This is a genomic window from Actinoplanes sp. NPDC023801 (assembly GCF_040639655.1).
Classification (GTDB): Bacteria; Actinomycetota; Actinomycetes; order Mycobacteriales; family Micromonosporaceae; genus Actinoplanes.
Genome location: NZ_JBFAAI010000017.1, coordinates 1 through 111,748 on the forward strand (window position 1 = coordinate 1; position 111,748 = coordinate 111,748).

Below are 111,748 nucleotides of genomic sequence, written 5' to 3' on the forward strand. Positions count from 1 at the left end.
GGGCTCGAAGCACCAAGCGGAGACGACGTGAGCGGGTGACCACCCCCGATTTTCACGCACGGCACGGGCGTCAGAAAGACACGGATGGCTGTCTCGGCTGCGCTGAGACAGCAGCACCGCACAGCCCCGGAAGAACAGCGAGCGGGCCGCCCCTGTCCGGGGCGGCCCGCTCGTTGGTTCGCACAGGTGGATCAGGTGCCGGGGCGACGCCCGATGACCTTCACCGTCATGCCGATCTTGCCGATGCTCCAGTACTTCTTGGCGTCCGACTCGAGGAGGTTCACGCAGCCGTGCGACCCGCGCCACTTGTCGTGGATGTAGGTCGTGGTCTGGTGGAAGCCCCGCCCGCCGATGAAGCGCTGCCAGTAGGGCAGCCACACCTCGTACGGGTCGGACCACTCCTTCTTCGTCCGCTTGTTGATCTTGAAGGTGCCCGCCGGGGTCCGGTAACCCTTGTACCCGGTACGGGTGATCGTCGGAGTGACGAACACCTTGCCGTTCTTCATCACCCACGTCGTCTGGTTGGTCAGGTCGACGCAGAAGGTGATGCCCGTCTTCTTGGCCTTGCAGGCCCCCGTCTTCGTCGCCGCCAGTCGCTTGGCGACGTCGAAGGTCGTGGGACCGGCCAGGCCCTTGGCCGGCTGGATCCCGAAGCGCTTCTGGAACTTGACGATCGCGGCACAGTCGGCAGGCGACTGCTTGCCGTCGACCGTCACCGTGCCGTAGCCGCCCAGCCGCTTCAGGTAGCCCTCGACCTGCTTCTGGTACTTGCCGGTCGCACACGACGCGGCAGCTGCCTTGGTGACCACCGTGGTGCTCACTGCCGCGGCCACCGGCGCGGACGCACCGGCGCTCGCCGGCGTCAGCGCGACAGCGCCGAGACCGCCACCCACCAGCGCCGCCATCGTGGCGCCGGCGAGGCGAGCGGAAACCCGTCCCCTTGCCAAAGTTCCTCCCCAGGACTGATTGGTCCGCACATCGAAGCACAGCCGTCCCACCTGTGGAGGCCCGGGCGGACCGGTGACACGAAACCGGTATGCCATCGGCACCCGGGTGCACCGGCTTGAGGTGATTCAGCTACGGGGAGTCGCGAAGTCCTGCACCCAGTAGGGCGTCCGGTCGGCGGCCAGCGCCAGTCCGACGCCCATCTGGTCGAGCCGGCAGTCCACGATGTTCTCCCGGTGGCCGGGGCTGTTCATCCAATCGGTCATCACCTCGTACGGGCTCTCCTGGCCCTTGGCGATGTTCTCGCCGTAACGCCGCCACACGTAGCCGGCATCGGTCACCCGCTCACCGGCCCGGGCGCCGCCCGGCGACTCGTGGTCGAAGTAGTCGCGCCGGGCCATGTCGGCGGCGTGCCGGTTGGCCGCCTCGACCAGCCGCCGGTCCAGGCTGATCGGGTCGCAGCCGGCCTCCCGCCGGTTCCGGTTCACCAGCGCGAGCACCTGCTGCTGCACCGGCGCCTGCACGCCGGGCGACACCGAGGCTGCGGTGATCGCGGTACGCGACGCGGCGATCGGGTCACCGTCGTTCCCGGCCTCGGCGGCGCGGCGCGCGGGCTGCCGCATGTCGGGCTCCTCGGTGGACGACGACGGTGCGGCGGCGGTACGGGCGGGCGCCTGCGCCACCGGCCGGACGGATACGCCGCCCCACCCCGCGGCCGGGTCGTCCGGAGGGCTGAGCAGCCCCGGGTCCCCGTACAGCCGCCGGTGATCCGCCGTTGCCGTGAGGTCCGGTGTGTCCGGTGGCTCGTGCGCCAGAGCACGAGCGGTGCAACCACCCGCCACCAGCGTCACGGCAGCCAGGCCGAGCACTACCAGAGGTTTCCGCATGTCGCCGTCGATCTCCTTGTTCGCACCGCGCCCCGGCCGTTCCGGGGCGCTCACCGGTAGACCAACGGGACGGCCAGCGGAAACGCAACGCGGACCGGATCACGGACATCGCACAAGCGCACCGGATTCCGGCGTTCTTCCGCCTATCGGGGTAATCCACACAGGCGTATTCGCCGCCCGGCCGGAGGTCCCGGACGAGGACGGGCCGTCGCTACGGTTTCGCGGTGCGCAACCGATACCTGGACACACTTCGTGCCGCCGCGATCGTCCGGGTCGTCGTGTACCACCACTTCGGCTGGGCCTGGCTGGCCGTGGTGTTCCCCGCGACGGGGGTGATGTTCGCGGTCGCCGGTTCGCTGACCGCCGCCTCGCTGGAGCGCCGCCCGGCCGGCCGGGTCGTCACCTCGCGCCTGCGCCGGCTACTCCCCCCGGTGTGGCTGTTCGGCCTGGTGGCGGTTCCGGCGATGCTGTGGTCCGGGTGGTCCGGCGAGCCCGGCGGGCAGCACCCGTTCCGGCCGGCCGACTTCGGTTTCTGGCTGCTGCCGCTGGGCGACCCACCGGCCGGCGAAAAGGCCGCCTTCGCCGGGGAGGTGCTCCGGTACGTCCGCACGTATCTGTGGTTCGTCCTGCTGTCCCCGCTGCTGTACCCGCTGTTCCGACGAGTCGGGTGGCCGCTGCTGGCGGTGCCACTTGTCGGCATGGCACTTCTGGAAAGCGGCGATTCCGGCATGCCGGCCGCTATCGAGTCGGCGTGCCGGGACCTGACCACCTTCGGGGCGTGCTGGCTGGCCGGCTTCGCGCACCGGGACGGGCGGCTGCGCCGGCTGCACCCGGCTCTGACCGTCCTCGCGGCTCTGGCACTCGGCGGCCTCGGCCTGTACTGGCTCGCCCGGGGGCCCGCCGGGACCGGCTGGGATCTCGGCGAGGCGCCCGGGGCGCAGGCCGTCTACTCGCTCGGCGCGGTGCTGCTCCTGCTGCGCTGGGAGCCCGCACCCGGTCCGCCGGTGCTGCCCCCGGTGGCGAAACTGGTGTCCGGGCTCAACTCCCGGGCCGTGACGATCTGTCTGTGGCACGGGGCGGCGATCGCCGCTGCCCGGCCGGTCATGGAGCGGACCGGCCTGGACGGCCTCGGCCGGTTCGAGGAGCCGGCGGCCCTGGTGGTGGCCGTCGCACTGACCGCGGTGCCGGTGGCACTGTTCGGATGGGCCGAGGACCTGGCGGCCCGGCGGCGGCCGCGACTGTGGCCGGTCGTGGACGATGCCGCGACCGGGCTCGCCCCGCCCGATCCGCGGCCGGCGGCGGCCGGCGGGGCGGAGCTTCCGCGGCCCGGGATCACACCGGCACCGGCACCGCGGGCGGGTGACCGGCTCCCGGCGGGCTGGCCCGAGATTCCACGGCCCGCGATGCCCGGCCGTGAGGTGGCCACCCAGCGCATCACGTCGCACCGGCTCGCCGGGGACATGCCGGTGGCGGGCCGCCGGCCGGCGGCCGGGCCCGGTGTGCCGCGGCCGGGGCGGCACGGTGCTCCCTGGGCCGGCTTCGCGCCGCCCGCGCAGCCGGACGCCCACCCGCTGCCGCTGCGCTTCACCGGGCCGGACGAAACACCTTGAACAGGCCTGGCCGCCGGGCCGGCGTACCGCGGTATGCCGTGAATGCCTGAAAGCGAGCGAAGCTCGCAAAACGGTGGTTAGCCTGAGGCAGTGGGGGGGCAGCAGGGCGGTGCACTGGCTCCGGCGCTGGACGTCGGAGTCGCCGCGCTGGTCTTCCGCGCCGGTCCGTTCTACTGCGCTCTGCCACTCAGCGAGGTCATCGAGACCATGCGCCCGCTGGCGACCCGGCCGCTCGCCGGCACCCCACCGTACGTCCGCGGCCTGACCATCCTGCGCGGCGCCCCGGCCCCGGTGATCGACATGACGCGCCTGCTGACCGGTGTCGAGGCGGCCGTCGACCGGTACGTCGCGGTCCGTGCCGGACGCGGGCCGGTCGTCTGCGCCACCGGTCCGGTGCTCGGCGTACGGCTGGTGCACGTGCAACCGCCGGAGGGCCCGGCCGCGCTGCTGGCCGGCGTCTCCGGGGCGCTGATCGCCGCCGTCGGGACGGTCGGCACCGAACCACTGCTGCTCCTGCACGGCATCGCCGCGGTACCGGACGAGGTGTGGGAGGCAGCCGGTGCGGCACCCCCGGAGGCCCCGTCATGATCAGCGCGGCGTCCCTGACCCGGTTCCGGGAGCTCCTGCAGAGCCGGCTCGGCTGGACGTTCGCCGACCACGACCTCGGGCAGACCGCCGACGTGCTGGCCGCCCGGGCCAAGGCGCACGGCCTCGGCCACCGGGAGTACCTGGACCGGCTGGCCGGCCGCCGGTGGACCGCCGAGACCGCCGAACTGGCGCGGGCGCTGAGCATCACCGAGACGTACTTCTTCCGGCACTCCGACCAGTTCCGGGTGCTGAGCGACCGGGTACTGCCGGAACTCGTCGAGGCACGGGCCGGGCAGCGGGTCCTGCGGCTGTTCTCGGTCGGCTGCTCGTCCGGCGAGGAGGCGTACTCGCTGGCCATCGCGGCGATCCGGGCCCGCCCCGGCCCGGACTGGATCGTGTCGGTGACCGGTGTCGACGCCAACCGCGACATGCTGCGCCGGGCCCGTGCCGCCGAGTACTCGCCATGGTCGCTGCGGGAGACCTCCGAGGACGTGATCCGGCGCTGGTTCGAGCGCACCGCCGACGGTTTCCGGGTGGCCGGCGAGATCCTGCCGGTGGTCCGGTTCGTCGAGCACAACGTCGCCACCGACGACCCGCAGCTGTGGCATCCGGCCCGCTACGACGTCATCTTCTGCCGCAACCTGCTGATGTACCTGACCGAGGAGGTGCGGGCCGACCTGATCCGGCGGATGACCCGCGCCCTCACCGACGGCGGGTTCCTCTTCCTCGGGCACACCGACTCGCTGGGCAGCCGGCCGGACGGCCTCGAGGTGTGTCACGCCGACGGGACCGTCTACTACCGGCGGCGGACCCAGCCCCCGCCGCCCGGGCCCGCTCCGTCACCACGGCGGACCGTGCCGGCCCCGGTCATCGCCACCACGCCCCGGCCGCCGGCCGGGACCGACTCCCTGCAGCGGGCGCTCGGGCTGATGAGCGAGGACCGGTTCGCCGAGGCCCTGATCGCGATCGGCACCCACGACTCGCTGCCCCGCGGGGTACTGCTGGCCCAAGTGGGACGGGTCGACGAGGCCCGCGACACCGCACACCGGCTGCTGCACGCCGGTGGGCCGCAGGCCGACGCGCACCATCTGCTCGGGGTCTGCCACGAGCTGGACTGCGCCGAACAGGCCGTCGGGCAGTACCGGCTGGCCGCCTATCTGGACCCCCGCTTCGCGATGCCGCGGCTGCGGATGGGACTGCTGGCCCGGCGGCGCGGCGACGACCGGGGGGCGGCCCAGCATCTCGCGGCCGCGCTGGAACTGCTGCCCGGTGAGAACGACGACCGGATCGTGCTGTTCGGCGGCGGGTTCGGGAGGCTCGCGCTGACCATGCTGTGCCGTACCGAGCTGGACGCCTGCGGGGCCCGTCGGTGAGCCGGCTGAGCGTGGCCGACCGGGTGGCCCGGCTCCGCGAAGACTTCGACCGGTCCTTCGCCGAACCCGCCCGCGTCCTCGACGGCGAGACCGTGCAGCTGCTCGCGGTGCGGGCCGGCGATCGGCCGTACGCCATCCGCCTGGACCAGTCCTCCGGTGTGCACCCGGACCGGCCGGTGACCGCGCTGCCCACCTCGGTCCGGGCGCTGCTCGGCGTGGCCGGGTTCGCCGGCACCGTGGTCCCCGTCTACGACCTGGCCGGCCTGCTGGCCCACCCGGTCCCGCAACGGCCGCGATGGCTGCTGCTCACCGCCGGTGAACCGCCGCTGGCGCTCGCCTTCCACGAACTGGACCGGCACCTGCGGGTTCCGGTCGCCGACGTGATCGGCGGCTCGGCCGACGTCGAACGGCAGGGTTGCCTGCGCGGGATGGTCCGGCTGCCGGACGGCGACCGGCCGATCGTGGACGTACCGGCCACCCGCGCGCTCGTTCATCAGCTGGCCGGACACCGGCCCGTTCCCGAGGAGACCCGATGAAGGCCGGACGCACCTACGGCGGGAAGCTGGCGATCGGTGTCGCCATCACCGTCCTGTTCACCCTGCTGACCATCGTCACTTCGGTCGCCGGGCTGGCCGTCGTGGTCACCGCCAAGGACGCGGCCATCACGTCGGCGACCGACGACCTGGCCGGCGCCGAGAAGTTGAGCCGGATCATGGAGATGCGGATCGCCGACTACCGGGCCTACCTGCTGGACGGTGCGGCCGAGAACGCCCGCCTGACCGACGAGCACCACCAGGCGTTCAACCGCATGCTCGAGGAGCTGCGCCGGGGCATCGACGACCCCAATTCCAAGGAGATGCTGGAGGACATCGCCGGCCTGAACGAGAAGCACGCCGCGGCCAGCGCGGCGATGATGGCCGAACGCGCCCGCAACGACGACATCCCCGCCATCACCCGGATGAACGACGTGCAGGTGGTGCCGATTCGCCGCCAGTTGCAGCAGGGGCTGGCGGATCTGATCGTACGGGTCCGCGACGACGTCACCGCCGCCCGGCAGGAGTCCTCGACGCGGGGCAAGCAGGCGATCGGACTGGTCATCGGCCTGGGTGTGCTCACCACGCTGAGCGCGCTCGTGGTGGCCTGGCGGCTGAGCCGTGACCTCAAGCGCGAGGTGGGCGCCGCCGTCGGGCACATCCAGAGCTCGTCGGCGCAGCTGGAGGCGGCCGCCGCCCAGCAGGTCAACGGTGGCCGCGACCAGGCCAGCGCGATGAGCGAGATCACCACGACGATCAGCGAGCTGCTGATCACCTCCCGGCAGATCGCCGAGACCGCTCAGCGGGTGTCGAAGGTGGCCGAGGACACCGAGGCTGCCGCCCGCACCGGGGACGCCACCATCGACCAGACCCGCAACTCGATCACCACGATCCGTTCCCAGGTAGACCAGATCGTCCAGCACATGCTCGCGCTCGGCGAGAAGTCGCAGCAGATCGGACAGGTGGTGGATCTGGTGTCGGAACTGGCCGAACAGACCAACATCCTGGCCATCAACGCCACCATCGAGGCCAGCGGCGCCGGTGAGTGGGGCCGGCGGTTCGCGGTGGTGGCCGAGGAGATCCGCAAACTCGCCGACCGCACTGCCGCGTCGGCCAAGGAGATACGGACGCTGATCGAGGATGTCCGGGGCGCGGTCAACACCACGGTGATGGCCACCGAGATCGGCGCCAAGGCGGTCGACGCCGGAGCCCGGCAGTTCGACGACGCCACCAACTCGTTCCGGGCGATCGTCCAGCTGGTCGCCACCACCAACGACGCGACCCGGGAGATCGAGCTCTCCACCAAGCAGCAGACCACCGCGGTCGAACAGGTCAACGTGGCCGCCTCGGACACCGCCCGGGTGTCCCGGGAGACCGAGGCGAGCGCGGTGCAGACCAAACAGACCGCCGCCCACCTCTCGGCACTCTCCAGTGACCTGCTGGAGATGGTCGGCACCGGGCGTCACTGATGGCCGAGGGCCGGGATCCGCTGCGCTACTTCCGGATCGAGGCACGCGAACTCATCGACCAGATCACTGCCGGGGTGCTCGACCTCGACCAGCAGGCCGGGCCCGAGCCGGTGGCCCGGCTGCTGCGGTTCGCGCACACGCTCAAGGGCGCGGCCCGGGTGGTCCGGCAGAAGGACATCGCCGACCGGGCGCACGCGTTCGAGGAGATCCTGGTCCCGCACCGGACCGACGAGGGGTCGCTGGCCGCCGGCGAGATGCGGGAGCTGCTGCGCCTCAACGACGAGATCGCGGCGTACGTCTCCGCGCTCGAGAAGCCCCCGGAACCGCAGCGGACGCCGGCGAGTCCACCGGAGCGGGCAGCCGACCGCGAACCGGAGCAGGCCGAGGCCGCCACCCACCGGTCGTCCACTCAGGACCTCGACGAACTGCTGGACGCCATCGGTGAGGCCAACGCCCGGATGGCACCGTTGCGCACCGGCGCCACCACCGTGGACAGGCTGCACCGATCCGCCACGACCCTCGCCGACCAGCTGCGGCTGTCCCCGACCGGCGACACGGCGGCGGCCCGGGCCGCGGCGGAACGGCTCGCCGGGGAGCTCGGGTCGGCGGGCCGGCGGTTCACCGATGCGGTCGACCAGCTCGAACGCGAGCTCGACGACGTCCGGGCCAAAGCGGAAGGGCTGCGGCTGGTGCCGGCCGGCACGGTGTTCACCGTGCTGCGCCGGGCGGTCCGGGACGCCGCCGACGGCGAGGGCAAGCGGGTCCGGTTCGTCGCCCGCGGCACGGCGATCCGGATGGGCGCGCACCTGCTCGGGCCGGTCAGTGGCGCTTTCCTGCACGTGGTGCGCAACGCGGTGGTGCACGGCATCGAGCCGGAGGACGTCCGGCTGGCGGCCGGCAAACCGGCTGAGGGCACGGTCACTCTCGAGGTGGAGCGGCGCGGCCGGTTCGCGGTGTTCCGGTGTTCCGACGACGGGCGCGGCTTCGACCTGGAGGCGCTGCGCAGTACCGCGGAGGCACGCGGTCTGCTGCCCGGCGGCGGACGGCCACCGGACGCCGACGAGCTGCTGCAACTCGTGCTCAAGGGCGGGATCAGCACCTCGCCGTCGGTGACCGAGGTGTCCGGGCGGGGCATCGGCATGGACGCCGTCCGCGAGGTCGCCGCCCAGTTGCACGGTGAGGTCGTGGTCCGCACCGTGCCCCGTCAGGGCGCCACGGTGGAGTTGATCATCCCGCTGGCGCTGCTGGCGATGACCGGGCTGATCGTCGAGGCCGGTGGCACGGTGGCGACCCTGCCCCTGGACGCGGTCCGGGCCTGCGTGCGGCTCAGCGCCGAGGAGGCCGCGACCGCCGCCTCGAGCGGCCGGCTGGTCCACGAGGACACTGCCGCCCCGTTCCTGCCGCTCGCCGAGGCCCTCTACACCGGTTCCACCGTGCCGGACTCCCCCGGGATCGGTGCCGCCGTGGTGATCGCCGGCGACAAGGGTGTCTACGCGATCGGCGTGGACCGGCTGGCCGGCACGTCGGCGCTGGTGGCCCGGCCGCTGCCGGAGCTGGCCCCGGCCACGCCGGTGATCGGCAGCGTCGCGGTGGACGCGGACGGCAACCCCCGGCTGGTGCTCGATCCGCTGGGACTGGCCGACGAGGTGCTGCGCAGCCACCTCGGCGGCGCCCGGCCGTCCGCCGCGCCCGTGGCCGAGCCGCTGCCGATCCTCGTCATCGACGACTCGCTGACCACCCGGATGCTGGAACGCAGCATCCTCGAGTCGGCCGGGTACGAGGTGGACCTGGCCGCGTCCGCCGAGGAGGGTCTGGAGAAGGCCGCGGCCCGCGCGTACGGCCTGTTCCTCACCGACATCGACATGCCCGGCATCGACGGGTTCACCTTCGTCGAGCGGACCCGCGCCGACCCGGAACTGGCCGGCGTACCGGCGATCCTGGTCAGCTCCCGGTCCAGTGCCGCCGACCGGGACCGCGGGCGGGCGGCCGGGGCCAGCGCCTACGTCGTCAAGGGCGAGTTCGACCAGGAACAGCTGCTGGGGCACATCAGGCGGCTGGTGGTGCGGTCATGACGAGGGTCCTGATCGTCGAGGACTCCGCGACCATGCGCCACCACCTGCGGGAGGCGATCACCGCGGATCCGCAGCTCGAGATCGTCGGCGAGGCCGTCGACGGGGAACGTGCCGTGCTGCTGGCCGGGCGCCTCCGCCCCGACGTGATCACGATGGACATGATGCTGCCGGGGATCAGCGGGCTGGCCGCGACCGAACAGATCATGGCGGAGCATCCGACCCCGATCCTGGTGGTGTCGTCGGCCGACCGGGAGGAGCTGTTCAGCACGTACAACGCCCTGGCCGCGGGTGCGGTGGACGTGATGGAGAAGCCACGCGGTGACGACTCGGACGCCGACTGGGCTGTGCGGCTGCGTACCTCGGTGCGGATGGTCGCCCGGATCCGGGTGATCACGCATCCCCGGGCCCGGCTGGACCGCCGGGTCACCGCTGCCCCGCCGGCGCCGGTACACGTACCGCTGCCGGCGACCGGGCGGCTGAACGTCGTCACGGTCGGAGCCTCCACCGGCGGACCGGCCGCCCTCACCGAATTGCTGCGCGGCCTGCCGCCCAGTTTTCCGGCCCCGGTGCTGGCGGTGCAGCACATCGCGGCAAGCGAACAGTTCGCGGTCGCGTTCTCCGACTGGCTGGCCGGGCAGACCGGCCGCGACGTCCGCTACGCCGTCGACGGCGCCCCGGTCGCGCGCGGCGCCGGGCGGGTCGTGCTGGCACCGCCCGACCGGCATCTGTTCGTCCGCGACGGCCTGCTCCGGCTCAGTGCCGGACCGCCCCGGCACTCCTGCCGGCCGTCGGTGGACGTGCTGTTCGAATCGGTGGCCGAGGAGTTCGGGCCGAACGCGGCGGGCTGCCTGCTCACCGGGATGGGCCGCGACGGCGCGGCCGGGCTGCTGCAGATGCGCAGCCGCGGCGCGATCACGTTCGCCCAGGACGAGGGCAGCTGCACCGTCTACGGCATGCCGCGGGAGGCGGCGCTGCTCGGTGCGGCCATGCACGTGCTGCCGCCCGGCCGGATGGCCTCCCATCTGGCCGAACTGCACTCCGCGGCGGTACGCCGATGACGCCGACCGTGCTGATCGTGGACGACAGCCTGACCGTGCGGATGGACCTGCACGAGGCGTTCTCCGACGACGGGTTCGCCACCATCCTGTGTGCCACCGGGGCCGAGGCGCGGACCGCGTTCAGCGAGGCGACGTTCGACGCCGCGGTGCTGGACGTGCTGCTGCCCGACGCCGACGGCCTGGAACTGCTCACCGAGCTGCGGCAGAACCCCACGCGCGGCGGCGTGGTGACGATGCTGCTGTCCAGCGAGAGCGAGATCACCGACCGGCTGGCCGGGTTGCGTATCGGCGCCGACGAGTACGTGGGTAAACCCTACGACGCCGGATACGTGGTGGCGCGTACCCGGCAGCTGCTCGGTGAGTCCCCGGACCGGTCCGCGGACCGCACCACGATCCTGGTGATCGACGACAGCATGACCTTCCGGGAGCAGCTGCGCGACCTGCTGGAACCCGAGGGTTACGCGGTGCTGACCGCCCCCGGCGGCGAGGAGGGCCTGCGGATGGCCGCCGACCGCCGGCCGAACGCGGTGATCGTCGACGGGGTGATGCCGGGCATCGACGGCGCCACCGTGATCCGCCGGATCCGCCTGGACCCGGCCCTGCGCGACACCCCCTGCCTGCTGATGACCGCGGCCGACGACTACGCGACCGAGATGCAGATGCTCGACGCCGGCGCCGACGCGTTCGTACGCAAGCACCAGGACCTGGCGGTGGTGCTGGCGAAACTGGCCGCGGTGCTGCGGCAGAGCGCCGAGCAGCTGCCGATCGAGGCGCTCGGCGGGCCGCACGGGCCGGGCAAGGTGCTGATGGTCAGCTCCGACCGGCATCGGATGGACCACTGGGCCGACGCGCTGCGCACCGACGGTTACGACGTGGTGCAGGCCTCCGGCATCGACGACACCCTCGACCTGCTCGCCGCGCAGCCGGTCGACTGCATCGTGATCAGCATCGACGACGACCTCGATCGGGCCCGTGAGGACTGCCGGCGGCTGCGTGAGGTGCCGCTGGTCGGGGATCTGCCGGTGGTGATGACCGGCGCCGAGGAACTGATGCTCGACTGCCTGGCGGCCGGCGCCGACGACTACGTGCGCGACACCGACGTGCCGGAAGGGCTGCGGGTGCACGTACGCGCCCAGATCCGCCGCAAGCAGTCGCACGACGACGCCCGGCGGATCCGTGAGGAGCTGATGCGCCGGGAACTGGACGCGGCCGAGGAACGGGCCGCCCGGCAGCTGGCCGAGACGCGGGCCGCGCTGGTCGAGGAGCTGGAATGGCGCAACCGGGAGCTGGAGGCGTTCTCCGGTTCGGTCTCCCACGACCTGCGCGGACCGCTGCAGGTGATCAGCAGCTTCGCCGAACACATGCTGGAGGAGGACGAGGAGCCGCTCGGCGAGAAGACCCGCCACCGTCTCACCCGGGTGCACGCGGCGGCGATGCGGATGGCCGACCTGATCGAGTCGCTGCTGATCCTGGCCCACGCGAGCCGCGGCGAGCTGCGGCGCGACCGGTTCGACATGACGGCGACGGCCCGCCAGGTGATCGGCGACGTCGCGGCCCGCGACCTGGAACGGGAGGTCACCTTCGCGGTACGGGAGGAGATGACCGCCGACGCCGACGAGGGCCTGGTCCGGGTGATCCTGGAGAACCTGATCAACAATGCGGTGAAGTTCAGCCACAAGGTCGCCGACCCGGTCGTCGAGGTGGGCGCCGAGGGTGACCGCTTCTACGTGCGCGACAACGGTGCCGGCTTCCCGCCCGACCAGGCCGACCAGCTGTTCCGGCCGTTCGCCCGGCTGCATGACGCCCGCGACTTCCCGGGCACCGGCATCGGGCTGACGACGGTGCACCGGGCGGTGGAACGGCACGGCGGCGAGATCTGGGCGGAGAGCGAGGAGGGCCGGGGCGCGACGTTCTGGTTCACGCTGCCACCGGCCGCCGGCTTCACCGGCCCGGATCGGCGCGGAGGTCCACGCCGGTCCGGGTGACGGGTCACCGGATGTAGGCGAGCCCGTCGGAGACCACGGTCGGGCGCCCGGAAGTGCCGGCCACCACGACCACGACGGTGTGCTTCTTGACCGACGTGGCCGACACCCACAGCGCCTGGCGGTACTTCGTGGCCCCGGACCGGGTGTCGATCGTGGCGACCTTCCGGCCGTCGAGGTAGACGTACGCCTTGCCGGTCTTCGTCCCCCGCGAGAAGAGCAGCGCCGCCGACCGGCCGGTGAACGTGTAGGTGAGCTTCGCGTTCTTCCTCGTCGACGCGAGGGCCTTCCCGCCGAGGTACGACTTGCCCGCCCGGGAGCTCCAGGTGCCGCTCTTCCTGGCGGAGGTCTCGGCGGACAGCACCACGGTGCGGGACATCGAGGCGGCCCGGGTGTTGCCGGCCATGTCCCGCGCGGTGACGGTCCAGGTGGCGGCGCCGGGCTTGACCGTGGTGTTCCAGCTGCCGACCGGCCCGAGGTTCGCGGCCCGGGGGCGGCTCACCGCGTACCCGGCGAGTTTGAGGTTGTCGGTGCCGGTGAAGCCCAGCCGGACCGGTACCGCCGTGGTGCTGTAGGTGCCGGTGGTCAGGTCGAGGGGCAGCACGCCGCGGTACGCCGGCGCGGTGATGTCGCCGTGGACGGTCACGCCGACCCGTGCGGTGGTGCCGGCAGTGTGCACGGCCAGGACGGTGACGGTGTGCGCCCCGGCCGGAATGTTCACCTTCGCGCCGGTCGCGGTGCCGGGCAGGGTGCTCACCACCTTGCCGTCGAGGTGGATCTCGAACCGGTCGATGTCGGTCGCGGTGTTGGCAACCGCCCAGGTGAGCCAGGCGGCGTTCTTCACGTAGTAGGCACCGCCGGAGTAACCGCCGCCCGCGACCTTGGTGAGCGTCATCCCGGTGACCATCTGCTGCGACCTGGCGCGGATGGCGGGGAGACGGGCGTCGAGTTTGGCGCCGGGGCACACCGTCGCGTCGGCCTCGCGGTGCCCGGCCAGGCGCGGCACCGTGATCTTCGCGCCCTTGGGCAGCTTGTCGTTGGCCACACCGGCCGCGAACGTCGCCCGGCCGGCCGGGTTGAAGCCGTACTTGCCCAGGCGCGCGGCACCGACCTGGGCGAGGATCGTCTCGATCGCCGCGTTGGACGGCTCGGTCTCGAAGTTGCCGATGACCGCGATCGCGGCGTAGCCGGTGTTGAAGCCGACCGTGGCGGCGGGGACGATGGCGTTCTCCACGCCGCCCCGGCGTCCCTCGAAGAGCCGCCCGCACTTGTCGACCATGTAGTTGTAGCCCAGGTCGGCCAGGCCCTTCACCTTGACGTCGTTGCTCTGGATGCTGCGCACGATCGCCGCCGACTCGGAGCACTCGTAGTCGTTGGTGGTGCCGGTGTGGTGCACCCAGACGGCGTTGACCACCTTGGCGTCGGTGACGCTGCCGACGATGGTCTCGTCGGCGCTCCACGCCTTGCGGGTGAAGTAGCCCGGGAACTGCGCCTTCACCGGCACCGTCGAGGTCGGTTCCGGGACCGGCCCGGTGGACGTGGCCTGTGCGGTCGCCACCGGCTGGATCACCGAGTCGGCGCCGGCGGCCGGGTCCTCCGCAACCGGGGCGGGGGTCTCCTCGGTGACCGTGGGCTCGGCGACCGGCTCCTCGGTGACGTCCTCGACCGGACCGTCGCCCTCGATCGGTTCCCCGCCCTCGGGCGCCGCGGTCGCCGGTTCCGGTGACGGCGAGGCCGAGGGCCCGGTCGAGGCGCTGGGTGAGGGCTCTCCGGCACCGCGGCCGCCGGTCTTCTCCGTGCCCGGATCGATCAGGTCGAGCCGCAGGCCGGCCGGAAGGCCGTTCTGCTTCCCGGCGATCCGGACGGCCACCCCGTCGGAGGGGCCGGCCCAGAGCGGTTCGGTGGCGCCCCGCCGGCCGGACCGGGACGCCTCGGCGCCGTCCGGGCCGGTGTCCGATTTTTCCAGCTCCTGCCAGCCGGTCCATGTGCCGGAGGCCACGCTGCGGGTACGCACCTCGATGGTGCCGTCCGGTTCCGCGGCCGGGTCCGACCAGCTGATGCCGAGCAGGCTGAACCGTTTGGTGGCCCGCTGCGCGATCTCCGTCCGGCCACCGGTGGCGGTCAGGTCGAGGCTGGTCAGCTCGGTCCGGATCCGCGGCGGCTCGGGGCTGGAGTCCGGCGGCAGCTCGGTGGGCGTGACCACGGGTGCGGCCTCCGCCGGTGTGGTTCCGGACGGCCAGGTCAGGACGGCCACGCCGCCCCCCGCCGCGAGCACGGCGACCGCCGTGCCGATACCGATCGCCAGCTTGCGCTGCATCCCCGTGTCCCCCGCGGTGATCGACAGTCTTGAGGACGCGACCTTACCGGACGGTCACCGCCCGTGTTGGCCCTGACTGGCGCGGAGGGCGGCCACGGCCGGTTCCGGGATCTCCGGAACCGGCCGGGCGGCTCTCAGTCGGTGCCGAGCGCCGTCACGGGGCTCACCCGGGCCGCTTTGCGGGCCGGCATCACGCCGGCCAGCGCGGTCAGGGCCACGAGGAGGACGAAGACCGCCACCAGTTGCCACACCGGCAGGGTGAGCGGCGCGTTCAGGCCGATCGCGGAGACGGCGAGCCAGGCGTACGGAACACCCAGCGCGACCCCGAGCACGGCGCCGATCAGGCCGTACAGGGCGGACTCGGTGGTGAGCATCCCGCGCAGGCCGCCCCGCGACATCCCGACCGCGCGCAGCAGACCGGACTCCCGGGCCCGTTCGACGACCGACAGTGCCGTGGTCGCGCCCACCCCGACGATCGCGATCAGCACCGTCAGGCTGATCAGCGCCAGGGCGATCGTCATCAGCACCGCGAGCGCGCTGTCGACCTGGTCACGCTGGTCGGCGAGGACCTCGACGCGCACGTCCGAACCGGCGCCGGTCACACCTTGCAGTGCCCGCAGCGCGCTGGTGCGGCCGTCCTCCCCGGCGGTGGCGGCATCGGCGAGGACACCGGTCGGTGCGACGGGCGCGCCCAGGGCCGTCAGGTCGGCCGGATCGAGCAGGATCTCGGTGCGCAGCGGAGTGGAACCGCCGAGGACCGCGGCGATCGTCACCCGTACCTGCTTGCCCTTGGCCGAGACGGTGACCTGGTCGCCGGTGCGCAGTTCCAGGTACCCGGCGGCGACCGCCCGCCCGGGGGCGAGCCCGGCCACCGACCCGGATCTGACGTCCAGCTCAGAGAGCCGCGGCAGCGCCGCCGTCGAGAGGTCGGTGGCCGTGCCGCCCTCCATGTCGCCGACCTTGACCTCGGGAACCCGCCGGTAGGCGACGACCCGGGTCACCTCGGGACTGCGCGCGGCCCTGTCGGCGAGACCGGCCGGCAGCGCGCTGCCCGGTGCGCCCTCCACCTGGAAGTCTGCCGGCGCCGACGCCACCGCCTCCCGGTTGGCCAGCACCCGGATCGAGTCACCGCCGACCAGCACCCCGGTGATCAGGGTGACGCCCAGCGCGACCACCACCGACACGGCCGCGGCGCGCCGGGTGCTGCCGCCGACCCCGCCGACGGCGAGCCGGCCGACCGGGCCGAGCATCCGCAACGGGCGGCCGGCTATCGCGAGGATCGGCCGGACCAGTACCGGGCCGAGCGCGATCAGCGCGATGAAGGCGAGAAAGCCGGAGCCGACCACGCTCAGCATCATCGTCTCGGCCGGATAGTCCTGCTCGTCCGGTGCGGGCAGGTTCCGCCAAACCAGGCCGGCCATTCCCGCGGCGGCCACGGCGAAAAGCAGGCCGACGACCGCCCGGAACCACCCGATGCCCTGCTTGGCGCCGGAGGTGGCGGCCGACCGCAGCGCCTCCAGGGGCGCGACCCGGGCCGCGGAGAACGCCGGCGCCAGAACGGCCAGGACAGTGATCACGACGGCCAGCAGCACGGTTCCGGCCGCTTCGATCAGTGGGAGGCCGGGGCCGGACAGCTCCAGGCCGAACAGCGACACAGCCGGCGGAAGCGGGTGACCGAGGGCCAGCGCGCCGAGCACCCCGGTGGTCCCGGCGAGCAGGCCGGTGAGTGCCCCCTCGGCGGCGAGTGCCCGGGCCAGCGCGCCCCGGCCGGCGCCGACCGCGCGGAGCAGGGCGAGCTGCCGCATCCGCTGGGCGAAGACGATCCGGAAGGTGGAGGCGGCGATCAGCCCGGCCGCGGCCACGGCGACCGCCACGAACACGCGCACCACGATGAAGAGCTGCTCGACCTCGGCGGCGGCCGCACGCGCCTCCTCGTGCCGGGCCTCGGAGCCGGTGACGAACTCGGCCGGGCTCTCACCGGCCACCAGCGGCGCGATGCCGTCCCGTACAGCGCGGGCGTCGGCGCCGGGGTCGAGCCGGACCTCGAGCCGGTCGATGAACGCGTGGCCGGTCGCCGCGTCCAGGGTGTCGAGCGAGCCGTACGCCAGGAAGCCGACGTCGTCGCGGGGCTGCACCACGCCGACCACGGTGAGGGTGCCCGGCTTGCCGCCCTCGGGTTTCACCGGAATCGTCGAGCCGACCGGCAGGTCCATCCGCTCCACGGTCCGGGGCGTGACCGCCACCTCGCCGGTCGCCGCCGGGAAGCGCCCCTCGGTGACCTTGACGGTGCTCAGCGGCCCGCTGCCCGGGTCGGTGGCGATGACCAGGTAGCCGGCGCCGAGCGGGATGCCGTTCTCAGCGCGGGCCACCGTCTCGGCGACTCCGGGCAGTCTCCCGATCGCGGTGAGGTCCCCCGTGGTGACCTCACCGCCCCGTACCACCAGGTCGGTGGCCTCCGGGGTGCCGCTGAGCCCGTTGAGCACGCTGCGTTCGGTGATCTGCTGGGCCAGCACGGTCGCGTAGACCACGAACGAGGCGACGAGCACCGCGAGACCGGTGAGCAGCATCCGGGCCGGCCGCTTGCCGGCGCCGGCGAGCTGAGTGCGCAGGATCGTGTTCATCGACCGGCCGCCAGGTTCTGCAGTGCGTCGGTGACCGAGGCGATGTCCGGGTCGTGGACCTCACCGGCGAGACGGCCGTCGGCGAGCATGACGACCCGGTCGGCGTACGCGGCGGCCCCCGGGTCGTGGGTGACCATGACGATGGTCTGTCCCAGGTTCCGGGCCGAGTCGCGGAGCAGTCCGAGCACCTCGGCGCCGGACCTCGAGTCGAGGTTGCCGGTCGGCTCGTCGGCGAAGACCACCTCGGGCCGGGAGACCAGGGCACGGGCCAGCGCGATCCGCTGCTGCTGGCCGCCGGAGAGCTCGGCCGGCAGGTGGCCGAGCCGGCCGGACAGGCCCAGCGTGGTGATCAGCCGGTCCTGGAACTCGGGCTCGGGTTTGCGGCCGGCCAGGTCGAGCGGCAGCGTGATGTTGGCGGCCGCGGTGAGCTGCGGCAGCAGGTTGAAGGACTGGAACACGAAACCGATCCGCTCGCGGCGGGCCTTGGTGAGTACCCGGTCCGGCTGGGTGCTGAGGTCGGTGCCGCCGAGCAGCACCTGACCGGAGGTGGCGGTGTCGAGTCCGGCGAGGCAGTGCATGAGCGTGGACTTGCCGGAGCCGGAGGGGCCCATGATGGCGGTGAACCGGCCGCGTTCGAAGCCCACGGTGACGCCGTCGAGCGCCCGGACCGCGGTGTCGCCGGCGCCGTACACCTTCACCAGGCCGACCGCCGCGACGGCCGCCTGGCTCTCGCGCCCGGTGACGGGTGAGGACTGCCTCTGCATGAATGCTCCCAGTTGGCTGTGAATCGGACCCGTCGGATACTGGTCGATCTACGCAACCGGGCGCATCGGCCCGCTGTCGGGGATGCGGGTCTAACTTTCGGCCGATGGAGGGGGACTCCGGCGCGCCTACGCTGGGTGACGATGATGAACCTCGCCCTGCTCCGCCTGGGCCAGCTCGCCGCTTTCTTCGCGCTGGCCTTCCTCGGCATCCTCGATGTTCAGGGCGGCCTGGCCTCGGATTCGGTGGAGATCGCGCTGTGGCGGGTGGCCTCGGCGGTCGCCGCGGCCGCGGTCTGGCTTCCGGCGCACCGGCAGGACTCGGTGTTCCTGCCGCGGGCCGGGATCGTGCTCGGCGTGCACTCGCTGTTGCTGACCGCGGTCCTGTTCGTGGGTACGCCGGCGCAGTCGCTGTGGGGGCTGGCCGAGTCGGCGGCGCTGCTCGGGGTGCTGATGGTGGTGTCCCGACGGGGCCAGGCGGCATGGGCGGTCCCGGCGGTGGCGGTGCTGCTGACGGCGGTGGCCGCGGCCCCGCTGCGGACCGGCCTGCCGGGCGCCCAGGGGGTGGTGTTCGGGCTGATCCAGGCCCTGGCCGGGGCGGCCGCCATCGGTGTCGGCGTCTACCTGCGGACGCTGGAGGGCAACCGGCAGCGGGCGGTCGACGCGGTCCGGGCCGAGCAGCGCGCCGAGTTCGCCCGCGATCTGCACGACTTCATCGCCCACCACGTGACCGGCATCGTGGTGCAGGCACAGGGTGCCCGCTTCATCGCCGAGCAGGACCCGAAACGGGTGCTGCTCGCGCTGGAGCAGATCGAGCGGGCCGGCGCCGAGACGATGGCGTCGATGCGGCGGATGGTCGGCGTGCTGCGTGACCCGGAGTCGCGGCCGGACGCGCCGCTCGCCCCGGTCGCCGGGGTGTCCGACCTGGAGACGCTGATCGGGCAGTTCACCGCCGCCGGTGGACCGCCGGCCGGACTGTACGCGGACGGGGACGTGACGGCGCTGCCGGTGGAGGTGTCGACGTCGGCCTACCGGGTGGTGATGGAGGCTCTCACGAACATCCGGCAGCATGCTCCGGAGGCGTCGTCGGTGGAGGTCCGGCTCGCCCGTACGCCCGCGCATCTGATGGTCCGGGTGACCAACGACGGACCCGCCACCCGTACGCCTGCCGTCCCGCACCGACCGGGGTACGGTCTCGTCGGCCTCGCCGAACGGGTCCGCGCCGTGGGCGGGCGGATCACCGCCGGGCCGGGCATCGCCGGCGGATGGGTGGTCGACGCCGTGTTACCGCTGGAGTGGAGCGAGTCTTGATAAGGGTTCTCATCGCCGACGACCAGGCCATGGTCCGCACCGGGTTCGGGATGATCATCGGGGCGCAGCCGGACATGGAGGTCGTCGGTGAGGCCGCCGACGGGGTGGAGGCGGTCGCCGAGGCGCGCCGGCTCAAGCCGGACGTGGCGCTGATGGACATCCGGATGCCGCGGATGGACGGGCTGCAGGCGTTGCGGCTGCTGGCCGGCCCGGAGGTGCCCGACCCGGTCAAGGTGGTCGTGGTGACCACGTTCGACCTGGACGAGTACGTGCACGAGGCCCTGCTGGGCGGCGCGGCCGGTTTCCTGCTCAAGGACTCCGGGCCGGCGCTGCTGGTGGAGGCGGTCCGGGCGGCCGCCTCCGGGGATGCGCTGATCAGCCCGTCGATCACGGTGCGGCTGCTGCAGCACCTGTCGGCGCCGGCGCCCGCGGGCGGTGACGGCGGACTGTCCCCCCGTGAGCTCGAGGTGGTCCGGCTGACCGCCCGCGGTCAGACCAACGCCGAGATCGCCGGCGAGTTGTTCATCTCGGTCGGCACCGTGAAGACTCATCTCGGCAGCATCCACGCCAAGCTCGGGACCCGGAACCGGGTCGAGATCGCCGCGTGGGCCTGGGAGCGGCGCCTGGTCAGCTGATCAGCGGCTGCGCAGCTGCCCCTTGGTGAGCAGTGCGGCGACCGGCGGCTCGGCCGGTTCGGCGGGCCGGAAGAGGTTGCGGGCTGCCTGCCTGGCCGGGCCGAGCCGGTGCCGGGCGATCAGCCGGGCGCCCGAGCGCATCCGGGTGCTGCGCGGCACGGGCACCGACGGCTCGTAGCCGAACAGGGCGAGCCGGTCGCCGAACGTCTCCTCGCACCGGCGCAGTTCCTCCTCGCTGAGCCGGGTGCGCCAGCTCTGGATCCGCTCGGTGGTGGGCGCCTTGTGGGTCAGCGTGTGCCACGTCTTGTACTCCGGCACGGCGACCGAGGCCAGCTTGTTCGGCGTACTCATGGCCGGGTCGTAGTCCTCCTCGAGGAACTCGCACATCCGGCGCAGACCGGGTTCCGGGTCGGCGACCAGGTCCTCGTAGCGCACCTGGAAGTAGACGTCCCTCGGGTAGCGGCGCGCGGCCAGCAGCGACGCGTCGGCCGACTTGGTCCAGTAGTCGATGAGCGTGTCGAACTCGGACGGTTTCCACGGCGTCTCCTTGAGCGACGCCACGCAGTCCCGCCCGTCCCGCATGATGTTGATGATCTGCGCGTCCGGGAACAGCCGCAGAATGGTCGGCAGGTGCCGCAGGTAGAGGGGTCGTTTGTCGCCCCAGCGCGGTTTGCCGAACCGTTGCGAATACATCCGGAAGACGATCCCGAAGGCGGAGCCGATGGTCGGCGGACCGGCCACGACGGCCTCCACCGTCTGTTCGCTGCCCAGGCCCAGGTCCTCGAACTGGGCGCTCTCCACGATGAACCGGCCGAGCTCGCGACGGCGGTCCGGGTCGGTCAGGTCGCCGAACTCGGCGCGCTTCTGGTAGGCCGCGAGGAGGAACCGGGTCTCCGGCGGTAGCGCGATCCGGGGGTGCGCGTGCAGCATGAGCTGGAGCATCGTCGTACCGGACCGGGGACAGCCGACGACGAAGATCGGACGGTCAGAGGACATGCCGACCACCGTAGAAGCACCCCGGGGGGTTTGTCGTCCCCAGCGCTGTCATGTCGCTCCTTTCCAGGTCTTCCCTACGATCTTGAAGACTCCGCAAAGATTTCGCAAAAACTCTGTGCATCCAAGAGGTGCCAGCTGTTCACTCGCTGTGAGTTGACTGGGACTTTTTCTGAATGGGTCATGAAGGTTCCCGTACCGTTATACAAAGGACCTGGTCAGAGCCGATCAAATCGGGAGGCCGGTCCCCCATGCGGACCGGCCTCCCCGTTTTTCGGTCAGCTCACCGCGCGAGCTCCAGGACCTTTTCCTCGGTACGCCGTACGACCGGCCGGGTGGCGAACCAGCAACCGGCGACCACCAGCGCGAAACCGGCAAGCGTGCCCCGCCCGATCGGCTCGTGCAGCAGCGCCACTCCGAGCAGTACGGCGACGACCGGGTTGACATAGGTGATCAGTCCGGCCCGGTTCGACCCGGCCAGCGCGATCAACTTGTAGAAAGCAAGCAGCGCGATCGCCGTGCAGAACACCCCGAGGACCGCCAGCGCGCCCCACGAGTCCGCGCCCACCGGCTCGGCCGGGAGGTGGAACAGGGCGACCGGCAGCAGCACCAGCGTGGTGATCACCGTGGTCCCGACGGTCAGCGAGTCCGGCGGCAGGTCGGCGGCGTGCCGCTGCACGATCATCGTGGCGACCGCGTAACTGATCGCGGCGAGCAGCACCATGGCGGCTCCCAGCAGGCCCCACCGGTCACCGGACAGGTCCACCCCGACCAGCACCACCACCCCGGCGAACCCGATGAACAGACCGGTCAGCCGTACCGGGGTGATCGGCTCGGTGCGCGACAGCAGCAGCGCGATGACGACCGGCTCGATCGCGATCAGGATGCCGGTCAGTGACGAGGTGATGTGCTGCTCGCCGTAGGTGATCAGCAGGAACGGTCCGACGATGTGCACGGCGGAGAGCAGCGCGACCACACGCATCCGCCCGCGCAGCGCCCCGAGAGTGCCGCGCATCAGGGCGAACGGGAGCAGCACGACGGCCGCGACGGCGGTGCGGCCGGCCACCACGAGCACCGGCGACAGGTCCTCGATGGCGATCTTGATGAGGAAGTACGGGATGCCCCAGAGGAACGAGCAGAGCACGAACAGAAGCCAAGCCAGACGATTCACCGCTACAGCCTGAGCCCGTACGGTAGTAAGCGGAAGTGGCCACCTACTGATGCCGTGTTAAGGGAAACTGATGATCGACCCGCGTCGCCTGCAGGTACTCATCGAGGTCGCCCGCCAGGGCAGCCTCAACCGCGCGGCCGCCGAACTGCGGCTCACCCCGTCGGCGGTCTCCCAGCAGATCAGCGCCCTGGAACGAGCCGTCGGCACCCCCGTCGTGCGGCGCAGCACCCGCGGCGTGGAACTCACCGAGGCCGGCCGGGTCCTCACCGAGGCGGCCACCGCCATCGCCGCCGAACTGCTCAGCGCCGAGCGTGAGATCGCCCGCCTGTCCACCCGCACCGAGCGGCTCACCGTGGCCACCTTCACCAGCGGCGGGCAGCGCATCCTGCCGCACGCGCTCACCCGGTTCACCGCCCAGCGGCCCGGCGTCGAACTCACCGTCATCGAGAGCGAACCCGAGGCCAGCCTGCCGCTGGTCCGGTCCGGGGCCGCCGACCTGGCACTGGTCTACCACTACGACGGCGTGCCGGCGATCCCGCCCGGCGTGGAGTGGACGCCACTGCTCGACGACCCGATGTGGATCGTGCTGCCGGCCGGGCACCGCTACGCCGGGCGCACCGCGCTGGCCCTCACCGAACTGTCCGGCGAACGCTGGGTGCAGGGCTGCCTGTCGGTGGCCGAGATGATCGAGCACTACGCGGCGCTCGCCGGGTTCGACGTCGTCACCGCCTGCCGGGGCACCGATTACCAGTTCGCGCAGTCGCTGGTCCGGGCCGGCATCGGCATCTCGATGATCCCCGAGGTGGCGCTCACCGCCGACACCTCCGGGCTCACCGCCGCCCGGCTCCTCCCGCCCGGTCCGTGCCGTTACGTGGGCGCCGCCATCGCGCGGCGGCGGCGCACCGATCCGCTGGTCGCCGACCTGCTCACCATGCTGCGCGAGACCGTGCAGGCGCTGCCCGCGACGCCGCTGACTACAGGGTGATCCAGTACCGCTTGAGAGTGCCCAGCCCGGTGACGCGGACGTCCTCCAGGACACCGCCGTGGCGCTCGATGATGCGGGCCGAGGCCGTGTTCGTCACGTTGCAGGTCACCAGCACCCGGTCCAGGCCGCGTTCGCGGGCCTCGGGCAGGATGGCGCCGAGCGCCCAGGAGGCCAGTCCCCGGCGGCGCGCCGACGGCCGCACGCCGTAACCGATGTGACCACCCGCCTCCAGCAGGAAGTCGTTCAGCTCGTGACGCAGAGCGATCGCGCCGAGGTACTGGTCGCCCTCCACGATCCAGCGGAACGAGCACGGCACCCAGCCGTCCGGCGGCTCGAGCTCGGCCGCGTTCAGCCCCGCGACCCACGCCCCGAACCCCTCGGGTGAATCGACCTCGTCACCCTCACGCAGGCCGGCGCCGTCCTGGTGGACGTCCCGGCCCCACTCGTCACGCGACTCGATCCAGGAGGCGTGCAGGCGGGCGGTCGGTGCGATCAACTCTGGCATGCGCCGACCGTACCCACCCGGTCCAGCCGTTTTTCATCCGGCCGCCAGCGCGAGCAGGCGCTGGATCTGGCTCTGCCGCGCCTCGGTCATGCGTTCGGCCAGATCGACGGCTTGCGGGTACGAGCCACCGGCCGTCTCCATCCGGATGGTCTCCATCGCGTTGTGCAGATTGCCGAGCAGCAGCGCCACCGCGGCCCGGTCGAACTCGGCACCCCGGAACGCGCTCAGCCCGGTGAAGTCCTCCTCGCGCAGCGAGTGCAGGTCGCCGTGCCCGGCGTGCAGCCCGGCCGACGGGTCCGCCTCCAGCGGCCGTTTCCACTGCTCCAGCCAGCCGCGCATGGAATCCCGCTCGGTACGCCACTGGCCGCGCAGTTCGGTGGCGACCGCCTTGATCTCCGGGTTGGACGCCCGGCTCTCGGCCATCTCGGCCACCCGGTCGCCCTCGATGATCTGCGCCAGACCCATCTGCAGGAACATGACGTCGGTGTCGTTGAAGGCCGCGGCCCGCGATGCGGGCTCCGGCGAACCGCCGCACGCGGTGAGCACGCACAGCAGCAGCAGGGAGAGGGCGGCCCGGAAGGCCGGACCGCCCGATCCTGCTAGACGGCGGCCCACAGCGCCGCGGTGTACGGGGGTTCCCAGCCGGCCAGCGCGGTGTGCGCCTGCCGGCACTGGTAGGAGGCTCCGTTGTAGGTCACCCGGTCCCCCGCCTTGTACGCCTTACCGGCCGCCCACGTGGTCGAACCCGGGTTGGTCGGTGCCGGGGTGGTCGGCGTCGGGGTCGGCGTGGTCGGTGCCGGGGTGGTCGGCGTCGGGCTCGGGGTGGTGGGGGTGGGCGTCGGGTTGGTGGCCCCGCCGAAGTTCAGGTCCACGCACGAGTAGAACGCGTTGACCGTGTCGGTGATGTTCCACCGCGCCAGCACGGTCTGCCGGCCGGTGTAGCCGGCGAAGTTGACGGTGTGCTGCTTGGTGGCCCCCGGCTGGGCACCGTTGTCGTTGAAGGACGCCACCAGCCTGTTGCCGATGAAGTATTCCCACGTCGCGGTCCGGTGCCGGGCGGTGATCACCCAGTTGAAGGTGACACTGGACCCGACGTTCGCGGCGGGCCAGTTCTTGGAGTTGTCGTTGAGGACGGTGAACCGGCTGCCGCCGCCGTTGCACTGCGTCGAACCCTTCGGGGTCTCGACACTCTGCGGCTCGTAGACGATGTCACCGCAGCCGGCGACCGCGCCGCTGGCACAGTTGGCCTGGCGGCTGGGCGGGGACGAGATGTAACCGTGCGCGGACGCCGGGGAAGCGGCCACGAGGAGGGAACCGCCGACCGCTGCGACGGTGAGCGCGGGAAGGGTGAACCTGCGTCGCATGCATTGCTCCTTGCAGAGGGGGCTGCGTGTTCATCAACGTAAATTAAAGAGTCCTAACAGTAAAGACTGTTAAGGAATCTTTAGGGTCGTCGCGACGGGGTCGGCGAGCCGCATCGGCGATTTGTCGTACCCCCGTGGAATGCTGCGCGGGTGCGGGTCGAATTCGAGAGTGAGCTGTGGATCTGGGACGCCCGGCGCGACGAGAGCTGGACGTTCGTCAGCTTGCCGACCGACGCCTCGGAGGAGATTCGTCATCGGGCCGGCGGGTTGCGGCGCGGCTTCGGATCGCTGCGGGTCCGGGTCACCGTCGGCGGGACGGTCTGGACCACGTCGATCTTCCCGGACAGCGGCCGCAACGCCTATGTGCTGCCGATCAAGCGGGCGGTCCGCACCTCCGAGTCGCTGTCCGCCGGCGATGTCACCGTTGTCGCCGTCGAACTGCTGGACATCTGACCCCTGACTACCCAGCTGTCACACCGCCGCCTCAAGGCCCCCGAGACAGCGGTTCCGCACAGCTGTGAGGACCTGGCTGTCAGGGGACCAGGTGCAGCACGACCGGGCAGATCGACGACTTCTCCACCGCCCGGACCAGGCTGACCGATCATCCGGCCGGCGGCGGACCCGAGTTGTTCTGCCAGGAGCTTCGGGGGTTCCGTGTGGGGTAATGGTTCGTCATGCGGCCTGATCTACCCGAGGTACGAGCCAGCGCAGTCGCCCTGGTGGCGGTTCTGCTGCTGATCCCGTTCGCCATGCTGGCGGCGCTGATGGCCGGTGGCTGGCAGCCGTTGCACGAACTCGACCGGGACGTGACGGACACCCTGCACGACGTCGCGCAGGCCAGCCCATTCCTGACCACCGTGATGAGCTGGCTGACGAACATCTTCCACCCGAACGTGTTCCGGGTCGCCGCTCTCGTCCTGGTGATCTGGCTGGTCCGGCGCCGGGCCCGGCGGACGGCGGCGTGGGTGGCGGTGACGATGATCGCCGGCGGCCTGCTCGGCGGCCTGCTGAAACTGCTTTTCGAACGGGCCCGTCCGGAGCTGCCCGACCCGGTGTCCCATGCCATCGGTTACGCGTTCCCGTCGGGGCACGCCCTCAACAGCGTCCTGGGTGTGGCCGTGCTCGTGGTGGTGTTCCCGCGGCTGCGGTGGCTGTGGATCATCCCGCCGGTCACCGCGCTGACCCGGGTCGTCCTCGGCGTGCACTGGACCAGTGACGTACTCGCCGGCCTGCTGCTGGGCGCCGCCGTCCCGGTGATCACGCTTGCGGTTTTCCGGCGGTTCGCCGTCCGGGCCTCCGATCGGGTGCCGGACGGCGAACCGGCCCGTCAGCGGTAACGCGGCAGCGGGCGTCGATCAGATCACCCCAGCCGAGGTCGCCGGCGACGATGAACAGGATGTTCGGACGCTTCGAGCTGGTTCCCCACGGATCCGGCCGCCGCTTCCGTGCCGGCTTATCTGTCTGGAGGGACAGATACGCCCAGGTCAGGGACATTTCCGCATTGCCCGGCCCGGCTCCCGGAATCCAGCCTGGAATCCGCCGGCCGCCGAGGGAGTGGCCGGGAAGGAGGAAGCGGATGCGCATCACAGGCCTTTCGAAGCGAGCGATGGCGGTGCTCCTGGCGGGACTGATCGGCGCGACGGCGGTGGCGTCACCGGCTCTCGCCGTCGCACCGAGGTACCAGCCCTACGGGGCGGGCAGCATTCTGGAGCTCTGGAACGACGCGGGATCCATCCGGGTCGGCCGGATCACGGTCACCGCGCACCCCAGCGCCGGCTGGAACGTCGCGGTCTGCGACTACCACTCGGACGGCTACGTGGTGACCGGCCGGTTCGACGCGGGTGCCAGTGGCGTGGTCGCCGTCTCGAGCCCGAACGTCAACGACTGCACCAGCCGGCACTTCTCGACGATCAACAAGTACCGGCTGGCGTGGAACACCTACGCCACGGGCTGGTATCTGCCCTGATGACCGCACCGGCCCGGGGCACTCAGCCCCGGGCCGGCCCGGTCAGGAAGTCGAGCAGGATGCGCCGGCTGGTCTGGGCCGCGACGCTGCCGTAGGCGTCGTCGAAGGCGTGGACACCGAAGGCCAGCGTCTCGACCCGGACCTCGGCCCCGCTGCGGGTCAGCGCAGCCCCGAACTCCTTGACCGTCGGCACGGCGACACTGCGGTCCCGGTCACCGACGAGCAGCAGCGTCGGCATGAGGCCCGGTGTGAGGTGCGCGCTCGGCGACACCTCCCGGTAGCGGTCCGGGAACTGGGCGGGCGTACCGCCGGTGAACCAGGTAGCCGCCTCACGGCTGCCGTCCACGTCGAGGTTCCACATCTGCTCGACGTCGAACCCGGCGTAGAAGCCGATCACCGAGGCGGGCGGAACCGGAGTGGGACCGCAGGGCGACGTGATGGTGCGGTCGTGCAGACGGTACGCCGCGCCCAGGGCGAGGACACCGCCCGCGGACATGCCGCCGAGCGAGATCCGGCCCGCGTCGACGTGGTGCCGGACCGCGTTCGCGTGCACCCAGCCGAGCGTGCACACCAGGTCCTGCGGCGCCTTGTCCCAGGTCGGCGTGGTGGCGGTGGCCAGCCGGTAGTCGACGGCGTAGGCGGCCACGCCGTGGTCGGCGAGCCAGCGTGCCGTACCGCGAAGGTCGCTCTTGTCGAAGGTCCGGAAGCCGCCCGCGTGAGCGAGCACGACGGCGGGTGCGGCAGTACCCGGCCCCGCCGCCGGCAGGTAGGCGTCGACGGTGAGCGGCTGCCCGCCGGGACTGGCGTAGACCGCCGACTCGTCGGGGACGGCACCGGGATAGCCGAGCTCGGTGAAGATCTCGCCCACGGAGACGTCGGCGCCGGCGCGGACCGCATCACGGATCTGGAGACCGGCGATGACCAGCGTGGCCGCGGCGCTGACCGCCGTGACCACGGTGAGCACCCGGCCCCACCGGACCAGGCCGGCCCGCCAGGCGATCAGCCCGAGGACCGTACCGGTGAGGGCGATGAGAACGATGTGGAACGGCCACTGCCCGGCCAGGACCGGACCGGCCACCCCGGCCTTGGGGATCCCCGGGAACCACGCGCCGAGGACGACGGCCGCGGCCAGGAAGGCGAACAGGGAGCCGGCGACGGCGGCCAGCGCCCCCGCCGTGAGCCGTACCACCCTGCGGATGTCGATGTTCATGAACCCGACGCTATGGGCGGGACCCACCCGCGGGCGTCACGCCGTGGAGCCAGATTCCGGCGTACCTCTCAGGTACTACAGGTCGATGCGGCCGGGCGTGACGATCCCCGTCTCATAGGCGAAGACGGCCGCCTGCGTACGGTCGCGAAGCTGAAGTTTGGCCAGGATGCGGCCCACGTGGGTCTTGACGGTCTGCTCGGCCAGCACCAGCTCGGCGGCGATCTCGGCGTTCGACAGGCCCCGCGCGACCATGGCCAGCACCTCGTTCTCCCGTTCGGTGAGCCGCTCGGCGCGGACCGTGGCGGGCGGGCGCCGGGGTCCGCCCAGGCGCGCGAACTCGGCGATCAGGCGCCGCGTCACGACCGGTGACAGAATCGCGTCGCCGGCGTGCGCGACCCGGATCGCCTCGGCCAGCTGCACCCCGGAGGCGTCCTTGAGCAGGAACCCGCTGGCTCCGGCACGCAGCGCCTCGTAGACGTACTCGTCCAGGTCGAACGTGGTCAGTACCAGCACCCGGCAGTCGAGGGCGGGGTCGGCGGTGATCCGGCGGGTGGCCTCGATCCCGTTGAGACGCGGCATCCGGATGTCCATCACGACCACGTCGGGACGCAGTCCGGCGGCCCGTGCCACCGCCTCCAGCCCGTCGGCGGCGGTGCCGGCCACCTCGATGCCGGGCTGCGCGCCCAGCAGGATCGAGAACGCCTCGCGGACCATGGCCTGGTCGTCGGCGATCAGCACACGGATCGTCATCGCGGGTCCTCCCCGACCGGCAGCAGGGCGGACACCTCGTAGCCGCCGTCCGGTGTGGGCCCGGCCGCCAGGTCACCGCCGAGCATCGCGACCCGCTCGCGCATCCCGAGCAGGCCGTGCCCGGAACGCCCGCGTTCCCCGGCGGGGCGGGACGCGGGCCCGTTGACGACGCGTACGCGCAGCCCGGCATCCGAATGGGCGATGTCGACGGTCGCCCGGGAGCCCGGAGCATGGCGCAGCGTGTTGCTCAGCGCCTCCTGCACGATCCGGAACGCCGACAGCTCCACGCTCGGCGGCAACCTCCGGCGGACCCCACCGACGGTCGCGGTCACGTCCAGCCCGGCCTCGCGAACCTGCACGAGTACGTCGTCGAGCTGGTCCAGACCCGGCTGCGGGCCGTCCGGGGCGGGGCCGCCCTCACGCAGCACGCCGAGCACCTGCCGCAGCTCCTTGAGCGCCTCCAGAGCCCCGGCCCGGATGCCGGCGAAAGCGGCGACCAGTTCCTCCGGCGGCTCGGCGACCCGGTGCGGTGCCGCGTCGGCCTGGATCGCGACCAGCGACATGTGGTGGGCGACGACGTCGTGCAGCTCCCGCGCGATCCGGGCCCGCTCCTCCAGCAGCACGCGCTGCGACCGTTCACGCGCCAGACGTTCCCGGGTCCGCCGGTGACTCCATCGGGCGCCGCCGGCAACCGCGGCCAGCCCGAAGATCACGATCGCGAACGCGACGATCTGCCATGACCCGGCGCGTCCACCGGCCACTCCCAGCCCCGCCACCGCGACGACACTGATCCCCACGGCCACCATCGCGACTCCGGGCGGGTTGCGCAGGGCCACGAGCAACAGCACCCCCGCGTGTACGACCGGAGCCCACAACTGATTGGCCGGGCTAGGCGGGTGAACCACCGGGATGGCGACGAGCAGGGCCAGGGACAGCCACCACGCCGGCACCGGCCGGCGCAACGCCACCACGAGTGTGACCGCGTGCACGGCGGCCAGCATGGTGGCCGGCCCGTCCGCTCCGGTCAGACCGAGCACAGTGGCACCGGCCACGACGGCCACATGTGGCAGCCACCCGATCCCCCGGACCCCGGCCATCGGAGGCAACGGCTGGGCTTCGGCCGTCAGCACCCCACGAACGTGATCGATCCACCCCACCGCCCCATCCTGACAGCCCCGGCCCCGCCGGCCGTACCCACACCTGCCGTCCGCCCCGAAGGGCGCTTCAGCGACGGCTCGCGTGGCGCGTCCCCCACCGGCGGGCCGATGCCTTGGCGCGGTGCGAGCATGAGCGCATGACGAAGCTGACTGGACCGGAGATCACCGAGCGGATGCCGCGCGGCTGGGTCTATCTGCGCAACGCGCTGCGGACCCGGCTGCGGACCGGGGACTTCGCGACCGGCCTGGCGCTGGTGAACGCGATCGGCACGGCGGCCGAGGCGGCTGATCACCATCCCGACCTGGATCTGCGGTACACGTATGTCGACGTGCGGCTGAGCAGCCACGACGTGGGCGCGGTGACCGGGCGGGACCTGCGGCTGGCGGCGACGATCAGTGAGCTCGCTGATGCAGCCGGTGTCGCGGCGGACGCGAACGGGCTGGTGATCCTGGAGCTGGCGCTGGACAGTCCGCGGGTCCCGGAGCAGCTGGACTTCTGGGAGGCGGTGCTGGGCTGTCCGCGCGACGCCGAGGGTGATCTGCGGGACCCGTACGGCAAGGTGCCGTTGATCTGGTTCCAGCGGTCCGGGGATGAGGAACCGCGCCAGCGGTGGCACCCCGATCTGTGGGTGGACCCGTCCGAGGTGCAACCGCGTATCGATCGGGCGCTGGCGGCCGGCGGCACGCTGGTCAGTGACGCGGATGCACCGAGTTTCTGGGTGCTGGCCGACCCGGAGGGCAACAAGTTCTGCCTGTGCACCTGGCAGAACAGGAAATGATGAACGTGCGAACGGGGCGGCGTGGACCGAGACCACGCCGCCCCGCCCTCAACCGATCAGGCCGCGACAGGAGCCTGAGCGGTCGCCGGAGCCGCCATCCCACCGGCCAGGTGCCGTAGGTAGGCCGGCAGGGTGAGGAACTCCGGGCAGGTCCGCTCGGAGAGCAGGACCGTCAGCAGAGTCCGCGCCTGGCCGAAACAACGGGCCGCTTCCTCGTCCAGGGCGCCGGTCTCGCTGAGGACATCGAGCTCCTCGCGGAGCATCCGGGTGACCAGGCCCGCCGTGACCGGCACGCCGTAGTCGGTGGGGGTGCCCGAGGAGATCCACTGCCAGAGCTGGGCCCGGCAGATCTCGGCGGTCGCCGCGTCCTCCATCAGGCCGCCGAGTGCCACCGCGCCCCGGCCGCCCAGCCACGCGGCGATGTAGCGCAGCGCCACGCTGACGTTGGTACGCAACGCGACCTCGCTGACGGTGACCGAGGTGGACTTGATGTCGAGCAGATCGGCCGCGGTGACCCGCACGTCGTCGCGCTTGCGCACGATCTGGTGCGGTTCGTCGCCGAGCCACTGGTCGAACACCTCGCGGCAGGTCTCGACGAGGCCCGGGTGCGCGACCCAGGAGCCGTCGAAGCCGTCGCCGACCTCGCGCCGCTTGTCCTGGCGGACCTGGTTGAGGGCCCGCTTCGCGGCGACCGGATCACGGCTGGGCACCACCGCGGCCATCCCGCCGATCGCGTGGGCACCGCGCTTGTGGCAGGTCTTGACCAGCAGTTCGGTGTACGCCCGCATGAACGGCGCGGTCATGGTGACCTGCGAGCGCTCGGGCAGGACCACGTCCGGACGGTTCTTGATCATGCTGAACAGGTAGTCCCAGCGGCCCGCGTTCAGGCCGGCCGAGTGTTCGCGCAGCTCGTACAGGATCTCTTCCATCTCGAACGCCGCGTTGATCGTCTCGATCAGGACGGTGGCCCGGATCGTGCCGCGCGGGATGCCGAGGTATTCCTGGGCGAAGACGAAGACGTCGTTCCAGAGGCGGGCCTCCAGATGCGACTCCAGCTTCGGCAGGTAGAAGAACGGCCCGCTGCCCCGGTCGATCTGCCGCTGTCCGCAGTGGAACAGGTAGAGACCGAAGTCGAACAGCGACGCGGAGACGGCCCGGCCGCCGATCCGCAGGTGGCATTCCGGCAGGTGCCAGCCACGCGGCCGGACCATGATCGTCGGCATCTGCGCGCCGATCTCGTAGCGCTTGCCGTCCGGCGCGGTGAAGTCGAGCGTGCCGTCCAGCGCGTCGCGCAGGTTGAGCTGGCCGAGGATCACGTTGTCCCAGGTGGGCGACGTCGCGTCCTCGAAGTCGGCCATCCAGACCTTGGCGCCCGAGTTGAGGGCGTTGATGGTCATCTTGCGTTCCGGCGGGCCGGTGATCTCGACGCGCCGGTCGGTGAGATCTGGCGCGGCCGGGGCGACCTGCCACGACAGGTCGTCCCGGACGTGCTGGGTGGAGGCCAGGAAGTCCAGGTCGGTGGTGCGGGTGGCCCGGCGGCGCCGGCGGCGCTCGAGCAGCTGCACCCGGCGGGCACCGAACTCGCGGTCAAGGGCCACGATGAACTCGACGGCCTCAGCGGTCAGGATCTCGGAGTAGCGGCCTGCGGTCGTACCGGTGATGGTGATCTCTTCGGCGCCCATGTCTGGTCTTCCTTCCTCTTCTTACTGAACCGGGCCTAGAACTGCTCGGCCTCGGTGGAGCCGGACAGGGCGGTGGTGCTGCTGTCGGGGTTGAGCGCGGTGGAGACGGCGTCGAAGTAGCCGGTGCCGACCTCGGCCTGGTGCTTGGTGGCGGTGTAGCCGTCGGCCTCGGCGGCGAACTCCGCCTCCTGCAGCTTCACGTAGGCGCTCATGCCGGTCTGGGCGTAGCCGCGGGCCAGCTCGAACATCGAGTGGTTGAGCGCGTGGAAGCCGGCCAGGGTGACGAACTGGAACTTGTAGCCCATCGCGCCGAGTTCCTTCTGGAAGCGCGCGATCGTGTCGTCGTCCAGGTTCTTCTTCCAGTTGAACGACGGCGAGCAGTTGTACGACAGCAGCTTGCCGGGGTGCTTGGCGTGTACGGCCTCGGCGAACTTGCGGGCGAAGTCGAGGTCGGGCTTGCCGGTCTCGACCCACAGCATGTCGGCGTAGTCGGCGTAGGCGACACCGCGGGCGATCGCCGCGTCGTCGCCGGGGGTGACCCGGAAGAAGCCCTCGGAGGTGCGCTCGCCGGTGACGAACGGCTGGTCACGCGGGTCGACGTCGGTGGTCAGCAGGTCCGCGGCGAGCGCGTCGGTGCGGGCGATCACCAGGGTCGGCACGCCGGCCACGTCGGCCGCGAGGCGGGCCGCGTTCAGGGTGCGGATGTGCTGCTGGGTCGGGATGAGCACCTTGCCGCCCAGGTGGCCGCACTTCTTCTCGCTGGCGAGCTGGTCCTCCCAGTGCACACCCGCGGCACCGGCCGCGATCATGCCCTTCATCAGCTCGAACGCGTTGAGCGGGCCACCGAAACCGGCCTCCGCGTCGGCGACGATCGGGGCGAACCAGTCGCGCTCGTAGCGTCCGGCGGCGGTGTCGATCTGGTCGGCGCGCAGCAGCGCGTTGTTGATCCGGCGGACCACCGCGGGGACCGAGTTCGCCGGGTAGAGCGACTGGTCGGGGTAGGTGTGGCCGGAGAGGTTCGCGTCGGCGGCGACCTGCCAGCCGGACAGGTAGATCGCCTTGAGGCCGGCGCGCACCATCTGGGTCGCCTGGCCACCGGTCAGCGAACCGAGGGCGTTGATGTAGTCCTCGGTGTGCAGCAGGTCCCACAGCTTCGCGGCACCGCGCTCGGCCAGCGTGTGCCGCTCCTGCAGGGTGCCCCGCAGCCGCACGACGTCCTGCGCGGTGTAGTCGCGCTTGACTCCGGCCCAGCGGGGGTTACTGGCCCACTCCCGGGTGAGGTCCTCAGCGGTACCGCCCCGGTTCTCGGTCGACTCAGTCATCAGAGAAATCCCTTTCCTGCCCTGTCGCGTTCTTCCTCGTGGAAGAACTTCACTCTCATGGATCGCACCAGCCCCTCTGAAGGCCCTTGGCTGTGAAAGAAGTGAAGAAATTCTGTTAACGTGAAACCCGTGACCGCTTCACCTTCCTCCGAGACCTCCGTCGATCTGGTGACCCTCGGACAGCGCCTCCGGCACCTGCGCCGCACGCGTGGCCTGACCCTCGACCAGCTCAGCGACGCGGTCGGCCGGGCGCCGTCACAGCTGTCGCTCATCGAGAACGGCAAACGTGAGCCCAAACTGTCGGTGCTCCAGTCGATCGCCGGCGCGCTGGGCGTACCGATGCAGGATCTTCTCCGTCCGGAAGCGCCGAGCCGTCGCGCCGGTCTCGAGATCGAACTGGCGCACTTCCAGCAGAACCCCGCCTACCAGGCGCTCGGCCTGCCAGTGGTGAAGGCGGGGCGGCGTCTGCCGGCCGACGCCCTGGAATCGCTGATCGGCATGCACCGCGAGCTGAACCGGGTGCTCACCGAGCAGACCGCCACCCCGGAGGTGGCGCGGCGCGCCAACGCGCAGCTGCGCGCCGACATGCGCCGGCGGAACAACTACTTCGCCGAGATCGAACAGGCGGCGGCCGAGGTCCTTCAGTCGGTACGGCACACGACCGGCCCGCTGTCCCAGCGCGGCATCCTCGACATCGCCGCCCAGATCGGGTTCAGCCTGCACTACGTCAACGACCTGCCGAGCTCCACCCGATCGGTCACCGACCTGAAGAACCGCAGAATTTATCTCCCACAGGTGGCCAGCGGTAAGGGCCACGACCCGCGGGCCGTCGTGCTGCAGACCCTCGGGCACTTCGTCCTCGGGCACAACGACCCGGCCGACTACGGTGACTTCCTGCGCCAGCGGGTCGAGGTCAACTACTTCGCCGCGGCGCTGCTCATGCCGGAGCGATTCGCCGTCGACTTCCTGGCCGAGGCGAAGGCCGACCGGGCGCTGGCGATCGACGACTTCCGGGACGCGTTCGGGGTCTCCTACGAGACGGCGGCGCACCGGTTCACCAACCTGGCCACCCATCACTTCGGCATCCCGGTGCACTTCGCCCGGGTGCACGAGAGCGGCATCGTCTACAAGGCTTACGAGAACGACAACGTCCGCTTCCCGTCCGACGTGACCGGCGCGATCGAGGGACAGCCGGTGTGCCGCAAGTGGGCGTCGCGGACGGTGTTCGAGGCCGAGGACCCGTACTCGTCGTTCTACCAGTTCACCGATACGACGGCCGGCACGTACTGGTGCACCGTGCACGTGGAGGCGACCAGTTCGGGGCTGTTCTCGGTCACCGTCGGCACGCCGTACGAGCACGCCCGCTGGTTCCGCGGCGGCGACGTGTCCGGGCGTACCGTCTCGCACTGTCCCGACCCGGACTGCTGCCGCCGGCCACCGGCCCAGCTGATCGACCGGTGGGCCGGCAACGCCTGGCCCAGCGCCCGCGTGCACTCACACCTGCTGGCCGCCCTGCCGCCGGGCACCTTCCCGGGCGTCGACAACCGCGACGTGTACGACTTCCTGGAGCGCCGATCCTGAAAGTTCTCCTACCGCACGTCGACCGTCATGCCGGCACCGCGGCCACGGCCTCGATCTCGATCAGCAGGCCGGGTAGGAAGAGGCCGGCCACCTGGACCAGCGAACTGGCCGGGGGACGCGCCACGTCGACGAACTCGTCGCGGATCCGCCGGATCGTCGGCAACTGGTCGACGCCGGTCACGAAGTAGGTCAGTTTCACCACGTCACCCCAGCCGGCACCGGCAGACGCCAGCACCGCACCCAGGTTGCGGAACACCAGCCGTGTCTGTTCCTCCCACCCGTCGGGGATCCCGCCGTCGGCGTCGATCGCCACCTGGCCGGCCGTGTGGACGATCCGGCTGCCCGGCGCGACGACGACGGCGTGGCTGTAACCGTTCACTGAGGGCGCGGCGGGAAACTCGAGGCTCGGCATCCGTCCAGCCTAGACGGACGGACCGCCTCGGAGATTGCGGACGGCGGCCACCAGTTCGTCCTGGGTGATGGGGCCGGCCGAGTCGCCGCGGGCCTCCTGCATCGCCTTGGCGAGCTGGACCCGGCGCAGCACCTCCTTGATGTCCGCACCGGTCATGCCGGTGCTCGCGACCCCCAGGGCGGCCAGGTCGAGGTCGTCGGCGAACATCCGGAAACCGGGGTTCTCGTGGGCGTTAATCAGCGCACGGATCATCTTGCGGAAGATCTCGGCCCGTGCGTTCTCGTCCGGCTTAGGGACGCTGATCTTCACGTCGAAGCGTCCGGAACGGATCAGGGACTCGTCGACCCGGTTCGGGAAGTTCGTGGTGGCCACCACGATGACGTTCGGGTTCTCCTCGATCAGGTCGTTCATTTCCTGCTTGAAGATGCCGGCGACGGCGTTGAGGGCCTGGCTCGCCGCGTCGCCGCCCACCCCGGCGTAGCTGACGATCGAGTCGAACTCGTCGAACAGGATCAGCGTCGGCCGCCGGTATCCGCGTGCCTCCCGGAAGATCCGTTTGATGTTGCGTTCCGAGCCGCCGAGCCACTTGTCGAGGATCTCCGGGGTGCGGATCTCCCGGAAGTCGGCGCCGATCTCGTTCGCCAGGGCGCGGGACAGCATGGTCTTGCCGGTGCCGGGCGGTCCGTACATCAGCAGGCCCTGGGGGCGACGGGCTCCCCACCGTGCCATCGCCTCGGGATGCCGGAAGGAGACGGCTATCTGGCGCAGCTCGCCGACCACCTCGGCGAGGCCGCCGACCATGTCGAGGGTGACCGATGACGTGGTCGCCGGATTCCGCGGCAGGTTCTCCCGGCTGATCACGTAGCGGCGGCCGTCGAGCGATCCGGTGCCCGCGAGCTCGAGGACGGCCTGCAGGGTCAGGGTGACGAACGCGCGCAGGTGGGCGACGCCGACATCGTCGCGCGGCACTCGCGACTCCAGCTCGGCGACAGTGCCACCGTCACGGTAGGTCACGGTCGCCTCGATTCCGGCGGCGGCGTCGGCGAGAAGTTCCGGTTCGCGTTCCACCGGCTTCTCCAGACCCAATTTGCGGTACGCCGCGGCGGCGGCCGTACCGACGCCGTCGACGATCCGGGTCACCACCTGGTCCCCGGCGGCGATCCGGCGGGCCAGCAGCAGGCCGAGCGGGTCGCGGCCGAGCACCAGCTCCCGCATCCGCTGCTCGGTGGCCTCGGTCGGGGCGAGCAGGACTATCCGGGCGGTGAAGACGTGCTCGGGCCCGCCGGTGCCGTCGACGGTCAGGTCGACCCGCTGCACCGGTTCCGGCCAGTCGGCCCGCCGCAGCAGATCGACCCGGTTGACCCGGGCGGCGGCGAGCAGGGTTGCGGCGTCGACCAGGTCGACGGTCGCGCCCGCATGCTCGAAGGTCTCGGTGTGCGGCCGGGCAAAACTCGCGTCGGTCATGACTTTTCCCTCCGCGGTGTGGATTCCCCCAGCGTGACACGGATACGCACGACCGGCCGGTTTGATCGGTCCGGGGCCGGGCATCCCGGAGCCATGAGTGACTTCATGGACAAGGCCAAGAACTTCGCCGACCAGCATGACGAGCAGGTCGATCAGGGCCTGGAGAAGGCCGGCGACCAGATCGACGAGCGCACCGGCAACAAGTACTCCGGACAGATCGACCGGGGTGTGGACGAGGCGCAGAAGCGGACCGGGGAAGGCGACACCGTTCCGCGTTGAGAATTCAGGCGCCCGGGGTAAGAGCCGTGGCATGGCACTGCCGATCGAGGACTACGCGATCATCGCGGACACCCAGACGTGCGCGCTCGTCGGGCGCAACGGTTCGATCGACTGGCTGTGTGTGCCACGGTTCGACTCCGCCGCGATCCTGGCCGCCCTGCTCGGTCACGACGAGAACGGGCACTGGAGGATCGCTCCGGCCGGGGAGTACACGGTGCGCCGCCGGTACCGGCACGAGACGATGGTCCTGGAGACCGAGTTCGAGACGGCGGGCGGGGTGGTCCGGCTCATCGATTTCATGCCGCCAAGGTCCGGGCCCCCGGCCGTGGTGCGGATCGTCGAGGGCGTCCGCGGGCAGGTCGACCTGGAGACGGTGCTGCGGCTGCGGTTCGACTACGGCAAGGTGGTGCCCTGGGTCTACCGGGAGCACGACTCGCTGGTCGCGGTCGCCGGGCCGGACGCGGTGTGGCTGCGCACCCCCGTCGCCCTGCACGGCGAGAACCTGGCCACCCGCGGAACCTTCACCGTGCAGTCCGGCGACCGGGTGCCGTTCATGCTCACCTGGCAGCCCTCGCACCTGCCGGAACCGGAGGCGATCGACCCGGTGCACCAGCTGGGTGTCACCGAGGGTTACTGGCGTGGCTGGGTGTCGGCGTGCACGTACGAGGGCGAGTGGCGCGATGCCGTGGTCCGCTCGCTGCTCACGCTGAAGGCGCTGACGTACGCGCCGACCGGTGGGATCGTCGCGGCGGCGACCACCAGCCTGCCGGAGAAACTCGGCGGGGTACGCAACTGGGACTACCGGTTCTGCTGGCTGCGCGACGCCACGATCACCCTGCAGTCCCTGCTGTTCTCCGGTTTCCAGAGCGAGGCCATCGCGTGGCGCAAGTGGCTGCTGCGGGCCATCGCCGGTGATCCGGCCGAGCTGCAGATCATGTACGGGGTGGCCGGCGAGCGGCGCCTCGACGAGTACCAGGCCACCTGGCTGACCGGCTACGACGGCAATCCGGTGCGGATCGGCAACGCCGCGGCCGACCAGTTCCAGCTGGACGTCTACGGCGAGGTGATGGACGCGCTGCACCAGGGCCGGCGGGCCGGTCTGAAGGCCGACGACCCGGCGTGGGGCCTGCAGGTGCAGCTGATGGAGTTCGTCGAGGAACACTGGCGCGACCCGGACGAGGGTATCTGGGAGGTACGCGGCGGTCCGCGCCAGTTCACCCACTCGAAGCTGATGGCCTGGGTGGCGGCCGACCGGGCCGTCAAGGCGATCGACGAGTTCGGCCTGCCGGGCCCCCGCGAGCGATGGGAACGGCTGCGCGCGGAGATCCGCGAGGACATCCTGACCAAGGGGTACGACCCGGAGCGGCGTACGTTCACACAGTTCTACGGATCGTCCGAACTGGACGCGGCACTGCTCATGGTGCCGCTCGTCGGATTCCTGCCGGCCGACGACGAGCGGGTGCGCGGCACGGTCGCCGCGATCGAGGAGCATCTGCTGGTGGACGGCTTCGTGCAGCGTTACACGCAGCGCCACGACGTCGACGTGGACGGCCTGCCGCCGGGTGAGGGCGCGTTCCTGGCGTGCACGTTCTGGCTGGCCGGCAACTACGCGCTGATGGGCCGCCAGGAGGAGGCACGGGAGACGTTCGCCCGGCTGCTGGCGCTGCGCAACGACGTCGGGCTGTTGTCGGAGGAGTACGACACGGAGACGGGCCGGCTGGTCGGGAACTTCCCGCAGGCATTCAGCCACGTGCCGCTGATCGACACGGCGCGGACCCTGACGAGCTGCCTCGCGCCGACCGAGGCCCGGGCCCGCGAAGGCCTGCGCTGAGAAAATCGGCTGCCCCGGGCCGGGCCGCCTTGCCAGTATCTCCATCGTGGATCAGAGACTCGAGGAGATCGTCAGCTTCTACACCGGATACGACGAGGCGGGCCGCCTCGATCGGCGCGGCGCGTTCCGGCTGGAGCGAATCCGCACGATGGAGCTGCTGGAGCAGTTCCTGCCACCGGCTCCCGCCTCGATCCTGGACGTGGGCGGCGGTCCCGGCGCCTACGCCCGCCCGCTGCTCGGCGCCGGCTACCGGGTGCGGCTCGTCGACCTGGTGCCCGCACACGTCGAGCAGGCCAGATCCGGGCAGCCGCCGATCGACGCGGTCGTCGGCGACGCCCGCGAACTGCCCGAGCCGGACGCCGCCCACGACGCGACGCTGCTGCTCGGACCGCTCTACCACCTGCAGGACCGCGACGACCGGGTGCGGGCTCTGCGTGAGGCGGTCCGGGTGACCCGTCCGGGCGGGGTGGTGGTGGCCGCGGCGATCTCCCGTTTCGCCGGGCCGATCGACTTCGCCGTCACGGGACGGCTCACCCCGGCGATCGTCGAGGAGTCGCGGCAGATCCTGGCCGACGGCATCAACCATCCGGGACTCGGGTTCACCCACGCGTACTTCCACCGGGTGGCGGACCTGATCACCGAGCTCCGCGAGGCCGGGCTCACCGGAATCGTGGTGCACGGCGTAGAGGGCCCGGCCTGGGGAGCCGCCGACGCCACCGCCGGCACCCCCGCCGAGCAGAGTGTCTTCGACGGCGCGCTGCAGCTGGCCCGGATCTGCGGCACCGAGCCGGAGATCGTGGCCGCCAGCGCACATCTGCTGGCGATCGGTGTACGCCAGACGTCCGGACGATGACTTCGCGCCGACCGGGTGGCAACATGTCGGCATGCTGGTCGTGTTCGCACACAGCACCACCGGGTCGACCGTGGCGACGCTCCACCGGTCCGACGGGGTGACCCTGCAGCTGCCCGGCTACGACCGGAGATATCGGGTGCCCCACGATCTGGCACACTTCGCCACCGAACGCACCTTCGAGATGCCGGGCGGCGTGTTCGGCTCGATCGCGGCCGGTGCGGTCTTCTCCAACATGCGGGTAGTGAACGGGAAGCCCCGGCACGACGCGGCCGCCCGCAGCAAGCGTGTCCTGGACGCCAACAAGCACAACCTCAGCCTGGCCGAAGTACTCGCGGGCATGGTCCACCACGCGGTCGAGACGGGCATCCCCGAGCAGGCGCCGGCGTTGGCCCGCAAGGCGTGGGACGCCCGCGGGACCGGCGATCCACCATGGACGGACGACCAGGTTGCCGAGGCCGTCCGGATGCTGACCGAGCTTGCCACCGACTTCGAGGCGCAGGGCCAGGTCCGCGCGATCTGGCCCGATCACCTCATCGCGGCCGCTCCCCCGGCTCGCGGTATCCGGCGCGGTCGCCGGGGCCGAACCTGAAAACCTTCCTGCGGTACGGCTACGCGGCACCCGGTCGTGCCATCCTCGCGACGATCAGCGGTGGCCGGGCCCCCAACGCCACTCCCGGGCTGAGGCGGCCCAAGACGCCCGGCGGCCGGACCCTCCAGCGCCACTCCCGGGTTGAGGCGACCCAAGACGCCCGCTGGCCGGTGCCCCCAGCGCCACTCCCGGCGGCCAAGACGCCCCCACCCCGCGGAACGCACCACGCTCAGGAGGCGTTGCGGGCGGCCCGGCGGCGGCGCGTACGGCGCAGCAACTGAATCACCTCGAAGAGCCCGGCGACCAGGACCAGCCCGCCGACCACCCGCAGCCACAGCGGGCGATCCGGACTGAGACAGGCCATCAAGCCGCCGAGAATCATGAGGGACGGCCACCAACGGTCACCGTCGTCGTCCTCCGATTCGGCTTGGCGGAACGGATCGCGGCCGATGGCATCACGGGCCGCGTCCCGCAGCCGGATCCTGCTGAACTCGCCCTCCCGGGCCGCATCGACGGTGGCGTCGAGGACGGGCCGTAGCCGGTCGAGTTCGGCCTGAGTGAGCACTCCCTGCAACGGTCGCGGCGCCGCCTCGATGACGACCAGAACCGCACGCCCCATCGGAGCCGAACGCCACCCGATCCCCGCAGTCATCACCCTCCGCCCGCCAACCCGGCCCGCGACGGTACCGCACCGGAGCAGCTGGCTCGTGCCGCTGTCTCAGGCGCGCTGAGACAGCGCCACAAGCCAGCTGACTGGAACCGGCTGCGCGGTGGCGCTGTCTCGGGCTTGTGCCGGCGGATACGGACCATGTCGATCAATCGGGTACGCCGTCGAAGCGGCCCGGCTTTCTGCGAGGATGCCGGAGTGACTTCCGCATCCCGGTACCTGAGCGAGCACATCGACCTTCCGGCCGACCGCGTGTACGAGTTCGCGGCCGATCCGGCGAACCTGCCGCAGTGGGCGTCCGGCCTGGCCACCACGGTCACGAGGGAGGGCGACCGCTGGCTGATCGGCGATGACGGCGCTGAGCTGATCTTCACGCCGCGTAACGACCACGGCGTCCTCGACCACTGGGTCCGGCCGCCCGGTGCGGACGAGGTCTACGCGCCGATGCGGGTCATCCCGGCCGGCAAGGACAGCTCGGAGATCATGTTCACGCTGCTCCGCCTACCGGGCACGACCGACGAGGAGTTCGACCGGGACGCCGGCCTGGTTCAGGCGGATCTGAGCCGGCTCAAGGAGGTCGTGGAGCGCGCCGCTTAGACGTCGATCAGCAGTTCGACGGTGACCGGGTCGCCGGCGTCCAGCGACTCGGTCCGGCGGATCGCGGCGCGGATCGGGACGAGGTAGCCGCCGTCCTTGGGGAACAGCGACGTGGTCCATTCCGAGCCGCCGAGGCGGACCGTCACCGGTATCATTCCCCAGCCGTAGCTGACCAGCGACGACGCGTCGGCGAGGGCCTGGCATCCGTCTTCGGGCACCGGGACGAAGTGGTGCGGGGCGGGACCCCGCCAGTAGATGATCTCGCCGTCGAACGTCAGTCGCATCGTCACTCCGCGCGCTTCCCCCGTACCGTCAAGGACACCGCACCGAGCAGGGCCTGGAGGCCCGGCACGGCCAGTACCACCGCGAGCGTCGGCCCTTCCGGGTTTTGCCCAGGTGCAGCATCATCATGATCGCGCTCAGCGCGAGCAGAGTCACCCACGCCGCGCGGTCACCGGGCCGGCGCGAGGTGCACGGCGATCTCGCGGCAAACCGGGCGGGGAGGACACGCGTCACCGGAGCCTGGGGCGGGGCCTGCGAGGTCGCGCACAGCGAGACACCCGGGGGTCGGCAACCCGTCCGCCATCCGGGCCGCAACCTGAGAATGGGACGGCACTCGGGCTGATGCCGGAGCGAAAGACGTAACAGTCGTTCAACGACTGCTTTCGATCATTAACGCGGCGTGGAAAAGTGCAGGGAAACGCCAGGCGACGACGGAAGGGCCGAATTCGCCCCGCGGTCGGATGCTGTATGCCTGCCCTCCACCCGGCACTTCCATGATCCACCAGCGCGCATCGGGTCGCCGGTGCCGCAGAAGGAGGAACACAGTGCGCACCCTTGCCCGCTCAGCGGCCGCCACCCTGACGGCCGCCGCGATAGTCGCTTTCGGCGGTGCCTGCTCGCCGCCGGAGAAGGAGTCGGAGGCCGCCACGAGCGGCGCCGCCACCGCCACCAGCGCCGCCGACCTCGGCGGCCTGGACGCCCTGATCGCCGAGGCCAAGAAGGAGGGCGCGCTCAACGTCATCGCGCTGCCGCCGGACTGGGCCAACTACGGCGAGATCATCAAGGCCTTCGGCGACAAGTACGGCATCAAGGTCAACTCTGCTCAGCCGGACGGGTCCAGCCAGGACGAGATCAACGCGGCCACCCAGCTCAAGGGTCAGGACACCGCTCCGGACGTGTTCGACCTGGGCGTCTCGGTGGCGACCGCGAACACCGCGATGTTCGCCCCGTACAAGGTGGAGAAGTTCGCCGAGATCCCGGACACCCTGAAGGACGCCAACGGTACGTGGGTCAACGACTACGGCGGCTACATGTCGATCGGCTACGACAGCGCCAAGGTTCCCGCCCCGGCCGCTGTCGCCGACCTGCTGAAGCCGGAGTACAAGGGCAAGGTGGCGCTCAACGGCGACCCGACGCAGGCCGGTGCCGCGTTCGGTGGCGTGCAGATGGCGTCGCTCGCCAACGGCGGCACCGTCGAGGACATCACGAAGGGCGTCGAGTTCTTCGGCAACCTGAAGAAGGCCGGCAACTTCCTGCCTGTCGACCCGACGCCGGCGACCATCGAGTCCGGCCAGACCCCGGTCGTCTTCGACTGGGACTACCTGAACGCCGCCCAGTCGAAGAAGCTGCCCACCTGGAAGGTGTTCGTGCCGTCGGGGGCCGTGCTCGGCTCGTACTACGTGCAGGCCGTCAACAAGGATGCTCCGCATCCGGCCGCGGCCCGGCTGTGGCAGGAGTTCCTCTACTCCGACGAGGGCCAGAACCTGTGGCTCAAGGGCGGCGCCCGCCCGGTCCGCGCCGACGCCATGCAGAAGGCCGGCACCATCGACGCGACCGCGTTCGCCGCACTGCCCAAGGTGGACGGCACCCCGGTGATCCCGACCGAGGCGCAGAGCACCAAGGCCAAGGAGTACCTGACCGCGAACTGGGCCAAGGCCATTGGCTGAGGTCGGCGCGGACGCTCCGCAGCGCGTGGCCCGGCGGCCACGCCTGCGGGGCGCCGCCCTGCTCGGTACTGTGCCGTTCTTCGCCTATGTGACGATCTTCCTGGTCATCCCGACGCTGACCGTGGTTATCGGCGCGTTCACCGGCGACGGCGGCCGCGGTTTCACCCTCGCCAACGTGAGCGCCCTGGGTGACGAGTACATCGTGGCGGCGTTCGGCCGCAGCATCACCCTGTCGGCGTCGAGTGCGATCATCGGCGCGGTGCTCGGTGCTCTGCTGGCGTACGCGCTGGTCACCGGAAAGCCCGACGGTCTGCTGCGCCGGATGGTCACGGCGGCGGCCGGGGTGCTCGCGCAGTTCGGCGGCGTCACGCTGGCGTTCGCCTTCCTGGCGACCATCGGCCTGTCCGGATTCCTCACCGTCTGGCTTCAGGAGAACGGGCTTGATCCGTACGCGAACGGGGTCTGGCTCTTCGAACTTCCGGGTTTGACCCTCGTCTACACCTACTTCCAGATCCCGCTCATGGTGATCGTCTTCCTGCCCGCGCTGGATGGCATCCGGCCGCAGTGGCGCGAGGCGCACGTCAGCCTGGGCGGCAACACCTGGCAGTACTGGACGCGGGTGGCCGGGCCGCTGCTCGCGCCGGCGTTCCTCGGTTCGACGCTGCTGCTTTTCGCCAACGCCTTCTCCGCGTACGCCACCGCGGCGGCTCTGGTCAGTCAGGGCAGCCCGATCGTCCCGCTGCAGATCCGCGGCGCGCTGACCAGTGAGGTGGTGCTCGGCCAGGCCAACCTGGGCAAGGCCATGGCGCTGGGCATGGTCGTCGTGGTGGCCGTGGTGATGACCCTCTACTCCCTGCTGCAGAAGAGGACCGCCAAGTGGCTAGGGTGATCTTCAGGTGGACCGTCCTGACGGTGATGGGCGTGTTCTTCCTGCTGCCGCTGGTCGCCATGGTGGAGTTCAGCACCCGGGACCCGCGGACCTGGCCGCTGCTGGTGGACTGGCCCCGGCTCAGTGCCGAGTACCCGGCTCTGGCCGAGGGCATCCTCGCCTCGCTGGCGCAGGCCGCGCTCACGTCGGTGCTGATGCTGGTGCTGCTGGTGCCGACCGCTGTCTGGGTACGCCTGCGGCTGCCGGGACTGCGCCGGCTGGTGGAGTTCCTCTGCCTGCTGCCGCTGACCATCCCGGCGATCGTGCTCGTCGTCGGCCTGGCCCCCGTCTACGCCTGGGTCAACTACCTGATCGGCGGCTCGTCGCTGACGCTGGTGTTCGCCTACACGATCCTGGTGCTGCCGTACGCGTACCGGGCGATCGACACCGGTCTGTCCGCGATCGACGTGAAGACGCTGGCCGAGGCGGCCCGTAGTCTCGGCGCCGGCTGGACGACGGTGATCTGGCGGGTGGTGCTGCCGAACATCCGCTCGGCGGTGCTGTCGGCCGCTTTCCTGACCGTGGCCCTGGTGCTCGGCGAGTTCACCATCGCGTCGCTGCTTCACCGCACCAACCTGCAGGTCGCCATCGAGTATCTGGGCAAGAGCAGCGCGACCGTGTCGGTGGCGGTGTCGCTGGCGGCGCTGCTGCTGGCGTTCGTCCTGCTGCTCGTGCTGTCCCTGGCGGGCTCTTCGAAGAAGGGGAAGACCTCATGACCGGCGTCGCCGTTCACCTCGACGGGCTGCGCCGCACGTTCGGCGCTGTGCAGGCCCTCGACGACCTGGACCTGTCGATCGAGCCGGGCGAGCTGGTCGCGCTGCTCGGGCCGTCCGGCTGCGGCAAGACCACCGCCCTGCGGATCCTCGCCGGCCTGGAGGAGGTGACCGCCGGCCGGGTCCTGGTCGGGGGCAAGGACGTCACGCGGCTGCCGGCCAACAAGCGCGGCATGGGCATGGTGTTCCAGGCGTACAGCCTGTTCCCGCACCTCAGCGCGTTGCAGAACGTCGAGTTCGGACTGCGGCTGCGTAGCCTCAGGCAAACGTCGGCGAAGGCTCGGGAGATGCTCGCGCTCGTCGGCCTGGAGAACGAGGCAACCCGGTATCCGCATCAGCTCTCCGGCGGCCAGCAGCAGCGGGTCGCCCTGGCCCGGGCGCTGGCCATCGAGCCGCAGGTGCTGCTGCTGGACGAACCGCTGTCAGCGCTCGACGCCAAGGTACGGGTGCAGCTGCGCGACGAGATCCGCCGCATCCAGACCGAGGTCGGCACGACCACCCTGTTCGTCACCCACGATCAGGAGGAGGCGCTGGCGATCGCCGACCGGGTCGGTGTGATGCGCGCCGGACGGCTGGAGCAGCTGGCCACGCCGTCGGAGGTGTACCTGCGGCCGGCAACCGCGTTCGTGGCCGACTTCGTGGGGCTGAGCAACCGGCTGCCGGGGACCGTCACCGGCGGCACCGTCGAGGTCCTCGGGCACCGGTTGCCGCTTGTCACGCCGCACACCGGCGGAGCGGTGACCGCGCTGATCCGGCCCGAGGCGATCGAGGCGGTCCCCGACCCGGACTCCGCGGCACGGGTTCTGACCAGCAGCTTTCTCGGGTCACTGAGCCGGGTCACGGTAGCCGTCGACGACCATCTGGTGGTGGCGCAGGTGCCGAGCGGGCGCTTGCCGGAACTGGCGCCCGGCACGCCGGTGCGGATCACGATTCAGCCGGTGGCCGTCGCCCTGGAATAGACGACGCTTATCACAGGGGTTACAGTCGGAGACCCTGGGAGCGCTCCCAGCGCGGGTTCCCCCACTGCCGTTCTCCGCGGCGACCCGCGACCATCCCCCGAGGTGATGATTCGTGAAACGCCGAACCGCAACCATCCTAGCCACGGTGTTCGCCGTGGCCGCGGCCTCCACCGCCGCCTTCTTCGCGCTCCCGGCGAGCGCGGAGACGGCGGCGTTCACCGTCCAGAGCACCTGGAACAACGGCTACCAGGGCCAGGTGACCGTCAACAACAACACGTCGTCGCAGATCAACACGTGGAAGGTCGAGCTGACCTTCCCGGCCGGCACGAGCGTGACCCAGTCCTGGAACACCACGCAGGCCGTCAGCGGCAGCACCTACACGTTCACGCCGGTGGGCTGGAACGCCACCATCGCGCCGGGCGCGTCGACCAGCTTCGGGTTCATCGCCAGCGGCACCGGCCGCCCGACGAGCTGTCTGGTCAACGGCCAGGCCTGCACCGGCACGACAACGCCCGGATCGCCGTCGCCTTCGGTAGTGTCGCCGTCGCCTTCGGTCTCCGTGTCGCCGTCCACCAGCACCCCGCCGGTCAACGGCACTCCGGTGCAGGTCAACGGGCAGCTCCGGGTCTGCGGCACCAAGCTGTGCAACGAGCGCGGCCAGGTGGTCCAGCTCAAGGGCATGAGCACGCACGGCATCCAGTGGTTCCCGAACTGCTACACCGACTCCTCGCTCGACGTGCTCGCCAAGGAGTGGAACGCCGACCTGTTCCGGATCGCGATGTACGTACAGGAGCAGGGTTACGAGACCGACCCGGCCGGTTTCACCAGCCGCGTCAACAACCTCGTCGAGGAAGCGACCGAGCGCGGCATGTACGCGATGATCGACTTCCACATCCTCACCCCTGGTGACCCGGCGTTCAACCTGGAGCGCGCGAAGACCTTCTTCGCCCAGGTCTCGGCCCGGCACGCGGCCAAGAAGAACGTGATCTACGAGATCGCCAACGAGCCGAACGGTGTCAGCTGGGCGCAGATCAAGAACTACGCCGAGCAGGTCATCCCGGTGATCCGGGCGAACGACCCGGACGCGGTCATCATCATCGGCAGCCGCGGCTGGTCGTCACTGGGCGTTTCGGAGGGCGGCAACTCCTCGGAGATCGTCGCCAACCCGGTCAACGCCTCGAACATCATGTACGCGTTCCACTACTACGCGGCCTCCCACAAGGACAACTACCGCGCCGAGGTGGAGCGCGCGGCGGCCTCGCTGCCGCTGTTCGTGACCGAGTTCGGCACGGTGACCTACACCGGTGGCGGCGCGGTCGACACGGCCAGCAGCAACGCCTGGTTCGATCTGCTGGACCGGTTGAAGATCGGTTACGCCAACTGGACGTACTCCGACGCCAACGAGGGCAGCGCGGCGCTCAAGCCGGGCACCTGCAGCGCCGGCAGCTTCGCCGGCACCGGCTCGCTGACCGAGTCCGGGGCGCTTCTGCGCAACCGCATCCGCGCCTGACCCACCGACTCCGCCGGGCCCGCCTCCCTTCCACCGGGCGGGCCCGGCGGTCTTTATTACAGGTACCACTTATATAAGTCGCATCTGATAAGGTCACTGCCGTGCATGCGTTCGATGTGCTCGGCGATCCGGTTCGCCGCCGGATCCTCGAGCTGCTCGCCGAGGGCGAGCTGACCTCCGGTGCCGTCACCGCCGTCATCCGGGCGGAGTTCGGCATCACCCAGCCGGCCGTGTCCCAGCACCTCAAAGTGCTGCGCGACAACGGCTTCGCCACCGTGCGCCCGGCGGGCGCGCGCCGTCTCTACGCGGTCGACCACACCGCGCTGCGGCAGGTGGACGAGTGGCTGGCCCCGTTCCGGAGGTTCTGGACGCCGCACCTGTCCGCGATGGCCACCGAGGTGGCCCGTGGCAAACGCCTGCGGCGCCTGGCCGAAGGCATGGGACCCACCGATGCGAGGAGTAGCAGATGATCGACGTCAAAGAGCACATCAACGAGGTACAGCGCAGCGTCGGCACCCGCGTGCTGGAGGCCGGTGAGGCCCGGGTGATGACGATCAGCAGGGTCTACGACACCGACCAGGAAGACCTGTGGGACGTGGTCACCAACCCGGAGCGGATCCCCCGCTGGTTCCTGCCCGTCTCCGGTGAACTGCGGGAGGGCGGGAAGTACCAGTTCGAGGGCAACGCCGGCGGCACCATCACCGAGTGCGAGCGGCCGCGCCGCGTGGCCGCCACCTGGGAGTTCAACGGCGGGATCAGCTGGGTCGAGGTGCGCTTCTCGCCCGAGGGCGACGGGGCCCGGTTCGAGCTCGAGCACGTGGCCCTGGTCGACGAGGAACACTGGGAGCAGTACGGCCCCGGTGCGGTCGGCCTCGGCTGGGAGGGCGCTCTGTGGGGCCTGGCCAACCACCTGGCGACCCCGGATGCCCCGCTCACCCCCGAGGCGGCGATGGAGTGGGCGATGTCCGAGGAGGGCAAAACGTTCATGCGGCTCAGCTCGGACGCCTGGATCGAGGCCGACATCGCCTCCGGCACCGACCCGGAGCGCGCCCGGCGGCAGGGGGACAACACCCTCAAGGCGTACCTGGGCGAATAGGGTGTCCGGGTGACCGGTACGGAGCTGCTTCAGTACTGTCTCGCCAAGCCCGGAGCCTGGCAGGACGAACCGTGGGAGGGTGACGTCGTCGCCAAGGTGGGTCCCAAGATCTTCGCCTTCCTGGGCCGCGGCGACACCGTCGGCGTCAAATGCGGCAAGGGCCGCGACCCGGCCGACGAGTGGCTCACCAGGTATCCGTCCGATGCCACGGCCAGCGCGTACATCGGCCGGCACGGCTGGAACACGCTACGACTCGGCGGCGCCATCCCGGACGACGAGATCTACGAGGCGGTCGACGCGTCCTACGAGGCGGTCGTCACATCGCTGCCCAAGAAGGACCGGCCCGCTTGACCTGAAGCGGGCTTGAGATCGGACGCTTGCGACATGGACGCCAACGCCTACCTCGACCGGATCGGAGCACCGCGCACCGGGCCCGCGAACGCGGCCCGGCTGCGCGAACTCCACCACGCGCACCTGACCACGGTTCCCTTCGAGAACCTCGACATCCACCTCGGCAACCGCGTCTCACTCACCGCGGAAGATCTTTTCGACAAGATCGTACGCCGGGCGCGCGGCGGCTTCTGCTACGAACTCAACGGCCTGTTCGCACTGCTGCTGGAGGAACTCGGCTGGACCGTCACCCGGCTCGCGGCCCGGGTCCACGGCGGCGAACACCTCGGCCCACCCTACGACCACCTGGTCCTGCTCGTCACCGGCTCCGACGGCACCGGGCCGTGGCTGGCCGACGTCGGCTTCGGCGACCACGCCGTGCACCCGCTCGACTTCACCTCCCGGGCCGTACAGGACGATCCGGCCGGCCGTTTCCAGTTGGTGGACACGCCCGAGGGTGACGTCGACGTACTGCGCGACGGCAAGCCGCAGTACCGCCTCGAGACCCGAGCGCGCGACCTCGACGACTTCACGGCCACCTGCTGGTACCAGCAGACCAATCCCCGGTCGCACTTCACCCGCAAGACCGTCTGCACGATCCTGACCGGTGCCGGCCGGGTCACGGTCAGCGACCGCACCCTGATCGTCACCGCCGGCGGCGGCCGCACCGAGACGACGCTCGACACCGACGAGGAACTGTTCGCTGCCTACCGCGACCACTTCGGTGTCCAGCTCCTGCCCGGCACAACCTTCCAAACCCCCTGACCCACCCCGTCGCATCTCGCTGGAAACAGCGTCCCCGCACAGCCACGAAAACCCAGCTGCCCACGGTCCCGCACAGCCACCAAACCCGGACGATCGGACGGGCGCGGGAGGCGGGGCTGGGCGGCGTGCCACGGCCCCACCTCCGGCGTACGGCGTCAGGCGAGCTTCTTGGACTTCTTGATCGCCGCGGTCAGCGCCTCGAGCAGCGGGGCGGAACCGGCCCAGGAGTAGATCGGCACGGCCTGCCACGGGAAGACCTGGTTGGCCTTGACGGCGGGCAGCGCGCTCCAGCCCGGCTTGGATACCAGGTCCTTGGGCTGCAGGGCGGTCGGACGCGAGTCGAGGAAGATGAGGTCGGCCTTGTACTTGTCGGCGTTCTCCCAGCTGAGGGACTCGAAGTAGTCCGTCGGCTTGATCTCGGGCATGATCAGGTCGACGCCGAGCTCCTTGAAGAACATGAGGTCGGAGCTGACCGCCGCGCTCGACACGTAGAAGACGTCGGCGGCACCGGAACCGGCGAGCACCTTGAGACCGCCGCTGGCCTTGGCGGCGGCCGACAGGTCGGCGGCGGCCTTCTCGAAGCGGGCCTTGGCCTCGGTGACCTTCGAGGCGCCGAGGTCGGCACCGAGCGACTTGGCCAGCTCCGCGTAGCGCTCGATCGGCTTGGTCAGCGGCACCCGGCCCGTGCTGACGGTGGCGACCTGCGCGAGCTTGAGGATCTGGTCCTTGCTCTCGTCCGGGACGTACCAGAGGGCGCCCGGGTCGAACTGGTGGGTGACCAGGAGCTCCGGCTGGAGGGCGGCGTACTTCTCGACGGAGAACTCGCCCCACTTGTTGCCGATGATCTGGACCTTGTTGATGTCCAGCGCGCCGGCCTCGGGCTCGGCGGTGCCGTCGGCCTTCTTGGTCTCACCGAAGACACCGACGATCGAGTCCTGCAGGCCGAGGTCGACCAGGGCGGCCGCGGCGCCGACGTGGGCGACGATCTTCTTCGGCGTGGTCGGGGCGGTCAGCGCCTTGGGCTGGTCGTCGGTGAACGACCAGGGGCCGGCGGCCGCGTTGGAGGCGGCCGGCGACGACCCGGTCTCGTCCTTGCCACCACCACAGGCGGCGAGCAGCGCGCCGGCGCCGACTGCGCCACCCGCGGCCAGCAGGCCACGACGGGACAAAGAAAGCTGCGAGTACTTCATCATCAAGTCTTTCTGGGGTATGACCGGCCCTTCGACCGCGTGCGATGGTTAGGCTAACCTAACGAACCGAACGCGCGTCAACAGGATCTGGACCACCCCGGACGGGAGACCGACACTGTCCACCTACGACACCCCCCTCGACCAGGGGGTACGCACCAGCGCGCCGCCCCGGGCGGTACGGCGTACGTCCGTACGCCTCGTCGGCCTGGTCCTGGCCCTTCTGGCGCTGGCCGCGGTGGCCGTGCTGAGCGTCGGTCTCGGTGCCCGGTTCCTCTCCCCCGGCGAGGTCTGGGCCGGCCTGTGGGACCCGTCGGCCCCGTCCTACCGCATCGTCCACGAGATGCGGCTGCCGCGGACCCTGCTCGGCCTGATGGTCGGGATGGCGCTCGGCCTGGCCGGCGCGATCATGCAGGCGCTGACCCGCAACCCGCTCGCCGACCCGGGCCTGCTCGGCATCAACGCCGGCGCCTCGGCGGCGGTGGCCACCGCGTCGGTCTTCTTCGGCGTCGGGACCTTCTTCGGGTACGTGTGGTTCGCGCTCGCCGGTGCGGCGGTCGTCACGGCCCTGGTGTACGCGGTCGGTGGCGGGCGCTCGGCGACGCCGGCCCGGCTGGCGCTGGCCGGGGCCGCGCTCAACGCCATGCTGCTCTCCTATGTGTCCGCCGCGCTGCTGGCCGACACCCAGGCCATCGAGAAGATGAAGTTCTGGACCGCCGGATCGCTGGCGAGCGCCGACTTCGCCACCGTCAAACGGCTGCTGCCGTTCTTCGCGGCCGGCCTGGCGATCGGCCTGTTGGTGGCCCGGCCGCTGAACGCGCTGTCGCTCGGTGACGACGCGGCCCGTGCCCTGGGCGCCCGGCCCACGGTGATCCGCGTCGCGGTGATCGCGGCGGTCACCCTGCTCTGTGGCAGCGCGACCGCGGCATGCGGCCCGATCGTCTTCATCGGCCTGCTCATCCCGCACATGGTCCGGCCGTTCACCGGACCGGATCTGCGCTGGCTGCTCCCCTACACGGCGATCCTGGCGCCGGTGCTGCTGCTCGGCGCGGACGTTCTCGGCCGCATCCTCGGCAGCCCCGGCGAACTGCAGGTCGGCACGGTCACCGCGGTCCTCGGTGGTCCCCTGTTCCTCTACCTCGTGCGAGCCGCCAAATGACCGCCCTTGCGGAGAAGCGCACCGCCGGTACGAAACGCACCGTCGGCCGGAGGACGGGCATCCGGCCGCGGGCCGTCGCCGTCGGGCTGATCGCGGTCCTCGGCACGTTCGTCGTGAGCGTGTTCAGTCTCGGCACCGGCGATTTCGCGATCGCCCCGGCCGACGTGATGACGGCGCTGTTCGGTGACGGCAACCCGGCCCACGAGTTCATCATCGAGGAACTGCGGCTGCCCCGCCTGGTCACCGCACTGGCGGTCGGCGCCGCCCTCGCGGCCGGCGGTGCGGTCTTCCAGTCACTGGTCCGCAACCCGCTGGGCAGCCCCGACATGCTCGGCGTCAGCAACGGCGCGAGCACCGCGGCACTGGCCGTGATCATTCTCGGCGGTACCAGCACCCAGCTGTCGATCGCCGCGGTCGCCGGCGGCCTGACCGCGACGCTGCTGATCCAGCTGATCGCCGGGCGGGCCCTGCACGGGTTCCGCTTCATCCTGGTCGGCATCGGCATGGCCGCGATCCTCACCGGCATCAGCAGCTACCTGCTGACCCGCGGCGTCCAGATGGAGAACGCCCGGGCCCTGCTCTGGCTCACCGGCAGCCTCGACGGGCGTGACTGGGAGCAGGCACGGCCGATGCTCCTGGTGCTTGCCGTCGTGCTGCCGTTCCTGCTGCTGGCCTGCGGCCCGGGGCTGCGGATGCTGGAGATGGGCGACGACTCGGCGTCCGCGCTGGGTGTCCCGGTGCCACTGCTGCGCAACGGAGCGCTGCTGGCCGCCGCACTGCTCGTCTCGTTTGCGGCGGCAAGTGCCGGGCCGGTCAACTTCGTCGCGTTGATCGCCCCGCACCTGGCCAAGCGCCTCACCCGGGCACCGGGCCCGAACCTGCTGCCGTCGATCGCCGTCGGCGCGCTGCTGCTGACCGGCGCTGACTTCGCCGCCCAGCACCTGTTGGAGGACCGCGCTCTGCCGGTCGGTGTGGTCACCGGCCTGGTCGGTGGCGGCTACCTGATCTGGCTGCTCACCACCGAACGCCGGGCCGGCCGGATATGACGCACACAGCAACGGGAGAAGAGATGACCGGTCACACGCCCCGGCTCAGCGGGAGCGCGATGACGCTCGCGTACGACAAGCGGGTCGTCGCCGAGGACCTGAGCGTCGAGATCCCGGACGGCTCGTTCACGGTGATCATCGGCCCGAACGCGTGCGGCAAGTCGACCCTGCTCCGAGCACTGTCCCGGCTGCTCAAACCGTCCGCCGGCACGGTGCTGCTGGACGGCAGGGACGTGCACTCGCAGCCGACCCGCACGGTCGCCCGGACACTCGGGCTGCTGCCCCAGTCGTCGACCGCGCCGGACGGCATCACCGTCGCCGAGCTGGTCTCCCGTGGCCGGTACCCGCACCAGAGCGTCCTGCGCCGCTGGTCGGCCGAGGACGAACGGGTCGTCAACGAGTCGATGGACGCGACCGGGGTGGCCGACCTGGCCGACCGGCACGTCGACGAACTCTCCGGCGGACAGCGGCAGCGGGTGTGGCTGGCCATGGCGCTGGCCCAGCAGACGCCGCTGCTGCTGCTCGACGAACCGACCACCTATCTGGACATCGCGCACCAGATCGAGGTGCTCGACCTCTGCGCCGAACTGCACGAGCGCCAGGGCCGGACCCTGGTGGCGGTGCTGCACGACCTCAACCACGCGGCCCGGTACGCCACCCACCTGATCGCCATGCGGTCGGGCCGGGTCGCCCGCTCGGGACGGCCCGGCGACGTCCTCACCGCCGAACTCGTCGAAGAGGTGTTCGGGCTGCCGTGCCGGGTGATCGACGACCCGGAGACCGGCACCCCGCTGGTCGTCCCGGCGGCCCGGCGGCGTAACCGGGCCGAGCCGGTGCCGTCCGCCGCCCGGACGGCCGGCTGACCGGAACGGCCTACTCGAAGACCTTCCCCACCACGTGCTCGGCGATCGCCAGTGAGGACGTGGCCGCGGGTGAGGGCGCGTTGCGTACGGCCGTGACCGGGCCCAGCCGGTGGATCCGGAAGTCGTCGACGAGGCTGCCGTCCCGGTCGAGTGCCTGGGCGCGCACGCCGGCACCGGCCGGGTACACGTCGGCGGCGCCGATCTCCGGGACGTACCGCATCGCCTCGGCCATGTAGCGGCTCTTCGACAGCGAGCCGCGGACCTCCTTGACACCGGTCCGCCAGTGCCGGCGGGCCATGTGCCAGGTGCCCGGCCAGGCGGCGATGCCGGCCAGGTCGGGGATCGAGAAGGTGGTACGGGTGTAGCCCTCACGGGCGGTGGCCAGGACCGCGTTCGGGCCGACCTCGACGACCCCGGTGACCCGGCGGGTGAAATGCACGCCGAGGAACGGGTACCGCGGGTCCGGAACCGGGTAGATCATGCCCCGGACCAGGCCGGCCTTCTCCTCGCTGACGCGCATGTACTCGCCGCGGAACGGGATGATCCGCGGCTCGGCGGCGTCACCGGCCAGGCGGGCGACCTTGTCGGTGTGGATGCCGGCGCAGACGATCACGCGGTCGGCGGTGACGCTGTGCTCACCGGACTCGATCCGGATCGAGCCGGCGTTCTTCCTGATCGCGGTGACCGGGAAGCCGAGACGGACCTCACCGCCACCGGCACGGATGTCCTCGGCGAACGCCTTGGCGACGCCGGGGAAGTCGGTGATCGCGGTCTCCGGGGAATGCAACGCGGCCAGGCCGGCGGCGTGCGGTTCGATCTCGCGGATCCCGGCCGGATCAACCCTTCGCAATCCGGGTACGCCGTTCTCGCGCGCCCTCTTCTCCAGGTTGTCCAGGCGCCCCAGTTCGTCCTCCCGGACCGCGACGACGAGCTTCCCGCATTCGTCGTACGCGATCCCGCGTTCCGCGCAGTACTCGCGCAGCAGCAGCCGCCCGCGGGTGCAGAGTTCCGCCTTCAGGCTGCCGGGCGGGTAGTAGATGCCGGCGTGCACGACACCCGAGTTGTGGCCGGTCTGGTGCTGGCCGACCTCGGACTCCTTCTCGACGACCACGACCCGGGTGCCCGGCCGCCGCACGGTGATCTCCCGGCCGATGGCCAGTCCGACGATGCCGGCCCCGATGATCCCGATGACCTCGTCCGCCACGTGTGTCGCCTCTCTGGTGGTGCCGTCCGCCCGCCGCCCCGGCTGCCGGCCGCGAAGGCCTTGACCTTAGCGGGGTGCCTGATCGGCGGGGAGCCGCACCGTGACGACCGTGCCGTGCGGCTGGTTCGGGCCGGCCGTGACGGCACCGCCGTGCTGGGCGGCGGTCTGCGCAACGATGGCCAGGCCGAGTCCCGAGCCGGGCATGGCACGGGCCGCGGGCGCGCGGTAGAAGCGGTCGAAGACGTGCGGAAGGTCCTCGGGGTCGATTCCCGGCCCGCAGTCGGCGACGGTCAGCACCCCACCGGTGAGGCGGGTGGTGACGGTGCCGCCCGGCGGGCTCCACTTGGCGGCGTTGTCGAGCACGTTCACCACCATCCGCTCCAGCTCGCCGAACCGGCCCCGCACGGTCACCGGTGACAGGCCGGTGTCGAACGTCAGGCCGGGCGCCCGGATCCGCACCCGGTTGACCGCAGCCGTCACCACCTCGGCGAACTCCACCTGCTCGATCGTCTCCCGGCTGCCCTCCTCACGGGACAGCTCGACCAGCTCGGTGGTGAGCGTGGCGAGCTCGCGCACCTGGGCGTCCAGGTCGTCGAGCAGTTTGACCCGGTCCTCGGGCGGCAGCCGGTGTGCCAGTTCGGGCTGCCGCTCGACCGCGAGCAGCAGTTCCACGTTCGTCCGGATGCTGGTCAACGGGGTACGCAGCTCGTGGCCGGCGTCCTCGACCAGTGCGCGCTGGGACTGCCGGGCCGCGTCGATGGCGGCCAGCATCGCGTTCACCGACCGGCCCAGGCGGGCGATCTCGTCGTCGCCGGAGACCTCGACCGGCCGGGTCAGGTCCATCGAGACGGCGACGTCCTCGACCGCCTCGGTCAGGTGGTCGACCGGGGCCAGCCCGGCGCGGGCCACCGTGCGCCCGAGCACCGCGGCACCGGCGATCCCGGCCGCGCAGCCGATCGCGAGCAGCACCGCGAACAGCGCCAGAGCCCCCTCGTCCGGCGACGGGTCGAGGCCGACCTGCACCGCTCCCCCGCCCTCGATCGGGACGGTCAGCATCAGGTACTCGCCGGGGCCGATGGTGATCTTCTCCTGCGCCTCCGGGTGCCCGGCCGTGGCGATCGCGACGGCGGCGCCGGTGACCGGCAGGCGGACGGCACTGCCGCCGACCACCACCCCGCTCGGGTCGAGGATCTGCCAGCAGGGCCCGATCTCCTTGTCGTCGGGATCGGGGCGGGCACCCTGGGCCTGCAGCCACTGCCACGGGTTCTCGGCGATCGTGCGGGCGTCGGCCAGCAGCTCGGCGGAGATCTTGTTCTGCTGGATGCCACGCACGGTCAGCCACGCCCCGGCCGCGACGACCAGCACGGCGGCCGCCACCGCACCGGTCACCAGCAGCGACAACCGGCCGTGCAACGACCTGCTGCGCCACCACTTCCTCACCACGGCTCCTCCCGGAGCACGAAACCTACACCCCGGACCGTGTGCAGCAACCGGGCCTCGTTCTCGGCCTCCAGCTTGCGGCGCAGATAGCCGAGGTAGACGTGCAGACTGTTGGACTGCTCGCCGAAGTCGTAGCCCCAGACCTGTTCGAACAGGGCGGTCCGGGACAGCACCTGCCGGGGATGACGCAGGAAGGCCTCCAGGATCCCGAACTCGGTGCGCGTCAGCTTCAGGGCGCGCTCACCCCGCCAGACCTCCCGGGTGACCGGGTTCATCCGTACATCGGCAAAGGTCAGAAGGTCTTCGGCAGGCTCCTCGCCGGCCGTCGACGTGAGCGCCGAGCGGCGCAGCAGGGCCCGGATCCGGGCCAGCAGTTCCTGCAGCGCGAACGGTTTCACCAGGTAGTCGTCGGCGCCCGCGTCGAGCCCGGCGACCCGGTCGCCGACGCTGTCACGGGCGGTGAGCATCAGCACCGGCACCACCACTCCGTCGGCCCGCAACCGGCGGCACGCCTCGAGACCGTCCATCCGGGGCATGCTCACGTCGAGGATGACCGCGTCCGGTTCACCGGCCCGCACCACGTCGAGGGCGGCCAGGCCGTCACCGGCGGTGTCGACCTGGTAGCCCTCGAACCGCAGGGTCCGGCCGAGCGAGTCACGCACGGCCGCGTCGTCCTCCACCACCAGGATCCGCATGAGGTCCATTAAAGCCGCGCGGCGTCGATCGCCGACTGGAGCGACTCCCGGTAGCCGCCACTGGTGTACGTGGCGCCGGAGACCGAGTCGATGTCCGCGCCCTGGGCCCCCAGCGTGGCCTCCACCAGCTGCGGGAGTGACCGCGCGCTGATCTCGTCGTGCCGCGGGCTGAACCCCGTCCATAGGTGCCAGCGCGCGAGCCGGTCCTGCCCGAAGGCGCGTTCCACGGCCGGGATCCGGGCCATCAGCAGTACCTGGATCAACAGCAGGTCGGAGGCGTACTGGCCGGTGAGACGCCCGATCGCGGTGACCGCGTGGCCGCCGGTGAGATCCCGCAGGCCACCGTTGCCGACCCAGAGCACGGTCACGATCAGCAGGCTCAGTCCGGCGGCGGTCGCTCCGATGCCGGGCGTGGCCCGGCGCCGCACTCGAACAGCGGGCACAGCGGTAAGGGTCATGGCCGCAACCCTGACGCGATCTTCTAAGACGCCCCTGGACCGTTTCTAAGCGTTGGCTAAGAGCCGGCACGGTGACTCACTCCATCACCAGCGCACAGCTGGTGATGGTGTGGTGACAGGATCGTCGCTCTTCGAGTTGACCTCGGCGTCCGGAACTGACTAGGCATGAGTATGCTGAGGCCGATCCCCAGCACCGCATCCACACAGGACTGTCGAAGAGGTCCACGTGTCCGACGAAGTGACCGACAACGACGACAACGGCGTCAGCCACAACAGCGGTGCCACGGTCCGCCGGCTTCAGCTCGGCGGTCATCTGCGCGCCCTGCGCCGGGCCAAGGGGCTCACCCGCGACCAGGCCGGTTACACGATCCGGGCCAGCGAGTCGAAAATCAGCCGGATGGAGCTGGGCCGGGTCAGCTTCAAGGAACGGGACGTCACCGACCTGCTGAAACTCTACGGTGTGGAGGATCCGTCCGAGCATCGCCGGGTGCTGGCCATGATGCGTGAGGCCAACGCGCCCAGCTGGTGGCAGGCCTACGGCGACGTCCTGGACACCTGGTTCCAGAACTATCTCGACCTGGAGCAGGCGGCCGAGCTGATCCGCACCTACGAGATCCAGTTCGTGCCGGGCCTGCTGCAGACCGACGCGTACGCCCGCGCCGTGATCGGGCTCGGCCACGACGACGACGGGCCCGAGGAGATCAACCGGCGGGCCCAGCTGCGGATGGCGCGCAAGCAGGTGCTGGAGCGGCCGGACGCGCCGCGGCTCTGGGCGGTCCTCGACGAGGCGGTGCTGCGACGGCCCATCGGCGGCCGTGCGGTGCTGCGCGAACAGATCGAATACCTGCTCGAGGTCTGCGGGTCGCCGCGGGTCCGGCTGCAGGTGATGCCGTTCAGCAAGGGCGGGCACGCAGCCGCCGGTCAGGCGTTCAGCATCCTGCGTTTCCCGCACGCCAAGCTGCCCGACGTCGTGTACATCGAGCACCTCACGAGCGGCCTGTACCTGGAGCGCCGCGAGGAGGTCGACAAGTACGCGGCGGCGATCGGGCGCCTGTTCATCGAGGCCGAGCTGCCGAGCCGTACCCCGGAGATCCTGCGCGGCTTCCTGGCCGAGCTCGACGCCGACTCGTAAGCGGGCCGGCGCCGGGAGTAACCCTCATCAGCAAGGGTCCCCGTGGAGACCGGTTTCGCCCATGTGGCTGGTCCGCGCCGCCGGGAAGTCCTGCCGGCCGAGGAGGCCGGGATCGCCATCGGCAACCGGATCGCCACCGCACGGCGTCCCGGCAGCACCTGAGGGTGACCACGCTTGCGACATGACCGACGACCTCGGCAAGTCACCCCGTCGTGTCGCGGCCTGGCATGTGTGTCTCGCCGCGATCCCTCTCGTCATCGGTGCGTACTTCGCCCTGGTCCGGGCGGGGGTGTGGCCGGCCGGACAGGTGGCGCTCTACGTCAGTGCGAACCTCGCCTTCGCGGTCGCCGCGCTGGTCACCGCCCGGCGCCTGCCGGCGATGCGGACGATTCTGATCTTCCTGGCCGGGTCCGCGGCGGCCGGGGCAACCGGCGACGTCCTGTTCTACGTCGACGCCCTGATCTACGGCGAGCCGCCCTACCCGGGCGTCCCCGATCTGTTCTACCTGCTCGCGTACCCGATGATGGCGGTCGGCCTGGTCATGATCGTCCGGCGGCGCACGCCCGGCTGGGACAGCGCCAGCGTGATCGACGCGGCCATCGTCGCGATCGGCGTCGGCTACCTGGTCTTCCTGTTCCTCGTGGTGCCGCTCGTCGACTTCGAGGACAAGATCACCTCGCTGGTCTCGGTCGCGTACCCGATCGGTGACGTCATGCTGATCGTGGTCGGTGCCCGGCTGATGCTCGGTGCCGGGCCGCGGACCACCGCTCTCCGGTTCATCGGCGCCTATCTCGGGCTCGTGCTCGTCGCCGACGCGATCTACGGGTTCCAGACGCAGCTGGGCACCTACGTGCCCGGCAACTTCCTCGACGCGCTCTGGATGGCGGCCGGGTTCTGCATGGCGGCCGGGGTGCTGCACCCGTCGGCGCCCAAGCTCGTCGCCGTCTCCAACACGGCCACCCCCGACGCCACCCCCGGCCGACTGGCCGTCCTGGCGTTCGCCGCAGTCACCGCGCCCACCTCGATGGTGATCCAGCACTTCCGCGGTGAGGAGGAGCACCTGGTCGCCGCCGCGGCCGTCTGCAACCTGCTGTTCCTACTGGTCATGGTCCGGATGGCACTGCTCGTCCAGGCGCAGCGGCACGCCGCGGTCACCGACGGGCTCACCGGCCTGCGCAGCCGCCGGTTCTTCGAACAGGCCCTCGGCAACCAGGGCGACCGGTCGGCCCGGCTCGGCGTGCCGGTCAGCGTCCTGCTCCTGGACATCGACCACTTCAAGAGCGTCAACGACACGTACGGCCACAACGGCGGCGACCGTGTCCTCGTCGAGGTGACCCACCGCCTGCGTGAACTTGTCCGGCCCGGCGACGTGGTCGCCCGGTACGGGGGCGAGGAGTTCGCGGTTCTGCTGCCCGACACCACCACCGCCGAGGCCGGTGAGGTCGCCGAGCGGATCCGGCGCGGGATCAGCGCGGCCCCGATCGCGGTCGGTGACTCCCGCCTGCACAACGTCACCATCTCGTGCGGCATCGCCGGCATGCCGGCCGCGGGAACGACCGAGGAGCTGGTGCTGGCCGCGGACCGGGCGCTCTACGCGGCCAAACACGCCGGCCGGAACCGGATCGCCTGCGCCGGTGACCAGCTCACCGACGACCCGGCGGCTGCGGAGCCCGTCGCCGCCTGACCGGATTCCCCTGTCGTGACAGGACGGTCCCCGCACGTTCGCGGGGCCCCGGGCGGGGCGGGCTCTCGCCCGGTCGGCCCGGGACGGCAGAATCGTCGGCATGCGGTTCGGCATCCTGGGTCCGGTCCGGGCGGAACGACCCGACGGGACACCGGTCCCGCTCGGCGGCGCCCGCCTGCGGGCGCTGCTCGCGATGCTGCTGCTGGACGCCGGCCGTCCCATCCCGATCGACCGGCTGATCGACGGTCTCTACGGTGATGAGCCACCGGCCGGCGCCGGCAACGCGTTGCAGTCCCAGGTGTCCCGGCTGCGGCAGTCACTGCCGGTCGAACTCGAACCCGCCGGTTACCGGCTCGCAGTCCCCCGCGACGAGGTCGACGCCCACCGTTTCACCGCGCTCGCCGCCGACGGTCATCGGGCCCTCGCCTCCGGCGAGACGGAGCGGGCGGTCACCCTTCTGCGGCAGGCGACGGGTCTCTGGCGTGGAGAACCCCTCACCGATGTACGCGACGCGCCGTTCGCCGCGACCCAGATCGCCCGGCTCACCGAGCAACGACTGACCGCCCTCGAAGACCGGCACGAGGCCGAGATCGCGCTGCGGTCGCTGATCCCCTCGTCGATCACCGAACTGCGTGACCTGATCGCCGCGCACCCGCTGCGGGAACGGCCCCGGGCCCTGCTGATGCGGGCCCTGACCGCCGCGGGCCGCCCGGCCGAGGCACTGGCCGCCTACGAGGACGCGCGCCGCACCCTCGCTGACGAACTCGGCGCCGACCCGTCCCCTGAACTGTCCGCCCTGCATCGCGGCCTGCTCCGAGGACCGGCCACCTCGTCCCCCGGCGCGGCCGCTCCCTTCTCCGGGCCGGCCATTCCCTCCTCCGGGCCCGCCGTTCCCTCTTCCGGCGCGGGCGTTGCCTTCCCCGGCGGCAGTTCGCCGTCTCAAGGCCGGTTGCGGCACGAGGTGCCGAGCCAGCTGACCAGCTTCGTCGGACGGGACGACGAGTTGACGCGGGTCGCGGCGGCGCTGCGTACCCGAAGGTTGGTCACCCTGCACGGACCCGGAGGCGCGGGCAAGACGCGGCTCGCCGCGGAGGCCGCGTCCCGGTACGACGGTGACGTCTGGTTCGTCGAACTGGCCGGCGCCGGCCCCGACGACGTCCCGCACGCGGTGCAGGCCGCCCTTGGCCTTCGCGATGTGCTGGTCAGCTCGCCCACCGGTAACCCGCCGTCCCGGCCCGGGCCGGCCGCCGAGGAGCCGGCAGCCCCGGGCGTGACCGATCGCCTGGTCGCCGCGCTCGCCGACCGTCACCTGCTGCTGATCCTGGACAACTGCGAGCATGTCATCGCGGCGGCGGCCGGACTCGCCGCCCGGATGCTCGCCGCGGCCCCCGGTCTGCGCATCCTCGCGACCAGCCGGGAACCGCTCGCGATCACCGGCGAGGCCCTGCTGCCGATCGGTGGCCTTCTCGTTCCGCCGGCCGCCGATCCGGTCGCCGAGCTCACCGCCTTCCCCGCGGTGCGGCTCTTCGTCGACCGGGCCACCGACGTGGTGCCCGGATTCACCGTCACCGACGGGAACGCCGACGCGGTCCGGCGGCTCTGCCGCACCCTCGACGGGCTGCCCCTGGCCGTCGAACTCGCCGCGGCCCGCCTGCACGCCCTGCCGGTCGCCGAGATCGCCGCCCGGCTCGGCGACCGGTTCCGGTTGTTGTCCGGAGGCAGCCGCACCGCCGCGGCCCGGCATCGCACCCTGCAGGCGGTCGTGGCCTGGAGCTGGGAGCTGCTCACCGAACCGGAACAGGCCCTGGCCCGCCGCTTCACCGTCTTCGCGGGCAGCGCCGGCCTGGACGCCGTCGAACGCGTCTGCGGGCCGGAAGGCGGGCCGGGAAGCGAGCTGGGAAACGAGCTGGGAAGCGAGTCAGCAAGCGGGCCGGGGGTCGTCGATGTGCTGGCCGGGCTGGTGGGGAAGTCGCTGATCGAGCGGGACGGTGACCGTTACCGGATGCTGGAGACGATCCGCGCCTACTGCGCCGAACGCCTCGACGAGTCCGGCGAGCGGGACCCCCTGTACCGGGCGCACGCCGAGCATTTTCTGGCGCTCGCGGCACGCGCCGACCCGTACCTGCGGTCCTCCGATCAGATCGCCTGGCTGGACCGTCTCGACGCGGACCGCGACAACCTGCACGCCGCCTTGCGGCGCAGCGCGGCGCACGGTGCGCCGAGGACGGCGCTGCGGCTGGTGTCGGCGCTGTCCTTCTACTGGTGGCTGCGCGGGTTACGGGCCGAGGCCGCGGCGCTGGCCGGGCTCGCTCTGCGCGCGGCGGGCCCGCAACCGCCGCCCGGGCACGACGAGGAGTACGTGGTCAGCGTCTTCACCGCGGCGCTGCGCAGCGACACCGCGGTGAAACGGCCGGACGAGCGCTGGACCGGGTACATGCGCGACCTGACGGCCGCACCCCGGCAGCCGTTCCTGCTCTATCTGTCGGCGATGGCGGTGGGACCGCCGGACGGCGACCCGGCGGGTGTCATCGAGCTGAACCGGCGGCTGCGCGCCCAGATCGACGGTGATCCGTGGAGCCGTGCTCTCGGTGGTATCGGCGCCGGGTGGATGGTCCTGTTCTCCGGGTTGGATCCGGCGCAGGCCGAACCGGAGTTCACCGGTTCGCTTGCCGGGTTCCGGGAGATCGGCGACCGGTGGGGCACGATGCTGGCGCTGTCCGGGCTGGCCGAGCTGGCGACGTGGCGGGGCGATCCGGCGGCGGCGATCGCGCCGACCGCGGAGGCGCTGCGACTGGCCGGCGAGCTGGGGTCCACGGTTGACGTCGCCGACCTGCTGCGCGGGCGGGCGCAGGCCCGGATGGACACCGGGGACACGGCGGGCGCGGCCGCCGACTACAGCCGGGCCGCCGACCTGGCCCGGGAGTGCGGTGCCCCGGAGCTGATCGCGGCCGCCCTGCTCGGGCTGGGTCTGATCGCCATGTCGCGGCCGCACACCTCCGGCGTGCCGGACCGGGACGCGCTGGCCGAGGCGTTGCGGTACTGCTCGGAGGCCCTGGCCGCGTGCCCGTCCGGCTGGTACAGCGCCGACGGCACCCGGATGGAGATCCTGGTGACGCTGGGCCGGATCGCCGAGGCCTCCGGTGATCCGGTGACCGCCGTGGCCCGTTACCGCGAGGTGGTGGAGGCCCGCGGCAGCATGATGGGCTTTCAGGTGATGGCGGAGGCGCTCGACCGGCTCGCCGGACTCGCCGTGGCCGGCGGCGATCCGGAGCGGGCGGCCCGGCTGCTCGGTGTGGTCGTGGCATGGGGACTGCGCACCGATCCGGCGGGTTCGGACACGGCGGCGCAGGTGGCGGCAGCCGCCCGTTCGGCGCTGGGCCCGGCCCGGTTCGGCGCCGCCGTCGCCGAGGGCATGCGCCTCTCCCCCGCGGAGGCTCTGGCTATCGCGGAAAGTTGATCTCCGGCGCGGCCTGACGGGTGACGGTGACCGGCAGCCGTCTGGTCGGCGGGCGGTACAGGACCATCGCCATCATGGCCGCGCTCATGGATCCGACGACGAGTGAATAGTAGGGACTGAGGTCCTGTGTGTCCTTCATGAGATCGACCACGGCCTTCACTTCTTCGACGAGGGCCGCTCCCGCCACAGAACTGAAGGCCACCATCTTGGCGTAGTAGTCGGGCCCACCCGCCAGCGCGCTGAGGGCGTTGCCGTACTGCACCGCGGCCTGCCGCATCTCGTCGGCAAGCATGCCGTCGAGCTGGGGCGACTTGTTCGTCATCCAGCTCCTGCGCTTCGCGAAGAAGTTCTTGCCGGGGCCACTTTCGCGTATCCCGAGCAGCCGGTCACTCTCCACGGCCAGCAGACGTGATGCCGAGGGAAGCCGGACGTCCATCGTGATCGACGACGGAAGGCCGGCGCGTCCGGAGCCGATCCCGGCGAACAACGACATCGCGGTCGGCGAAAGAGGACTGAGCGCGTTGTTGAGCACCTGGAAGGCGTCCGCCTGGTTCTTCTGATAGGCGGCGTTCACCACGTCGACGTAGAAGGAGACCCGTCGCGCGGTGGCGGGGTCGTGGCGGCGCTCGACCGTCCGTACCAGATCGCGGGGTTTGGGAAACGACCCACCGGGATCGAGCAGTCCCAGCTCCAGGCCCAGTGCATTCCACATCTCCGCTCGTCGCAGCCCGGTCCCGCCTTTCTCTTCGGTCAGGGTGACGGCCCGCGCGAGAGTACGTTCCCGCCAGGGTTCGATGGCCCTCCAGAGATCCTCCTGTTCCTCCGACATCGCGGCCGGCAGGGAATCGCGCTCGAGGATCTGCCGCATGAACCGGTCGAACCGGCCGCCCATGTCGGGCGGCCAGACGATCCTCGTCGGCTTGTCACCGGTCGTCACAGCCTCGTCCAGGCGGCGCGCCACCGCGTGGGGAGTCGTCCGCCATTGCTGGTACTGATCGAACTCGACGCCGAGGACGCCCTCCACACCGATCTCCGTCAGCGCCTGCGTGAAGTTCGTCGTCTGTTCGGAGCGGAACGCCGGGATGGCCAGCCCTTGACGCAAGGCGTCGAGCAGCAGCGGCCAGGCCGCCTCACCGGAGAGGTGCTGGATGAGGTATCGGCAGTTGAAGAAGAAGACATCCGGGATGACGACGCCACCCTCGCTTAACAGCAGGTTGTAGACGAAGCTGTTCCAGAACATCCTCGGGTCGTTCTCGATGGAATGCTCGATGCCGCCGTCGGTGGCCGAGAGGTAGAGAGGCGTGAGTTCGGGGTTGGCTGGAGGCTCATAGATCCTCATGCCTCGACTTTAGGTGGCCATACGACTACCTGCTGTGCGGGCGGGAACGCTGCCGGGCGGCTTGGTCTCGTTCATTTGCTGAGCGCGAAGGCCATGTCGTCCCAGCGGGTGACGAGCAGACCCGCCAGCGCGCCGGCGGCGACCGGCAGAAGCGGCTCCGCGGTGGCGGCGGGCGAGGCACTCACGAGACCGGTGACAGCGACCGCGACCAGGCCCAGATTGCGGATGATGTGGCTGCTCCGGACCGGACCGGCGTCGTAGCCGAAGCACCGGCAGCGGACGGCGGCACCCTGCCACCGGCTGACCGCCAGCGTCGCGGTGAAGACGGTCAGCAAGAGTGCGCCGAGCAGGTATCCGGCCCGGACCGTGCCGGGCGTCCAGAGCAGGACGACGGCGGTGGCCTCGGCCAGGACGATGGCCGAGGCCAGCGGGCGCCGGGCCGGGGCCGGGATACCGCGAATCGGCGCGAGCGAGGCGGCGAACGCGGTGAACGCCGCCGGCCGGATCTTGCCGGCCAGCGCGACCGCGAGGACGGTGGTCAGCAGGGCCCGGCAGCCGAGTTCCAAATAGGGCACGAGGGTCCGTCTCCGATCATTGCGGGGTGCCGGGCTCAGTCGCCGATGCGGCGCACGACGACGGCGATCACGTTCGCCACCGGGATGAAGCCGAGGTGCCGCGAGTCGAGGCTCTGCGCCGGGTTGTCGCCGAGCACCGCGAGGTGGCCGGGCGGAACGACCGGGGCGGCCATCCCGGTGGGGGCGGGTTCGGCCGGCCCGGCGGCGACCCGTTTGATCAGCAGTGGTCCCTCCGACGACCCGGCGACACCGTGCGGGCGCGGGTTGCGGAACACCACGACGTCGCCGCGCCGGGGTGCCGACCGGCGGCGGCGCGCGATCAGCCGGTCGCCGTCGGCGTAGGCGGGCCGCATGCTCGGGCCGCGCACCACCGCGATCAGCACGGTGGCGCGGATCCACAGGGCGGCGCCACCGGCCAGGGCAAGCAGGGCAGCGAGGACCGTCATGGCAGGTATCGGAGGTTAAGGCCCTGCCGCCGGGCGGGCCCCCGGCGGCAGGAGGTCGGTGTCAGGCGGAGCAGCTGTACGTCACCCGGTCAGCGCAGTTGTCGTAGATGTAGGTGTACCGGTAGCGCGGGATGCGGTCGCCCATCGAACCGCCGGCACACCAGCCGACCTGGGTCGTCACCTTCCGGAGAAAGATGCAGGCGGCGTCGACCTCGGCGGCCGGGGCCATCTTCTCCAGCAGGCGATCGGCGAGCTTGCCGAACATGCTCATGCTTCCTCCATGGTTGCGCCGGCCCGTGGGTGACCGGCCGGTTGCTGTCACCCGCCGGTCGACGGGTGAAGTTCCGCGGTGTATCCGGCCGCCTGCAGGCTGAACAGGCCGGCGTAGACGCCGCCGGCGGCCAGCAGTCCGGTGTGGTCGCCGAGTTCGGTGATCACACCGTCGGACAGGACGGCGATGGTGTCGGCGTCGCGTACGGTGCTCAGCCGGTGTGAGATGAGGACACTGGTGGAGCCGTGACGCAAAGTCCGCAGCCGGGTGTGCACCTCGTGCTCGGCGGCGGCGTCCAGGCCGGCACTCGGTTCGTCCAGGATCAGCAGGTCCCGGTCTGCGCGCATGAAGGCGCGGGCCAGCGCGAGCCGCTGCCACTGCCCGCCGGACAGCTGCACACCGCCGGCGTCGTCGGGCTCGTCGGGCGCGAAGAACCTGGTCAGCAGGGTGTCATAGCCGCTCGGCAGATCCTCGACGCAGCGTTGTGCACCGGCTCGTCCGGCAGCGGTCTCGATCGCCGGCCGGTCGTCGAGGCGCGCGGCGTCACCGAGTCCGATGTTCTCGGCCGCGCTCAGGTCGTACGACATGAAGTCCTGGAAAACCGCCCCGGCCCGTTCGCGCAGCTCGTGGACCGGGAATCGACGCACGTCGACGCCGTCCCAGTGGACCGAACCACGCGTCGGATCGTAGAACCGGCACAGCAGTTTCACGATCGTGCTCTTGCCGGCGCCGTTGAGCCCGACCAGAGCGGTGGCCTGACCTGCCCGGATCGTCAGGTTGACGCCCCGGAGGATCCAGGGCAGCGACGGGCTGTACCGGAACCAGACGTCACGCAGCTCGATCGCGTCCCGCAGCGGCGGCACCGGCAGGACCGGCAGCCCGGCGGGCGGCACCAGGTCCGGCGGGGCGAGCGCTACCCGGCGGAAATTCTCGAAGATCAGGAGCGCCTGGTGGGTACGCCCGAAGTGGCCGATGATCGACGACAGCAGGTTCTGGACGCCCCCGGTCGCGGCCGCGAAGACCACGATGTCGCCGACGCCGAGCCGGCCGGACCGGGCGGACAGCGCCGCCCACACGAGTCCCCCGCCCGCGACCGCCGCGCCGAGCCCGTTGAGCAGTGCCTGCATGCGCAGTTCCCGCACGTCGAGGTCGCGCATCCCCCGGTTGATCCGCCGCAGTTCGGTCGCCATCCGGGCCGCGAACAGATTGCCGAGCCCGTAGAGCCGGACCTCCTTGGCCGCCGTCACCGACGAGATCAGGTCGGCGTAGAACAGTTCCCGCCGGTTGGCGTGCCCCAGCCGCAGCATCATGCCGGCCCGCGCACGGGCCAGGGTCAGTTCGGCCCGGATCGCCGGGACCGCGGCGATCGCCACGACCACGGCCATCCACGGGGCCATGCTCGCCAGCGCCACCGCGAATCCGGCGACGGTGACCGTGGACTGCGCGATGGCCAGCCCGTTCGCGGTCACCTGCGCGGGTGTCGCCGGGCCGTCGGCGACGGCCAGCCGCAGCCGGTCCTGGAAGTCCGGATCCTCGAACCGGCCGAGGCCGTCGAATCCGCCGATGGCCCGGTAGAGCTGCTCGCGCCCGGCCAGCTGGGTGCGCCGGATCAGTTCGGCGTCGGCGAAGTCGCCGAGCGCCGGCAGCAGCGCTCCGGCCAGCCCGGCCGCGGCCAGTCCGAGCACCACGACCAGCACCTCGGCTGTCGCGGATCCGGCGACGAGGTGGTCGAGCAGCAATTTCGTCAGCCAGGCCAGCGCCACCGGGACGAGGCCGCCGGTGAGCGCGATCGCGGCTCGGGCGGTGAGCAGCCACCGCGAGGCCCGCCAGGCCAGCCCGAACGCGGCCCTCAACAGCTCGGTCATGCCGCCGCGGAGATCGGCAGATCGTCCAGGGTGACGCTGCCGGCGACGATGCGGCCGGCCTCCACCACGAAGAACGACGGGAAGGCGGTCACCGTGAACGCCGCGATCAGCGGGCCGTCCGGTTCCTGCAGCACCACCCGCGACACCGGCGTCAGGGACGGCAGGTACTCCGCGGCGGAGGCGGCGTCGCTCATCACGACGGCCAGGGACGGCTGGGATCGCGCCGCGGTGACGAAGCCGGCGAGCCCGTCCCGGCAGGCGTCGCAACCGGGTGAGAAGAATCCGACGACGGTACGGCCGGCGAGGTCCATCCTGGACACCGGTCGGCCGGTGAGGTCCCGGTCGGCGAAGTCACCGACGAGCGAGCCCGGAGCGGGGAAGCCGGAGTAGGTGACCAGGGTGGTGTTCGCGGGCCGACGGCGCAGGCGGCGGATGATGCCGAAGGTCAGCAGCAGGTTCAGCAGGGTGAGAGTGCCGAACAGTGCGATCAGGGCATAGAGATATGCCACCTGTTTCCCCTTAAATGCGGCCATTTACCGGGATCACCGGCCGCTGCTGTACGTTACTTGATCGTCACTCGATTCGCCATCATCGATCTTCATGAGCCGTCAGCGCGCGGTGCGCGAACCGTCAGCGCAGCCACGCACCCTGACGTCATGACATCGATGATCGTGGCCGAAGAGCTGCGCAAACGCTATCGGGGCGGGCACGGGACCATCGCGCTCGACGGATTCCGCCTCGACGTACCGGCCGGCATCGTGCACGGGCTCCTCGGGCCGAACGGCGCCGGCAAGACCACCGCCGTGCGGGTGCTGTCCACCCTGCTCGCCTTCGACTCCGGCCGCGCGGAGGTGGCCGGCGCCGACGTGACCCGCCAGCCCGGACTGGTCCGTGAACGCATCGCACTGACCGGCCAGTACGCGGCCGTCGACGAACTGCTCAGCGGCCGGCAGAATCTGATCCTGTTCGGACGGCTGCACCACCTGCGGCCCCGCGACGCCCGGCGCCGGGCCGACGAACTTCTCGAACGGTTCGACCTGACCGGCGCCGCCGGACGGTCCGCGAAGGACTACTCGGGCGGCATGCGGCGGCGCCTCGACCTGGCCGCCAGCCTCATCCGGCGTCCGCAGGTGCTGTTCCTCGACGAACCCACCAGCGGACTCGATCCGCGCAGCCGCAACCAGGTGTGGGCCGCCGTCCGCAAGCTCGTCGCCGACGGGACCACGGTCCTGCTCACCACGCAGTACCTGGAGGAGGCCGACCAGCTCGCCGAGCGGATCTCCGTGGTCGATGCCGGGCGGATCGTCGCCGAAGGCACTCCCGACCAGCTCAAGTCGGCCCTCGGAGCGGACCGGCTCGAGGTCGTGATCCGGGAGAGCGACCGGCTCGGCGACGCGGCGGCCGTCCTCGCCCGGGTCGCCGGCGGGCGGCCGGACATCGACCCTGATCAGCGCAGGTTGCGCGTACCGCTGACAAGGGATCGGGTGGAAACGCTCACCGCGGCCCTGCGCGCCCTGCAGGAGGCCGGGATCACCGTGGCCGACATCGGCATCCACCAGCCGACCCTGGACGAGGCGTTCCTGCACCTCACCGGCCGTCACACCGCAGCCACTCCGGTGGAGGCGGCATGACCACGTCACCCACGGCAGCGCCCGCTACGACGGCGCCCGCCACGACGGCTTCCCACGATCCCGGCAACGGCGGACTCCGCCGGGCGGTCTCGGACGGATGGGTGATGGCCGGACGGTACCTGCGGCACGTGGTGCGGGCACCCGAGGAGATCGTCATCTACTTCACCCTGCCGATCATGTTCGTGCTGGTTTTCGGGTACGTGTTCGGCAGCGGCATGTCGGTGCCGGGCGGCGGTGGCTACCGCGAGTTCCTGATCCCGGGCGTCTTCGTGATGACCATGCTGTACGGGATCGGCGCGACCGCCACCGGCATCGCCGTCGACACCGGGCGCGGGGTCATCGACCGGTTCCGGTCCATGCCGATGGCAAGGTCCGCCCTGATCAGCGGCCGGGTCACCGCCGACCTGGCACGTGCCCTGCTGGAGATCGCCGTGCTGGTGGTGTGCGGGCTGCTCATCGGCTGGCGCTGGCACCTCGGCCTCGGCAACGTGCTCGCGGCACTGGGGCTGCTCCTGCTGCTGCGCCTCGCGCTGAGCTGCGCCGGGGTGGCACTCGGGCTCGCCGCGCCGAACCCGGACACCGTCGCGACCATCGTGTTCCCGCTCGCCTTCCCGCTGAGCGCCGTCTCCAACGTGTTCGTCGCCCCCGAGATGATGCCCGGCTGGCTCGGGACCGTCTCCGAGTGGAACCCGATCTCGGCGACGACCACCGCCCTGCGGGAACTCTTCGGCAACCCCGGGATCGGCTCCGACTCCTGGCCCGCCGAGCATGCGCTGCTGCTGGCGGTGGCGTGGCCGGTCGCGCTCATCGTGATCTTCGGGCCGGTCTCGGTACGGCTCTACCGGCGGCTCGGGCAGTGAGCGCGGTTCCTACGGCGACAGCACCTGCGCCGATACGGCCCTCTTGACGCGAGCTCTTCGATGCCGTCGCAACTTGACGGCACGGCGGCGCTTCCCGACGGCGCTGCTTCCTGACGGCGCTGCTTCCCGACGGCGCTGCGGGTGGGCGGTCGCGGCAACGCACCGCCCGCCCGCAGCGTCGCGCCGGGACGCGCCCGTGGACGCGTCCCGGGACCGCACTCCGGCCAGGCGGTCCGATCGGCCACGCTCAGGGCGAGGAGAGTGGCCATGCTTTGCCAGGCAGTCTGCGCGAAGGTTGTTACAGTTGGCGACTCATGGTTCACCTAGCGTGCCACAGCGGACAAAAGAACCAAAATTGCCCTATATATGCTCTTATGCTGAGAAGATCAACTTCGTTGAAGTGATCTACAGCGGGGGTGGGCAGTGCGCAACGAGGAGAGCCGAAGCACACCGGTCATCGACAGGCCGGTACCCCGGCCCGTCACTCGAGGGCCGCAGCCGGCCCCGCTCCCACAGGCCGAACGCGGGAACCCCGCTCCCCTCCCCCTCGAACTGGTCCGCCGCGACATCGCCGGCGACCGCCCCGGCGTAGCGCTCATGCTGCGCATCCGCGTCCTCGACGCCGTGCACGGCACCCCGGTCAGCGCCGCCGTGGTCGACATCCGGCACCGCGACGCCACCACCGGTGACGAACTGCGCGGCGCCCAGGTGACCGACGCCGAGGGTTACGCCGAGTTCCGCACCGTCCACCCCGGCCGCGAACCCGGGCAGCCCGCCCACATCACCGCGTCCGTACACGTCGGGGGCTATCTGGCCGGCGGCCGGACGGTCACCTACACCGGGCCGCTCTACATCCCCGAACACATCGCCGGCCAGGTCACCGGAGGCCTGTCCCCGGCCGACGAACCGCAGCCCGCCACCGGCGGCATGCTCACAGTGGTCCCCCGCGACCGCTTCGACCTGGCCGCGGGCCTCCTCGCCACCGTGACCACCACGATAGGTCACTGATCCCCGGCACTTCGCCGCCCGGCTGTGCATGGCCGCAGTCCCGAAAGGCCGCGAGACAGCGGCCACCCACCGTGATCTCAGGGCCGGCGCGCCACCATCGTGATCTCAGGGCCGGCGCGCCACCACCGTGATCTCAGGGCTGGCGCTCGTCCAGCAGCACTCGCAGAGCACGCGCGAACTGCGCCGGCCGTTCGACCGGACCGAGATGACCTCCGGGGAGTTCGGTCAGGGGCAGGCCGAGCCGCGTGGCGAGCGCCGCGGCAGCCCGATACGGCAGCTGCCCGCGGGAGTCGATGCCGGCGACCGGAACGAGACGGGCGGCCTCCCTCCGGAGCGCCGCCAGATCGAGCCGGGCGGTGGTGAACGGAACCAGGATGTGCTCGAGGAACAACGGTTGGAGACCGGCGAGCCGGGCGAAGAGATCCAGCAGTTCCGGGGTCGGCGGTTCGGGCTGCGTGCCGGCGTAGTCGTGGAGCCAGTCACCGGCATGGCGGAGTTCCACCGGAGGGGCGTCTGTCCCGGGTGCCGTCATGGCGGCGGTCATCAGCCGCGCCACCGCGGCCGGACCGTCGGTGCGCGCGGCCGCCCGTACCGCTTCGAGGTCGCCTGGGTGACGAGCGGCGTCGGGCAGGAGGGTGACGACCGGCGGCTCGTGGACGACCGCGAGCCGGACATGCCCGGGGTGACGGGCCAGAAGTTCGAGCGTCGTGACGGCCCCGGCGCTGAACCCGAAGACGCTCGGCGGCTCGTCGAAAAGCTTCCCGATCAGGGCGACCGTGTCCTGCGCGTGCACCCTGGGATCCTGCTCCTCGTCGACGGATCCGGGTCGTACCGCCGAGGCGACACGGCTCGACATCGCGACGACACGACAGGAGTCCGCCAGCTGTACGAGGAGCCGATCAAGAACTCCGGCATGACCTGATCCACCGGGTACGAGCAGCAGCGGGGGCCCGGAGCCGCGCGCGTCGTACTCGATGGCGATGCCGTTGAGGTCGAGCGTCCCGGTGGTGATGGCTCCGCTCCCGTCTAGATCCTGGACCAGTTCGCCAGGGTGTGGTGAAGGGTCTCCACCGCTCGCCACCACGAGGCGTCGAGGCTGCGATCGGCGGTGAATCCCCCGGTTGCTTCCAGATCGCTGAAGCCGTGCAGGGTGCTGCGGAGCAGCCGGACGGCGTCGGTGGAGTTCGGCTCGGACAACCCGTACCCGCGCAGCAGCGCGTAGCAGACCTCGACGATCCGCGCGGCACTGTCCGACTCGGCGAGCCGCTCCGGCGCGACCGGATGCCGGGTCGCTGCGTAGCGGCCCGGATGTCCGGTGGCCATCCTCCGATAGGTGTCGGCGAACGCACTGAGCGCGGCATGGCCGGACCGGCCGGCGATGGCCGCGGCGAGCGCATCGGCCCATTCACCGAGCGCCCGCATCGCCACGCGTTCCTGCAGATCGGCGAGGCCACGGATATGCGTGTAGAGGCTGGCGTCGCGGACACCGAACCGCTTGGCGACGGCCGACAGGGTCAAATGCTCGAACCCGATCTCGTCGGCGAGATCAGCCGCCACGGACACCAGGGCATCCGGGGTGATCCTCTCGCGTGGCATGTGGCCATCCTAATCCCCCTAGGTCTCGTCCTAGGAACCCTAGGATAGCGAGCGAGTCCGGTACCGGGATAGCGAGCGAGTCCCGGTACCGGGATACCGACCGCGTCCGGTACCGGAAGACCAAGCGAGTCCGGTACCGGAAGACCAAGCAAATCCGGTCCCGGCCTTGCCACCCGCAACGATTCACGGCGTCGCGCCTTGATTCGCATCCGGCGAGACGAGCCGCGCCGACGTCTCTGCTCGTCGCCGTCACGCAGCCGGTTGCCGCACCGCGGGTCCGGCACGGGCCCGCATCAACAGCCCGGTGCCCCGCCATACCAGGAGATCAGCGCACCGCATGGCCGCCCGGCCAACCGTCCGGCGCTCCTGCAGCCGCCCGAGGGCACCCCACAGCCGCCCGAGGTCAGCCCCGCAGCGCCCGAAGTCAGCCTGCAGCGCCCGAAGTCAGCCCGCAGCGCCCGAAGTCAGCCCCGCAGCCGCCTGAGGTCAGCCTCGTAGGAACGCGAGGACGGCACGGACACGGCGGTGATCGTCGGTACCCGGGGGCAGATCGAGCTTGGCGAGCAGGCTGTTGATGTGCTTGGCGACCATCGCCTCGGTGACCACCAGATGCCGGGCGATCGCCACGTTCGACCGGCCCTCGGCCATCAGGGCCAAGACCTCACGCTCCCGGACGGTCAACCGGTGCAGCGGATCACGGCGGCGGCCCAGCAACTGGCGGACCACCTCGGGATCCACCACGGTGCTGCCACCGGCCACCGCCTCGAGGGCGTCGACGAACTCGGTGACCTCACCGATGCGGTCCTTGAGCAGGTAGCCCACTCCGGCACCGTGGTCGGAGTCGATCAGCTCGGCGGCGTAGGTCTGTTCGACATACTGACTCAGGACGAGCACCGCGAGCTTCGGGTCGGCGGCTCGCATCTCGATCGCGGCCTGCAGTCCCTCATCGCTGAAGCCCGGCGGCATCCGGACGTCGGTGACCACCACGTCCGGCCGGTGCTCGCGTACCGCCTCCCGCAGCTCCACCGCATCGCCGACAGCCGCGACCACCTCGTGCCCGAAGCGGCGCAGCATCCCGGCCACGCCTTCGCGCACGATCACACCGTCCTCGGCGATGACCACCCTCATGCGGCTTCCTCAGGCAAGGGGATCTCCATCCGAAGCAGCGTAGGGCCCCCGTCCGGGCTGGACACGGTCACCGTGCCGTCCAGGACGGCGACCCGATCGGCGAGGCCGATCAGACCGGAACCGCAAGCCGGATCGGCGCCGCCGCGGCCGTCGTCCCGCACCTCGACGACCAGCCGGCCGCGCTCCAGCATGGCCACCACCGAGGCGCGGTCGGCGCCGGCGTGCTTGGCGACGTTGGTGAGCGCCTCGGACACCACGAAGTAGGCGGTCACCTCGACCGCGGGCGGCAGTCGTCCCGGCAGCCGCAGGTCCAGATCGACCGGCAGCGGTGCGATGGACGCCGCCTCGCCCACCGCCGCGGCCAGACCGCGATCGGTCAGGACCTTCGGGTGTACGCCACGAATCAGCTCGCGCAGGTCCGTGAGTGCCTGTTTGGCCAGCTGATGGGCGGCAGCGAGCGGCTCGGCGCCGGGCGAGCCGCTCGGCACCTCCAGGCGGGCCAGGCCGAGCTGCATGCTGAGGGCGACGAGCCGCTGCTGGGCGCCGTCGTGCAGATCGCGCTCGATCCGGCGACGCTCCACCTCGAAGGCGTCGACAAGCCGTGCCCGCGACCGGGTCACCTCGACCAGGCGGGCGTTGTCACGCGGGGTGAGCATGGCCCGGGCCATGGCGGCACGGGCTCCGGCCCACGCGATGACCGGATAGCCGAGGATCGGACCCAGCAGCAGCCCGGCAACCGTGGCCGGCAGCGTGGAGGACAGCGGCTCGTCCGCGATCGTCCAGGGCGCACCGATCGAGATGGCAAGCGTGTACGCGACCCCGGCAAGCACGAGGAAATCCATCCAGCACAGCATCGCGGCCGACAACGCCGCGTAGAACAGCTCCCGCCACGTCGCCTCCTCCCGCAGCCGGAGGCTGATCCAGGCCCGCAGCCCGGCCCGTGGCGGCGGTTGATGCGGGTCGGGCAGCTCGTCACGGTCGACGAGGCGCAGCCGCCGCCGCTCCACCCGGGCCACCACGATGCCGGACAGCAGGCAGGCCACGTAGCCCGCGAAGCCGACGACCACCACCGCCAGCACGGTGCCGACCGTCAACAGGGCCACGACCGCACCGACCGTGGCGACGCCCAGCAGGCCGCCGGTCATCAGGTAGGCCAGCGAGCGCCACGGCCACGACGATCGCAGCAATGCGAGCGGCGGCAGCGTGAGCGCCTCGAGGGCGGTGCGAGGCTGCATGGACGGCACGCTACCGGCCGTCGGCATCGGTGTCGGTAGTGCTGGGGTTACCTTCGAATGTGGACCCCGCGTGACTGTGCCGGCGGCTCCGGGCCGGTTGGCTGAGCGGCATGACGAACGACGCGACACCAGCTGTCGAGCTACGGGCGGCGACCAGGACGTATGGGACGGGCGAGCGCGCGGTCACGGCACTGGACCGGGTGGATGCCCGGTTCGAGCCGGGCACCTTCACGGCGGTGATGGGCCCGTCCGGTTCCGGCAAGTCGACCCTGCTGCACTGCGGCGCAGGGCTGGACCGGCTCTCCGGCGGAGAGGCAATCATCGACGGGGTTCCGGTGCGCGGTCTGAGTGAGCGTGCCCTGACCCGGTTACGCCGCAGCCGGGTGGGTTTCGTCTTCCAGGCCTTCAATCTGGTCCCGGCCCTGACCGCCGCTCAGAACGTGGCGTTGCCACTGCGGCTCGCCGGGCGGCGGCCGCAGCGCGGTGAGGTGACCGGGGTGCTGGCCGAGGTGGGGCTGGCCGGCCGCGAGGGGCACCGACCATCGGAGCTGTCCGGCGGCCAGCAGCAACGGGTGGCGATCGCCCGGGCACTGGTGTCCCGGCCGGCGGTGCTCTTCGCCGACGAGCCGACCGGCGCACTGGACGCCGCCTCCGGGGCGGCGGTGCTGCGCCTGCTGCGGAGCGCGGTGGACCGGCACCGGCAGACGATCGTGATGGTGACCCACGACCCGATCGCCGCGGCCATCGCTGACCGCGTGCTCTTCCTGGCCGACGGCCGGGTGGTCGACGAGTTGCCGGGCACCGTCGGAGCCGAGCACATCGCCCTGCACACCGCCCGCCTCGAGGGTGCCACGGCGGTGACCCGATGAGCGCGGCGTGGGCGATGGTCCGGCACCGGTTCGCCAGCTTCGCCGGTACGTTCGTCGCGGTGTTCCTGGGCGTGGCCGTCGTCGCCGGCTCCGCAACGCTCTATCTCAGTTCACAGCCACAGGCGCCGGCCCGCTACGACCGGGCTCCGGTTCTGGTGACGCCGCCGGACGCGGACACCGGCGACACTCGTGACCAGCAGGCCTGGACGTCGGAGGAGGCGTCCGCCCTCGCCACCCGGCTGGGCGGCGTGCCCGGCGTCACGGCGGCCGTCCCGGACCCGTGGTTCTATGTGCAGCGGCTCGAGGCGGGCCGCGCGACCGGCGACGACCAGGCCGCACTGATCGACGGCCATGCCTGGTCGTCGGCCGCGCTCGGCGGCTACCGGCTCACTGCCGGCCGCGCGCCCCGGACTCCGGGTGAGGTCGTGATCGGAACGCCCAACCCAGTACCGGGCACAGCCAGCCCAGAAGTCACAAGCGACTCAAAGAGCACGCCAGCTAACTCGAAAAGCACAGCAGGCGCCACTGGCGCGACCGGCACCATTGGCACCAGTGGCACCGCCAGCACCGTTGGCGGCACCGCGAACACCGCCAGCACCGAAGGCACCGTTGGCACCGCCCGCACCGTGGAAGTGCTCACCTCGGCCGGGCCGGAGACCTGGAGGGTGACCGGAACCGTGGACGGGCCCGGCTTCTACGTGGCCGACGGGGAGGCGGCGAAGCGGGCCTCCGGTGTACGCGTGATCGGGCTGACCGTGACCGGCGACGTCCAGCCGGCCGTCGACGCCGCCCGCGCCGAGGTCGGACCCTCGGGCGTGGTCCGGTCCGGTGCCGAGCGGGACGCCCTGGAGCCCGGCAGCGTCACCCGGATCCGCTGGATCGGTGCGCAGCTGCTGATCGCTCTGGTCTCGCTGGGCGCCTTCGCCACCGTGTTCGTTGTCTCGTCGACGTGCGCCTTGAGTGCGGCACAGCGGCGGCGTGAGCTCGGCCTGCTGCGGGCGGTGGGCGCGACACCCGGCCAGGTGCGCCGCATGATGTATGCCGAGACCACCCTTGTCGCCTTGCTCGCCGGGTTGCTCGGTGCGCCCGCCGGCATGGCTACCGCCCCGCTGCTCGCGGATGCGATGGTCGAAATCGGGCTCGAGCCGGCCGGTTTCACGGTCACCTGGCAGCCCGCGGCACTGATCGGCTCGGTCCTGCTCGGCCTGTTCGTGGCGCTCGCCGGAGTAACCGCCGCAGCCCGCCGGGCCAGCCGCATCCCCCCGCTGGACGCACTCCGGGAAGCAGCCGTCGATCCACGGGCGATGACCACCGCACGCTGGATCGTGGGCCCGCTGTGCGCGATCGCGGGCGGGGCGCTGCTGGCCGGGATGCCGGCGTTGCCACTGGAGATGCGGAGCTCCGCGGGGATGGGCGCGGCGATGTTCCTGCTCTGTTCGGCAGCGCTGCTGTCGCCGGTGCTGATCGTGCCGCTGGTCCGCGCGGTGGCCGGGCCGTGGCGTGACACCGCCACCGGCATGCTGGTCCGCGAGGGCACGCTGACCGGCGTCCGGCGGGTTGCTTCCACGGCCGCTCCCGTGCTGGCGACCGTCGGGCTGACGGTTCTGCTCGCGGGGACGGTCGCCACGATCGAGGTGGCGGCGGGCATCGATGAGACCGCGAAGTATCCAGCGGCCGACGTGCTGGTCCCGGACGGGACGCCGGGTCTGTCCGCCGCCGCGGTAGCGGCACAGGGAGCCGAACCGGCTCTCACGACGCGTGTCCTGATCACCCACGGCGACACGACGGCCGGCAGCTATGCCACCGGCCGGGGTGATGGGCTCGTCCTCGACCGGTTCACCGCCGATGAGCTCGGCAGCAGAGCCGGCGATGTCGTGACCGTCCGGTTCGCCGACGGCGCACGGGCACAGCTGCCGGTCAAGGCCGTCGACGACGAGGCCAGCCTTCCTCCGGATCTCGTCCGCAAGCACGATCCCGATGCGCTGACCAGCATGATCGTCCTCAAGGACACGGCGATCCCCGCTCCGGGCGCACGTGCGGTCCCGATCCACGACTTCGTCATGGAGGAGATCGACGAGGAGGGCCGGCTCGTCGACCTGTTCCTGCTGGCGCTGATCGGTCTCACCGCCGGATACACCGCCATTGCGGTCGGGAACACGCTGCTGATGGCGACCACCGCGCGGCGGGGCGAATTCCAGGCGCTCCGGCTGGCCGGCGCGGGATCCGGACAGATGCTCCGGGTCGTCGCCGGCGAGGCGCTGCTCGCGGTGTCGGTCGGCGCGATCCTCGGCGGGCTGGTCGCCATCGTGTCCCTGCTCGGCGTGCGCGCCGCGGTCGAGGACGAGATCGGCCGCGACATCGACCTCGTCATTCCGTGGGGCGCGACCGCCGCGGTGACCGCTCTCTGCGCCGCCCTGGCCCTCGCCTCGGCTGCCTTCCCCGTGATCAAAGCGGCGCGCAGCAGGTCATAGACCGGCGACGAAACTGCGAACCAGGCAGAAAGGCAAGGAGACGACCGCGCACAGACCGCCCGCCGGGACAGCCAGCCGGCAAAGTGGGCCGGCGACGGGCAGGCGGACCAGCGACGGACAAGCAGGCCAGTGGCGGGCAGGCGGACCGGTGGCGGGCAAGCCGACCGCCGACGGGCACGCGGGCCGCTGGCGGGCAAGCGGGTCGGCGACGGGCAAGCGGACCGGCGAGGGCAAGCGGGCCAGTGACGGGCAGGCGGGCAGACGGACCGGTGGCGGGCAGGCGGGCAGGCGGGCCGCTGGTGGGGAAGCGGACCGGCGACAGGCAAGCCGGCAGCAACAGGTGAGGGGAAATCCCGGTCCTGACCTGGATCTCCGGCGAAGGCCGGGAGGATCTGAACTGACATCGGTCGCAGAGAACCAGGAGGTCGGCACGATGGAGGACGATCCTGGATCCGGGGACGACCGTGGGCACTCCGGGGTGCGCCGGAAGGGTCCGCGGAGGCTCGTGGCGGGTCAGGTGGCCGTTCTGATTCCGATGATCTACCTGTGGCTCGGGCCGGCCAGCGATGCGGCCGCCGCCGAGCCCGGACCGGATCTCGGCGCGGGACTGGTCGGGCTGATCCTGATGGTGCTCGGGTTGCCCTGGTCGGTCTTCATCTGCCTGCTCGGCAACCGCTATGCGATCTTCGACAGCGGGTGGCGGGATCTCTTCGTCATCGGGCCCGCCGTGCTCAATGTCGGGCTGGCCGGGCTGAGCCTCTGGTGGACCGCCCACCATCCTGTCGACGACGTCGAATGGCAGGTCCTCCAGTCCGACGACCTGGAAGAGTCCGGGGCGTAGCGACTTCGACCGGCGCCGAACCCGCGCCAGAGGCGGGAGAAACGGCCGGCCGGCGCCAGGCCGGACCAGGTGGACGCGGGGCCGGACCAGGCGAAAACAGAGCTGGACCGGGCGGACGCGGGGCGGACCAGGAGAACGCGGGGCCGGACCAGGCGAAAACAGAGCTGGACCGGGCGGACGCGGCGACGAACCCGGCGGACGCGGGGGCTAGGCCGGGCGGGCGGCCGGGCCCCGGCGGCGCGCCGTGGCTGGGGAGAAACGGTGCGCCGCGGTGAGGGTCCGGGTGGACCAGCGCATGGCGTCGAGGGAGAGTCCGGCCAGGTTGCCGGCGTCCCACTCGCCGTTCTCGTAGGCGCGGACCGCCCGCAGCACCTCGCCCAGCCGGCCGCTTCCGATGGTGAGCGCGTCCGACACCTCGGCGGTGAGCGGCAGCTGGTCGGCCATCGCGGCCGGGGTCATGGCCATCAGGCCCGCCATGCCGATGACGAGGCCGGCCACGAAGGCGGCGCCGGGGTCGGCGCCGAACCGCGGGGCCAGGTTCTCGCAGAGCCGGGCCTGGGTGAGGGCGGTAAGCAGCTGCTCCTCGGGAGCCTCGGCCACATCGTCGACGACCATGAGGGTCGCCCAGCGGCGGATCCGGGTGAGGCCGACGAGCATGACGGCCTGCCGGACCGAGGAGATGCGGCTGACCACCCCGGCGGCCACCGAGTTGCTGACCCGGAGGACGCGCAGGGCGAGGGCCGGGTCGCTGACGATGATCGAGGTGATCTTCTCCAGCGGCACGTCGGGGGACATGAGGGCGGCGACGAGTTCGAGGCGGCGCAACCGGGACGGGGACAGGCTGGGGGTGCTGAGCACCTGGGGGCGGCTCAGGGCGTACCCCTGCCGTAGTTCCATGCCGTATCGGTCGGCGATGGCGACCTGCGTCTCGGTCTCGAGCCGTTCGGCGACGAGTTCCAGGCCGGGGTACTCGCGGCAGGCGGCGACGATTTCGTCGAGCCGGCTCAGGTCGCCGTCGAGGAGGTCGAGTTTCACGTATGACGCGAGACCGAGCAGCTGTTCGTGCCCGGAGCCCCAGACGAAATCGTCGAGGGCGATCTTGTAGCCGGCTTCGGACAGCGCGGTCAGCCCGCCGATCACCTCGTCGTCGACATGCACCGTCTCCAGGACCTCGAGCACCACCTGTTCGGGGCCGAACGGCAACGGGAGCCGCCCGGTCACGAACTCGCGGGTGAGGTTGATGAAGCATGGCCGGTTGCCGGCCACCTCGGCTATGCCGAATTCGGTGAACGCGTTCACCATCACGGCGCTGGTGGCGTATGTGTCCTGCCGCCCCGAAGCGACGTCGTCCATACGACCGCGGAAGAGCAGCTCGTAAGCGACAACGACGCCTGCCACGTCGAAGATCGGCTGACGGCCGACGTGTACCGCATCCAACACCGGGATTCCCACGCCGGAGCCATCGGCATCCCTGGGCCGAAGTTGATGAATCGGACGAGGAAACATTGGCTTCACAAACACTTCCACCGCGCCCGGCCGCCGTGTTGGTATGAGACCGCCGTCACAACTCACGGGTAAGAAGGGTTCCACCACATGCTCAACCTCTCCGTTCTCCTGGAGGACAGCGCCCGCCATCACCCGGAGCGCGCCGCTGTGGTGCTCGGCCCGCAGCGACTGACCTACGCGCAGGTCAACGCCGCCGCCAATCAGGTGGCCGGTCTGCTCCGCTCGCGTGGCATCCAGCCCGGCGACAAGGTGGCGCTCACCTGTCCGAACCTTCCCTACTTCCCGATCGTCTACTACGGCATTCTGAAGGCCGGCGCCGTCGTGGTGCCGCTGAACGTGCTGCTCAAGGGCCGCGAGATCGCCTACCACCTGCGTGATTCGGGTGCCAAGGCGTACTTCTGCTTCCAGGGGACCCCGGAGCTCCCGATGGGTACCGAGGGCTTCGCGGGGTTCAACGAGGTCGACGCGGTCGAGCACTTCTTCCTGATCACCGCGGACCCGGCGGCACCGTCGCCGATCGAGGGCGCGGAGACACTCGGTGCCGGTCTGGCCGGGCAGTCGCCGGTGTTCGAGACGGTGCTGCGCGCCGAGACGGACGCCGCCGTGATCCTCTACACGAGCGGCACGACCGGCCAGGCGAAGGGCGCCGAGCTGTCGCACTCGAACCTGGTGCTGAACGCGCTCACCTGCAACCGCCTGTTCGGCACCCAGCCGGCCACCGACACGCATCTGCTGGTGCTGCCGCTGTTCCACTCGTTCGGCTCGACGGTCAACATGAACGCCGGTTTCTCCACGGCGGCGACGCTGGTGCTGCTCCCCCGCTTCGACCCGGACGCCGCGGTGCAGCTGCTGCAGAGCGAGAACGTGACGTTCTTCGCCGGCGTACCGACCATGTACTGGGGTTTGCTGAACGCCCTCAAGGACGGCGTCGACGTGGAGCGGATCGCGTCGAACATGCGGGTCGCGGTCTCCGGGGGTTCCAGCCTGCCGGTGGAGATCATCAAGGCGGTGAAGGAACGGTTCGGCGTCACCATCCTGGAGGGGTACGGCCTGTCCGAGACGTCCCCGGTGGCGACGTTCAGCGACCCGGGCAGCGAGCCGCGGCCCGGCTCGATCGGCATCCCGATCTGGGGCGTCGAGGTGAAGCTGATCGACCAGGAGTGGAACAGCATCGACAACCCGGACGAGATCGGCGAGATCGCGATCCGGGGCCACAACATCTTCCGGGGGTACATCGGCAGGCCGGAGGCGACCGCCGAGGTGATGCGGGACGGCTGGTTCCGTACCGGTGACCTGGCCCGCCGGGACAAGGACGGCTTCTACTACATCGTCGACCGCGCCAAGGACATGATCATCCGGGGTGGCTTCAACGTGTACCCGCGGGAGATCGAGGAGGTGCTGCTCACCCATGAGGCGGTGTCACTGGCCGCGGTCATCGGGGTGCCGCACGAGAGCCACGGCGAGGAGGTCAAGGCGTTCGTGATCCTCAAGCCGGGCGCCTCGGCCACCGAGGAGGAGATCGTCGCGTGGGGCAAGGAGCAGATGGCCTCCTACAAGTACCCGCGCATCGTCAAGATCGTCGAGTCGCTGCCCATGACGGCGACCGGCAAGCTGCTCAAGCGGGAACTCAGCTGACCGTCGCCGAACGGTAGGCGCCCGGCGGTTTCCGCCGGGCGTCCGCCGTTCGTAGGATCCCCTCGATCACTTGCGCTCATGACGCACAGTGGACGTGCGATCCCAGAGCGAGAGGCCACCAGCGTGACAGCAGTTCAGACGGCACCGCGAGCGGCGCTGAGCCGCCTCGCCGGGCTCCGGCACACCTCTCCGGGGCGTCTGCAGCTGCTGCTCGTCACCCTGCTCGTCCTCGCCGCCCTGGCCGGCCTGGTCACCGGCCTGACCGCCCGCTCCGCCGCGGTCGGCACCGCCGACCTGCGTGACCGGGCGCAGCCGCTGCTCGCCGAGGCGGAGACGGTCTACTCGTCGCTTGCCGACGCCGACACGACGGCCGCGCAGGCGTTCATCACCGGTGGCCTGGAGCCTCCCGGGCTGACCCGGCGCTACGACGAGAAACTGGCGGCCGCCGCGACCGCCCTCACCTCGGCCGCGCGGCGCGTCCCGGCGGACGGCGAGGCTGCCGAGGCGATCCGGTCCATCGCCACCGGCCTCGGCGACTACACGGCCCTGGTCGCCACCGCCCGCGCTCTCAACCGTCAGGGCAAACCCGTCGGTGCCGCCTATCTGTCCACCGCCTCGAAGCTCAACCGGGACACCCTGCAGCCGCAGGCACAGGCCCTGTTCCAGCAGGCACAGCGTGAGGCCGGCGGCGGCTACCAGGACGCCCGCAGCGACTGGTGGCTGCTGCTGCTGGCGATCGTGCTGGCGTTGCTGGCCGTGGCCCTGATCGTGACGCAGATCCACCTGAGCCGCACCACCCGCCGCACGTTCAACGTGCCGCTGCTGGCCGCCTCGGGGCTCACCCTGGTGCTGATGCTGACCTGTGTGGTGATCTTCACCCATCAGCGGAGCCGGCTGACCGACGCCGACCGGGACGGTTCGGCACCGGTGGCGACGCTGGCCGAGACCCGGCTCACGGTGTTGCGGGAGCGCGGCGACGAGGCGCTCACGCTGGCCGCCCGCGCCGGGCGTGGCAGGCTGGAGGACGACTTCCAGAGCATCAAGGACCGGGTCACCTTCTCCGGACCGGAGCTCGATGACGTCAGTGGCCCGATGCGCACCGCGGCCGGGCAGTACGAGGATTACCTGGCCCTGCATCAGCGGATCCGTGACCTCGACGACGGCGGGAAATACGAGGACGCGGTGAAACTGGCTGTCAGCGAGGAGTCCGCCACGACGTTCGACCGGCTCACCGGCACCCTGGACGCGGCGCTGGCGGACCGCCGGGCGGCGTTCGACGACCGGATCCGATCGGCCGGGCGCGGCCTGGGCCTGCTGACCGTCCTCGGACCGCTGCTGGCACTGGCGATCTGCGTGTTCGCCGCGATCGGGCTGCGCGCCCGCCTGGAGGAGTACCGCTGATGCGCGCCCGGATCGTTCTCGCCATGTCCGCGCTGCTGTTGACCGGCCTGACCGCCTGTACCGACGACGCCTCGCCCAGGACGCCGCGGGCGACTCCCTCGGCCGCCGCACCCACCGCCACGGCGCCCGCCGCACCGGCGAACTGTGACCCGAAGGCCAGTTTCCGGCCGTCGGGCGCGCTGCCTGCTGCCGGGAGGATGCCGGACAGGTCACACATGAAGACGATCCTCGACCGTGGCCGGCTCATCCTCGGCACCGGCCAGGACACCCTGCTGTTCAGCTCCCGTGACCCGTTCACCGGCAAGATCGAGGGCTTCGACGTGGACATGGGCCGCGAGATCGCGAAGGCGATCTTCGGTGACCCGAACAAGCTGGAGATCCGGGTCATCCCGCGCTCGGAGCGGTTCACCCGGGTCGCCGACGGCACCGTCGACCTCGTCATCAACACCACGACCACGAACTGCGCCCGGTGGGAGCTGGTCGACTTCTCCACGGTCTACCTCGAGGCCGGGCAGCGGGTGCTCGTCGGCAAGGATTCGACGGCGCAGAGGATCGAGGACCTGGGCGGCAAGAAGGTGTGCGCGTCGGTCGGTTCCACCTCGCTGGAGAACCTGACGAAGGTGAACCCGCCCCCGGTGCCGGTGGCCCGTGCCGACTTCGGGGCCTGCCTGGTCGCCTTCCAGCTGGGTGAGGTCGACGCGATCTCCACCGACGACACCATTTTGGCCGGGCTGGCCGCGCAGGACCCGTACGCGAAGGTGGTCGGTGAGAGGTTCACCGAGGAGCCGTACGCGATCGGCATCGCCAAGACCCATCCGGAGTTCACCCGGTTCGTCAACGGGGTGCTGGAGCGGCTGCGCGCCGACGGCACCTGGAAGTCGATCCACGACCGCTGGCTCGGCGCGTTCGGCCCGGCCCCGCAGCCACCCGCGGCACGGTACCGGTGACGGCCCCGATGCTCGCCGCCGACAGCGAGCTGGCCCGCCTGGAGAAGGCGGTCGCCGCGATCGCCGCCAACCTGGTGGAGCTGGACCAGAACCCGGACCGGCAGGAGCTGGGCCGGGCCAAGCTGACCGGGCGGACCGCGACGCTCTGGGCCGACGCCGGGGACGCCCTGGCCCGGCTCTGGCAGGGGCACCGCCAGCTCGGCGAGGTGATCGCGCGCGCGAAGGCGCTGCGCGGCCAGCGCCGGATGAACGACGCCGACCGGGCCGCCTTCCAGCACGAGGTGCTGGGCAGCTCGATCACCCTCTCGACGGCCACCGTGCCGCTGGCGCAGCGCGGGCTGCTCGGCTCCGGCCAGATCGTCTCCACCTGCACCCCGGCGGAGCTGCTGGCCGCCATGGAGTCGGCGTTCAACACCGCGGTCGCGGTGGTCACCGGTGCCGGAGACGCCTGGCGTCGTGCGACTCCGGCCGCCGCCGATGCCGCCGACGCGCTGCTGCGGGTGCGCGACCTGACCCGTCAGGCGGGGGCGGACGGGCTGACCGCCGAGGCGAACCGGCTGCTCGACGAGGCCGACCGGCTGCTCGGCGACCTGACCGGGACGCTGCTGTCGGACCCGCTGGGCGCCGACCTCTCCGGGCTGGACCGGGTGCGGACGCTGATCGCGCGGGCCGACGCGGAGCGGACCTCCGCGGCCGAGCTGCGTGCCTCGCTGACGCATCGGCTGCGGGACGCCCGGTCGTTGGTCGCCGAGATCGAGGCGGCCCAGCAGGCGGCCGACGCGGCACGCGAGGCGGCCGCCGGACGTTTCACCGACGACAAGATCATTACGGTACGGGGAAACGACCCCCGCCCCGAGCTGGCCGCCATCGAGGCTTTGGCCGCCGCCGGCCACTGGGCCCTGATCAGTCCCCGGCTGTCGGCGTGGAACCGGCAGGCCCGCGAGCGACTCGACACACTGCGGTCGGCCCAGGCCCGCCATGCCGGTCTGCTCGCCGAGCGCAACGAGCTGCGCGGCCGGCTCGACGCGTTCCGGGCCAAGGCGCTGAGCCGTGGGCTCGGCGAGGACACCCGGCTCGGCCCGCTCGCCCAGACCGCACGGGACGCCCTGCACCAGGCGCCCTGTGATCTCGCGGTGGCACGTGCCGCCGTGGACGCGTACCAGGACGCGCTCTCCGCCACCATCGCCGCCCGGGAGGCTCGATGACCCGCTGCCAGCGCAGCAACTGTTCCGGCACGATCGAGGACGGCTACTGCGACACCTGTGGGCTCGCGCCCGCGGCGGCGCCCACTCCGGTTCCGGTCCAGGCCGCTCCCACCGTCACCCCCACCGCCACCCCGGCCGCCAGTGCCGACGGGGCGCAGTGCCGGCGCACCGGGTGCGGCGGGACGATCGAGGACGGCTACTGCGACACGTGCGGGCTGGCCGCGCTCCGGGCCGCGGCCCCGGCGCCGGCGCCCCGGTCGGGGACTGCCTCGTCGTCGCGCAGCAGCAGCGCGCTCTCGTCCCGTACCCGGGGAAGTGGCCGCACCTCCGCAAGCTCCCGGACCGGTTCGGCGCGCCGGTTCGGCGGTGGCCTGGTGGAGATCACGCCGATTCGGACCGCCGACCCGGCGACCGCGGTGATGGCGGTGGCCGAGGTGCCGGAGCTGAAGCGGCACTGTGCCAAGTGCAACAGCCCGGTCGGCCGGTCCCGTGACGGCCGGCCGGCACGGACCTCCGGTTTCTGCCCGAGCTGCGGCGAGGCGTTCGACTTCGCCCCGAAGCTGGGCAAGGGCGACCTGGTCGCCGGGCAGTACGAGATCGTCGGCGCGCTGGCGCACGGCGGCCTGGGCTGGGTCTACCTGGCCGTCGACAAGAACGTGTCGGACCGGTGGGTGGTGCTCAAGGGCCTGCTCAACTCCGGCGACGAGGACGCGCTGGCCGCCGCGGTGGCCGAGCAGCGTTTCCTGGCCGAGGTCGAACACCCGAACATCGTCAAGATCTACAACTTCGTGGAGCACGACGGTGCCGGCTACATCGTCATGGAGTACGTCGGCGGCAAGTCCCTCAAGGACCTGCTCAAGGAGCGCCGTGGCGACGGGGCGGCGAATCCGCTACCGGTGGACCAGGCTCTCGCCTACGTACTGGAGATCATGCCGGCGTTCGGCTATCTGCACGACCGCGGCCTGATCTACTGCGACTTCAAACCGGACAACGTGATCCAGTCCGGTGACCAGATGAGGCTGATCGACCTGGGCGGCGTGGTGCACGTCGACGACCAGGAGGCGGCGATCTACGGCACGGTCGGTTACCAGGCCCCGGAGATGGCCACCGCCGGCCCGTCGCCGCAGTCCGACCTGTACACCATCGGCCGGACACTTGCCGTGCTCACCACCGACTTCCGGGGCTATCAGACGACGTTCGCGACCAGCCTGCCGGACCGCGACGAGTTCGAGGTCTACCAGCGGCACGAGGCGTTCTACCGGCTGCTGCTGCGGGCCACCCATGCCGACCCCGACGAGCGGTTCGCCGACGCCGCCGAGATGGCCGAGCAGATGCTCGGCGTGCTGCGGCAGGTCCTGGCCGCCGGCGGCACCCCGCATCCGGCGATCTCCCGCCACTTCACCGGCGAACTGCGTACCGATCTGCGCGACGACCGGGTCCGCTGGCAGGACCTGCCGACCCCGCTCGTCGACCTGAGCGACCCGGCGGCCGGTGTGATCGCCTCGATCACCGCGGCCGACCCGAAGACGGTCCTGGCCCAGCTGGCCAGCGCACCGCAGGACTCGGTGGAGGTCCGGCTGCGGCAGATGCGGGCCGCCATCGACTCCGGCGGCGAACAGGCGGCCGCCGTCATCCGCGACGAGCTGGCCGCCGACGGAGCGGACTGGCGGGTCGACTGGTACGACGGGCTCCTCGCCCTGTCCACCGGCGACCACGGCCGGGCCCGGCAGCGGTTCGACGCCGTCTGGTCGGCGCTCCCCGGTGAGCCGGCACCGCAGCTGGCCCTCGGCCTCACCGCCGAGCTGGCCGGGGACGCGGCGACCGCGTGCGGCTACTACGACGTGGTGAGCCGTACCGACCCGTCGTACACCACGGCCGCGGCCGGGCTGGCGCGGTGCCGGCTCGAGATCGGCGACCGGGCCGGGGCGGTCGAGGCCTACAACCGGGTGCCGGGTACCTCCTCGGCGTACCCGATCTCGCAGATCGGCGCGATCCGGGCGCTGGTCCGTTCGCACCAGGCGGCGACGGTCGACATGGACTCGCTCAAGACCGCGGCCGGGCTGATCTCGCGCCTCGAGGTGGAGGCCGCGCAGCTGGCCACCCTGCGGGCCGAACTGCTCGAGCAGGTACTGCGTACGCTCGGCGGCGGCGCCTCGATGAGCGGGGACGTACTGGCCTCGGTCATCGGCGCCGAGCCGGCCGGAAAGCAGCCGGAACGGGATGTGCGCTTCGCGCTCGAGTCGGCGTACCGGGAGATGGCCCGGGCGTCGCACGGCGCGGAGAAGATCCGCCTGGTGGACCTGGCGAACGCGGTACGCCCGCGGACGCGTACGTGAGAGGGGCGGAACCGCGCCGATGACCCTGACGACCGACTGCCGATCGTGCGAGGACGAGCTCGCCTCCGGCGCTACCTTCTGCGAGGTCTGCGGGCGTAGGCTCGCCGAACCGCCCGTACCCGACGCCGCCCCGGTGAAGACCGCCGAGGCTGCGCGCAAGGACTGCGCGCGGTGCGGGGCGGAAGGCTCCGTGGGCAACGACGGGTACTGCGAGGAGTGCGGCATGATGGCCGGCCGATCCCGCGATCATCTGGAGGCCGACGGCGGTACCGCCGGAGCCGCGGTGAGCGACCGCGGCCGGCGTCACCACCGTAACGAGGACGCCATGTGGCTGGCCGTCGGTACCGACGCCGCCGACGTGGTCGTCTCGGACGGTGTCTCGGCCTCGTTCGATCCGGACGCCGCCTCGGACATCGCCGTCCGCGCCGCGGGTGAGCTGCTCGCCGGTGCCCGCCACCCGGACCAGCCGGTCGACACCACGAACCCGGACGCGACCGCCGATCTGGAGAACCTGGAACGCCCGCCGGGCGCGGTGGGCCTGGCCGGGGCCGTCGCGCACGCCATCACCGGTGCCGCCGCCGCGGTCGCCTCGCTCGCGCACACCGGCGACCCGCGCCGCGCCGCCGCCAACCCGGCCTGCACCATCGTGGCCGCCGCGGTCCGCGGCCCGCACGTCGGATACGGGTGGGTCGGCGACAGCCGGGTCTACTGGCTCGGCCCGCAGGGTCCGGCCGAGCAGCTCACCGAGGACGACTCCTGGGCGACCCACGTGATCGCGATGGGCGCCGACCCGATCGCGGCGATGAACGACCCGAAGGCCCACGCCATCACGGCCTGGCTCGGTGCCGACGCCGGGCCGGTCCGGCCGCGGGTGCGGTCGTTCACCACGACCGAACCGGGCCACCTGATCCTCTGCAGCGACGGCCTGTGGAACTACCTGCTCGACCCGGCCGAGTTCGGCGACCTGGTCCGCGAATGCCTGGCCGCCGCGAACAGCCTGCTGGGGGCGGTACGGGCGCTGGCCGCCTACGCCAACGCCGCCGGCGGGGCCGACAACATCACCGTCGCCGTGATCCCGGTCCGACCGGCCGCGACCCCGGCGGAACCCGAGACCACCGACCTGACCACCACCAAGGCGTAAGGAGTCCCGAGAGTGTCGTACACCGCCGAGGCCTTCCAGAACGAATACCTCGCCCTGGGTGCGAGCGAAGTCAACGCGATCGTGACCGTCACGTCCAGCGGTGGCGACGGCGGCCGCCGCGCCGGTGGCGCCACCGAGATCATCATCGTGGACGCATCCGGATCGATGCAGGCCGAGGGCCGGATCGGCGCCGCCCGCCAGGCCGCCAAGGCCGCCGTGGAGTGCATCGACGACGGCGTCCACTTCGCGATCATCGCCGGCGTCAGCACCGCCCAGCAGCTCTTCCCGGAACCGGGCCGGCTTGCTGTTGCGTCCCCGCAGACCCGGGCCGCGGCGTCGCACGCGATCGACCGGCTCCAGGCCAACGGCGGCACCGCGATGGGCGCCTGGCTGCTGCTGGCCGCCCAGCTGTTCGCGCAGCGGCCGGGCGACATCAAGCACGCCATCCTGCTCACCGACGGCGACAACGGCGAACGCCACGGCTACCTGGACAGCGTGCTGGACCAGATCAAGGAACAGTTCGTCTGCGACTGCCGGGGCGTCGGCGCCAACTGGAAGGTCGCCGAGCTGCGCAAGATCGCCGACAAGATGCTCGGTACTGTCGACATCGTGGCAAAGCCGATGGAGTTGACCGCCTCCTTCCAGCAGATGATCACCGCGGCGATGGGGAAGACCGCGGCCGACGTACAGCTGAAGGTCTGGACGCCGGTGAATGCCTCGGTCCGGTTCGTCAAGCAGGTCGAGCCGCAGGTCGCCGACCTGACCGGCAAGCGGGTCGAGGACGGGCCGCGGGCCGGCCGTTACCCGCTCGGCTCGTGGGGTCAGGAGAGCCGCGACTACCACATCTGCGTCGACGTGCCGGCCGGCTCGTCCGGCGACGAGATGCTCGCGGCCCGGGTGCACATCATGGAGGGCGACACCGAACACGCCCGCGCCCTGGTCCGCGCGGTGTGGACCGACGACACCGCGCTGTCCACCCGGATCAACCGGCAGGTGGCGCACTACACCGGGCAGGCCGAGCTGGCCGACGCGATCCAGGCCGGTCTGGCCGCGCGGGAGTCCGGTGACGACCGGACCGCGACCATCAAGTTCGGCCGGGCCGCCCAGCTCGCGCACGCCAGCGGGAACACCGCGACCGAGGAGCTGCTGGCCAAGGTGGTGGAGATCGAGGACGCGGTGACCGGCACCGTGCGCCTGCGCCGCAAGGTCGCCGCCGAGGACGAGATGGCCCTGGACACCCGCTCGACGAAGACGGTCCGTGTGGGGCGCGGCCAGTGACGACGTCCCTCTGCCCGAAGGGGCACCTCTCGGCGGAGAGCGACTTCTGCGACACCTGCGGGACCCGGATCGAGGGCGCCTCGCCGCCCACGATGCCGCTGGTAACGGCACCGGCCGATCAGCCGCCCGCACCGGCCAAGGAGAAGTGCCCCAACTGCGGTTACCCGCGCAGCGGGCCGTTCCGGTTCTGCGAGGACTGCGGGTACGACCACAGCACCGGCCGGGTCCCGACGATCGACCCGCTGCCGGTCACGGCCCCGTCCGGCCCGTGGACGGCGACGATCGACGCCGACCCGGCGTACTTCGCCCTGAACGACATCGAGGGCGTGACATTCCCGGCAGGTGTCCTGCCGCAGACGATCGAACTGACGCCGCCGCAGGTACGGATCGGGCGGCGCAGCGTGTCCAAGGGCACCATGCCGGAGATCGACCTGGCCGCCGAGCCCGCCGACCCGGGCGTCTCGCACAACCACGCGCTGCTGACCTTCAGCATCGACGGGGTGTGGCTGGTCTCCGACGTGGGGTCGTCGAACGGAACGTGGATCAACGACGAGGACCAGCCGCTCACCGCGGGGCAGTCCCGGGCACTGAAGGACGGCGACCAGGTGCACGTCGGAGCGTGGACCACGATCACCCTGCGCGCCCCGGTCTAGAGACCTCCGGGGCGCAGGACGGCCAGGGCGGCGGCGCCCAGCCGCGCGCTGCGGCTGTACAGCGACGCCCCCGGGCCGGGGGTGGTGCGCCCGTCGAGCCCGCGGTAGTCGCCGCCGGCCTCGGTGACGATCAGCGAGGTGGCTGCGAAGTCCCAGATCTGGCCGCTGGTCTGCACCGCCACGTCCAGGTCGCCACGGGCCACCAGCAGGGCCGGCTGGATCGCCCAGTCGTGCTCGTCGGCGGCCTCGATCAGGGCTGTGACCTGGCCGCGGCCCCAGTCCGGGACGACGCCGAGACGGCTGTCGGCCAGGTCCGGGGAGTCACCGCCGGCGACCCGGATCCGCCGCTCGCCGGCGATCCGGCCGTCGAGCACCTCGGCCTCCCAGGTGCCGCCGCCGCGTACCGCCCACCAGATCCTGTTCTGGGCCGGAACGGCCGCGACGCCGACGGTGATCTCGCCGTGGTCCTCCAGCGCGATCAGCACGAGCCACCGGTCGTCGCCCTCGACGAAGAGCAGGGTCCCGTCGATCGGGTCGATGATCCAGCGGCGGCCCTCGGTGCCCAGGGTCTCGCCGTGCTCCTCGCCGAGGATCGCGTCGCCGGGCCGGGCACCGGCCAGGACCTCCCGGATCCGGTCCTCGACGGCACGGTCGGCGGCGGTCACCACCGAGCCGTCGGCCTTGAGCTCGCGGGGCAGCCCGGCGAGCGCCGCGAAGTGCCGCAGGCCCTCGGCGGCGCCGGCCAGAGCGGCCTCCAGGGCGAGTTTGAGGTCATCGGGGCGGGTGAAGTCGTCGGCCACGCACCCATCCTGCCCGGACGCGGTGCCGCGGGTCTGCGGTAGTCGCGAGAAGTTCACGACTGTTTCAGCGGTCGCAGTTGGACGGTCCCCGCACCTAGGCTGGGATCATGCATCGCAGCCGCCTCTTCGGGCTCTTCATCGACACCCCGTCCGCCGAGACGCCGGCCGCGGCGACGTTCTGGGCGGGCGCGTTCGGCACCACCGCCACACCGGTCCCCGGCGAGGAGGAGTTCATCGCCCTCCGCGACGCGTTCCCCGGACTCGCCGTGGACGTGCAGTCGGTCGACGACGCACCCCGCTACCACCTGGACATCGAGACCGACGACGTGCCGGCCGAGACGGCGCGGCTGCTCGCGCTCGGCGCGACGGTCGTGGCGGACCACGGCGGGCACAAGACGCTGCGGGCACCGGGCGGTCATCTGCTCTGCGTGGTCCCGGTGCAGAGTGATCAGCGCCTCTTCGAAACCACAGCGCGCACCTGGACGACGATCGATTAGGATCACCGCCGCTGAAGATCACGGGGGATCCACATGAAGTCGTACCGTCCCATCATGGTGGTCGTCGCCGGCCTGCTCACCGCCGGCTGCACGACGCCGTCCACGCCCGTGCCGGTCTCGGGGACCGGCGCACCGGCATCGGCCGCGGCCACAGCGCCGGCGACCGCCGCGTCGCCGGCCCCGACCGGCCCGGACGCGCGCGAACAGCTGATGGCCGCCCTGGAGAAGACGAAGACCAGCACGTACCGATTCGTCGTCAGCGGCGACGTGCCGGACTCCAAGAAGGTGACCGGCTCCGGCGCCTACGACCCGAAGGCCAAACGGATCTCGGTCAAGTACAAGGTCAGCGGCGGTGGCGAGAAGGCCACCGCGGCGCAGCGGATCGTCGTCGGCTCCGACCTCTACTCCCGGCAGAAGGACGGCGAGACCTGGGTCCACCTCGACCTCAAGCGGGTCAAGAAGGACTCGCTGCACTACTACGACATGACCGACCCGACCGGCATGGCACGGTTCGTCTCCTCGGTCGACAAGGTCACCGGCACCGGGCCCAACACGTTCACCGGCACCCTCGACCTCGAGGGCGGCAGCTTCAACGAGGGCTTCCTGCCGGTCGGCACCCCCGCCATCTCGGTGTTGTTCGGCGGTGAGGCGACCTTCAGCGCGACCACCGACGCCGCCGGCTGGGTGACGACGATCGGCGTGGAGATGCGCGACAGCGACGGCTCGCTGCGGATGACCACCAAGCTGAGCGGCCACGGGAAGTCCTCGGGCGTCAAGAAGCCCGCGAACTTCGGCGAGGCCTGGGACTTCTACTACGACAAGTGACGGTCGTGAAAACACTGCGCCTGGCCCTGCCGCTGCTCGCCGCCCTGCTCGCCGCCGGCTGTCTCAGCCTCCCCGGCCACGGTTCCGCGTCGCCGGCGAGCCCACTGCCGACATACCCGGTCGTCGTCGAGGAGTTCGGTGTGATCCTCGAGCGGACGCGGGCGGCGTCGTTCTCCTACGCCGTCGAGGGCACGCTTCCTGGCGGGGAGCCACTGGACGCCACCGGCGTCCACGACCCGGAGGAGCCCGACCGGACAGGTCTCGACCGGTTCAGCGAGGCGATCAAGGACGTACGACTCGCCGGCCCGAACCTCTACTGGGTGTACGTGCAGACCGACCAGCCGTCGGCGCTGACCGGCCACTCCTTCCTGCCGATCGGGGCGCCCGGCAAGATCCAGGTGTACTCGCCCTACGGCGGCGCGATCCGGGTGAACGTGACCGCCGACGACGCGGGGCGGATCACGTCGTTCGTCGTGGAGGCGAACGAGGGCAGCTCGAAGATGCGGGTGACCACGACCCTCAGCGGACACGGCCGGTAAGCGACCCGTGCCACCGGACGATCGGGGTCACACGCCGTCGAACAGGTCCGCGGCCCGGGTGGCGCGCAACAGCCAGCGCAGGTGCGGCTGCGGGTCGTGCAGATGGCAGGTGGCCTGCCGGGCCTCGGCCACCCGCCGGGCCGCGACCAGCATGCGCAGGCCGGCCGCGTCGCAGAAGTCCACCCCGGCCACGTCGATGTGGATCTGCCGGACCGGGGCGCCGAGACCGATCAGGTCGTGCAGCCGGGTCAGGTCGTAGAGCTGGCTCTGCAACGCGTCCACCGACATGGCGTCCAGGCTGCCGCGCAGCGTGATCAGCAGCCGGTCACCGTCGCGTGCACCGTCGATCCGCGTTCCTAGCATCACGGCGCCTCCTCCGGCCGGGAACGGACGATGGCCCACACCAGTTTGCCGCCGTGGGCCGGTAGCGCACCCCATGACGAGGCGGCGGCGCTCACGATCCGCAGGCCCAGGCCGCGGTCGGACAGCGACGGTCCTAGCGGCCCGGCCACCGGGGCGCGTACCCGGGGCAGCGCCGCCTCACCGTCGTAGACCGCCAGATGCACGGCGGCCGCTGCACCGGCGCCACGCGAGGACACGAACACCTCGATATCGGTGCCCGCATGCTCGGCCGCGTTCACCACCAGCTCGGAGATGACCAGGCGGGCCCGTTCGCGCAGATGGTCGAGACCCCAGCCGGCGCACGCCTCGGTCACCAGGCGTCGGGCCTGCACCGCAGCCGCCGGGTCCGGCGGCAGTGCCAGGTGCATCCGGCCCGGCAGCGGGCGGCGCCCGGCCAGCACGGCGCGGGCCTGCGAAACGGTTGCGTACAGCACCAGCCAGTCGCGGGCGCCCAGGTGCCGCAGCCGGCGGGCCAGCGGCGCCCGGGCCGGGACACACACCGCAACGGAGACCGGCGGCTCCATCGCCGCGCCCCGCGCGCAGACGGTCAGCCAGAGCGGGGCACTGACGGCGTGCGGGTCACGCAGATGGTGCAGGTCGACGATCACACCGGCCGGATGCTCGGCGAGACACTTGTCGAGCATCATCCGGGACTGGGCGGACAGACGCCTGTCCCACCCGCCCCACACCGAGATCTCGATGACCGCGGTGTCGGCGTCGATGACCGCGAGCACCGAGTCCGCCACCTCGTCACCGGACCAGCCGATCAGATGTGGCGATCCCGCGCCCATGTCTCCTACTCCCGGACCTCCGGTGTCTCGCGGTGCCATTCGCCGCGACCGATGAATCTCCGCAATTCTTGATTTCTCCGAGCGAAACCGTCAACGGAGATTCACCATCCGCGATGATCAGAGGGCGCTCTGCAGAGCGAGCACCCCCCGGTTGACGGCGGTGATGGCCTTGCGGGCGGTCGCCTTCACACTTGGCGAGGCGGCCGACGCCTCCCGGACCTGGCCGAGCAGATCCAGGACCTGGCGGGCCCAGCGGACGAAGTCGCCGGCCGGCATGTCGGCGTCGTGCTGCCCGCTGGACAGGACCCGGGCCAGGGGCTCGCCGCGGGCCCACCGGTACATCGGCCAGACGAAACCGGCGTCGGGTTCCCTGGTCAGCGACAGGCCGTACTCACTCTCGTCGGCGGCGATCTCCCCCCACAGCTTGGCGCAGGCGTCGACCGCCGCACTGACCGGTCCCTTCGGTACGGACGCGCGGTCCTCGCCCTCCCGGCGCGACTCGTAGAGCACCATCGACACGGCGGCGGCCAGTTCCTCGGGAGCCAGCCCGTCCCAGACACCCTGCCGCAGGCACTCGGCGACCAGCAGGTCGGCCTCGGACCAGATGCGGCCCAGCATCCGGCCGGCCTCGGTCACCTCGCCGTCGGCGGAGAGGTAGCCGCGGGCGGTCAGCACCGCGCACACCTGATCGAACGTGCGGGCCAGCGAGCCGGTCCGGCCGGCGACCTTGGCGCGCAGCGCGTCGGTGTCGCGCAGCAGCCGGTGCCGGCGCTCGGCCCAGCGGGCGTGGTCCTCGCGCTCCGGGCAGGCGTGGCAGGGATGCTGCCGCAACTTCACCTTGAGCAGGGCGACCTCGGCGTCCTCGCCCGGGTTGGCCCGGCTGCGGCCGCTGCGGCGCCGGTCCGGGTGGCGGTCCAGTCCGGTGGCGCTGACCTCGGCGGCCAGGTCACGGCGGGCGCCGGGTGAGCGGTGGTTGAAATTGCGCGGCACCCGCACCCGGGCCAGCACCTCGACGTCGCCGGCGAAGTCACCGGGGCTGACGCGCCCGGCCCAGCGGTCCTGGGTGAGCACCAGCGGCCGGGGCTCGCCGAACCCGGCCGCGGCCGGCTCCAGGACGACGGCGAGGCCGGCCCGGCGGCCCTGCGGCACCCGGATGACGTCACCGATCCGCAGTTTCTCCAGCGAGGAGACGGCGGCCGTGCGGCGCTGCTGCACGCCCTGGCGGGCCAGCGACTTCTCCCGGTCGGCGATGGCCACCCGCAGCCCGAAATACTCGTCGAAGTCGCCGTGGTGGCAGGTGGCGTCGTTGTCGTACGACTGCATGGTCTCGACGTTGCGCTGCACCTGGCGCGCCAGCCCGACCACCGAGCGGTCCGCCTGGAACTGGGCGAACGAGGACTCGAGCAGCTCACGCGACTTCTCCGCACCGACGCTGCCGACCAGGTTGACCGCCATGTTGTAGGAGGGCCGGAACGAGGAACGCAGCGGGTAGGTGCGGGTGGAGGCGAGCCCGGCCACGTGCCGCGGATCGATGTCGGGACTCCACAGCACCACGGCGTGGCCCTCGACGTCGATCCCCCGGCGACCGGCCCGCCCGGTGAGCTGGGTGTATTCACCCGGGGTGAGGTCGACGTGGGCTTCGCCGTTGAATTTGACCAGCCGCTCCAGCACCACGCAGCGGGCCGGCATGTTGATGCCGAGCGCCAGCGTCTCGGTGGCGAACACCGCCTTGACCAGGCCCTTGACGAAGCACTCCTCGACCGCCTCCTTGAAGGCGGGCAGCATGCCGGCGTGGTGGGCGGCGACACCGCGCTCGAGGCCGTCGAGCCACTCCCAGTAGCCCAGGACGGACAGGTCGTCGGCGGGCAGGTGCGCCACCTTGGCCGACACGATCCGCCGGATCTCGGCCCGTTCGTCGGGGTCGGTGAGGCGCAGCCCGGCGGCCAGGCACTGCTGGACTGCGGCGTCACAGCCGGCCCGGCTGAAGATGAACAGGATCGCCGGGAGCAGGCCGGCCCGCTCGAGGCGGTCGACGACCTCGGCCCGCGGTGGCGGCTGCCAGCGCTTGCCGCGCCCGCCCTTCCAGCCGGTGGCCGCCCGGTCGGTGAACTCCAGGCGCCGGTCCATCTCGCGGGTGTAGCGCAGCAGCTCGGGGTGGACGTCGTGTTTCCGGGCCGCGTCGGCGTCGTGGAACAGGTCGAACATGCGCCGGCCGACGAGCATGTGCTGCCAGAGCGGGACCGGCCGGTGCTCGCTGACCACGACCTCGGTCTCGCCGCGAACGGTGACCAGCCAGTCGGCGAACTCCTCGTAGTTGCTGACCGTCGCGGACAGCGAGACCAGCGCGACCGAGGCCGGCAGATGGATGATCACCTCTTCCCAGACCGCGCCGCGGAAGCGGTCGGCGAGGTAGTGGACCTCGTCCATCACCACGTACGCCAGGTTGCGCAGCTGGTCGGAGCCGGAGTACAGCATGTTGCGCAGCACCTCGGTGGTCATCACCACCACGGGGGCGTCGCCGTTGATCGCGTTGTCGCCGGTGAGCAGCCCGACCTTGTCGGCGCCGTGGCGGGCCACCAGGTCGTGGTACTTCTGGTTGGACAACGCCTTGATCGGGGTGGTGTAGAAGCACTTGCGCTCGCCGGATCGCAGCGCCAGGTGCACCGCGAACTCCCCGACGACCGTCTTGCCAGCCCCGGTCGGCGCGCAGACAAGCACGCCGTTGCCCCGCTCCACGACCTCGCACGCCTCGCGCTGGAAGTCGTCCAGGTCGAAGCCCACGTCGAGCATGAACTCCTCGAGGGCCGGGTAGGTGGCGACCCGCGCCGCCCGCCGCTTGGATGCCGCATATTTCTCGGCGGGACTCGTCATGAACACAAGGCTAGTTCGTCGGTATGACAAAACGCAGCACGGTTATGGGGCCGTCGGGCACGGCGGGACGGGTCGGTAAGGTGCACGACGTGCCGCATGCCTCCAATTCTCCTCCCCATCCGGTGCGCCCCGTCGAGGCCGTGCTGTTCGACTTCCACGGCACACTGGCTCAGGTGGAGGACCCGCTGACCTGGGTGCTTGCCGCTGCCGCGGCATGTGGCGCCGAACTGGACCGGGGCAAGGCGACCGTTCTGGCCGATCGGCTGACGACCGCGGGACGCGCCGGTGGACCGCTGCCGCACCGGGTTCCGCCGCATCTGGCCGAGCACTGGGCCGACCGTGATCTCTACGCGCACAGCCACCGGGCCGCCTACACCGGGCTGGCCGCGACCGTGGCGACCGACGTGGAGGGCCTGGCCGACGCCCTCTACGAGCGGCTGCTGATGCCGGACGGCTGGCTGCCCTACCCGGACACCGAGCCGACGCTGCGCAAACTCCACGAGGCGGGGGTGAAGGTGGCGGTGGTCAGCAACATCGCCTTCGACATCCGGCCGCTGTTCGGTTCGTGGGGCCTGGACGGCCTGGTCGACGCATTCGCGCTGAGCTACGAGATCGGGCGGATCAAGCCGGACCCGGCGATCTTCTACCGGGCGTGCGGGCTGCTCGGCGTGGACCCGGAGCACGCGATCATGGTCGGGGACACCCCGGCCGATGCCGGTGCCGTCAAGGCCGGCTGTGCCGCCCTGGTGCTGCCGGCCGCCGACCCGGGCAAGCCCAACGGGCTGTCGGCGGTGCTGTCGCTGGCGCTGCCGCACCAGGGGTGAGCCCGGGTCAGGCGTAACGGTCCAGGACGGTCCCGCGGCGGCCCCTCTTGGCGGCCTCGGCGACCGCGGCCGGCGACTCGGCCGACGGGTTGACGGCGGCATCCGCCATCGCTTTGAACGCCTGCTTGGCGCTGCCAAGAACGGAGTTGGCGAGACCGGCGACCGACGAGACGTTGCTGCTGATCGAGTTCGTCATGCCTTCCCGTTCGGCCGCTCCGGCGGAATCTGACCCCCAGCTCAGCGGAGCAACCGGATCGCACCCGGCACACAGCTCACCTCGATCGGCAGCGGACCGAACCGCTCGCCGTCGGCGTACGAGACGATCCCCTCGGCGTGGATCCGGATCTCCCGTGCCCGCAGCACGGTGACCCGCGGATCGCGGACGTGGGTGCCGTGGCGCAGCCGCGGTTTGAGCCGGGTGAGGTCCAGCCGTCCCAGTGGCGCCGCGAAGATCAGGTCGAGCAGCCCGTCAGCCGGATCGGCGTCCGGCAGGATCCGCATCCCGCCGCCGTAACTCGCGCAGTTGCCCACCGCGACGATCTCCGCGGCGAAGGTGTGCTCGGTGCCGTCCGCCCACACCGTGTAGTCGCGCGCCCGTAGCCGGGCCAGCTCCAGCATGATCGCCAGGTCGTAGCGTCGTGGCCCGGACGGTCGGCGCATCCGGTTGGCCCGCTCGTTGACCAGGGCGTCGAATCCCGCGGCGAGGACCGCACAGAACCACCGCCGCTCCCCGTTCGCGTCCAGGGTCCGGGCAAGATCGAAGCGGTGGGCACGCTGATCCCGCAGCGCCGCGCCTATCTGCTCCGCCGCTTTCAACGGATCATGCGGTACGCCCACCGCGTGCGCGAAGTCGTTGCCGGTCCCGGCCGGCACCACCCCGAACCCGACCGGCAGCCCCGCGACGGACTGCAGGGCCCGGTGCACCGTGCCGTCCCCGCCGACCGCGACGACGGCGACCGCCCCCTCCGCGACCGCCTCGTGGCAGGCCTGTTCCGCCTCCGGGCCGCTGCCGGCCACCAGCGGCCGCACCGGGCACCCGGCCGCACCGAGAGCCTCGAGCACCCCCGGAAGCAGACCGCGGTGCCGGCCGCGCCCCGCCGAGGGGTTGGCCAGCACCGCGATGAAGTCACTCGTCACAGGGCGAGACGGTATACCCGTCCCGTCAGGTCATGTCGTCGTACCTGCGCTCGATCGGCAACGGCCTCGCGACCGGCACCGGAGACTCGATCACGGACGTCGTCTCGACCCGCTCGGGAGCACCGACCGGCACCCGCTCGTCCTCCAGCGGCGACGTCTCGTCGTCGTCGAGGTCGGAGTAGATCTCCTTACCCCGGCCCTTGCGCCTGTCGTTCAGGACGGCCACACCGCACGCGATGAAGTAGAGCAGCGACAGGCACGCCGCGAGCAGCGTCATGCCGAACGGCCCCGGATCGGGGGTGGCGATCGCGGCGAACGCGAACGACAGGAAGATCATGGTCCGCCACCAGCTGAGCAGCTTGCGGCCGGTCACCACGCCGGTGAAGTTCAGCATCAGCAGCACGAGCGGGAACTCGAACGCCACACCGAACAGCAGGATCATCATGGTGACGAACTCGATGTAGGCCGTCACCTCGAGCTGTTGCGACTCCTGCAGGACGCCGTATTCCATGATGAACTCGAGGCTGTGCTGCACCACGAAGTAGGCCAGCACCGTGCCGGCGGCGAACAGCGGAGCGGCGATCGCCACGAACACGTACGCCCATTTGCGCTCGTGCCTGTGCAGACCGGGCGCGATGAACGCCCACAGCTGGTAGAGCCACACCGGCCCGCCCACGATCAGGCCGAGCCACAGGGCGATCTTCAACCGGAGAATCACCGTGTCGGCGGGGCCGAGGGTGAGGAACTTGCACTCCAATACACCCCTGGCGTTCAACGCCAAGGACGTGTCGAGAGAGCAGTACGGCCCCTTGAGGACGTCGAACGCCCACTTCGACAGGATCAGGCCGACGATCAGACCGACCACGATGCCGATCGACGCGAAGAACAGCCGGTTCCGCAGCTCGCGGACGTGCTCGATCAGCGTCATGGAGCCGTCGGCGGCCTGCTGGAACTTGCTGGGTCCCTTTTTCTTACGCAGGCTCAGCGCCATCGGCCCGGGTCAGCGGTCGTTGGTGCGGTTCTGCACCGCGGGGTCGACGAAGGGCTGGGCCGGCGGCTGCTGGTAGCCCGGCTGCGGCTGCTGGTAACCCGGCTGCGGCTGGTAGCCCGGCTGCGGCTGCTGCTGGTATCCGGCCGGCGGCTGCTGGTAACCCGGCTGCTGGTAGGGCTGCTGGACGTCACCCTGCAGAGGCTGCCGGCTGTACTGCGGCTCGGCTTTCTCCGCGACGTTGTCGTTGTCGTCGACGAGACCCTTGGTCTCCGCCTTGATGATCCGCAGCGAGCGCCCGAGGGACCGCGCCGCGTCCGGCAGTCGCTTCGCGCCGAAGAGCAGCACGAGGACGATGACGAGGACGATGATGTGCCAGGTCTGAAAGGCACCCATGGGAGACTCCAGTCGGTCGGATCAGGTTGCGGGGTCCATCGTACGTGTGGATCCGGGTGATGTTGCCCTGCGGATGCCTCGGGTTTCTTATGATCTTGATAAGGCCAGACAACGGGGCGGTAACCTCCCGGTCACCGGCCGCGGGCCGCCTGGATCTCGGCGATCCGGTCCTGGGCACGCTCGGCCCGCTCCTGCAGGCCCAGCACCGTCTCCTGCAGCCGCTCGGCGCCGGCCTGCAGGGTCATCGCCTCCTCCTGGCGCCGCTGCAGCCGCGTCGCGGCCCGGCGCAGGCCGGGGAGCCGGCCGAGGACCCTCGACGCGGCAGCGATCAGGATGAACAGCGCGACCACCACCACGGCGATCCAGACCCACATCAGCACGCGCTAAACCCTAGCGGCCCGGTCCCGCGTCCGCGCTCAGGGTGTGCGGCGCGGCGTACTGGTCGAGGGCTGTCGCGGCCTGCGCCCGGATCCGGTCGAGCAGCTCCGGCGGGCCGATCACGGTCACGTCGCGGCCCTGACCGGCCAGGAACCGCTGCGCCCAGCCGAGGTCGGTCACCCGCATCGTGACCAGCCACTCCGTGCTGTCCTTGAGCACCTGCTCGACCGGGTAGTACTCGGTGATCCAACGGCCTCCCCGGCCCACCCGGAGAGTGACCAGCGGCAGCTCCGGGCCGGGCCGGAAAACCCCACCGCTGACGTCGTGCGGCACCGCCCCGACCGGCGGCGCGGACTGCTCGGCCAGCTCGGCGAAGGCGTCGATCCGGTCGATCCGGAACAGCCGGGTGCCCTCGGCCCGCCGGCACCAGGCCTCCAGATAGTTGAAACCGCCGACCATCAGCATCCGCATCGGGTCGACCACGCGGTCGGTGGTCTCGTCACGGGCCGACGTGTAGTACGTGAGCCGTAGCGCATGCCCGGAGTCCACGGCCGCGCGGACCGCGGCAAGCTTCTTCTGGTTGGCGGGCAGGCGCACCGCGACCGGGGTGTCGGCCAGGTCACCGGCCGCGTTCTCGATCTTGGCGAGGGCCCGCTCGATCCCGTCCCGGGTGCCGATGCCGGGTGTCTCGGCGAGCATCCGCAACGCCACCACCAGGGCGAGAGCCTCGTCCGGGTTCAGTCGCAGCGGCTTGTCCATGCCGGCGTCGTGGCTGATCGTCACGTGGTCGCCGTCGATCGCCATGTCGATCAGGTCACCGGGGCCGTACCCGGGCAGGCCGCAGACCCAGAGCAGCTCCAGGTCCTCGCGCAGCTGCTTGTCGGTGACCCCCAGGTCGGCGGCCGCCTCGGAGATCAGGATGCCGGGCCGGGCCAGAAGGTACGGCACCAGGTTGAGCAGCCGCCCGAGCCGGTCCGCCGACGGTGTCCGCGCGCCGCTCATGCCGTCACCGCCGGGGTGTCGTGCCGGGTGATCAGCTCTTTCAGATGCTGGATGACCGCCTCACGCAGTTCGGGCGGACCGTCGGCGCGGGCGTCCGGGCCATACCCGGCGATCCGCGAGGCCAGCCAGTCCACATCCCCGAAGTTGATGGTCAGCCGGTCACCGTCGGGCCCCGGCGTGATGTCGGCGGCCATCCGGCGCAGCCCGGCCGCCCGCCCCGGACGGACCGTGACGGTGGCACGGCCGTTGCGCGCGATCGGACCGGACGAGCGGGCCACGTGACTGATCAGGTCGGCACCGGCCGGCGGTTCGAACGCGCCGGGCCGGCCGGTGGCGCGCACGTCACCGACGATCCGGGACAGCCGGAAGCAGCGGGTCGCGTCCCGGTCCCGGTCGTGGCCGACCACGTACCACCGGCCGCGCCAGCAGACCACGCCCCACGGCTCGAGACGGCGGGTGCTCGGCTCGTCGACCTCGGGCACCCGGTACTTGAAGGTCACCGCGCGGCGGTCACGGGCGGCCGAGGTGAGCGGCCCGAACGACGGGTCGACGGTCACCACCGGCTCCACCCCCAGGGTCGCCTGCGGGTCCACCTCGACCCCGGCGGCACGGAGTTTCGCCAGGCCGGAGGACGCGGCCGCGGCAAGCCCGGCGTGCTGCCAGAGGCGGGCGGCGATCCCGACGGCGGCGGCCTCGTCCGGTTCCAGCAGGATGTCGGGCAGAGCGTATTCGCGCTGGGCGATCCGGTAACCGGGCTCCTGGTCGAAGATGCTGGCCGTCCCCGTCTCCAGGGGAACGCCCAGCTCACGCAGCTCCGCCTTGTCGCGTTCGAACTTGCGCTGGAACGCCTCGTGATCGCGTGGGTCCGACGGGTCGTGCTCGTAACCGGGCACGGTCGCGGCGATCTGCGCGGCGGTGAGGAACCGTCGCGTGGACAGGAGGCAGATGACCAGGTTTACCAGGCGCTCGGTACGAGTGCGCGACACGGCCGCAACGCTAGCAGGCGGCCCGGGGCGGCGGTTATCCGTCACTGTGCCGGGGAAGACCGCATTCGTGACCCCCGCCGGAACCTTCCTGCCCGCCCTCGCCTGACCCTCGCGTCGAGTCCGGGAGTGTCGGCACCGTCCTGGTCGCGGGCGCCGCCGATCTGGCCGTCTCGGTGGCGAAACTCGTCGCCGGTCTGCTCTCCGGGCCGGCCGCGAGGCTCCGGCGAGGCGGCCCACTCACTGGCCGACACCGTCACCGAGGTGTTCCTCTACGTCGCCTTGCGCCGCGGCACCAGACCGGCCGACGAACAACACCCGTTCGGGTACGGCAAGGAAAGCTGGGTCCGGGCGTTCATCGAAGCGGCCGGCGACGAGGCCGAACGCCGGCTGCGGGCCACGTTCCCCGGCATCCGGTACGTGTTGCTGGACCCGACCAGGGGACGAGGCTCCCCCAGCGGATAGGGTCGCGGCCATGGTGCGATGGCGGTCCGGGACGGTCCAGGCGGTGCGGCGCGGCTGGCACGGCGCTGTCGAGCTGGACGTGACCACCGGCGACGGCCCGCTGCGCGCGCTGGCCTATCCGGAGCTGGTCGGCGTCCCGGAGCCCGGCGACCGGGTGCTGCTCAACGTGGGCGCACTGGTCATGGGTCTGGGCACCGGCGGGTACGCGCTCGTGGTGGCGATCCCGGACCGGCTCCCCGCCGACCCGGTCGACGACGGCTCCACCCGCGACGCGGGCCACCTGGTGAAGGCGCGGTACACCCCGCTGCAGCCGATCCGGCTGGGCGTCGACGAGGAGGCGTCCCCGCACCGGGCCGTGATGGCCGCCGCCGAGTCGATCGACGGCATGCCGGTGGTCACCGCCGACCTGCACTCGGCGCTGCCGGCGATCCTGGCCGGGATCCACGCCGACCGTCCGGACGCCCGCGTCGCCTACCTGATGACCGACGGCGGGGCGCTGCCGGCCTGGTTCTCCCGCACCCTCGACGGGCTGCGCGGGCACCTGGCCGGGACCATCACCACGGGCCAGGCCTTCGGCGGTGACCTGGAGGCGAGCACCGTGCACACCGGGCTCCTGGCCGCCCGGCACGTGCTGCACGCCGACGTGACGATCGTCGCGCAGGGACCGGGCAACCTCGGCACCGGCACGACGTGGGGCTTCTCCGGGGTGGCGCTGGGCGAGGCGGTCAACGCCGTGGCGGTGCTCGGCGGACGGCCGGTCGGCTCGCTGCGGATCTCCGACGGCGACGGCCGGGAGCGGCACCGCGGGATCTCCCATCACAGCCTCACGGCGTACGGAAAAGTCGCCCTCGTCCCCGCCGACCTGCCGGTGCCGGACCGCCTGGAGCCGGCCCTGGCCGCCGCGGTCGACGCCGGGCTCGCCCCGCTGAGCGGACGGCACCGCATCGTCCGCGTCAGCTGCGCCGGGCTGGACGCCGCGCTACGCGCCAGCCCCGTGCCGCTCTCCACGATGGGCCGCAAGCTGGACCAGGATCACGGCTACTTCCTGTCGGCCGCGGTGGCCGGCCGGCACGCCGCCGCCCTCCTGTCCTGACCGGCGCCCACACACCCGGCTCGGCCACGCGGCCGTCCTGCTGTCCCGGCCGGCGCTGACGCACCCGGCTCTGCACCGCACAGCCGTCACGCCGCCGCCCGGCTCGGCTGACCGGCGACCGCGATCCGGTTGCGCCCGGCCGCCTTGGCCGCGTAAAGCGCCGTGTCGGCCCGTCCGAGCAGCTCGTCGGAGGTTTCCACACCGTCCCAGACGGCCAGCCCGGCGGAGAACGTCTGCCCGAGCGGAGTCGCGGCGAGCGCCCGGCCGAGCACCTGATGACCGTCGCGGACACCGGCCGCGGGCAGGAGCACCACGAACTCCTCCCCGCCGAACCGGGCGATCACGTCGACGTCGCGCAGCGCCGAGTGCCAGGCCGCGCTCGCCGCCTTGAGCAACTGGTCGCCGGCCGGGTGACCGTACGTGTCGTTGTACTGCTTGAAGTGGTCGAGGTCGAGGATGGCCACAGCGACCGGCTCGCCGTTGCGGCGCGCCCGTTCCAGGGCACGGGGCAGCTCGTCGTTCCAGGCGCGACGGTTCGGCAGGCCGGTCAGCTCGTCGGAACGGGCCAGCTCACGTACCTGGCGGGCCTGCCGTTCGACATGCCGGATCAGAAGGGCCATCCGGGCGACGACCAGCAGGAACAGCACGGCCGAGCAGGCCGCGATGCTCCAGCCGTCGGACACCTGCCCCGCGGCGGTTTCCGCGGCCAGGACGGCCGGGGCGATCAGGGACGCGCCGGCCAGCAGTACGAGCAGGCCCTTGCCGAGCCCGGCGGGGCGGGCGTCGGCGGGGGCCGCCACCTCACGGGCGCCGCCGTGCAGGCAGCCGATACCGAACAGCACGAACGCCACCATGAACACCGACTGGAGGCCGCTGTAGAACCGCGGGTCGCCGATCAGCGCCTCCCCGGTCGCGCCCAGGTTGCCGAGCACCACCCAGGCGCTGTCACCGACCAGGAAGGCCGCCAGCGAGCCGGTGATCCACCAGAACGGGGCACCCCGGCTGCCGCCGCTGCGCAGCAGCCGGGTCGTCATCGCGAGGAGCAGAAGATCACCGATCGGGTACGCCACCTGCGTGGCGTGCGCCAGCCGGTTCATCGGGTCGCCCATGCCCACCGGAGCGATCACGTACACCCAGGCGAGCAGGCCGAAGCCGGTGGTGATGGTGGCCGCGTCGACCAGCGCCGCCCAGTCGGACCGCCGGTCACGCCGCCGGATCAGCACGGCCAGAGCGGCCGCGCACGCCGGGTAGAGGCCGAGGAAGAACGGGTCGGCGGGCGTCGGCAGGTCGGCCAGCCCGTACCAGGCCGCCGAGATGGCGCCGACGGCGATGCCGGTGGAGTTGCTGAACACGCCGGCCGCGAACAGCCACCACGGCAGCCGTTCCGGGCGGGGCAGCCGGTGCGCGCCGACCAGCAGGGCCGCGACACCGGCCCAGCCGATGCCGACCTGCCAGCCGGTGCGCAACCACAGGTGGTCCGGCAAGAACTGGTACACGGCGATGGCCAGAGCCGCCATCGCCGCGAAAACCGTCGCGGGCCGTCCGGCCCGTACCCGCTGTTCCGACACGCCCACCAGGAGACGGCACGACGGGGACGCCACGAGTGCCCGGACGGGAGCGAGCCGGTTGTCAGCCTCGCCGGCGCACCAGCGTCACCCCGTCGCGCACCGGCAGCATCACCGAGTCCACCCGGTCGTCGGTGACGATGTGGTCGTTGAGGCCGGCCACCGCCCGGTCGGCGGCGTCCCTCGGCTCCAGGACCCGGCCACCGCGGAGCACGTTGTCCAGCACCAGCAACCCGCCGGGCCGCAGACGCGGCACCAGCTCGGCGTAGTAGTCCGGATAACCGGTCTTGTCGGCGTCCACGAACGCGAAGTCGATCACCGGATCCGATGCGAGGGCCCGCAGCGTCTCGATCGCCGGGGCGATCCGCAGCTCGATCCGGTCGGTGAGCCCGGCACGCGCCCAGTAGTCACGGGCGACCCCGGTCCACTCCTCGGACACGTCGCAGGCCAGCAGCCGGCCGCCCGGACGCAGGCCACGGGCAATGCAGATCGACGAGTAACCGGTGAACGTGCCCACCTCGACGGCGTTCTGCGCCCCGGTCATCCGGACCAGCATCGTGAGCAGGGCGCCCTCGTCGTGCGAGATCTGCATCCCGGCGGCGCCGGGCAGTTTCGCCCAGGTCTCCGCGGCCAGGTCGCGCAGCACCTGGTCGGCGGGCGAACAGTGGGTCAGCAGGTACTCGCCGACGGCGGGATCGATGATGTCAGCCATACCGGACAGCTTTCCGCACACCCGGCACCGGCGTCAGCCCCAGATGAGGTAGGCCCAGCCCGCCACGAACAGGATCAGGATCAGCGCCAGCACCCAGGTGGGAACCTTGTGGTCGCCCTCCCGGCTCTGCTCGATCTCGCGGCGGATCTTCTCGCGGCGGCGGTCGAACCGGCTCATCCGGACGTCGTGCTCGGTGCGCTCCGGCGGTTCAGGGTGGTCAGGTGTCGTCATAGCGGGATCAGCCTACCGCCGCGCCGAGCGGATCAGTAATTGCTGTAGACCCTCCAGTAGAGCTCCTGCTCGGTGAGTTGGCGGTCGTAAATCACGAACTCGTCGACGGTGCCGGTCAGATACGGGTTCTGGGGTGCCGCGGGCCATGTACCGGCCGGCAGCAGCGGAGCGCCTCCCCATCTCCAGTAACCGGTTCCGGTGGCGGCCGCGGTGACCGTGGGCGGCGGGGTGTGCGTCACGATCGCAGGCGCCGGGTTGGCAGTGGCGGGGGTGACAGCGAGGATCAGGCCACGGGCACCGACGCTGCCCATGACGTGGAACCACGCGCCGGTGTCGATCGCGGCGGCGCTGGCCACGGTGACCGGCGTGCCGGCGGCCAGAACCCCGAATCGCACCTTTCCACCTGAGTCGACGTAGAGCATCCGATCGCTGGACGTGCCCGCCAGGGTCACCGGGTTCGCGGCGAATCCGGCGATGACACCGCTGTCGCCGGGTGCGACTCGGACCAGGCATTCGACGGTGAACGCGGCAGTGGCAGCGGCAGCCGAGTACTTGCTGTTGTAGCCGTTGCTGCTGCCGCCGAAGGCCATGGCGACACTGCCGGCGTGTCCAGTTTTGGTGCTGCCGTTCAGGCCGCCGGGAGGATCGGTGCCGATGCCGCCGAGCAGCAGTCTCACCGTGGCGTCGGCCAGGGCGAAATCCTGGTAGACCCGTAGATCGTCGATCTGTCCCTGCCAGGGGGCCACGGTGGCGCCGCCGGACAGCAGACGACCGGCCTGCACCGCGCCGGTGGCGGCCCAGCCCGCGAAGGCGATGGCCAGTGAGCCGCCGGAAGGTGCGAGCGCGCCGTTGACGTACAGGCGCATCTGAGTGTTCGCCTGAAAGGCGGCGGCGACGTGCATCCACTGATTCACCACCGGGGCCACGCCGCTGTAGACGACCGTCGACGCTCCCCCGCTGGTCTGCCACACCCTGAAGAAGAACCTGTCCGAGGCCTTCTCATAACCGACGACGAAGCGTGTTGCGGCAGCGACGGCGGTGGAGGCGTTCTGCGCGATGATCGTACGGTCGGCGCTGGCGTCGGTCAGTCGCACCCAGGCAGCGGCGGAGAAGCTGCCGCTGGTGGACAGCTGCGCGGCGGGGCCCTGCAGGTAGCCGGTGGCACTCGCGGTGCTCATCGTCAGCGCGTTGCCGTCACGGCCGGCCGACAGTGTCGCGCCGGCACCCATGGTGACGCCGGTCGACGAGTATCCCGAAACGGCCGGGCCCGCGTTCGCGGTGATGGCCGTCAGGTAGGAGGTCGCGGTGGACGAAGTGCTGTACCTGGGTGTGGTGCCGGCGGCCTCGTTGAAGGTGTATCGGCTGGTGGGGCGAACCTGCAGGTGCTGGATCTCGGCGGCACTGATTGCTCGCCGCCATGTCCGCGGTTCCCCGATCCGCAGCGTCTCCCCGCCGTAACCCGTCCAGTTTCCGTTGCGGTACCGGCCGAAGCCGATGTTCCGGTCGGTGGCAGCCGAGGCCGGGATGGCATGCGACACCGGGATTCCCTGCCGGGCGCCGTTGACGTACAGGGTCATGGCAGTCAGAGGCGTCGAAGGATTGAAGACTCCGGTCAGGTGTGTCCAGGTGTTCGCCACCGCCGGAGGCCCGAAAACGGTGTCCCACGTAGTGACAGTGGCCGAGGCGGGATCCCGGGCCATGGCGAATGTCCAGCACGGAGCTACCGGACAGTTGGCGGCATTGGCGTCGATGTGTAGTACGACATCGCTACGCGGGTGGCTGCTGTTGGTCACGTGGGCCATTCCGAGCCGCGTCGTGCCGGTCGGCAACGTGCCCACATAGACCCACATCGAGACGGTGAAGGCGCTGTTCGCGGCGAACGGCGCAAGCCGGGCGGAAACCGCGGCGGCTCCGGCCCCGCTGTGAAAGCAACAACTTGCCGTCGTCTCGCCCAGCAGCAGCCCACCGCCCGTCGGGCCGCCCACGTTCGTGATGGTC

At 71.5% G+C, this 111,748-nt stretch carries 106 protein-coding genes (1 of these 106 cut by a window edge); 56 read left to right on the plus strand and 50 right to left on the minus strand.

The annotated features are described in order from the left end of the window. Nucleotides 1-191: 191 nt before the first annotated feature. Both AB0G04_RS27275 and AB0G04_RS27280 read right to left on the minus strand, forming a co-directional pair. Nucleotides 192-905 carry a L,D-transpeptidase family protein gene (locus tag AB0G04_RS27275; protein ID WP_360988435.1) on the minus strand — a complete coding sequence of 238 codons (714 nt, stop codon included), beginning with the start codon at nt 903-905 and terminating at the stop codon, nt 192-194. A gap of 168 nt (nt 906-1,073) precedes the next feature. Continuing rightward, nucleotides 1,074-1,886, minus strand: coding sequence for a CAP domain-containing protein (locus AB0G04_RS27280; RefSeq protein WP_360988078.1), 813 nt, complete (start codon nt 1,884-1,886; stop codon nt 1,074-1,076). A 170-nt stretch (nt 1,887-2,056) separates the two neighbouring features. Between AB0G04_RS27280 and AB0G04_RS27285 the strand changes: the two genes are divergently transcribed. The 8 genes from AB0G04_RS27285 to AB0G04_RS27320 all read left to right on the plus strand — a co-directional run bounded on the left by AB0G04_RS27285 (nt 2,057) and on the right by AB0G04_RS27320 (nt 12,520). Next, nucleotides 2,057-3,442 (plus strand): acyltransferase, encoded by a 1,386-nt coding sequence (locus tag AB0G04_RS27285; RefSeq protein ID WP_360988080.1) that lies wholly within the window; start codon nt 2,057-2,059, stop codon nt 3,440-3,442. A gap of 90 nt (nt 3,443-3,532) precedes the next feature. Then, on the plus strand, nt 3,533-4,030 hold the full coding sequence (locus AB0G04_RS27290; RefSeq protein ID WP_360988082.1) for a chemotaxis protein CheW: 498 nt from the start codon (nt 3,533-3,535) through the stop codon (nt 4,028-4,030). Then, nucleotides 4,027-5,403 (plus strand): CheR family methyltransferase, encoded by a 1,377-nt coding sequence (locus AB0G04_RS27295; RefSeq protein ID WP_360988084.1) that lies wholly within the window; start codon nt 4,027-4,029, stop codon nt 5,401-5,403. Before AB0G04_RS27290 ends, AB0G04_RS27295 begins: the two co-directional genes overlap by 4 nt. Next, the gene (locus tag AB0G04_RS27300; RefSeq protein WP_360988086.1) at nt 5,400-5,939 is read left to right on the plus strand and encodes a chemotaxis protein CheW; all 540 of its coding nucleotides are present in this window, start codon (nt 5,400-5,402) and stop codon (nt 5,937-5,939) included. The genes AB0G04_RS27295 and AB0G04_RS27300 overlap by 4 nt, the downstream gene beginning before the upstream one ends. Continuing rightward, nucleotides 5,936-7,405 (plus strand): methyl-accepting chemotaxis protein, encoded by a 1,470-nt coding sequence (locus tag AB0G04_RS27305; protein ID WP_360988088.1) that lies wholly within the window; start codon nt 5,936-5,938, stop codon nt 7,403-7,405. The genes AB0G04_RS27300 and AB0G04_RS27305 overlap by 4 nt, the downstream gene beginning before the upstream one ends. Beyond that, the gene (locus AB0G04_RS27310) at nt 7,405-9,477 is read left to right on the plus strand and encodes a response regulator (protein ID WP_360988090.1); all 2,073 of its coding nucleotides are present in this window, start codon (nt 7,405-7,407) and stop codon (nt 9,475-9,477) included. Before AB0G04_RS27305 ends, AB0G04_RS27310 begins: the two co-directional genes overlap by 1 nt. Further along, nucleotides 9,474-10,535, plus strand: coding sequence for a chemotaxis-specific protein-glutamate methyltransferase CheB (gene cheB / locus AB0G04_RS27315; RefSeq protein ID WP_360988092.1), 1,062 nt, complete (start codon nt 9,474-9,476; stop codon nt 10,533-10,535). The genes AB0G04_RS27310 and cheB overlap by 4 nt, the downstream gene beginning before the upstream one ends. After that, nucleotides 10,532-12,520, plus strand: coding sequence for a response regulator (locus tag AB0G04_RS27320; protein WP_360988094.1), 1,989 nt, complete (start codon nt 10,532-10,534; stop codon nt 12,518-12,520). Before cheB ends, AB0G04_RS27320 begins: the two co-directional genes overlap by 4 nt. Before the next feature lie 4 nt (nt 12,521-12,524). On the opposite strand, the gene AB0G04_RS27325 is transcribed toward AB0G04_RS27320, so the two are convergent. The 3 genes from AB0G04_RS27325 to AB0G04_RS27335 all read right to left on the minus strand — a co-directional run bounded on the left by AB0G04_RS27325 (nt 12,525) and on the right by AB0G04_RS27335 (nt 18,219). Next, nucleotides 12,525-14,834, minus strand: a complete 2,310-nt coding sequence (locus AB0G04_RS27325; RefSeq protein ID WP_360988096.1) for an N-acetylmuramoyl-L-alanine amidase — start codon at nt 14,832-14,834, stop codon at nt 12,525-12,527. A gap of 134 nt (nt 14,835-14,968) precedes the next feature. Further along, a complete protein-coding gene (locus AB0G04_RS27330; protein ID WP_360988098.1) occupies nt 14,969-17,455 on the minus strand; it encodes an FtsX-like permease family protein in 2,487 nt (828 codons plus the stop codon). Then, on the minus strand, nt 17,452-18,219 hold the full coding sequence (locus AB0G04_RS27335) for an ABC transporter ATP-binding protein (protein WP_360988099.1): 768 nt from the start codon (nt 18,217-18,219) through the stop codon (nt 17,452-17,454). Before AB0G04_RS27335 ends, AB0G04_RS27330 begins: the two co-directional genes overlap by 4 nt. Nucleotides 18,220-18,360: 141 nt before the next feature. On the opposite strand from AB0G04_RS27335, the gene AB0G04_RS27340 reads away from it, so the two are divergent. Both AB0G04_RS27340 and AB0G04_RS27345 read left to right on the plus strand, forming a co-directional pair. Next, nucleotides 18,361-19,527 (plus strand): histidine kinase, encoded by a 1,167-nt coding sequence (locus AB0G04_RS27340; protein ID WP_360988101.1) that lies wholly within the window; start codon nt 18,361-18,363, stop codon nt 19,525-19,527. Next, nucleotides 19,524-20,162, plus strand: coding sequence for a response regulator transcription factor (locus AB0G04_RS27345; RefSeq protein ID WP_360988103.1), 639 nt, complete (start codon nt 19,524-19,526; stop codon nt 20,160-20,162). The genes AB0G04_RS27340 and AB0G04_RS27345 overlap by 4 nt, the downstream gene beginning before the upstream one ends. Here AB0G04_RS27345 and AB0G04_RS27350 read toward each other — a convergent pair whose 3' ends face one another. Together AB0G04_RS27350 and AB0G04_RS27355 are read right to left on the minus strand one after the other, a co-directional pair. Next, on the minus strand, nt 20,163-21,158 hold the full coding sequence (locus AB0G04_RS27350; protein WP_360988105.1) for a sulfotransferase: 996 nt from the start codon (nt 21,156-21,158) through the stop codon (nt 20,163-20,165). A 280-nt stretch (nt 21,159-21,438) separates the two neighbouring features. Further along, nucleotides 21,439-22,326: a DMT family transporter gene (locus AB0G04_RS27355; protein ID WP_360988107.1), complete on the minus strand. Its 888-nt coding sequence runs from the start codon at nt 22,324-22,326 to the stop codon at nt 21,439-21,441. 70 nt (nt 22,327-22,396) lie between these two features. Here AB0G04_RS27355 and AB0G04_RS27360 point away from each other — a divergent pair, with 70 nt between their 5' ends. Next, nucleotides 22,397-23,311, plus strand: coding sequence for a LysR family transcriptional regulator (locus tag AB0G04_RS27360; RefSeq protein WP_360988109.1), 915 nt, complete (start codon nt 22,397-22,399; stop codon nt 23,309-23,311). Here AB0G04_RS27360 and AB0G04_RS27365 read toward each other — a convergent pair. The 3 genes from AB0G04_RS27365 to AB0G04_RS27375 are packed head-to-tail and all read right to left on the minus strand — an operon-like array spanning nt 23,301 to nt 25,180. Then, entirely contained in the window at nt 23,301-23,816 is a 516-nt protein-coding gene (locus AB0G04_RS27365; RefSeq protein WP_360988111.1) for a GNAT family N-acetyltransferase, read from the minus strand. The genes AB0G04_RS27360 and AB0G04_RS27365 overlap by 11 nt on opposite strands. Before the next feature lie 33 nt (nt 23,817-23,849). Then, nucleotides 23,850-24,431, minus strand: coding sequence for a DUF305 domain-containing protein (locus AB0G04_RS27370; protein WP_360988113.1), 582 nt, complete (start codon nt 24,429-24,431; stop codon nt 23,850-23,852). Beyond that, complete coding sequence (locus AB0G04_RS27375; RefSeq protein WP_360988115.1) at nt 24,416-25,180, minus strand: lytic polysaccharide monooxygenase; 765 nt, start codon at nt 25,178-25,180, stop codon at nt 24,416-24,418. The genes AB0G04_RS27370 and AB0G04_RS27375 overlap by 16 nt, the downstream gene beginning before the upstream one ends. 150 nt (nt 25,181-25,330) lie before the next feature. Between AB0G04_RS27375 and AB0G04_RS27380 the strand changes: the two genes are divergently transcribed. The 3 genes from AB0G04_RS27380 (at nt 25,331) to AB0G04_RS27390 (ending at nt 27,146) form a co-directional block, all read left to right on the plus strand. Continuing rightward, a complete protein-coding gene (locus tag AB0G04_RS27380) occupies nt 25,331-25,633 on the plus strand; it encodes a DUF1905 domain-containing protein (RefSeq protein WP_360988117.1) in 303 nt (100 codons plus the stop codon). A 221-nt stretch (nt 25,634-25,854) separates the two neighbouring features. Then, on the plus strand, nt 25,855-26,517 hold the full coding sequence (locus AB0G04_RS27385; protein WP_360988119.1) for a phosphatase PAP2 family protein: 663 nt from the start codon (nt 25,855-25,857) through the stop codon (nt 26,515-26,517). Between the two features lie 239 nt (nt 26,518-26,756). Then, nucleotides 26,757-27,146 carry a hypothetical protein gene (locus AB0G04_RS27390; protein ID WP_360988121.1) on the plus strand — a complete coding sequence of 130 codons (390 nt, stop codon included), beginning with the start codon at nt 26,757-26,759 and terminating at the stop codon, nt 27,144-27,146. Between the two features lie 22 nt (nt 27,147-27,168). Here the strand turns inward: AB0G04_RS27390 and AB0G04_RS27395 are convergent, their stop codons facing one another. The 3 genes from AB0G04_RS27395 to AB0G04_RS27405 all read right to left on the minus strand — a co-directional run bounded on the left by AB0G04_RS27395 (nt 27,169) and on the right by AB0G04_RS27405 (nt 30,263). After that, nucleotides 27,169-28,356, minus strand: coding sequence for an alpha/beta hydrolase (locus AB0G04_RS27395; protein WP_360988123.1), 1,188 nt, complete (start codon nt 28,354-28,356; stop codon nt 27,169-27,171). A gap of 75 nt (nt 28,357-28,431) precedes the next feature. Continuing rightward, nucleotides 28,432-29,106, minus strand: coding sequence for a response regulator transcription factor (locus tag AB0G04_RS27400; protein ID WP_360988125.1), 675 nt, complete (start codon nt 29,104-29,106; stop codon nt 28,432-28,434). Next, nucleotides 29,103-30,263: a sensor histidine kinase gene (locus AB0G04_RS27405; RefSeq protein ID WP_360988127.1), complete on the minus strand. Its 1,161-nt coding sequence runs from the start codon at nt 30,261-30,263 to the stop codon at nt 29,103-29,105. Before AB0G04_RS27405 ends, AB0G04_RS27400 begins: the two co-directional genes overlap by 4 nt. 137 nt (nt 30,264-30,400) lie before the next feature. On the opposite strand from AB0G04_RS27405, the gene AB0G04_RS27410 reads away from it, so the two are divergent. Next, nucleotides 30,401-31,042, plus strand: coding sequence for a VOC family protein (locus tag AB0G04_RS27410; protein WP_360988129.1), 642 nt, complete (start codon nt 30,401-30,403; stop codon nt 31,040-31,042). Between the two features lie 56 nt (nt 31,043-31,098). Here AB0G04_RS27410 and aceB read toward each other — a convergent pair whose 3' ends face one another. Further along, nucleotides 31,099-32,724, minus strand: coding sequence for a malate synthase A (aceB, locus tag AB0G04_RS27415; protein WP_360988131.1), 1,626 nt, complete (start codon nt 32,722-32,724; stop codon nt 31,099-31,101). A gap of 35 nt (nt 32,725-32,759) precedes the next feature. Further along, nucleotides 32,760-34,046, minus strand: a complete 1,287-nt coding sequence (gene aceA / locus AB0G04_RS27420; protein ID WP_360988133.1) for an isocitrate lyase — start codon at nt 34,044-34,046, stop codon at nt 32,760-32,762. A gap of 129 nt (nt 34,047-34,175) precedes the next feature. Between aceA and AB0G04_RS27425 the strand changes: the two genes are divergently transcribed. Further along, complete coding sequence (locus AB0G04_RS27425; RefSeq protein WP_360988135.1) at nt 34,176-35,627, plus strand: helix-turn-helix domain-containing protein; 1,452 nt, start codon at nt 34,176-34,178, stop codon at nt 35,625-35,627. A 25-nt stretch (nt 35,628-35,652) separates the two neighbouring features. On the opposite strand, the gene AB0G04_RS27430 is transcribed toward AB0G04_RS27425, so the two are convergent. Beyond that, the gene (locus AB0G04_RS27430) at nt 35,653-36,039 is read right to left on the minus strand and encodes a RidA family protein (protein WP_360988137.1); all 387 of its coding nucleotides are present in this window, start codon (nt 36,037-36,039) and stop codon (nt 35,653-35,655) included. A 9-nt stretch (nt 36,040-36,048) separates the two neighbouring features. Beyond that, nucleotides 36,049-37,503, minus strand: coding sequence for an ATP-binding protein (locus AB0G04_RS27435; protein ID WP_360988139.1), 1,455 nt, complete (start codon nt 37,501-37,503; stop codon nt 36,049-36,051). A 93-nt stretch (nt 37,504-37,596) separates the two neighbouring features. Here AB0G04_RS27435 and AB0G04_RS27440 point away from each other — a divergent pair, with 93 nt between their 5' ends. The 4 genes from AB0G04_RS27440 to AB0G04_RS27455 are packed head-to-tail and all read left to right on the plus strand — an operon-like array spanning nt 37,597 to nt 41,055. Next, a complete protein-coding gene (locus AB0G04_RS27440) occupies nt 37,597-37,782 on the plus strand; it encodes an antitoxin (RefSeq protein WP_360988141.1) in 186 nt (61 codons plus the stop codon). A 31-nt stretch (nt 37,783-37,813) separates the two neighbouring features. Further along, nucleotides 37,814-39,613, plus strand: coding sequence for a glycoside hydrolase family 15 protein (locus tag AB0G04_RS27445; protein WP_360988143.1), 1,800 nt, complete (start codon nt 37,814-37,816; stop codon nt 39,611-39,613). Nucleotides 39,614-39,659: 46 nt separating this feature from the next. After that, nucleotides 39,660-40,466, plus strand: coding sequence for a class I SAM-dependent methyltransferase (locus AB0G04_RS27450; protein ID WP_360988145.1), 807 nt, complete (start codon nt 39,660-39,662; stop codon nt 40,464-40,466). Between the two features lie 31 nt (nt 40,467-40,497). Continuing rightward, nucleotides 40,498-41,055: a hypothetical protein gene (locus AB0G04_RS27455; protein WP_360988147.1), complete on the plus strand. Its 558-nt coding sequence runs from the start codon at nt 40,498-40,500 to the stop codon at nt 41,053-41,055. Between the two features lie 229 nt (nt 41,056-41,284). Here AB0G04_RS27455 and AB0G04_RS27460 read toward each other — a convergent pair whose 3' ends face one another. Beyond that, nucleotides 41,285-41,707: a hypothetical protein gene (locus AB0G04_RS27460; RefSeq protein WP_360988149.1), complete on the minus strand. Its 423-nt coding sequence runs from the start codon at nt 41,705-41,707 to the stop codon at nt 41,285-41,287. A gap of 213 nt (nt 41,708-41,920) precedes the next feature. On the opposite strand from AB0G04_RS27460, the gene AB0G04_RS27465 reads away from it, so the two are divergent. Further along, nucleotides 41,921-42,319, plus strand: coding sequence for an SRPBCC family protein (locus tag AB0G04_RS27465; RefSeq protein WP_360988151.1), 399 nt, complete (start codon nt 41,921-41,923; stop codon nt 42,317-42,319). On the opposite strand, the gene AB0G04_RS27470 is transcribed toward AB0G04_RS27465, so the two are convergent. Then, the gene (locus AB0G04_RS27470; protein ID WP_360988153.1) at nt 42,316-42,603 is read right to left on the minus strand and encodes a DUF1905 domain-containing protein; all 288 of its coding nucleotides are present in this window, start codon (nt 42,601-42,603) and stop codon (nt 42,316-42,318) included. The two genes, AB0G04_RS27465 and AB0G04_RS27470, sit on opposite strands and share 4 nt — an antisense overlap. Nucleotides 42,604-43,146: 543 nt before the next feature. Here AB0G04_RS27470 and AB0G04_RS27475 point away from each other — a divergent pair. The 9 genes from AB0G04_RS27475 (at nt 43,147) to AB0G04_RS27515 (ending at nt 50,689) form a co-directional block, all read left to right on the plus strand. Continuing rightward, nucleotides 43,147-44,268, plus strand: a complete 1,122-nt coding sequence (locus AB0G04_RS27475; protein ID WP_360988155.1) for an ABC transporter substrate-binding protein — start codon at nt 43,147-43,149, stop codon at nt 44,266-44,268. Continuing rightward, complete coding sequence (locus AB0G04_RS27480; protein WP_360988157.1) at nt 44,261-45,157, plus strand: ABC transporter permease; 897 nt, start codon at nt 44,261-44,263, stop codon at nt 45,155-45,157. The genes AB0G04_RS27475 and AB0G04_RS27480 overlap by 8 nt, the downstream gene beginning before the upstream one ends. After that, the gene (locus tag AB0G04_RS27485) at nt 45,154-45,912 is read left to right on the plus strand and encodes an ABC transporter permease subunit (protein WP_360988159.1); all 759 of its coding nucleotides are present in this window, start codon (nt 45,154-45,156) and stop codon (nt 45,910-45,912) included. Before AB0G04_RS27480 ends, AB0G04_RS27485 begins: the two co-directional genes overlap by 4 nt. Beyond that, nucleotides 45,909-46,928, plus strand: a complete 1,020-nt coding sequence (locus AB0G04_RS27490; RefSeq protein ID WP_360988161.1) for an ABC transporter ATP-binding protein — start codon at nt 45,909-45,911, stop codon at nt 46,926-46,928. The genes AB0G04_RS27485 and AB0G04_RS27490 overlap by 4 nt, the downstream gene beginning before the upstream one ends. A gap of 112 nt (nt 46,929-47,040) precedes the next feature. Beyond that, nucleotides 47,041-48,438 (plus strand): cellulase family glycosylhydrolase, encoded by a 1,398-nt coding sequence (locus AB0G04_RS27495; RefSeq protein ID WP_360988163.1) that lies wholly within the window; start codon nt 47,041-47,043, stop codon nt 48,436-48,438. A 101-nt stretch (nt 48,439-48,539) separates the two neighbouring features. Further along, nucleotides 48,540-48,908, plus strand: a complete 369-nt coding sequence (locus tag AB0G04_RS27500; protein WP_360988165.1) for a metalloregulator ArsR/SmtB family transcription factor — start codon at nt 48,540-48,542, stop codon at nt 48,906-48,908. After that, nucleotides 48,905-49,534 (plus strand): SRPBCC family protein, encoded by a 630-nt coding sequence (locus AB0G04_RS27505; RefSeq protein WP_360988167.1) that lies wholly within the window; start codon nt 48,905-48,907, stop codon nt 49,532-49,534. Before AB0G04_RS27500 ends, AB0G04_RS27505 begins: the two co-directional genes overlap by 4 nt. A 9-nt stretch (nt 49,535-49,543) precedes the next feature. Further along, nucleotides 49,544-49,885, plus strand: coding sequence for an MmcQ/YjbR family DNA-binding protein (locus tag AB0G04_RS27510; RefSeq protein ID WP_360988168.1), 342 nt, complete (start codon nt 49,544-49,546; stop codon nt 49,883-49,885). Between the two features lie 33 nt (nt 49,886-49,918). Further along, a complete protein-coding gene (locus tag AB0G04_RS27515; protein ID WP_360988170.1) occupies nt 49,919-50,689 on the plus strand; it encodes an arylamine N-acetyltransferase in 771 nt (256 codons plus the stop codon). A 155-nt stretch (nt 50,690-50,844) separates the two neighbouring features. Here AB0G04_RS27515 and AB0G04_RS27520 read toward each other — a convergent pair whose 3' ends face one another. Continuing rightward, nucleotides 50,845-51,879 (minus strand): ABC transporter substrate-binding protein, encoded by a 1,035-nt coding sequence (locus AB0G04_RS27520; RefSeq protein ID WP_360988437.1) that lies wholly within the window; start codon nt 51,877-51,879, stop codon nt 50,845-50,847. A gap of 205 nt (nt 51,880-52,084) precedes the next feature. On the opposite strand from AB0G04_RS27520, the gene AB0G04_RS27525 reads away from it, so the two are divergent. The 3 genes from AB0G04_RS27525 to AB0G04_RS27535 are packed head-to-tail and all read left to right on the plus strand — an operon-like array spanning nt 52,085 to nt 54,944. After that, nucleotides 52,085-53,035, plus strand: a complete 951-nt coding sequence (locus AB0G04_RS27525) for an iron chelate uptake ABC transporter family permease subunit (RefSeq protein ID WP_360988439.1) — start codon at nt 52,085-52,087, stop codon at nt 53,033-53,035. Beyond that, the gene (locus AB0G04_RS27530; protein WP_360988172.1) at nt 53,032-54,081 is read left to right on the plus strand and encodes an iron chelate uptake ABC transporter family permease subunit; all 1,050 of its coding nucleotides are present in this window, start codon (nt 53,032-53,034) and stop codon (nt 54,079-54,081) included. Before AB0G04_RS27525 ends, AB0G04_RS27530 begins: the two co-directional genes overlap by 4 nt. A gap of 59 nt (nt 54,082-54,140) precedes the next feature. Then, nucleotides 54,141-54,944: an ABC transporter ATP-binding protein gene (locus tag AB0G04_RS27535; RefSeq protein WP_360988441.1), complete on the plus strand. Its 804-nt coding sequence runs from the start codon at nt 54,141-54,143 to the stop codon at nt 54,942-54,944. A 10-nt stretch (nt 54,945-54,954) separates the two neighbouring features. Here the strand turns inward: AB0G04_RS27535 and lhgO are convergent, their stop codons facing one another. The 4 genes from lhgO to AB0G04_RS27555 all read right to left on the minus strand — a co-directional run bounded on the left by lhgO (nt 54,955) and on the right by AB0G04_RS27555 (nt 58,741). Beyond that, entirely contained in the window at nt 54,955-56,148 is a 1,194-nt protein-coding gene (gene lhgO / locus AB0G04_RS27540) for an L-2-hydroxyglutarate oxidase (protein WP_360988174.1), read from the minus strand. Nucleotides 56,149-56,214: 66 nt separating this feature from the next. Continuing rightward, the gene (locus AB0G04_RS27545; protein ID WP_360988176.1) at nt 56,215-57,588 is read right to left on the minus strand and encodes a HAMP domain-containing sensor histidine kinase; all 1,374 of its coding nucleotides are present in this window, start codon (nt 57,586-57,588) and stop codon (nt 56,215-56,217) included. Then, on the minus strand, nt 57,585-58,283 hold the full coding sequence (locus tag AB0G04_RS27550; protein ID WP_360988178.1) for a response regulator transcription factor: 699 nt from the start codon (nt 58,281-58,283) through the stop codon (nt 57,585-57,587). The genes AB0G04_RS27545 and AB0G04_RS27550 overlap by 4 nt, the downstream gene beginning before the upstream one ends. 8 nt (nt 58,284-58,291) lie before the next feature. Further along, on the minus strand, nt 58,292-58,741 hold the full coding sequence (locus AB0G04_RS27555; protein WP_360988180.1) for an FMN-binding protein: 450 nt from the start codon (nt 58,739-58,741) through the stop codon (nt 58,292-58,294). A gap of 226 nt (nt 58,742-58,967) precedes the next feature. On the opposite strand from AB0G04_RS27555, the gene AB0G04_RS27560 reads away from it, so the two are divergent. The 3 genes from AB0G04_RS27560 to AB0G04_RS27570 all read left to right on the plus strand — a co-directional run bounded on the left by AB0G04_RS27560 (nt 58,968) and on the right by AB0G04_RS27570 (nt 65,014). Then, nucleotides 58,968-59,873: a helix-turn-helix transcriptional regulator gene (locus AB0G04_RS27560; RefSeq protein WP_360988182.1), complete on the plus strand. Its 906-nt coding sequence runs from the start codon at nt 58,968-58,970 to the stop codon at nt 59,871-59,873. 181 nt (nt 59,874-60,054) lie between these two features. Then, nucleotides 60,055-61,557: a GGDEF domain-containing protein gene (locus tag AB0G04_RS27565; protein WP_360988184.1), complete on the plus strand. Its 1,503-nt coding sequence runs from the start codon at nt 60,055-60,057 to the stop codon at nt 61,555-61,557. A gap of 100 nt (nt 61,558-61,657) precedes the next feature. Next, on the plus strand, nt 61,658-65,014 hold the full coding sequence (locus AB0G04_RS27570) for a BTAD domain-containing putative transcriptional regulator (RefSeq protein ID WP_360988186.1): 3,357 nt from the start codon (nt 61,658-61,660) through the stop codon (nt 65,012-65,014). On the opposite strand, the gene AB0G04_RS27575 is transcribed toward AB0G04_RS27570, so the two are convergent. From AB0G04_RS27575 to AB0G04_RS27600, 6 genes are all read right to left on the minus strand, one after another. Beyond that, the gene (locus AB0G04_RS27575; protein WP_360988188.1) at nt 64,998-66,353 is read right to left on the minus strand and encodes a hypothetical protein; all 1,356 of its coding nucleotides are present in this window, start codon (nt 66,351-66,353) and stop codon (nt 64,998-65,000) included. The two genes, AB0G04_RS27570 and AB0G04_RS27575, sit on opposite strands and share 17 nt — an antisense overlap. A 71-nt stretch (nt 66,354-66,424) precedes the next feature. Next, a complete protein-coding gene (locus tag AB0G04_RS27580; protein WP_360988190.1) occupies nt 66,425-66,928 on the minus strand; it encodes a MauE/DoxX family redox-associated membrane protein in 504 nt (167 codons plus the stop codon). Between the two features lie 35 nt (nt 66,929-66,963). Next, entirely contained in the window at nt 66,964-67,374 is a 411-nt protein-coding gene (locus tag AB0G04_RS27585; RefSeq protein ID WP_360988192.1) for a S26 family signal peptidase, read from the minus strand. A 61-nt stretch (nt 67,375-67,435) separates the two neighbouring features. Then, nucleotides 67,436-67,645 (minus strand): hypothetical protein, encoded by a 210-nt coding sequence (locus AB0G04_RS27590; RefSeq protein ID WP_106320299.1) that lies wholly within the window; start codon nt 67,643-67,645, stop codon nt 67,436-67,438. A 47-nt stretch (nt 67,646-67,692) separates the two neighbouring features. Continuing rightward, nucleotides 67,693-69,510 (minus strand): ATP-binding cassette domain-containing protein, encoded by a 1,818-nt coding sequence (locus AB0G04_RS27595; protein ID WP_360988194.1) that lies wholly within the window; start codon nt 69,508-69,510, stop codon nt 67,693-67,695. Further along, the gene (locus AB0G04_RS27600) at nt 69,507-70,019 is read right to left on the minus strand and encodes a hypothetical protein (RefSeq protein WP_360988196.1); all 513 of its coding nucleotides are present in this window, start codon (nt 70,017-70,019) and stop codon (nt 69,507-69,509) included. Before AB0G04_RS27600 ends, AB0G04_RS27595 begins: the two co-directional genes overlap by 4 nt. 147 nt (nt 70,020-70,166) lie before the next feature. Here AB0G04_RS27600 and AB0G04_RS27605 point away from each other — a divergent pair, with 147 nt between their 5' ends. From AB0G04_RS27605 to AB0G04_RS27615, 3 genes are all read left to right on the plus strand, one after another. Continuing rightward, nucleotides 70,167-71,141, plus strand: coding sequence for an ATP-binding cassette domain-containing protein (locus AB0G04_RS27605; protein WP_360988198.1), 975 nt, complete (start codon nt 70,167-70,169; stop codon nt 71,139-71,141). Then, entirely contained in the window at nt 71,138-72,001 is an 864-nt protein-coding gene (locus AB0G04_RS27610; protein ID WP_360988200.1) for an ABC transporter permease, read from the plus strand. The genes AB0G04_RS27605 and AB0G04_RS27610 overlap by 4 nt, the downstream gene beginning before the upstream one ends. Before the next feature lie 597 nt (nt 72,002-72,598). Continuing rightward, on the plus strand, nt 72,599-73,009 hold the full coding sequence (locus tag AB0G04_RS27615; RefSeq protein ID WP_360988202.1) for a hypothetical protein: 411 nt from the start codon (nt 72,599-72,601) through the stop codon (nt 73,007-73,009). 133 nt (nt 73,010-73,142) lie between these two features. Here AB0G04_RS27615 and AB0G04_RS27620 read toward each other — a convergent pair whose 3' ends face one another. The 4 genes from AB0G04_RS27620 to AB0G04_RS27635 all read right to left on the minus strand — a co-directional run bounded on the left by AB0G04_RS27620 (nt 73,143) and on the right by AB0G04_RS27635 (nt 76,968). Continuing rightward, nucleotides 73,143-74,090, minus strand: a complete 948-nt coding sequence (locus AB0G04_RS27620; protein WP_360988204.1) for an alpha/beta hydrolase — start codon at nt 74,088-74,090, stop codon at nt 73,143-73,145. Further along, nucleotides 74,036-74,605, minus strand: a complete 570-nt coding sequence (locus AB0G04_RS27625; protein ID WP_360988206.1) for a TetR-like C-terminal domain-containing protein — start codon at nt 74,603-74,605, stop codon at nt 74,036-74,038. Before AB0G04_RS27625 ends, AB0G04_RS27620 begins: the two co-directional genes overlap by 55 nt. A 486-nt stretch (nt 74,606-75,091) precedes the next feature. Then, a complete protein-coding gene (locus tag AB0G04_RS27630) occupies nt 75,092-75,733 on the minus strand; it encodes a response regulator transcription factor (protein WP_360988208.1) in 642 nt (213 codons plus the stop codon). Continuing rightward, complete coding sequence (locus tag AB0G04_RS27635) at nt 75,730-76,968, minus strand: sensor domain-containing protein (RefSeq protein ID WP_360988210.1); 1,239 nt, start codon at nt 76,966-76,968, stop codon at nt 75,730-75,732. Before AB0G04_RS27635 ends, AB0G04_RS27630 begins: the two co-directional genes overlap by 4 nt. 110 nt (nt 76,969-77,078) lie before the next feature. Here AB0G04_RS27635 and AB0G04_RS27640 point away from each other — a divergent pair, with 110 nt between their 5' ends. From AB0G04_RS27640 to AB0G04_RS27650, 3 genes are all read left to right on the plus strand, one after another. Further along, nucleotides 77,079-77,837, plus strand: coding sequence for an ABC transporter ATP-binding protein (locus AB0G04_RS27640; RefSeq protein ID WP_360988212.1), 759 nt, complete (start codon nt 77,079-77,081; stop codon nt 77,835-77,837). Then, nucleotides 77,834-80,308, plus strand: coding sequence for an ABC transporter permease (locus tag AB0G04_RS27645; protein ID WP_360988214.1), 2,475 nt, complete (start codon nt 77,834-77,836; stop codon nt 80,306-80,308). Before AB0G04_RS27640 ends, AB0G04_RS27645 begins: the two co-directional genes overlap by 4 nt. Before the next feature lie 433 nt (nt 80,309-80,741). Next, the gene (locus AB0G04_RS27650; protein WP_360988216.1) at nt 80,742-81,149 is read left to right on the plus strand and encodes a hypothetical protein; all 408 of its coding nucleotides are present in this window, start codon (nt 80,742-80,744) and stop codon (nt 81,147-81,149) included. A 207-nt stretch (nt 81,150-81,356) separates the two neighbouring features. Here the strand turns inward: AB0G04_RS27650 and AB0G04_RS27655 are convergent, their stop codons facing one another. After that, nucleotides 81,357-82,589, minus strand: coding sequence for an HDOD domain-containing protein (locus tag AB0G04_RS27655; protein ID WP_360988218.1), 1,233 nt, complete (start codon nt 82,587-82,589; stop codon nt 81,357-81,359). A 153-nt stretch (nt 82,590-82,742) separates the two neighbouring features. Between AB0G04_RS27655 and AB0G04_RS27660 the strand changes: the two genes are divergently transcribed. The 8 genes from AB0G04_RS27660 (at nt 82,743) to AB0G04_RS27695 (ending at nt 93,251) form a co-directional block, all read left to right on the plus strand. Further along, the gene (locus AB0G04_RS27660; RefSeq protein ID WP_360988220.1) at nt 82,743-84,290 is read left to right on the plus strand and encodes a long-chain fatty acid--CoA ligase; all 1,548 of its coding nucleotides are present in this window, start codon (nt 82,743-82,745) and stop codon (nt 84,288-84,290) included. Nucleotides 84,291-84,413: 123 nt separating this feature from the next. After that, on the plus strand, nt 84,414-85,691 hold the full coding sequence (locus AB0G04_RS27665) for a hypothetical protein (RefSeq protein WP_360988222.1): 1,278 nt from the start codon (nt 84,414-84,416) through the stop codon (nt 85,689-85,691). After that, on the plus strand, nt 85,691-86,638 hold the full coding sequence (locus AB0G04_RS27670) for a glutamate ABC transporter substrate-binding protein (RefSeq protein WP_360988224.1): 948 nt from the start codon (nt 85,691-85,693) through the stop codon (nt 86,636-86,638). Before AB0G04_RS27665 ends, AB0G04_RS27670 begins: the two co-directional genes overlap by 1 nt. Beyond that, nucleotides 86,635-87,843, plus strand: coding sequence for a hypothetical protein (locus AB0G04_RS27675; RefSeq protein WP_360988226.1), 1,209 nt, complete (start codon nt 86,635-86,637; stop codon nt 87,841-87,843). The genes AB0G04_RS27670 and AB0G04_RS27675 overlap by 4 nt, the downstream gene beginning before the upstream one ends. Then, a complete protein-coding gene (locus tag AB0G04_RS27680) occupies nt 87,840-90,179 on the plus strand; it encodes a tetratricopeptide repeat protein (RefSeq protein WP_360988228.1) in 2,340 nt (779 codons plus the stop codon). Before AB0G04_RS27675 ends, AB0G04_RS27680 begins: the two co-directional genes overlap by 4 nt. A 19-nt stretch (nt 90,180-90,198) precedes the next feature. After that, nucleotides 90,199-91,320 (plus strand): protein phosphatase 2C domain-containing protein, encoded by a 1,122-nt coding sequence (locus AB0G04_RS27685; RefSeq protein WP_360988230.1) that lies wholly within the window; start codon nt 90,199-90,201, stop codon nt 91,318-91,320. Between the two features lie 12 nt (nt 91,321-91,332). Further along, nucleotides 91,333-92,598, plus strand: a complete 1,266-nt coding sequence (locus AB0G04_RS27690; RefSeq protein WP_360988232.1) for a VWA domain-containing protein — start codon at nt 91,333-91,335, stop codon at nt 92,596-92,598. Continuing rightward, nucleotides 92,595-93,251: an FHA domain-containing protein gene (locus AB0G04_RS27695; RefSeq protein WP_360988234.1), complete on the plus strand. Its 657-nt coding sequence runs from the start codon at nt 92,595-92,597 to the stop codon at nt 93,249-93,251. Before AB0G04_RS27690 ends, AB0G04_RS27695 begins: the two co-directional genes overlap by 4 nt. On the opposite strand, the gene AB0G04_RS27700 is transcribed toward AB0G04_RS27695, so the two are convergent. Then, nucleotides 93,248-94,051, minus strand: a complete 804-nt coding sequence (locus tag AB0G04_RS27700; protein ID WP_360988236.1) for an inositol monophosphatase family protein — start codon at nt 94,049-94,051, stop codon at nt 93,248-93,250. The two genes, AB0G04_RS27695 and AB0G04_RS27700, sit on opposite strands and share 4 nt — an antisense overlap. Before the next feature lie 107 nt (nt 94,052-94,158). On the opposite strand from AB0G04_RS27700, the gene AB0G04_RS27705 reads away from it, so the two are divergent. The 3 genes from AB0G04_RS27705 to AB0G04_RS27715 are packed head-to-tail and all read left to right on the plus strand — an operon-like array spanning nt 94,159 to nt 95,912. Continuing rightward, complete coding sequence (locus tag AB0G04_RS27705) at nt 94,159-94,548, plus strand: VOC family protein (RefSeq protein ID WP_360988238.1); 390 nt, start codon at nt 94,159-94,161, stop codon at nt 94,546-94,548. A 54-nt stretch (nt 94,549-94,602) separates the two neighbouring features. Beyond that, a complete protein-coding gene (locus AB0G04_RS27710; protein ID WP_360988240.1) occupies nt 94,603-95,373 on the plus strand; it encodes a hypothetical protein in 771 nt (256 codons plus the stop codon). Continuing rightward, entirely contained in the window at nt 95,370-95,912 is a 543-nt protein-coding gene (locus AB0G04_RS27715; protein ID WP_360988242.1) for a hypothetical protein, read from the plus strand. The genes AB0G04_RS27710 and AB0G04_RS27715 overlap by 4 nt, the downstream gene beginning before the upstream one ends. Before the next feature lie 27 nt (nt 95,913-95,939). Here AB0G04_RS27715 and AB0G04_RS27720 read toward each other — a convergent pair whose 3' ends face one another. The 3 genes from AB0G04_RS27720 to AB0G04_RS27730 form a co-directional block, all read right to left on the minus strand. Then, on the minus strand, nt 95,940-96,275 hold the full coding sequence (locus AB0G04_RS27720) for an STAS domain-containing protein (protein WP_360988443.1): 336 nt from the start codon (nt 96,273-96,275) through the stop codon (nt 95,940-95,942). After that, the gene (locus AB0G04_RS27725) at nt 96,275-97,105 is read right to left on the minus strand and encodes an ATP-binding protein (protein WP_360988244.1); all 831 of its coding nucleotides are present in this window, start codon (nt 97,103-97,105) and stop codon (nt 96,275-96,277) included. The genes AB0G04_RS27720 and AB0G04_RS27725 overlap by 1 nt, the downstream gene beginning before the upstream one ends. A gap of 117 nt (nt 97,106-97,222) precedes the next feature. Beyond that, nucleotides 97,223-99,976, minus strand: a complete 2,754-nt coding sequence (locus tag AB0G04_RS27730; protein WP_360988247.1) for a DEAD/DEAH box helicase — start codon at nt 99,974-99,976, stop codon at nt 97,223-97,225. A gap of 89 nt (nt 99,977-100,065) precedes the next feature. On the opposite strand from AB0G04_RS27730, the gene AB0G04_RS27735 reads away from it, so the two are divergent. Next, entirely contained in the window at nt 100,066-100,800 is a 735-nt protein-coding gene (locus AB0G04_RS27735; RefSeq protein ID WP_360988249.1) for an HAD-IA family hydrolase, read from the plus strand. Nucleotides 100,801-100,807: 7 nt separating this feature from the next. Here the strand turns inward: AB0G04_RS27735 and AB0G04_RS27740 are convergent, their stop codons facing one another. The 7 genes from AB0G04_RS27740 to AB0G04_RS27770 all read right to left on the minus strand — a co-directional run bounded on the left by AB0G04_RS27740 (nt 100,808) and on the right by AB0G04_RS27770 (nt 105,687). After that, nucleotides 100,808-100,996 carry a hypothetical protein gene (locus AB0G04_RS27740; RefSeq protein ID WP_360988251.1) on the minus strand — a complete coding sequence of 63 codons (189 nt, stop codon included), beginning with the start codon at nt 100,994-100,996 and terminating at the stop codon, nt 100,808-100,810. A gap of 41 nt (nt 100,997-101,037) precedes the next feature. After that, nucleotides 101,038-101,937 carry a diacylglycerol kinase family protein gene (locus AB0G04_RS27745; RefSeq protein WP_360988253.1) on the minus strand — a complete coding sequence of 300 codons (900 nt, stop codon included), beginning with the start codon at nt 101,935-101,937 and terminating at the stop codon, nt 101,038-101,040. A 25-nt stretch (nt 101,938-101,962) separates the two neighbouring features. Further along, the gene (gene tatC, locus AB0G04_RS27750; RefSeq protein WP_360988255.1) at nt 101,963-102,928 is read right to left on the minus strand and encodes a twin-arginine translocase subunit TatC; all 966 of its coding nucleotides are present in this window, start codon (nt 102,926-102,928) and stop codon (nt 101,963-101,965) included. 9 nt (nt 102,929-102,937) lie between these two features. Further along, the gene (gene tatA, locus AB0G04_RS27755; protein ID WP_360988257.1) at nt 102,938-103,321 is read right to left on the minus strand and encodes a Sec-independent protein translocase subunit TatA; all 384 of its coding nucleotides are present in this window, start codon (nt 103,319-103,321) and stop codon (nt 102,938-102,940) included. A 131-nt stretch (nt 103,322-103,452) separates the two neighbouring features. Further along, nucleotides 103,453-103,695 (minus strand): hypothetical protein, encoded by a 243-nt coding sequence (locus AB0G04_RS27760; RefSeq protein WP_360988445.1) that lies wholly within the window; start codon nt 103,693-103,695, stop codon nt 103,453-103,455. Nucleotides 103,696-103,711: 16 nt separating this feature from the next. After that, nucleotides 103,712-104,701, minus strand: a complete 990-nt coding sequence (locus tag AB0G04_RS27765; RefSeq protein ID WP_360988259.1) for a YafY family protein — start codon at nt 104,699-104,701, stop codon at nt 103,712-103,714. Next, complete coding sequence (locus AB0G04_RS27770; protein ID WP_360988261.1) at nt 104,698-105,687, minus strand: WYL domain-containing protein; 990 nt, start codon at nt 105,685-105,687, stop codon at nt 104,698-104,700. The genes AB0G04_RS27765 and AB0G04_RS27770 overlap by 4 nt, the downstream gene beginning before the upstream one ends. A 126-nt stretch (nt 105,688-105,813) precedes the next feature. Between AB0G04_RS27770 and AB0G04_RS27775 the strand changes: the two genes are divergently transcribed. After that, the gene (locus AB0G04_RS27775; RefSeq protein ID WP_360988263.1) at nt 105,814-106,149 is read left to right on the plus strand and encodes a cation transporter; all 336 of its coding nucleotides are present in this window, start codon (nt 105,814-105,816) and stop codon (nt 106,147-106,149) included. A gap of 10 nt (nt 106,150-106,159) precedes the next feature. Next, nucleotides 106,160-107,242: a DUF3866 family protein gene (locus tag AB0G04_RS27780; RefSeq protein ID WP_360988265.1), complete on the plus strand. Its 1,083-nt coding sequence runs from the start codon at nt 106,160-106,162 to the stop codon at nt 107,240-107,242. An 86-nt stretch (nt 107,243-107,328) separates the two neighbouring features. On the opposite strand, the gene AB0G04_RS27785 is transcribed toward AB0G04_RS27780, so the two are convergent. The 4 genes in view from AB0G04_RS27785 to AB0G04_RS27800 are tightly spaced (at most 55 nt apart) and all read right to left on the minus strand, a layout consistent with a single transcriptional unit that may run on beyond the window. Then, nucleotides 107,329-108,816 carry a GGDEF domain-containing protein gene (locus AB0G04_RS27785; RefSeq protein ID WP_360988267.1) on the minus strand — a complete coding sequence of 496 codons (1,488 nt, stop codon included), beginning with the start codon at nt 108,814-108,816 and terminating at the stop codon, nt 107,329-107,331. A gap of 55 nt (nt 108,817-108,871) precedes the next feature. Further along, the gene (locus tag AB0G04_RS27790) at nt 108,872-109,519 is read right to left on the minus strand and encodes a class I SAM-dependent methyltransferase (RefSeq protein WP_360988269.1); all 648 of its coding nucleotides are present in this window, start codon (nt 109,517-109,519) and stop codon (nt 108,872-108,874) included. 33 nt (nt 109,520-109,552) lie between these two features. Next, on the minus strand, nt 109,553-109,750 hold the full coding sequence (locus AB0G04_RS27795; RefSeq protein WP_360988465.1) for a hypothetical protein: 198 nt from the start codon (nt 109,748-109,750) through the stop codon (nt 109,553-109,555). 32 nt (nt 109,751-109,782) lie between these two features. After that, nucleotides 109,783-111,748, minus strand: partial view of a LamG-like jellyroll fold domain-containing protein gene (locus AB0G04_RS27800; protein ID WP_360988271.1) — the 3' portion only. The gene runs 470 nt beyond the window's last position; the window shows 1,966 of its 2,436 coding nt (coding positions 471-2,436); its start codon lies beyond the right edge, outside the window; its stop codon occupies nt 109,783-109,785.

What these genes read in the sequence shown, in the direction of transcription:
- AB0G04_RS27275 (WP_360988435.1), bottom strand. Translation starts at nt 905, where the DNA reads ATGGCGGCGCTGGTGGGTGGCGGTCTCGGCGCTGTCGCGCTGACGCCG.
- AB0G04_RS27295 (WP_360988084.1), top strand. Translation starts at nt 4,027, where the DNA reads ATGATCAGCGCGGCGTCCCTGACCCGGTTCCGGGAGCTCCTGCAGAGC.
- AB0G04_RS27305 (WP_360988088.1), top strand. Translation starts at nt 5,936, where the DNA reads ATGAAGGCCGGACGCACCTACGGCGGGAAGCTGGCGATCGGTGTCGCC.
- AB0G04_RS27310 (WP_360988090.1), top strand. Translation starts at nt 7,405, where the DNA reads ATGGCCGAGGGCCGGGATCCGCTGCGCTACTTCCGGATCGAGGCACGC.
- cheB (WP_360988092.1), top strand. Translation starts at nt 9,474, where the DNA reads ATGACGAGGGTCCTGATCGTCGAGGACTCCGCGACCATGCGCCACCAC.
- AB0G04_RS27320 (WP_360988094.1), top strand. Translation starts at nt 10,532, where the DNA reads ATGACGCCGACCGTGCTGATCGTGGACGACAGCCTGACCGTGCGGATG.
- AB0G04_RS27325 (WP_360988096.1), bottom strand. Translation starts at nt 14,834, where the DNA reads ATGCAGCGCAAGCTGGCGATCGGTATCGGCACGGCGGTCGCCGTGCTC.
- AB0G04_RS27330 (WP_360988098.1), bottom strand. Translation starts at nt 17,455, where the DNA reads ATGAACACGATCCTGCGCACTCAGCTCGCCGGCGCCGGCAAGCGGCCG.
- AB0G04_RS27335 (WP_360988099.1), bottom strand. Translation starts at nt 18,219, where the DNA reads ATGCAGAGGCAGTCCTCACCCGTCACCGGGCGCGAGAGCCAGGCGGCC.
- AB0G04_RS27340 (WP_360988101.1), top strand. Translation starts at nt 18,361, where the DNA reads ATGATGAACCTCGCCCTGCTCCGCCTGGGCCAGCTCGCCGCTTTCTTC.
- AB0G04_RS27350 (WP_360988105.1), bottom strand. Translation starts at nt 21,158, where the DNA reads ATGTCCTCTGACCGTCCGATCTTCGTCGTCGGCTGTCCCCGGTCCGGT.
- AB0G04_RS27360 (WP_360988109.1), top strand. Translation starts at nt 22,397, where the DNA reads ATGATCGACCCGCGTCGCCTGCAGGTACTCATCGAGGTCGCCCGCCAG.
- AB0G04_RS27365 (WP_360988111.1), bottom strand. Translation starts at nt 23,816, where the DNA reads ATGCCAGAGTTGATCGCACCGACCGCCCGCCTGCACGCCTCCTGGATC.
- AB0G04_RS27375 (WP_360988115.1), bottom strand. Translation starts at nt 25,180, where the DNA reads ATGCGACGCAGGTTCACCCTTCCCGCGCTCACCGTCGCAGCGGTCGGC.
- AB0G04_RS27385 (WP_360988119.1), top strand. Translation starts at nt 25,855, where the DNA reads ATGCGGCCTGATCTACCCGAGGTACGAGCCAGCGCAGTCGCCCTGGTG.
- AB0G04_RS27390 (WP_360988121.1), top strand. Translation starts at nt 26,757, where the DNA reads ATGCGCATCACAGGCCTTTCGAAGCGAGCGATGGCGGTGCTCCTGGCG.
- AB0G04_RS27395 (WP_360988123.1), bottom strand. Translation starts at nt 28,356, where the DNA reads ATGAACATCGACATCCGCAGGGTGGTACGGCTCACGGCGGGGGCGCTG.
- AB0G04_RS27400 (WP_360988125.1), bottom strand. Translation starts at nt 29,106, where the DNA reads ATGACGATCCGTGTGCTGATCGCCGACGACCAGGCCATGGTCCGCGAG.
- AB0G04_RS27410 (WP_360988129.1), top strand. Translation starts at nt 30,401, where the DNA reads ATGACGAAGCTGACTGGACCGGAGATCACCGAGCGGATGCCGCGCGGC.
- aceB (WP_360988131.1), bottom strand. Translation starts at nt 32,724, where the DNA reads ATGGGCGCCGAAGAGATCACCATCACCGGTACGACCGCAGGCCGCTAC.
- aceA (WP_360988133.1), bottom strand. Translation starts at nt 34,046, where the DNA reads ATGACTGAGTCGACCGAGAACCGGGGCGGTACCGCTGAGGACCTCACC.
- AB0G04_RS27430 (WP_360988137.1), bottom strand. Translation starts at nt 36,039, where the DNA reads ATGCCGAGCCTCGAGTTTCCCGCCGCGCCCTCAGTGAACGGTTACAGC.
- AB0G04_RS27435 (WP_360988139.1), bottom strand. Translation starts at nt 37,503, where the DNA reads ATGACCGACGCGAGTTTTGCCCGGCCGCACACCGAGACCTTCGAGCAT.
- AB0G04_RS27440 (WP_360988141.1), top strand. Translation starts at nt 37,597, where the DNA reads ATGAGTGACTTCATGGACAAGGCCAAGAACTTCGCCGACCAGCATGAC.
- AB0G04_RS27445 (WP_360988143.1), top strand. Translation starts at nt 37,814, where the DNA reads ATGGCACTGCCGATCGAGGACTACGCGATCATCGCGGACACCCAGACG.
- AB0G04_RS27455 (WP_360988147.1), top strand. Translation starts at nt 40,498, where the DNA reads ATGCTGGTCGTGTTCGCACACAGCACCACCGGGTCGACCGTGGCGACG.
- AB0G04_RS27460 (WP_360988149.1), bottom strand. Translation starts at nt 41,707, where the DNA reads ATGACTGCGGGGATCGGGTGGCGTTCGGCTCCGATGGGGCGTGCGGTT.
- AB0G04_RS27470 (WP_360988153.1), bottom strand. Translation starts at nt 42,603, where the DNA reads ATGCGACTGACGTTCGACGGCGAGATCATCTACTGGCGGGGTCCCGCC.
- AB0G04_RS27490 (WP_360988161.1), top strand. Translation starts at nt 45,909, where the DNA reads ATGACCGGCGTCGCCGTTCACCTCGACGGGCTGCGCCGCACGTTCGGC.
- AB0G04_RS27505 (WP_360988167.1), top strand. Translation starts at nt 48,905, where the DNA reads ATGATCGACGTCAAAGAGCACATCAACGAGGTACAGCGCAGCGTCGGC.
- AB0G04_RS27515 (WP_360988170.1), top strand. Translation starts at nt 49,919, where the DNA reads ATGGACGCCAACGCCTACCTCGACCGGATCGGAGCACCGCGCACCGGG.
- AB0G04_RS27520 (WP_360988437.1), bottom strand. Translation starts at nt 51,879, where the DNA reads ATGAAGTACTCGCAGCTTTCTTTGTCCCGTCGTGGCCTGCTGGCCGCG.
- AB0G04_RS27530 (WP_360988172.1), top strand. Translation starts at nt 53,032, where the DNA reads ATGACCGCCCTTGCGGAGAAGCGCACCGCCGGTACGAAACGCACCGTC.
- AB0G04_RS27535 (WP_360988441.1), top strand. Translation starts at nt 54,141, where the DNA reads ATGACGCTCGCGTACGACAAGCGGGTCGTCGCCGAGGACCTGAGCGTC.
- AB0G04_RS27550 (WP_360988178.1), bottom strand. Translation starts at nt 58,283, where the DNA reads ATGCGGATCCTGGTGGTGGAGGACGACGCGGCCGTGCGTGACTCGCTC.
- AB0G04_RS27555 (WP_360988180.1), bottom strand. Translation starts at nt 58,741, where the DNA reads ATGACCCTTACCGCTGTGCCCGCTGTTCGAGTGCGGCGCCGGGCCACG.
- AB0G04_RS27565 (WP_360988184.1), top strand. Translation starts at nt 60,055, where the DNA reads ATGACCGACGACCTCGGCAAGTCACCCCGTCGTGTCGCGGCCTGGCAT.
- AB0G04_RS27570 (WP_360988186.1), top strand. Translation starts at nt 61,658, where the DNA reads ATGCGGTTCGGCATCCTGGGTCCGGTCCGGGCGGAACGACCCGACGGG.
- AB0G04_RS27575 (WP_360988188.1), bottom strand. Translation starts at nt 66,353, where the DNA reads ATGAGGATCTATGAGCCTCCAGCCAACCCCGAACTCACGCCTCTCTAC.
- AB0G04_RS27585 (WP_360988192.1), bottom strand. Translation starts at nt 67,374, where the DNA reads ATGACGGTCCTCGCTGCCCTGCTTGCCCTGGCCGGTGGCGCCGCCCTG.
- AB0G04_RS27590 (WP_106320299.1), bottom strand. Translation starts at nt 67,645, where the DNA reads ATGAGCATGTTCGGCAAGCTCGCCGATCGCCTGCTGGAGAAGATGGCC.
- AB0G04_RS27595 (WP_360988194.1), bottom strand. Translation starts at nt 69,510, where the DNA reads ATGACCGAGCTGTTGAGGGCCGCGTTCGGGCTGGCCTGGCGGGCCTCG.
- AB0G04_RS27605 (WP_360988198.1), top strand. Translation starts at nt 70,167, where the DNA reads ATGACATCGATGATCGTGGCCGAAGAGCTGCGCAAACGCTATCGGGGC.
- AB0G04_RS27610 (WP_360988200.1), top strand. Translation starts at nt 71,138, where the DNA reads ATGACCACGTCACCCACGGCAGCGCCCGCTACGACGGCGCCCGCCACG.
- AB0G04_RS27615 (WP_360988202.1), top strand. Translation starts at nt 72,599, where the DNA reads ATGCTGCGCATCCGCGTCCTCGACGCCGTGCACGGCACCCCGGTCAGC.
- AB0G04_RS27625 (WP_360988206.1), bottom strand. Translation starts at nt 74,605, where the DNA reads ATGCCACGCGAGAGGATCACCCCGGATGCCCTGGTGTCCGTGGCGGCT.
- AB0G04_RS27630 (WP_360988208.1), bottom strand. Translation starts at nt 75,733, where the DNA reads ATGAGGGTGGTCATCGCCGAGGACGGTGTGATCGTGCGCGAAGGCGTG.
- AB0G04_RS27635 (WP_360988210.1), bottom strand. Translation starts at nt 76,968, where the DNA reads ATGCAGCCTCGCACCGCCCTCGAGGCGCTCACGCTGCCGCCGCTCGCA.
- AB0G04_RS27640 (WP_360988212.1), top strand. Translation starts at nt 77,079, where the DNA reads ATGACGAACGACGCGACACCAGCTGTCGAGCTACGGGCGGCGACCAGG.
- AB0G04_RS27645 (WP_360988214.1), top strand. Translation starts at nt 77,834, where the DNA reads ATGAGCGCGGCGTGGGCGATGGTCCGGCACCGGTTCGCCAGCTTCGCC.
- AB0G04_RS27650 (WP_360988216.1), top strand. Translation starts at nt 80,742, where the DNA reads ATGGAGGACGATCCTGGATCCGGGGACGACCGTGGGCACTCCGGGGTG.
- AB0G04_RS27660 (WP_360988220.1), top strand. Translation starts at nt 82,743, where the DNA reads ATGCTCAACCTCTCCGTTCTCCTGGAGGACAGCGCCCGCCATCACCCG.
- AB0G04_RS27670 (WP_360988224.1), top strand. Translation starts at nt 85,691, where the DNA reads ATGCGCGCCCGGATCGTTCTCGCCATGTCCGCGCTGCTGTTGACCGGC.
- AB0G04_RS27680 (WP_360988228.1), top strand. Translation starts at nt 87,840, where the DNA reads ATGACCCGCTGCCAGCGCAGCAACTGTTCCGGCACGATCGAGGACGGC.
- AB0G04_RS27685 (WP_360988230.1), top strand. Translation starts at nt 90,199, where the DNA reads ATGACCCTGACGACCGACTGCCGATCGTGCGAGGACGAGCTCGCCTCC.
- AB0G04_RS27705 (WP_360988238.1), top strand. Translation starts at nt 94,159, where the DNA reads ATGCATCGCAGCCGCCTCTTCGGGCTCTTCATCGACACCCCGTCCGCC.
- AB0G04_RS27710 (WP_360988240.1), top strand. Translation starts at nt 94,603, where the DNA reads ATGGTGGTCGTCGCCGGCCTGCTCACCGCCGGCTGCACGACGCCGTCC.
- AB0G04_RS27720 (WP_360988443.1), bottom strand. Translation starts at nt 96,275, where the DNA reads ATGCTAGGAACGCGGATCGACGGTGCACGCGACGGTGACCGGCTGCTG.
- AB0G04_RS27725 (WP_360988244.1), bottom strand. Translation starts at nt 97,105, where the DNA reads ATGGGCGCGGGATCGCCACATCTGATCGGCTGGTCCGGTGACGAGGTG.
- AB0G04_RS27730 (WP_360988247.1), bottom strand. Translation starts at nt 99,976, where the DNA reads ATGACGAGTCCCGCCGAGAAATATGCGGCATCCAAGCGGCGGGCGGCG.
- AB0G04_RS27740 (WP_360988251.1), bottom strand. Translation starts at nt 100,996, where the DNA reads ATGACGAACTCGATCAGCAGCAACGTCTCGTCGGTCGCCGGTCTCGCC.
- tatC (WP_360988255.1), bottom strand. Translation starts at nt 102,928, where the DNA reads ATGGCGCTGAGCCTGCGTAAGAAAAAGGGACCCAGCAAGTTCCAGCAG.
- tatA (WP_360988257.1), bottom strand. Translation starts at nt 103,321, where the DNA reads ATGGGTGCCTTTCAGACCTGGCACATCATCGTCCTCGTCATCGTCCTC.
- AB0G04_RS27760 (WP_360988445.1), bottom strand. Translation starts at nt 103,695, where the DNA reads ATGTGGGTCTGGATCGCCGTGGTGGTGGTCGCGCTGTTCATCCTGATC.
- AB0G04_RS27765 (WP_360988259.1), bottom strand. Translation starts at nt 104,701, where the DNA reads ATGAGCGGCGCGCGGACACCGTCGGCGGACCGGCTCGGGCGGCTGCTC.
- AB0G04_RS27780 (WP_360988265.1), top strand. Translation starts at nt 106,160, where the DNA reads ATGGTGCGATGGCGGTCCGGGACGGTCCAGGCGGTGCGGCGCGGCTGG.
- AB0G04_RS27790 (WP_360988269.1), bottom strand. Translation starts at nt 109,519, where the DNA reads ATGGCTGACATCATCGATCCCGCCGTCGGCGAGTACCTGCTGACCCAC.
- AB0G04_RS27795 (WP_360988465.1), bottom strand. Translation starts at nt 109,750, where the DNA reads ATGACGACACCTGACCACCCTGAACCGCCGGAGCGCACCGAGCACGAC.